General features: G+C 57.4%; 99 protein-coding genes, 1 tRNA gene and 1 other RNA gene (2 of these 101 only partly in view). 61 read left to right on the forward strand and 40 right to left on the reverse strand.

Features of this window, described 5'->3' with window-relative positions:
- Both N645_RS0112580 and N645_RS0112585 read right to left on the reverse strand, forming a co-directional pair.
- Positions 1–1,798, reverse strand: partial view of a hypothetical protein gene (locus N645_RS0112580; protein ID WP_152521710.1) — the 5' portion only. Its footprint begins 260 nt before the window's first position; 1,798 of the gene's 2,058 nt are visible here — the first part of the coding sequence; the start codon lies at positions 1,796–1,798; the stop codon falls past the left edge of the window.
- 225 nt (positions 1,799–2,023) lie between these two features.
- Positions 2,024–3,205, reverse strand: a complete 1,182-nt coding sequence (locus N645_RS0112585; RefSeq protein ID WP_024461872.1) for a helix-turn-helix domain-containing protein — start codon at positions 3,203–3,205, stop codon at positions 2,024–2,026.
- 241 nt (positions 3,206–3,446) lie between these two features.
- Between N645_RS0112585 and N645_RS0112595 the strand changes: the two genes are divergently transcribed.
- From N645_RS0112595 to N645_RS0112600, 3 genes are all read left to right on the forward strand, one after another.
- Positions 3,447–4,571, forward strand: coding sequence for a glycoside hydrolase family 5 protein (locus N645_RS0112595; RefSeq protein WP_036161345.1), 1,125 nt, complete (start codon positions 3,447–3,449; stop codon positions 4,569–4,571).
- Positions 4,552–4,794, forward strand: coding sequence for a hypothetical protein (locus N645_RS18065; protein ID WP_152521711.1), 243 nt, complete (start codon positions 4,552–4,554; stop codon positions 4,792–4,794). Before N645_RS0112595 ends, N645_RS18065 begins: the two co-directional genes overlap by 20 nt.
- Positions 4,795–4,933: 139 nt before the next feature.
- The gene (locus tag N645_RS0112600; RefSeq protein ID WP_024461874.1) at positions 4,934–5,488 is read left to right on the forward strand and encodes a peroxiredoxin; all 555 of its coding nucleotides are present in this window, start codon (positions 4,934–4,936) and stop codon (positions 5,486–5,488) included.
- Here the strand turns inward: N645_RS0112600 and N645_RS0112605 are convergent.
- Complete coding sequence (locus N645_RS0112605) at positions 5,478–6,128, reverse strand: hypothetical protein (RefSeq protein ID WP_024461875.1); 651 nt, start codon at positions 6,126–6,128, stop codon at positions 5,478–5,480. The genes N645_RS0112600 and N645_RS0112605 overlap by 11 nt on opposite strands.
- A gap of 263 nt (positions 6,129–6,391) precedes the next feature.
- On the reverse strand, positions 6,392–7,720 hold the full coding sequence (locus tag N645_RS0112610; RefSeq protein ID WP_024461876.1) for an MATE family efflux transporter: 1,329 nt from the start codon (positions 7,718–7,720) through the stop codon (positions 6,392–6,394).
- 412 nt (positions 7,721–8,132) lie between these two features.
- On the opposite strand from N645_RS0112610, the gene coxB reads away from it, so the two are divergent.
- From coxB to N645_RS0112630, 4 genes are read left to right on the forward strand one after another with little or no spacing between them, the layout of a single operon-like run.
- Entirely contained in the window at positions 8,133–9,278 is a 1,146-nt protein-coding gene (gene coxB, locus N645_RS0112615; RefSeq protein ID WP_024461877.1) for a cytochrome c oxidase subunit II, read from the forward strand.
- An 11-nt stretch (positions 9,279–9,289) separates the two neighbouring features.
- Positions 9,290–10,840 (forward strand): cytochrome c oxidase subunit I, encoded by a 1,551-nt coding sequence (gene ctaD, locus N645_RS0112620; RefSeq protein ID WP_024461878.1) that lies wholly within the window; start codon positions 9,290–9,292, stop codon positions 10,838–10,840.
- Between the two features lie 24 nt (positions 10,841–10,864).
- Positions 10,865–11,440 carry a cytochrome c oxidase assembly protein gene (locus N645_RS0112625; protein WP_024461879.1) on the forward strand — a complete coding sequence of 192 codons (576 nt, stop codon included), beginning with the start codon at positions 10,865–10,867 and terminating at the stop codon, positions 11,438–11,440.
- A 22-nt stretch (positions 11,441–11,462) separates the two neighbouring features.
- Positions 11,463–12,383: a cytochrome c oxidase subunit 3 gene (locus N645_RS0112630; protein WP_024461880.1), complete on the forward strand. Its 921-nt coding sequence runs from the start codon at positions 11,463–11,465 to the stop codon at positions 12,381–12,383.
- A gap of 21 nt (positions 12,384–12,404) precedes the next feature.
- On the opposite strand, the gene N645_RS0112635 is transcribed toward N645_RS0112630, so the two are convergent.
- A complete protein-coding gene (locus tag N645_RS0112635) occupies positions 12,405–12,629 on the reverse strand; it encodes a DUF2909 domain-containing protein (protein ID WP_024461881.1) in 225 nt (74 codons plus the stop codon).
- A 96-nt stretch (positions 12,630–12,725) separates the two neighbouring features.
- On the opposite strand from N645_RS0112635, the gene N645_RS17075 reads away from it, so the two are divergent.
- From N645_RS17075 to N645_RS0112695, 12 genes are all read left to right on the forward strand, one after another.
- Positions 12,726–13,514, forward strand: coding sequence for an SURF1 family protein (locus tag N645_RS17075; protein ID WP_024461882.1), 789 nt, complete (start codon positions 12,726–12,728; stop codon positions 13,512–13,514).
- Positions 13,507–14,139, forward strand: coding sequence for a hypothetical protein (locus tag N645_RS0112645; RefSeq protein WP_024461883.1), 633 nt, complete (start codon positions 13,507–13,509; stop codon positions 14,137–14,139). Before N645_RS17075 ends, N645_RS0112645 begins: the two co-directional genes overlap by 8 nt.
- A gap of 20 nt (positions 14,140–14,159) precedes the next feature.
- The gene (locus N645_RS0112650; RefSeq protein ID WP_024461884.1) at positions 14,160–15,197 is read left to right on the forward strand and encodes a COX15/CtaA family protein; all 1,038 of its coding nucleotides are present in this window, start codon (positions 14,160–14,162) and stop codon (positions 15,195–15,197) included.
- 22 nt (positions 15,198–15,219) lie between these two features.
- Entirely contained in the window at positions 15,220–16,146 is a 927-nt protein-coding gene (gene cyoE / locus N645_RS0112655) for a heme o synthase (protein ID WP_024461885.1), read from the forward strand.
- 29 nt (positions 16,147–16,175) lie between these two features.
- Positions 16,176–16,856, forward strand: a complete 681-nt coding sequence (locus tag N645_RS0112660) for an SCO family protein (RefSeq protein ID WP_024461886.1) — start codon at positions 16,176–16,178, stop codon at positions 16,854–16,856.
- A gap of 65 nt (positions 16,857–16,921) precedes the next feature.
- Positions 16,922–18,211, forward strand: coding sequence for an L-fucose:H+ symporter permease (gene fucP, locus N645_RS17080; protein WP_036161348.1), 1,290 nt, complete (start codon positions 16,922–16,924; stop codon positions 18,209–18,211).
- Positions 18,208–19,050, forward strand: coding sequence for an amidohydrolase (locus tag N645_RS0112670; protein ID WP_036161351.1), 843 nt, complete (start codon positions 18,208–18,210; stop codon positions 19,048–19,050). Before fucP ends, N645_RS0112670 begins: the two co-directional genes overlap by 4 nt.
- 71 nt (positions 19,051–19,121) lie before the next feature.
- Positions 19,122–19,922, forward strand: coding sequence for an IclR family transcriptional regulator (locus N645_RS0112675; RefSeq protein WP_024461888.1), 801 nt, complete (start codon positions 19,122–19,124; stop codon positions 19,920–19,922).
- A gap of 128 nt (positions 19,923–20,050) precedes the next feature.
- Positions 20,051–21,085, forward strand: coding sequence for an aldo/keto reductase (locus tag N645_RS0112680; protein WP_024461889.1), 1,035 nt, complete (start codon positions 20,051–20,053; stop codon positions 21,083–21,085).
- 3 nt (positions 21,086–21,088) lie between these two features.
- On the forward strand, positions 21,089–21,436 hold the full coding sequence (locus N645_RS0112685; RefSeq protein ID WP_024461890.1) for a UxaA family hydrolase: 348 nt from the start codon (positions 21,089–21,091) through the stop codon (positions 21,434–21,436).
- The gene (locus N645_RS0112690) at positions 21,429–22,646 is read left to right on the forward strand and encodes a UxaA family hydrolase (protein ID WP_024461891.1); all 1,218 of its coding nucleotides are present in this window, start codon (positions 21,429–21,431) and stop codon (positions 22,644–22,646) included. Before N645_RS0112685 ends, N645_RS0112690 begins: the two co-directional genes overlap by 8 nt.
- A 68-nt stretch (positions 22,647–22,714) precedes the next feature.
- The gene (locus tag N645_RS0112695) at positions 22,715–23,497 is read left to right on the forward strand and encodes a platelet-activating factor acetylhydrolase IB subunit (protein ID WP_193744980.1); all 783 of its coding nucleotides are present in this window, start codon (positions 22,715–22,717) and stop codon (positions 23,495–23,497) included.
- Positions 23,498–23,540: 43 nt separating this feature from the next.
- On the opposite strand, the gene N645_RS0112700 is transcribed toward N645_RS0112695, so the two are convergent.
- The 5 genes from N645_RS0112700 to N645_RS0112720 all read right to left on the reverse strand — a co-directional run bounded on the left by N645_RS0112700 (position 23,541) and on the right by N645_RS0112720 (position 26,841).
- Complete coding sequence (locus N645_RS0112700; protein ID WP_081666120.1) at positions 23,541–24,401, reverse strand: UDP-2,3-diacylglucosamine diphosphatase; 861 nt, start codon at positions 24,399–24,401, stop codon at positions 23,541–23,543.
- Positions 24,402–24,515: 114 nt separating this feature from the next.
- Positions 24,516–24,731, reverse strand: a complete 216-nt coding sequence (locus tag N645_RS0112705) for a hypothetical protein (protein WP_024461894.1) — start codon at positions 24,729–24,731, stop codon at positions 24,516–24,518.
- A 92-nt stretch (positions 24,732–24,823) separates the two neighbouring features.
- Entirely contained in the window at positions 24,824–25,609 is a 786-nt protein-coding gene (znuB, locus tag N645_RS0112710) for a zinc ABC transporter permease subunit ZnuB (RefSeq protein ID WP_024461895.1), read from the reverse strand.
- Positions 25,602–26,357, reverse strand: a complete 756-nt coding sequence (gene znuC / locus N645_RS0112715) for a zinc ABC transporter ATP-binding protein ZnuC (RefSeq protein ID WP_024461896.1) — start codon at positions 26,355–26,357, stop codon at positions 25,602–25,604. Before znuC ends, znuB begins: the two co-directional genes overlap by 8 nt.
- Positions 26,350–26,841, reverse strand: coding sequence for a Fur family transcriptional regulator (locus N645_RS0112720; protein ID WP_024461897.1), 492 nt, complete (start codon positions 26,839–26,841; stop codon positions 26,350–26,352). Before N645_RS0112720 ends, znuC begins: the two co-directional genes overlap by 8 nt.
- Positions 26,842–26,921: 80 nt before the next feature.
- Between N645_RS0112720 and N645_RS0112725 the strand changes: the two genes are divergently transcribed.
- On the forward strand, positions 26,922–27,872 hold the full coding sequence (locus tag N645_RS0112725; RefSeq protein WP_024461898.1) for a zinc ABC transporter substrate-binding protein: 951 nt from the start codon (positions 26,922–26,924) through the stop codon (positions 27,870–27,872).
- Between the two features lie 145 nt (positions 27,873–28,017).
- Here N645_RS0112725 and N645_RS0112730 read toward each other — a convergent pair whose 3' ends face one another.
- Positions 28,018–28,296, reverse strand: a complete 279-nt coding sequence (locus tag N645_RS0112730; protein ID WP_152521712.1) for a hypothetical protein — start codon at positions 28,294–28,296, stop codon at positions 28,018–28,020.
- 363 nt (positions 28,297–28,659) lie between these two features.
- Between N645_RS0112730 and polA the strand changes: the two genes are divergently transcribed.
- Positions 28,660–31,386 (forward strand): DNA polymerase I, encoded by a 2,727-nt coding sequence (gene polA / locus N645_RS0112735; protein ID WP_024461900.1) that lies wholly within the window; start codon positions 28,660–28,662, stop codon positions 31,384–31,386.
- Between the two features lie 370 nt (positions 31,387–31,756).
- On the opposite strand, the gene yihA is transcribed toward polA, so the two are convergent.
- Complete coding sequence (gene yihA / locus N645_RS0112740) at positions 31,757–32,410, reverse strand: ribosome biogenesis GTP-binding protein YihA/YsxC (protein ID WP_024461901.1); 654 nt, start codon at positions 32,408–32,410, stop codon at positions 31,757–31,759.
- A 176-nt stretch (positions 32,411–32,586) separates the two neighbouring features.
- Here yihA and N645_RS0112745 point away from each other — a divergent pair, with 176 nt between their 5' ends.
- From N645_RS0112745 to N645_RS0112780, 8 genes are all read left to right on the forward strand, one after another.
- On the forward strand, positions 32,587–33,267 hold the full coding sequence (locus N645_RS0112745; protein ID WP_024461902.1) for a cytochrome c: 681 nt from the start codon (positions 32,587–32,589) through the stop codon (positions 33,265–33,267).
- A gap of 91 nt (positions 33,268–33,358) precedes the next feature.
- Complete coding sequence (locus N645_RS0112750) at positions 33,359–33,997, forward strand: thiol:disulfide interchange protein DsbA/DsbL (RefSeq protein WP_024461903.1); 639 nt, start codon at positions 33,359–33,361, stop codon at positions 33,995–33,997.
- 152 nt (positions 33,998–34,149) lie between these two features.
- On the forward strand, positions 34,150–35,727 hold the full coding sequence (locus N645_RS0112755; protein ID WP_024461904.1) for a GGDEF domain-containing protein: 1,578 nt from the start codon (positions 34,150–34,152) through the stop codon (positions 35,725–35,727).
- Positions 35,728–35,790: 63 nt separating this feature from the next.
- On the forward strand, positions 35,791–36,438 hold the full coding sequence (locus tag N645_RS0112760; RefSeq protein WP_024461905.1) for a hypothetical protein: 648 nt from the start codon (positions 35,791–35,793) through the stop codon (positions 36,436–36,438).
- 17 nt (positions 36,439–36,455) lie between these two features.
- On the forward strand, positions 36,456–38,777 hold the full coding sequence (locus tag N645_RS0112765; RefSeq protein ID WP_024461906.1) for a bifunctional diguanylate cyclase/phosphodiesterase: 2,322 nt from the start codon (positions 36,456–36,458) through the stop codon (positions 38,775–38,777).
- Positions 38,774–39,634, forward strand: coding sequence for a DUF3034 family protein (locus tag N645_RS0112770; RefSeq protein WP_024461907.1), 861 nt, complete (start codon positions 38,774–38,776; stop codon positions 39,632–39,634). The genes N645_RS0112765 and N645_RS0112770 overlap by 4 nt, the downstream gene beginning before the upstream one ends.
- Complete coding sequence (locus N645_RS0112775; protein ID WP_024461908.1) at positions 39,634–40,050, forward strand: group 1 truncated hemoglobin; 417 nt, start codon at positions 39,634–39,636, stop codon at positions 40,048–40,050. The genes N645_RS0112770 and N645_RS0112775 overlap by 1 nt, the downstream gene beginning before the upstream one ends.
- Before the next feature lie 84 nt (positions 40,051–40,134).
- Positions 40,135–41,124 (forward strand): GTP-binding protein, encoded by a 990-nt coding sequence (locus tag N645_RS0112780; protein WP_024461909.1) that lies wholly within the window; start codon positions 40,135–40,137, stop codon positions 41,122–41,124.
- A gap of 115 nt (positions 41,125–41,239) precedes the next feature.
- Here the strand turns inward: N645_RS0112780 and N645_RS0112785 are convergent, their stop codons facing one another.
- A complete protein-coding gene (locus tag N645_RS0112785; protein ID WP_024461910.1) occupies positions 41,240–41,860 on the reverse strand; it encodes a DUF3299 domain-containing protein in 621 nt (206 codons plus the stop codon).
- Positions 41,861–41,893: 33 nt separating this feature from the next.
- Between N645_RS0112785 and N645_RS0112790 the strand changes: the two genes are divergently transcribed.
- The 3 genes from N645_RS0112790 (at position 41,894) to N645_RS0112800 (ending at position 46,517) form a co-directional block, all read left to right on the forward strand.
- On the forward strand, positions 41,894–42,631 hold the full coding sequence (locus N645_RS0112790; RefSeq protein WP_024461911.1) for an ABC transporter ATP-binding protein: 738 nt from the start codon (positions 41,894–41,896) through the stop codon (positions 42,629–42,631).
- 1 nt (position 42,632) lies between these two features.
- Entirely contained in the window at positions 42,633–43,991 is a 1,359-nt protein-coding gene (locus tag N645_RS18490) for an ABC transporter permease (protein WP_024461912.1), read from the forward strand.
- A gap of 111 nt (positions 43,992–44,102) precedes the next feature.
- Positions 44,103–46,517, forward strand: coding sequence for an acyl-CoA dehydrogenase (locus N645_RS0112800; protein ID WP_024461913.1), 2,415 nt, complete (start codon positions 44,103–44,105; stop codon positions 46,515–46,517).
- A 188-nt stretch (positions 46,518–46,705) separates the two neighbouring features.
- Here N645_RS0112800 and N645_RS0112805 read toward each other — a convergent pair.
- The 4 genes from N645_RS0112805 to tviB form a co-directional block, all read right to left on the reverse strand.
- A tRNA-Arg gene (locus N645_RS0112805) sits at positions 46,706–46,782 on the reverse strand.
- A gap of 67 nt (positions 46,783–46,849) precedes the next feature.
- Positions 46,850–47,761 (reverse strand): XrtA system polysaccharide deacetylase, encoded by a 912-nt coding sequence (locus N645_RS0112810; RefSeq protein WP_024461914.1) that lies wholly within the window; start codon positions 47,759–47,761, stop codon positions 46,850–46,852.
- A 134-nt stretch (positions 47,762–47,895) separates the two neighbouring features.
- Positions 47,896–48,903 (reverse strand): NAD-dependent epimerase, encoded by a 1,008-nt coding sequence (locus tag N645_RS0112815; RefSeq protein ID WP_024461915.1) that lies wholly within the window; start codon positions 48,901–48,903, stop codon positions 47,896–47,898.
- 34 nt (positions 48,904–48,937) lie between these two features.
- Entirely contained in the window at positions 48,938–50,212 is a 1,275-nt protein-coding gene (gene tviB, locus N645_RS0112820) for a Vi polysaccharide biosynthesis UDP-N-acetylglucosamine C-6 dehydrogenase TviB (RefSeq protein WP_024461916.1), read from the reverse strand.
- A 236-nt stretch (positions 50,213–50,448) separates the two neighbouring features.
- Between tviB and N645_RS0112825 the strand changes: the two genes are divergently transcribed.
- The 18 genes from N645_RS0112825 to N645_RS18070 all read left to right on the forward strand — a co-directional run bounded on the left by N645_RS0112825 (position 50,449) and on the right by N645_RS18070 (position 72,673).
- On the forward strand, positions 50,449–51,858 hold the full coding sequence (locus N645_RS0112825) for a TIGR03013 family XrtA/PEP-CTERM system glycosyltransferase (protein WP_024461917.1): 1,410 nt from the start codon (positions 50,449–50,451) through the stop codon (positions 51,856–51,858).
- A 33-nt stretch (positions 51,859–51,891) separates the two neighbouring features.
- Positions 51,892–52,515, forward strand: a complete 624-nt coding sequence (locus tag N645_RS0112830; protein WP_081666122.1) for an XrtA/PEP-CTERM system exopolysaccharide export protein — start codon at positions 51,892–51,894, stop codon at positions 52,513–52,515.
- 15 nt (positions 52,516–52,530) lie between these two features.
- Positions 52,531–54,045, forward strand: coding sequence for an XrtA system polysaccharide chain length determinant (locus N645_RS0112835; protein ID WP_024461919.1), 1,515 nt, complete (start codon positions 52,531–52,533; stop codon positions 54,043–54,045).
- 15 nt (positions 54,046–54,060) lie between these two features.
- Positions 54,061–54,885 (forward strand): CpsD/CapB family tyrosine-protein kinase, encoded by an 825-nt coding sequence (locus tag N645_RS0112840; protein WP_024461920.1) that lies wholly within the window; start codon positions 54,061–54,063, stop codon positions 54,883–54,885.
- 45 nt (positions 54,886–54,930) lie between these two features.
- Positions 54,931–56,247: a hypothetical protein gene (locus N645_RS0112845; RefSeq protein WP_024461921.1), complete on the forward strand. Its 1,317-nt coding sequence runs from the start codon at positions 54,931–54,933 to the stop codon at positions 56,245–56,247.
- Positions 56,248–56,548: 301 nt separating this feature from the next.
- Positions 56,549–57,241, forward strand: coding sequence for a fibronectin type III domain-containing protein (locus N645_RS0112850; protein ID WP_024461922.1), 693 nt, complete (start codon positions 56,549–56,551; stop codon positions 57,239–57,241).
- A gap of 244 nt (positions 57,242–57,485) precedes the next feature.
- Entirely contained in the window at positions 57,486–60,002 is a 2,517-nt protein-coding gene (locus N645_RS0112855) for a tetratricopeptide repeat protein (RefSeq protein WP_193744981.1), read from the forward strand.
- Between the two features lie 205 nt (positions 60,003–60,207).
- Complete coding sequence (locus tag N645_RS0112860; protein ID WP_024461924.1) at positions 60,208–60,963, forward strand: PEP-CTERM sorting domain-containing protein; 756 nt, start codon at positions 60,208–60,210, stop codon at positions 60,961–60,963.
- Between the two features lie 66 nt (positions 60,964–61,029).
- Positions 61,030–62,556, forward strand: a complete 1,527-nt coding sequence (gene xrt / locus N645_RS0112865) for an exosortase (RefSeq protein ID WP_081666126.1) — start codon at positions 61,030–61,032, stop codon at positions 62,554–62,556.
- Positions 62,553–63,695, forward strand: a complete 1,143-nt coding sequence (locus tag N645_RS0112870) for a glycosyltransferase family 2 protein (protein WP_238559251.1) — start codon at positions 62,553–62,555, stop codon at positions 63,693–63,695. Before xrt ends, N645_RS0112870 begins: the two co-directional genes overlap by 4 nt.
- Before the next feature lie 12 nt (positions 63,696–63,707).
- Positions 63,708–64,847 (forward strand): glycosyltransferase, encoded by a 1,140-nt coding sequence (locus N645_RS0112875; protein ID WP_024461927.1) that lies wholly within the window; start codon positions 63,708–63,710, stop codon positions 64,845–64,847.
- The gene (locus N645_RS0112880) at positions 64,834–66,180 is read left to right on the forward strand and encodes a phenylacetate--CoA ligase family protein (protein WP_024461928.1); all 1,347 of its coding nucleotides are present in this window, start codon (positions 64,834–64,836) and stop codon (positions 66,178–66,180) included. Before N645_RS0112875 ends, N645_RS0112880 begins: the two co-directional genes overlap by 14 nt.
- Complete coding sequence (locus N645_RS17545; RefSeq protein ID WP_024461929.1) at positions 66,168–67,082, forward strand: glycosyltransferase; 915 nt, start codon at positions 66,168–66,170, stop codon at positions 67,080–67,082. Before N645_RS0112880 ends, N645_RS17545 begins: the two co-directional genes overlap by 13 nt.
- On the forward strand, positions 67,079–68,056 hold the full coding sequence (locus N645_RS0112890) for a polysaccharide deacetylase family protein (protein WP_024461930.1): 978 nt from the start codon (positions 67,079–67,081) through the stop codon (positions 68,054–68,056). The genes N645_RS17545 and N645_RS0112890 overlap by 4 nt, the downstream gene beginning before the upstream one ends.
- Positions 68,053–69,165, forward strand: a complete 1,113-nt coding sequence (locus N645_RS0112895; RefSeq protein WP_024461931.1) for a glycosyltransferase — start codon at positions 68,053–68,055, stop codon at positions 69,163–69,165. The genes N645_RS0112890 and N645_RS0112895 overlap by 4 nt, the downstream gene beginning before the upstream one ends.
- Positions 69,166–69,211: 46 nt before the next feature.
- Positions 69,212–70,126, forward strand: coding sequence for a glycosyltransferase (locus N645_RS0112900; protein ID WP_193744982.1), 915 nt, complete (start codon positions 69,212–69,214; stop codon positions 70,124–70,126).
- A gap of 623 nt (positions 70,127–70,749) precedes the next feature.
- Complete coding sequence (locus tag N645_RS18195) at positions 70,750–71,460, forward strand: O-antigen ligase (RefSeq protein WP_255327675.1); 711 nt, start codon at positions 70,750–70,752, stop codon at positions 71,458–71,460.
- 166 nt (positions 71,461–71,626) lie between these two features.
- Positions 71,627–72,673: a hypothetical protein gene (locus N645_RS18070; RefSeq protein ID WP_152521713.1), complete on the forward strand. Its 1,047-nt coding sequence runs from the start codon at positions 71,627–71,629 to the stop codon at positions 72,671–72,673.
- A 24-nt stretch (positions 72,674–72,697) separates the two neighbouring features.
- Here the strand turns inward: N645_RS18070 and N645_RS0112910 are convergent, their stop codons facing one another.
- Complete coding sequence (locus N645_RS0112910; RefSeq protein WP_024461934.1) at positions 72,698–73,720, reverse strand: glycosyltransferase; 1,023 nt, start codon at positions 73,718–73,720, stop codon at positions 72,698–72,700.
- 432 nt (positions 73,721–74,152) lie between these two features.
- On the opposite strand from N645_RS0112910, the gene N645_RS0112915 reads away from it, so the two are divergent.
- Both N645_RS0112915 and N645_RS17550 read left to right on the forward strand, forming a co-directional pair.
- Positions 74,153–79,261: a kelch repeat-containing protein gene (locus N645_RS0112915; RefSeq protein WP_024461935.1), complete on the forward strand. Its 5,109-nt coding sequence runs from the start codon at positions 74,153–74,155 to the stop codon at positions 79,259–79,261.
- Between the two features lie 76 nt (positions 79,262–79,337).
- Positions 79,338–80,312: a glycosyltransferase family 2 protein gene (locus N645_RS17550; RefSeq protein WP_024461936.1), complete on the forward strand. Its 975-nt coding sequence runs from the start codon at positions 79,338–79,340 to the stop codon at positions 80,310–80,312.
- 14 nt (positions 80,313–80,326) lie between these two features.
- Here N645_RS17550 and N645_RS0112925 read toward each other — a convergent pair whose 3' ends face one another.
- On the reverse strand, positions 80,327–81,205 hold the full coding sequence (locus tag N645_RS0112925; RefSeq protein WP_024461937.1) for a beta-1,6-N-acetylglucosaminyltransferase: 879 nt from the start codon (positions 81,203–81,205) through the stop codon (positions 80,327–80,329).
- A gap of 165 nt (positions 81,206–81,370) precedes the next feature.
- Here N645_RS0112925 and N645_RS0112930 point away from each other — a divergent pair, with 165 nt between their 5' ends.
- Entirely contained in the window at positions 81,371–82,903 is a 1,533-nt protein-coding gene (locus N645_RS0112930) for an oligosaccharide flippase family protein (RefSeq protein ID WP_024461938.1), read from the forward strand.
- Here N645_RS0112930 and N645_RS17555 read toward each other — a convergent pair.
- The 4 genes from N645_RS17555 to prsK all read right to left on the reverse strand — a co-directional run bounded on the left by N645_RS17555 (position 82,900) and on the right by prsK (position 88,375).
- Positions 82,900–83,772: a glycosyltransferase family 2 protein gene (locus tag N645_RS17555; protein ID WP_024461939.1), complete on the reverse strand. Its 873-nt coding sequence runs from the start codon at positions 83,770–83,772 to the stop codon at positions 82,900–82,902. The genes N645_RS0112930 and N645_RS17555 overlap by 4 nt on opposite strands.
- Positions 83,773–83,779: 7 nt before the next feature.
- Entirely contained in the window at positions 83,780–84,793 is a 1,014-nt protein-coding gene (locus N645_RS0112940; RefSeq protein ID WP_081666130.1) for a GNAT family N-acetyltransferase, read from the reverse strand.
- A 78-nt stretch (positions 84,794–84,871) separates the two neighbouring features.
- The gene (gene prsR / locus N645_RS0112945) at positions 84,872–86,248 is read right to left on the reverse strand and encodes a PEP-CTERM-box response regulator transcription factor (RefSeq protein ID WP_024461941.1); all 1,377 of its coding nucleotides are present in this window, start codon (positions 86,246–86,248) and stop codon (positions 84,872–84,874) included.
- 81 nt (positions 86,249–86,329) lie between these two features.
- Positions 86,330–88,375 (reverse strand): XrtA/PEP-CTERM system histidine kinase PrsK, encoded by a 2,046-nt coding sequence (prsK, locus tag N645_RS0112950; RefSeq protein WP_024461942.1) that lies wholly within the window; start codon positions 88,373–88,375, stop codon positions 86,330–86,332.
- A 312-nt stretch (positions 88,376–88,687) separates the two neighbouring features.
- Here prsK and N645_RS0112955 point away from each other — a divergent pair, with 312 nt between their 5' ends.
- Together N645_RS0112955 and N645_RS0112960 are read left to right on the forward strand one after the other, a co-directional pair.
- A complete protein-coding gene (locus tag N645_RS0112955; RefSeq protein ID WP_024461943.1) occupies positions 88,688–89,953 on the forward strand; it encodes an ammonium transporter in 1,266 nt (421 codons plus the stop codon).
- A 149-nt stretch (positions 89,954–90,102) separates the two neighbouring features.
- Positions 90,103–90,441 carry a P-II family nitrogen regulator gene (locus N645_RS0112960; protein ID WP_024461944.1) on the forward strand — a complete coding sequence of 113 codons (339 nt, stop codon included), beginning with the start codon at positions 90,103–90,105 and terminating at the stop codon, positions 90,439–90,441.
- Between the two features lie 72 nt (positions 90,442–90,513).
- Here the strand turns inward: N645_RS0112960 and N645_RS0112965 are convergent, their stop codons facing one another.
- Complete coding sequence (locus tag N645_RS0112965) at positions 90,514–90,849, reverse strand: hypothetical protein (protein ID WP_024461945.1); 336 nt, start codon at positions 90,847–90,849, stop codon at positions 90,514–90,516.
- Positions 90,850–91,152: 303 nt separating this feature from the next.
- On the opposite strand from N645_RS0112965, the gene N645_RS0112970 reads away from it, so the two are divergent.
- Positions 91,153–91,443, forward strand: coding sequence for a hypothetical protein (locus tag N645_RS0112970; RefSeq protein WP_024461946.1), 291 nt, complete (start codon positions 91,153–91,155; stop codon positions 91,441–91,443).
- Between the two features lie 150 nt (positions 91,444–91,593).
- Here the strand turns inward: N645_RS0112970 and N645_RS0112975 are convergent, their stop codons facing one another.
- The 10 genes from N645_RS0112975 to N645_RS0113020 all read right to left on the reverse strand — a co-directional run bounded on the left by N645_RS0112975 (position 91,594) and on the right by N645_RS0113020 (position 105,896).
- Positions 91,594–91,887 (reverse strand): hypothetical protein, encoded by a 294-nt coding sequence (locus tag N645_RS0112975; protein ID WP_024461947.1) that lies wholly within the window; start codon positions 91,885–91,887, stop codon positions 91,594–91,596.
- Between the two features lie 41 nt (positions 91,888–91,928).
- Positions 91,929–93,467: a methyl-accepting chemotaxis protein gene (locus N645_RS0112980; RefSeq protein ID WP_024461948.1), complete on the reverse strand. Its 1,539-nt coding sequence runs from the start codon at positions 93,465–93,467 to the stop codon at positions 91,929–91,931.
- A 247-nt stretch (positions 93,468–93,714) separates the two neighbouring features.
- On the reverse strand, positions 93,715–96,771 hold the full coding sequence (locus N645_RS17100) for a S8 family serine peptidase (RefSeq protein WP_081666132.1): 3,057 nt from the start codon (positions 96,769–96,771) through the stop codon (positions 93,715–93,717).
- A gap of 385 nt (positions 96,772–97,156) precedes the next feature.
- Positions 97,157–97,933, reverse strand: coding sequence for a ThuA domain-containing protein (locus N645_RS0112990; protein ID WP_024461950.1), 777 nt, complete (start codon positions 97,931–97,933; stop codon positions 97,157–97,159).
- A gap of 282 nt (positions 97,934–98,215) precedes the next feature.
- Positions 98,216–99,433, reverse strand: a complete 1,218-nt coding sequence (locus N645_RS0112995; protein WP_024461951.1) for a hypothetical protein — start codon at positions 99,431–99,433, stop codon at positions 98,216–98,218.
- Between the two features lie 100 nt (positions 99,434–99,533).
- Complete coding sequence (gene ubiD, locus N645_RS0113000) at positions 99,534–101,003, reverse strand: 4-hydroxy-3-polyprenylbenzoate decarboxylase (protein ID WP_024461952.1); 1,470 nt, start codon at positions 101,001–101,003, stop codon at positions 99,534–99,536.
- A 144-nt stretch (positions 101,004–101,147) separates the two neighbouring features.
- The gene (gene rho, locus N645_RS0113005; RefSeq protein ID WP_024461953.1) at positions 101,148–102,407 is read right to left on the reverse strand and encodes a transcription termination factor Rho; all 1,260 of its coding nucleotides are present in this window, start codon (positions 102,405–102,407) and stop codon (positions 101,148–101,150) included.
- A 390-nt stretch (positions 102,408–102,797) separates the two neighbouring features.
- On the reverse strand, positions 102,798–103,127 hold the full coding sequence (gene trxA, locus N645_RS0113010) for a thioredoxin TrxA (protein WP_024461954.1): 330 nt from the start codon (positions 103,125–103,127) through the stop codon (positions 102,798–102,800).
- Between the two features lie 226 nt (positions 103,128–103,353).
- Entirely contained in the window at positions 103,354–105,045 is a 1,692-nt protein-coding gene (locus N645_RS0113015; protein WP_024461955.1) for a sensor histidine kinase KdpD, read from the reverse strand.
- Positions 105,046–105,056: 11 nt separating this feature from the next.
- Positions 105,057–105,896 (reverse strand): response regulator transcription factor, encoded by an 840-nt coding sequence (locus N645_RS0113020; RefSeq protein ID WP_238559253.1) that lies wholly within the window; start codon positions 105,894–105,896, stop codon positions 105,057–105,059.
- 129 nt (positions 105,897–106,025) lie between these two features.
- Between N645_RS0113020 and N645_RS0113025 the strand changes: the two genes are divergently transcribed.
- Together N645_RS0113025 and N645_RS0113030 are read left to right on the forward strand one after the other, a co-directional pair.
- The gene (locus tag N645_RS0113025; protein ID WP_024461957.1) at positions 106,026–107,498 is read left to right on the forward strand and encodes a hypothetical protein; all 1,473 of its coding nucleotides are present in this window, start codon (positions 106,026–106,028) and stop codon (positions 107,496–107,498) included.
- A 44-nt stretch (positions 107,499–107,542) separates the two neighbouring features.
- The gene (locus N645_RS0113030) at positions 107,543–108,250 is read left to right on the forward strand and encodes a vWA domain-containing protein (protein ID WP_238559254.1); all 708 of its coding nucleotides are present in this window, start codon (positions 107,543–107,545) and stop codon (positions 108,248–108,250) included.
- 150 nt (positions 108,251–108,400) lie between these two features.
- On the opposite strand, the gene N645_RS0113035 is transcribed toward N645_RS0113030, so the two are convergent.
- Positions 108,401–110,026 (reverse strand): methyl-accepting chemotaxis protein, encoded by a 1,626-nt coding sequence (locus tag N645_RS0113035; protein ID WP_036161367.1) that lies wholly within the window; start codon positions 110,024–110,026, stop codon positions 108,401–108,403.
- 598 nt (positions 110,027–110,624) lie between these two features.
- On the reverse strand, positions 110,625–111,302 hold the full coding sequence (gene rpiA, locus N645_RS0113040; RefSeq protein WP_024461960.1) for a ribose-5-phosphate isomerase RpiA: 678 nt from the start codon (positions 111,300–111,302) through the stop codon (positions 110,625–110,627).
- 37 nt (positions 111,303–111,339) lie between these two features.
- Here rpiA and ilvA point away from each other — a divergent pair, with 37 nt between their 5' ends.
- Complete coding sequence (gene ilvA / locus N645_RS0113045; RefSeq protein WP_081666239.1) at positions 111,340–112,929, forward strand: threonine ammonia-lyase, biosynthetic; 1,590 nt, start codon at positions 111,340–111,342, stop codon at positions 112,927–112,929.
- 273 nt (positions 112,930–113,202) lie between these two features.
- Positions 113,203–113,343 (forward strand): hypothetical protein, encoded by a 141-nt coding sequence (locus N645_RS18200; RefSeq protein WP_170162958.1) that lies wholly within the window; start codon positions 113,203–113,205, stop codon positions 113,341–113,343.
- Positions 113,344–113,372: 29 nt separating this feature from the next.
- On the opposite strand, the gene N645_RS0113055 is transcribed toward N645_RS18200, so the two are convergent.
- The 4 genes from N645_RS0113055 to N645_RS0113065 form a co-directional block, all read right to left on the reverse strand.
- A complete protein-coding gene (locus N645_RS0113055; RefSeq protein ID WP_024461962.1) occupies positions 113,373–113,987 on the reverse strand; it encodes a 5-formyltetrahydrofolate cyclo-ligase in 615 nt (204 codons plus the stop codon).
- A gap of 69 nt (positions 113,988–114,056) precedes the next feature.
- Positions 114,057–114,234: non-coding RNA, 6S RNA (gene ssrS / locus N645_RS17860), on the reverse strand.
- A 66-nt stretch (positions 114,235–114,300) separates the two neighbouring features.
- Positions 114,301–114,606, reverse strand: coding sequence for a cell division protein ZapA (locus tag N645_RS0113060; RefSeq protein WP_024461963.1), 306 nt, complete (start codon positions 114,604–114,606; stop codon positions 114,301–114,303).
- Positions 114,603–114,833 (reverse strand): TIGR02449 family protein, encoded by a 231-nt coding sequence (locus N645_RS0113065; RefSeq protein WP_369755570.1) that lies wholly within the window; start codon positions 114,831–114,833, stop codon positions 114,603–114,605. The genes N645_RS0113060 and N645_RS0113065 overlap by 4 nt, the downstream gene beginning before the upstream one ends.
- Positions 114,834–115,077: 244 nt before the next feature.
- On the opposite strand from N645_RS0113065, the gene N645_RS17105 reads away from it, so the two are divergent.
- On the forward strand, positions 115,078–115,343 hold the start of the coding sequence (locus tag N645_RS17105; RefSeq protein WP_024461965.1) for a UPF0149 family protein. 361 nt of this gene lie beyond the right edge of the window; the window shows 266 of its 627 coding nt (coding positions 1–266); it begins with the start codon at positions 115,078–115,080; its stop codon lies beyond the right edge, outside the window.

Genomic DNA, 115,343 nt, shown 5'->3' on the forward strand with positions numbered 1-115,343 from the left:
AGCTGCCCGCGAGGCGTTCCGGAACAAACGTGGCGTTGGCATCGAACGAATAAATGTGCCGGTCGGTGCTGAGGTTCTGTTCCGGGTAGGTGGTGTGTTGAAGCTCCCATCCGATATAGAAGTTGTAGTCGCTGTTCAGGTACCAACCGGCGTCCAGCCGGGTGGCCCGGGTGCGATTGTCGGGCTGCCAATCGGTGCCGTCCTCCAGGGTGTCATAGTGAATGGCGGCGGACCATTGCAACTGTTCTTTGCTGAAGGCGGCGGTCAGCTCAGCGCGCCGGGTTTTCAGGTCGTTGGCCAGGTAACCCTGGGGGGTGTAGTCATCTTTCAGGGTGGTGCCGCCGAGGTTGAGCGAATAGGTGGGTTGGCCCAGCAGGGTCAGCAGGGTATTTTCCGGAAGGTCATAGTCAAAGTAGGCAGTGCCCAATTGCCACTGCCGGGTTTCGGAAATCGCGTATCGGTCATCCTCGGTGAGGTTTGATTGTTCCACCGCGTAGTGGCCATCCCAGGTCCATTTGTCTTTGGTGGCATCAAAGAACGCGCGCTCGAGCTTTTTGTCGGCGGGGGCGTGACGGTTGGCGAGGCTGCGAAACCAGGTGCCCATTTTTCGGGCTTCCAGCCCCAGCCGCCAGTCCAGCGCATCGGTGCCCGAAACGGTCGGGTCCAGCACCAGCAGGGCCGACCAGGCATCGCCCTGTTCCGGATCGAACCCCTGGTACATGCCGTCAAAATCGTATTCGCTTTCTGCCTGCTCCAGACGCACCCGGAGCTGACGCTGGAAAAACAGGCCGTCCAGGGTAAGGTTCCAGGCATCTCCTTCGTGCACTAACGGGTCGGCATTGGGGTCCAGGCTCCCGTAGTCCGGTTGACTGACTCGCCCGGACAGGTGTTCACCGGCAAGCATCACCTGGGTGGTATCGCTGCGCCAAGGCCAGAATGTCAGCCGCCCGCCGGTCATGCGGTTGTTTTCTTCATCGGTTCCGAGGCCCGCATCCACACCCACCGTCTGGCGGCTGGCCGCTTGATAGATCGACGCGGTACCGTCCCAGAGGGGCAGTTTGGCGCCGGTGGAGACGCCGCGGCGTTCAAAGCCGTCCTGAATCAGGCTGGCGGCGGTGAGTTGCTGGTCGCCCAACGCCAGGTGGTAGCGGTCGAATTCGCCGCGTAGCTGAAACCGGGCAAGGTCCACACGCCGGTCGGCGATGGCCAGGGCCCGGTCGTTTACCGCCATCAGGTCCAGATTGCTGCTCAACGTCCAGCGATCGCCGCTGAGTTCGGATTCCAGATGGCCGCCGCCCTGGGCCCGAAAATCGTCGCCGCCGATGCCCTCGCTCTCCGCCACCCGCTGGCTGAGCGCCAGATCGAGTTGGCCGTCGACATGGGCCGAGCGAAGTCCGCTGGAGTGGCGCACCTCGACCGACCAGTAACCCAGCTCCTGCACCTCGCCCTGGTTGCCATAGAACATCAATCGTAGTTCGTGGTGGCCGGGCGCTAGTGGGCGCACCGGGACATAAACCCAGCCCTCGGTGCGACGCTGTGCCAGAGCAGAGACGTCCATGCCGTCCAGCTCTAGGCTCAGTTGTCCCGGGTCTGCGGGGAGTGCGTCGGCGGCGAGCGTGATACGCAGCGGTTCGCGCGGTTGGAAAAAACCGTCGATTTTAGAAGGGGCCAGCCGGGCGTCAGCCTGGGCAATCGCGTGGGCGCCACTGAGCATCAGCCAACCGCCGAGCAGCAGCGTCAATGGCGTTGCGCCCCGTCGCTTCGGCGCCGGTGTTGTCAGGGGGGGAAATCGGGCCATCCAGTGCTCGCTCTGCAAGAACCGTCGTTATCGGTGAGTTGCAACCGATCCGATGCGGGTTCAATGTTTTTCAGTTATTTTTGCAGTGGGCCACTCACACCCTGCCCCTACCTCGGGTTAAAGCTACACGAAAACGGGTACGCTTCCAAACACAGCGGTCGCATCCCGAGACCGGCGTCGCATTTCACCTGCAAGGAGCTCCACGGGTTTGGGCGCTGACCGGCTTCAGCCCGCTTCAAGCGAACGCTTCCGATACTGGGAAGGCGTTTGTCCAACATGCTTTTTGAATATGGCGTTGAAGGTCGATTTACTGGTGAAGCCTGCGTCTGCCATGATTTCCAGAATGGTGCGAGCGCTGTGGTCGGGGTCGATCAACAGCTGTTTGGCGCGCTCCACCCGGTAGCCGTTGATAAACTCAAAGAAGTTTTTCCCGAAGTGCTGGTTGAGTATGCGCGAGAGGGTGCGCTCGGGTAGGGACAACTGCCGCGCGAGTGATTCCAGTGATACCGTGCTATCCAGATACGGACGGCGCTCCGTCATCAGGGCTTCCACCCGGCGGACCTGCTCGGGTTTGTAGGGCTCGGTGTCGTTGCCTGGCGCGCGCTCGGGCAGGCCGCTGAACAGATGGGTGTAGCGAATGCTGATAAACACCAACGAGTTCACGAACACAAAGTTGAGGTAGTTGCTTGCCACCCCGGTCAAATTGGCCAGATTGGCAGGCATATATTCCGCCGTGAGGTGCACCCCGAGCTGCCAGCAGGCAATCAGGACAAAGCCCAGAATGATCCAGGTCAGCCAGCGACGCTCGCTGACCTCGACATTGGCATAGCGCTGCTGGAGCTGGCGGCGATAGTGCCACAGCAACAGCAGGCAGTAGCCGCCGTAGCCGATGACGCTCAGGTGCCAGAGGGTGACGGTGTGGCTCATCAGCGAAGACCAGATGAAATCCAGCTCGCGCATCAGCGCGACCTGCTCGGCGGCGGGGCGCCAGTGATACTGGCTGAGCATCATCAGGGTGGCCAGTACCGCCGGTAGCAGGTGCAGCCCGTGGTACCAGCGAAAGCGGGTCTGTCGGTACAGCACGGACAACACATAGGCATAGAGCAGAGGCCCGATGAGCCAGTAGCTGAAACTGCCCAATAGCAGCAGGTTCGGGTTCCATTCCAGAATGAGTTGGCGCAGCGGGTCACTCCAGATCAGCAGGGTATCCAGGTAGCGGATCGCGCTGGCCAGCAGAAGACCGATCAGCAAATAGGTGCTGCGTATGGCGGGGCGGCGGGTGAAGAACAGCAGAGCGGCCAGCAACAGATACTGACTGGCGGACATCAGCAGTACCAGGTCGTGAATGTTGAAGAGCAGTGCGTCGTGGGTCAGGTTTTTCAAAGGCCCGTCTACCGCCTCTGTCATAAAGTGATTCTTTGCAGCCCAAAAGTAGTGGGATGTCCGCAGAGGTGCGAAGTCCCGCCCACCGGTATTCGGACGTGCGGTTTTGTGTTTCCGCCGTAAGTCGGGCGCGTGACTGTCTGTCCGATGATACCGTCATGGACAGGTCGGGACTGTAACCAGTTGCCGACGGCTCCACAAGCGCCGGGCCGGTTTTGAGTCTGTCCCCGGCGCCTCAGCATCCACCCAATAATAAGGTCATACCATGTCAACGAATGTTTCGATCATTGTCCGCGCCTGCCTGATCAGCAGCCTGTTCAGTCTGGTGGCCTGCGGGAGCTCCGGCTCCACGCCCGAGCTTCCGAGCTCCAGCAGCGAAGCGAGTTCCAGCAGCAGCTCGGAAACGTCCTCCAGCGCCAGCGCACCGGCCATGACCGCGCCCGATGACCCTCTGGAGCCCCACGCGACGGTGGCGGAGATGGGTATCGGTATTAACCTGGGTAACACGCTGGACGCTTACCCCAATGAGGGCGACTGGGCGCTGCCCGCTCAGGAGCAATATCTGGAGGATTTCAACGAGGCGGGCTTCCAGCATGTCCGCATCCCCGCCACCTGGGATGATCACACCGCTGAATCCGCCCCCTATGCGGTCGACAGCGAACGTATGAATCGCGCCGAGGAGGTGGTGGACTGGGCGCTGGACCAGGGCTTCTACGTCATTCTCAATGCGCACCATGAGCGCTGGATCTGGGAGGGTGAGGGCCTGACCGAGGAAAAGCGGGCGCGCTTTGAGGCCATCTGGACCCAGATCGCCGAACGGTTCAGCGGCAAGTCCCACCGGCTGATGTTTGAAATCCTGAACGAGCCCATTGGCCTGAGTGCCGAACAGACCAATCAGTTGAAAGCGGACATCCTGCCCATCATCCGGGCGCAGAATCCGACCCGCTTGGTGATCATTTCGGGGCACAACTATAGCGGTGTTCACACTCTGAGTGATATCGACCTGCCGGACGACGATTACCTGATTGCCAACTTCCACTCCTACGACCCCTGGGCCTTTGCCGGCCAATGCACGCGCCGGTGGGGCAGTGAGGCGGATCGATCGGAGTTGGCCCAGATCTACGCCACCGCCGCCGCCTGGCGAGAGCAGAGCGGTGTGCCGGTGATGCTCAATGAGTTTGGGGTAGCGAAGTTCGACTTCCAGAACCCGGAGAACGTCTGCGAGCTGGAAGACCGGCTGGCGTACATTGGCCACCACGTGAACCTGGCGATCGAGAATGGTATCCCTGCTACCTTCTGGGATGACGGCGGCTCCTTCTCCACCTACGATCGTGAGGCCGGAACCTGGGGGCCGGAGAAGGATGTGCTGGTTGCCCCCAACAATCCCTGAGCATTACGGTTCCCGCCCCCGGCTCTATCCGACCGGGGAGCAGCCGGTGTCCGGTGCCATTCTGGTGCAGTATCTGGAGTTGCACGGGCACGTGCTTCATTTCAGTGCCCGCAATAATATTCTGTTGCGTCCGCTAGCGGTCGCCATGAACCTGGGACTACACTTTACAGAAGGGACTCGCGCGGTTGGGAATGGCTGGCATGGGAATTGCCCATCTGAGTAGTGTAGATGGGCTTTTGCGGTGCGGTGGCCGAGTGGTTTCAGCGGCGAAAGAAGTCCTGCAAGAGACACAAGAGACAACCTCGATTCACCGGTGAGGGGATGCACGATGCGGGCCCTCCCGATTGACAGGACAACAGCGAATGGCCAAAAACTTGTATATGCTGCCCGAGGGTTTACCGGAGCCGCAGGACGATGGTGCCTGCGATCACCTGCAGGGCATGACAGTGCCCAGTCTGGCGCTGCCGAGCACCGGGGGGGAAACGGTAGACCTCAGCGCAATCAGCGGCACCGCCGTGGTGTTCTTTTACCCCATGACCGGCAAGCCGGAACAGCCGCCCATGCGCGGCTGGAACAAAATTCCCGGGGCACGAGGGTGCACCACCCAGTGTTGCGCATTCCGGGATCGGTATCCGGAGTTCCAGCAAATGGGGGTGGAAGTGTTTGGGGTGAGCGCCCAGCCGCTCGAGGATCAACGCGAAACCGTCGCGCGCTTGCGCCTGCCTTACCCACTGCTCAATGACAGCGAACTCAAGCTTGCTCAGGCACTGGAGCTGCCCACTTTCGATTACGATCAGTCCCGGTACATCAAACGGTTGACGCTGTTGATCGAGGGCGGCGTGATCCGGCAGGTGTACTACCCGGTGTTTCCGCCCCACCTCAACCCCACGGATATTCTCACTCGGCTCAGGCGTTGAGACGCAGGCCGATATCCAGGTTGGCCGCCAGGCAGGGCCAGCGACGCAGCTCCTCGGACCAACCCCGGTCCCGGTGCTGCGCGATGTAGGCGTTGAAGTTGTCGCCTTCGAACGGGTACTCGTTGAGCAGCAGTTCGGCGGAGAAGAGTACCGCCTGGTCCAGCTCGTTGGCGAACGGTTCCCCAATCAGTTCATGGGCAATGACGTTAGCGCGGGTGGTATCCATGGGTGCCAGAGGAATGCCACAAGAGCCGATGAAACGGTCGTTGACCTCTTCAAGCAGGCGGTGGGCCAGATAGGCTTCGTCCAGCAATGCCACCAGATGACTGCGGCCACTGACCAGATCCGGTGGAGACAGAAAATAATCGCAGGCGATATTGAGCAGTGGCGCCACCCGATCATTGATCCCCGCCTCCCGGGTGAGGGCGTCGATGGCTCCGATAAACGCCGGCACGTGCTCGACATAGCGCACCACGAAGTCGTGCAACGCCGCCTCGGCCTGATGAGGCGGTAACTGAATCGCCACGTGCAACCGATCCGCCCGACGCTGAATAATCCGGCTCAGTTGCCCTGTCTCCAGGTCCTGTTGTTTCGCGGCCTGAATCAGGGCGCGAATATCGTCGAGTGGTCGCAGACACATGACCTTGGCATGAACCTCCGGGCCCGTGATGGTAAATGCTCGATGAGTGTGGCGGTGGCGGTATTCACCGCGGTTGGCGTCCAGCCAGGGTCAGTCGGGTGTCGACTCGGCCGGTAATGCGTCGGCGGGGGATACCCGCAGAGCGAACAGTCGCACGGCGTGTGCTCACCCTTAAACTTAATTCAAAACCCGGTAAATACAAGGCGGTTTTAAGAGTGATTGCTTATAACCGTTGGCGAAAAACGCATGGAAGGTTACTTGGGTCAGGCCGGTAGCAGCCAGCGGCGACGACGATTCAGGTAGTAATACACCGCACCCAGGGAGATTCCCCGGGCGCCGTTAAAGGCCAGAAAGGCCAGCCAGAGGCCGTGGTTGCCCAGTGGCTGCAGCCACCACCACAATGGCAGAAACACCACCAGGGCCGATCCGACGACGGAGTACTGCATGATCGCGGTCCGGCCGCTGCCCAGGTAAACCCCGTCCAACTGATAACCCCAGACGCCCACCAGAGGAACCAGACAGATCCAGAGGTAGTGCGCCCGGACCTGTTCGAGGACCGGCTCCAGGCTGGTGAACAACCCGGGCCACCAGGGCGCGCCGGCGATGAAAACCAGACTGATCAGCGCCGCGCAGGCCAGGGCCCAGAGGGTAGTCAGGCGCACCGTCTGGCGCAGAGCGTCAGCCTGACGGGCGCCCACCGCCCGACCCGCCAGCGCCTCGGCGGCGTGAGCGAAGCCGTCCAGGGCGTAAGAGGTCAGCATCAGGAACTGCAGCAGAACCGCATTGGCCGCCAGTATCTGGTCGCCCAATCGGGCCCCCTGGGCGGCAAAAAAAGCGAAAACCAATAGCAGACACAAGGTGCGGACGAACAGGTGGCGATTGACCTGCAGCAGTGCCCGGTAGGCGTGCCACTGGCGCAGATGGAGCCGGTCAAGTTGTCCCGGCAAGCGTCTCAGGTGGTGCCTGAGCAGGCCCAGACCGACCAGCAGCCCACCATACTCGGCCAGCACACTGGCCCAGGCGGCACCGTCGCTCTTCATCCCCAGACCCAGAATCAGCAGGGCGTCGAGCAGGATGTTGAGCAGGTTGGTGCTCAACAGAATCATCAACGGGCGCCGGGTATCCTGGCGGCCAATAAACCAGCCGATCAGGGCGAAGTTCATCAGGCTGGCCGGGGCACCCCACAGGCGGATCTGGCCGTAACTCTGGGCCAGCGCGGCCACCTCCGGGCTGGCTCCCATCCAGCCCAGTGCCGTGGGGATCAGCCAGGGACCGAGGGCGATGATCGGCAGCGCCAGGCCCAGGGCGAGTATCAGGCTCTGGGCGAGCACCAGGCGGATGGCGTCATGGTCTTCCGCGCCGGTCGCCCGTGCGGCCACGCTGGTGGTGCCCATGCGCAGAAACCCGAAGGACCAGAACAGCAGTGTCAGAACACTCGCCCCCAGGCTCACGGCGCCGAGATAAACCGGGCTGCCCAGGTGGCCGAGAATGGCGGTATCCACCGCGCCGAGCAACGGAATGGACAGGTTGCTCAGCATCATCGGCCAGGCGAGTTGCCAGATCTGTCGGTGGTTGGGGCGGGTATCGGTCATGGCGGCAGTATCAACTTGGTGGTAGCCGTTAGGGCCTCGGCGGAGCGGGAGTGTACCGCCTGCCTACTCAACAATAAATAAACGCTAAGGGTATAAAAGCATTGACTTTTTTTTGTCGCTATGGCCTCCTTGTTGCCGGTGGTTGCGATATTTAGCCGCAGTGCACTGGCCGTACCCCGCCACACGAACCCGTTGGTTGTTCAGCCGACATTGACATCTTAACCCTGATTGCCGATGACTGACGGCAAGTGAGGGAGTGTCGTATCGTGTGTCGGTTGGGCCGGGCACCTGTCCCGGCGCTACCGAGCGGTTGATTCCGGGCCGTGGGGCGACGCGTCGCAACGGTGGGGCATTGAAAGAGCCCCGGTAGTTTCACAATAAACATAAGCTAGCTACACGGAGAATTTGGGCGATGTTTAAACGAGCGCATAGGCGGTCCGCCTGGCTGCTTGCCCCTGCCGTGCTGATGACCAGTTATCAGACCCTGGCAGACGAGGTTGAGCGTTGGAAGTTTAATATGACCGAGGGGGTAACGCCGGTCAGTCGCGAGATCCAGGGTCTCCATATGGAGATGTTCTGGTGGTGTGTGGCGATTGGTGTAGTGGTCTTCGGGATCATGTTCTACAGCATGATCATGCACCGCAAATCCCGCAACGTAAAACCGGCCAATTTCCACGAACACGTCGGCCTGGAGATTCTCTGGACGGCCATTCCGCTGGTGATCCTGGTCATCATGGCCATTCCTGCCACCAGCAGTCTGATCAAACTCTACGATTCCACAGAAGCGGAAGTCGATGTCCTGATTACCGGGTATCAGTGGCGCTGGAAGTATGACTACGTCGAAGACGATGTCAGCTTTTTCAGCAACCTGAGTACCCCGCGGGACGAGATTGAAGGCTTTGCACCGAAAAATCCCAATTATCTGCTCGAAGTGGATGAGCCCCTGGTGCTGCCGGTGGGCCAGAAAGTCCGTTTCCTGATTACCGCCTCGGACGTGATTCACGCCTGGTGGGTGCCGGATCTCGGGGTGAAGAAAGACGCCATTCCCGGCTTCATCAATGAATCCTGGGCGCTGATTGAAGAGCCCGGTATCTACCGCGGTCAGTGCGCTGAATTGTGCGGCAAGGACCACGGCTTTATGCCGATTGTGGTCGAGGCGCTGCCCGAAGAAGAGTACAACCAGTGGCTCGCGGACAAGAAGGCCGAGGCCGAAGAGCTGGCCAAACTGACCGAGCAGACCTTCAGCTTTGACGAGCTGTATGAGCGTGGTGAAGATGTCTACGGCCGCTGGTGCGCCGCCTGTCACCAAGCGGACGGTTCCGGGGTTCCCGGGGTGTTCCCGTCTCTCAAAGAAGGCAGTCTGGCGGTCGGGCCCATTGAGGATCATATCGATGTGATCGTGAACGGGGTGTCCGGCACCGCGATGCAGGCGTTCGGCGAACAGCTCAGCGAAGTGGACATCGCAGCGGTGGTGACCTACGAGCGCAACGCCTGGGGCAACAACATGGGCGACGAAGCCCAGCCCATTGATATCTATAACCATAAACAGGGCAACTAGGAGGTATCGCAATGGCTCACGGCCCCGCAAAAGGTATTACTCGCTGGTTGTACACCACCAACCACAAAGACATTGGTGCAATGTACCTGTGGTTCAGCTTTACCATGTTCTTCCTGGGCGGCCTGTTCGCCCTGGTGATTCGTGCTGAGCTGTTCCAGCCCGGTCTGCAGATTGTCGAACCCAACTTCTTTAACCAGATGACCACCATGCACGGCCTGGTGATGGTCTTTGGTGCGGTCATGCCGGCCTTTGTCGGCCTGGCCAACTGGTTGATCCCGGTCATGATCGGTGCCCCCGATATGGCGTTGCCGAGGATGAACAACTGGAGTTTCTGGATTCTGCCGTTCGCGTTTTTGATGCTGGTGTCCACGCTGTTTATGGAGGGCGGTGCCCCCAACTTCGGCTGGACCTTCTACGCGCCGCTGTCCACCACCTACGCGCCGCCGTCGGTGACCTTCTTCATTTTTGCCGTCCACATCATGGGTGCCAGTTCCATCATGGGGGCGATCAACATCATCGCCACCATCATGAACATGCGCGCCCCCGGCATGACCATGATGAAGATGCCGCTGTTTGTCTGGACCTGGCTGATCACCGCCTTCCTGCTGATTGCGGTCATGCCCGTATTGGCCGGCGTGGTGACCATGATGCTGATGGACATCCATTTCGGTACCAGCTTCTTCAACGCTGCCGGCGGCGGTGACCCGGTGCTATTCCAGCACGTATTCTGGTTCTTCGGTCACCCCGAGGTGTACATCATGATTCTGCCGGCCTTCGGCATTATCAGCGCGATCATTCCCACCTTCGCGCGCAAGCCGTTGTTCGGCTACTCCTCCATGGTGTACGCCACCGCGTCGATCGCCTTCCTGAGCTTCATCGTCTGGGCGCACCACATGTTTACCGTGGGTATGCCCATCGCCGGTGAGCTGTTCTTCATGTACGCCACCATGCTGATCGCCGTGCCCACCGGGGTGAAAGTGTTCAACTGGGTGGCCACCATGTTCCGCGGCGCCATGACCTTTGAAACACCGATGCTGTTCGCGGTGGCCTTTGTGATTCTGTTTACCATTGGCGGCTTTTCCGGCCTGATGCTGGCCATTGCCCCGGCGGATTTCCAGTATCACGATACCTACTTCGTGGTCGCGCACTTCCACTACGTATTGGTGCCCGGCGCCATCTTCTCGATTACCGCTGGCGTCTATTATTGGCTGCCCAAGTGGTGTGGCCGGATGTACAACGAAACCATGGGTAAGACCCACTTCTGGCTGGCGTTTATCGGCCTGAACCTGACCTTCTTCCCCATGCACTTCTCCGGCCTGGCGGGTATGCCCCGGCGGATTCCGGATTATCACATGATGTTTGCCGACTGGAACATGATCTCTTCCGTGGGCGCCTTCCTGTTCGGCGCAGCACAGGTGTTGTTCTTGTACATCGTGGTATCCACCATTGTGCGCGGCAAGCCGGCAACCGCCAAAGTGTGGGATAACCCGGAAGGTCTGGAGTGGACGCTGCCATCACCGGCGCCGTACCACACCTTCAGCACGCCGCCGGAAATCAAGTAAACGGCATCATCAAGGGGGCATGGTATGAAGTGGCTTTTCCCCAATAATCCGACCGCCGCACTCAGCGCCAAGCTGGGTGTGACGGTGGTGGGCATGTTCGTCTTTGCCGTCTGGATCATGCCGCCCTTGTACGATGCCTTCTGTGAAGTAACGGGCCTGAATGGTAAGACCGGTGGCCGCTATGAGGCGACCGATTCCGGTATTGATACCAGCCGGACCATCAAGGTCCAGTTTGTGTCCACCAACAATGAAGGTATGCCCTGGGAGTTCAAGCCCGCGGTGCGCACGGTGACGGTTCACCCCGGTGAGCAGAAGCGGATCGACTATCTGGCCCGGAATCCGACTGACAAGGACATGGTCGGTCAGGCGATTCCCAGCCTGGTGCCCTTCAAGGCGACCAATTATTTCCATAAAACCGAGTGCTTCTGTTTCGAGCAGCAGCCCTTGGAGGCAGGGGCGTCGGCGGAGCTGCCGATGTTTTTTATTGTCGACCGGGACATCCCGAAGCACATCAACACCATCACCCTGTCCTACACCTTGTTTGATGTCACGGACCGGTTTGGTGATGACCACAATGACTTGGCTAGTTTGAAACAATAAAAACGAGCGCGGAGTAATCGATATGGCGACAAGTGAAGGAACTTATTACGTACCGGAACAGAGCCGGCTGCCCATCTGGGCCAGCTTTGCTCTGTTTCTGACGGTCTTTGGTGCCGCGAACTGGATGAACGGCAATGCCTCTGGCCCCTACCTGTTCCTGGCGGGCGGCCTGGTATTTGCGGTTGTGCTGTGGAACTGGTTCGGTTCGGTGATCAATGAAAATATGGCCGGACTCAACAGCGCCCAACTCAAGCGCTCCTATGTGTGGGGAATGGGCTGGTTCATTTTCAGTGAGGTGATGTTCTTTGCCGCGTTCTTCGGGGCGCTCTTCTATGTGCGTAACCTGGCGCTGCCCTGGCTCAGTGGTGAAGGCAGTAATGCGGCGACCAACGAATTTCTCTGGAATGGCTTCGAAGCCGCCTGGCCGCTGATGACCACACCGGATATGGCGGTCAATGGTGATGCGGCGTCCATGCGCGGGCCCGAGCAGAACATGAGCTTTTCCGAGGCCGGTTCACTCTGGACCTGGCTGCCGTTCTGGAACACCGTACTGCTGTTGACCTCGAGCGTGACGGTCCACTTCGCTCACAGCGCCATCAAAAACAATGCCCGCAAAGCGTTCAACTGGTGGCTCGGCGGCACCATCGTGCTGGCGATCGCCTTCCTGATTCTGCAGGTTGAAGAATACGTTCACGCCTACACCGCCATGGGGCTGACACTGGATTCCGGCATTTACGGCACCACCTTCTTCATGCTCACCGGCTTCCACGGCATGCACGTCTTCCTGGGGACTTTCATGCTGGCGGTCATGTGGTTCCGCTCGGTGCTTAAAGGTCATTTCAAACCGGATGATAACTTCGGTTTTGAGGCTGCCAGTTGGTATTGGCACTTTGTCGACGTGGTCTGGGTCGGTCTGTTCTTCACGGTCTATATCTTCGGTTGATGATATGCCCTGGCTCGCGTCTTAAAGACGCGAGTCCCAGGGAGCTGAGCTGGTCAGAATGCCGCTGTAGAAACCGTAGAAAACACACAGCATCATCACACTGGCCAGCACGATACGAATGCCCAGGGCGTAGAGTGTCCGTTTGGATTCCGGGACCCCGGCGTCCTTGAGCAGAAAGCGCAGGCCGCTGGTGAGGCTGACCAGAACGCCGACAAACAGCACCAGGATAATGATTTTAAGCCACATAAAAATGCCTGTTGTTAAGCGTGTTGAGTGGTAAATTGTATTAGAACGGCAGCTCCCTCCACTGAGCGTCGGTGAGAGCTCCCCGAGGTATCCAGTGTGAACTCCCAGCCAACGTCCGCCGCGCCACAGTGTAGCACTGCCTTCCACTGGAAAGTCACGCTGCTGTGCCTGCTGACCTTTCCCGTCCTGATGGCGCTTGGCTTCTGGCAACTGGACCGCGCCGAGCAGAAGCGGGCCCGGGAAGCCGCTCTGGATGCGGTGCGCACCCAGCCGCCGGCGACCCTGCCCGGCACCGACCTGGCCCAGATCGAAGAGCAGCGCCGGTTGTTACTGCAGGGACACTACCTGACCGGGCACAACTGGCTACTGGACAATCGCCAGCGCGACGGACAAGTGGGCTACGAAGTCATTACGCCCTTTGAGTTGAGTGACGGGCGGATCCTGTTGATCAATCGGGGTTGGGTGGCGGCGGGCGAGCGCCGAGCCGATCGCCCCGACCCGCCAGCGCCGGAAGGGGAGCACACCCTGTTCGCCCGCTGGCAGGCGCCCAGTGACCATCCACTGCTTGATGGTCGCACAGCGGATGCCGGCTGGCCCAAGGTGATTGTCGCCATCGACCCGGAGGCCATGGTCGAGGCGTTTGAATCGCCGGTGTTGGACCATTACGCCAGGCTGGATGACGGCAGCCCGGGTGCCCTGATCACCGGGTGGCAGGATCTGGAAGTGAGTGCCGCCAAACACCTCGGTTATGCGGTGCAGTGGTTTGCCATGGCGGCCGCCGTGGTAATCTGGTTGCTTGCGACCCTCATGGGCCTGCGCAAAGGCAGGCGTACAACAACAGCGAACTCCGCAGAATGCGGTAGCGGGAGTAGCCCTAATGACTGATCAAGATCCGAACGAACGCCAGCGCCAATTCAAGCGTCGGGGCCAGATCACCGCCATTGGTTTGATGACGGTGGTGGCGCTACCCATGCTGATTGCCTACGTGCTGTTCCAGACCGGTGTCGGTATCCCCGACGGGCAGGTCAATCAGGGCAAACTGTTGGACCCACCCCAGCGTTTTACTCAGTGGCAGCCAGAAACCCTGGCGGGCGAAGCCTGGACGCTGGATCCGGAACAGAAACGCTGGCGCTACGTGATCCCGGTGGACGCGGAGTGCGGTGAGCGCTGCCAGACCAATCTGTACCTGACCCGTCAGGTGCACGTTCGTCTGGCGGATAAAGCCTATCGGGTCAAACGCATCATTCTGCCGGTCGGCGGGGAGCCTGCGGACGCACTGCTGGAGCAGTGGCGGGAGGAGCATCCGGGCACCGAGGTACTGCGCCCGGAGGAAGCCGCGATGATGGCATCACTGGCGGACACCAACCTGCCGGGTAATCCGGTGAGCGAAGGCCGGTACTTTCTGATGGATCAGGAAGGCTTTGTGATGATGGCCTATGGCCCCGATCACACCGGTAACCAATTACTGAAAGACATCAAGCGCTTGCTGCGCTACTCCTACGAAGATTGATGGTCCGAGGAGACTGAATCGTGGCGCCAATAAACAATCAACAAAAACACGGCTATCGCTGGGCCCTGTTTGCCGCCGCTCTCTGCGCGGTGGTGGTGGTTCTGGGGGCATTCACCCGGCTGGTGGATGCCGGCCTGGGCTGCCCCGACTGGCCGGGGTGTTATGGTCATCTGACCTGGCCGAGCTCGGACGAGCACGTGGCCAGGGCCGAAGCCCTGTTCCCCGAAGCGCCGGTCGAGCACGATAAAACCTGGCCGGAAATGGTGCACCGGTATTTTGCCGGTACCCTGGGGCTGGTGATTCTGGGTATTACCCTGGCCACATGGCGCTTTGCCGCCCGGGCGCCGGCCATGAACTACCCGCGTTGGCACGCTACGGGCCTGTTGGCCCTGGTGGTTGTGCAGGCCGCCTTCGGCATGTGGACTGTTACCCTAAAGCTCTGGCCGCAGGTGGTGACCGCTCACCTGCTCGGAGGCTTTGCCACCTTCAGTCTGCTCTGGTTGCTGGCGCTGCGCCTGCAGAACCGCCCCTGGAGCCTGTCCAGCAACAGTTATCGACGCTTGGTTGGGTTGCGCCCGCTGATCTGGCTGGCGCTGATGGTTGTGGTCATGCAGATTGCCCTGGGGGGCTGGACCAGCTCCAATTATGCGGCTCTGGCCTGTACCGATTTCCCCACCTGCCACGGCGAGTGGTGGCCCGATACCGACTTTGTGCGGGGCTTCAATTTCGCCCAGAGTGTCGGCCCCAACTACCTGGGCGGTCTGCTGGAAGGTGACGCCCGTACTTCGATCCATCTGACCCACCGCATCGGTGCCCTGGTGGTGACCCTGGTGCTGCTGGTGCTGTTGTATCGCCTGTGGCAGGTGCCACTGAGTCACGCGCGGCGTTTGGCCGGAGTGATTGGCCTGTTGCTGGTGGTGCAGATCACGCTGGGCATTACCAATGTGCTGGCGTCACTGCCGCTGTCGGTAGCGGTTGCCCACAACGGGGTCGGTGCGTTACTGTTGCTGAGCCTGGTGACTCTGGCCCACCGGAGTTATTCGGCGATACGAATCTAGGGGTATAAAAAGCAGGAATCCCATGGCGAAAATAATTGATAACACGCGCACCTCCGGATCCAGCATGAGCTGGCGAGATTATTACGAACTGTGCAAACCCAATGTGGTGTTGCTGATGATCCTGACGTCGGTCATCGGTATGCTGTTGGCTGTGCCCGGTATGGTGCCGTTGGACGTGCTGCTGATCGGCAACCTGGGCATTGCGCTGTGCGCCGGTTCTGCCGCCGCCGTGAACCATCTGGTGGATCGCCATGTGGACCAGAAAATGGCCCGCACGTTTAACCGCCCCGTGGCCAAGGGCCGGGTCGAGCCCCTGCAGGCGGCGATGTTCGCCCTGGTCATTGGCAGCCTGGGTCTGGCGCTGCTGGTCGTTTTCATCAACACCCTGACCGCCGTGCTCACCCTGGTGTCGCTGTTGGGCTACGCCGTGGTCTACACCCTGTTTCTCAAGCGCGCCACCCCCCAGAACATCGTCATCGGTGGTATCGCCGGTGCCGCGCCCCCGCTGCTGGGGTGGACGGCGGTGACCGGTGAAGTTCACGGTCATGCGCTTCTGCTGGTCCTGATCATTTTTGCCTGGACGCCCCCGCATTTCTGGGCCCTGGCGGTGCACCGCAAAGACGAGTACGCCAAGGCGGACATTCCCATGCTCCCGGTGACCCACGGCGAGCAATACACCAAACTGCACATCCTGCTGTACACCGTGATCCTGGTGCTGGTGACCATGCTGCCCTATATCACCGGCATGTTGAACTGGCTGTACCTGCTCGGCGCCCTGGTGCTCGGAGCGGGTTTCCTCTACTGGTCCCTGGCGCTGATGTTCAGCAAAAAGCCCTCGGTGGGGATGGATACCTTCAAGTACTCCATCGTCTACCTGATGGCGTTGTTTGTGGTGATGTTGCTGGACCACTACCTGCTGCCCGTGCCGACCGACTATCTGCGCCTCTGACCAATCCCTGATGTACCGGAGTCAAGCCCGTGAGTGACACTGCCCCCAACCCCGACCATCGCCGCGCTCGACAGCAGCGCGGTATCCGCCGCACTGTGGCTATTCTGGTTGCTGTCGTGGCAGTGGTCGTGGGCTTGCAGGTCTACAAGGTCACCCGGGAGCCGGCCCTGGACCGGGAGGCACTGCGGGAGCAGGGCACCCTGGTGTTCGAGCAGCCCCGTCGGGTCAGCGCGTTTGAGCTGGTGGATCACCGGGGTGAGCCCTTTACTCCCGAGCAGTTGCAAGGCCAGTGGACCCTGGCGTTCTTCGGTTTCACCCAGTGCCCGGACATCTGCCCCATGGCGATGGCGGAACTGGCCCGGACCATGGACGAGCTCCCGCCGGAGCTGGCCGAGCGCACCCAGGTGCTGCTGGTCACCCTGGACCCGGCGCGGGACACTCCGGAGGTACTGGCGGAGTACGTGCCCTATTTCCATGAGGACTTTGTTGGCGTCACCGGCGAGTTCCTGACCCTCAAACGACTGGCCAATGAGGTCAATGTCGCCTTTGCCAAGGTCACTCAGAGCGACGACGATTACACGGTCGATCACAGCGGCAATATTGTCCTGTTCAACCCCATGGGCGATTACCACGGTTTCTTCAAACCGCCGTTTGATCCCACCCGGCTGGCGGAACACTACGGGTCCATCGTCGAGGCATTCCCGCACTAGCGGATGCATTGACGACACGGCATCGAGCGGTGCCAAGTCGGTGACCCTGTTGGAGAGACGGCCCCATGTCGCTATCGTCCCACACGACCCATCAGGCCCGAACGTCGTCCGGCGTCAGTCTGTGGCTGCCCCTGGTGCTGATCGTCAGCCTGTTTTTCATGTGGGGCGTGGCGAACAACCTCAATGACATCCTGATCACCCAGTTCAAAAAGGCTTTTGTTCTGAGTGACTTCGCGTCGGGCTGGGTCCAGTCCGCGTTCTATTTCGGTTATTTTGCGCTCGCGATACCGGCCGCGGTGGCGATGAAACGCTTTGGTTATAAAGCGGCCGTGATCATTGGGCTGCTGCTGTATGGCCTGGGCGCGAGCCTGTTCTATCCGGCGGCGCTGGCGCACGAATACAGCTATTTTCTATTGGCGCTGTTTGTCATTGCCAGCGGCCTGGCCTTTCTGGAGACCTCGGCCAATCCCATGATCGTCGCCATGGGCGATCCGGAAACCGCCGAGCGACGCCTGAATTTCGCCCAGTCGTTCAACTCCCTGGGAACCATTTCCGGAGTGCTGATCGGCCGCGAGTTTATTCTCTCCGGGGTGGAGCACAGCCCCGATGCGCTGGCGCGGATGAGTGAGGTCGAGCGCACGGCCTTCTATACCAGTGAGGTTCAGGCGGTCGCCGGCCCCTATCTGGCGATCGCCGCCGTGGTGTTTTTCTGGGCTCTGGCGGTCGCCTGCGTGCGTTTTCCTCCCTTGGGAAGTGGATGCGTGCAGGAAAAGCGGGAGTTCCGGTTGGCGGATTTTCGGGCCCTGCTGAAAGAGCGCTATTACCTGTTTGGCGTGGTGGCGCAGTTTTTTTATGTCGGTGCACAGGTGTGTATCTGGAGCTACATGATCCGCTACGGTCAGAGCGCTTTGCCGGGTGTGGGTGAAAAGGCCCTGGCCGATTATCTGGCGGCGTCTCTGGTGGCGTTTATGGTCGGCCGCTTTGTGGCCACCGGGCTGATGGGACGGATTGCGCCGGCCCGTCTGATGTTTGCTTACGCCCTGATCAGTGTCGGTCTCTGTGCGGTGGCGATATTGTGGCCCACACACCTGGGGCTACTGGCGCTGGTGTCCACCAGCTTTTTCATGTCTCTGATGTTTCCCACCATTTTTGCGTTGAGTCTGAAAGGGCTGGGGCCCCTGGCCAAGGCGGGATCGTCACTGTTGATCATGGCGATCATTGGTGGGGCGATCATTACCGCCCTGATGGGTCTGGTTTCGGATCTCACGCGTATTAACATTTCGGTCGTGGTCCCGCTGGGGTGTTTTCTGGTGGTGGCGGCCTTCGCCCGGCGTTCGGTGCGGGGTGCTGGATGACCGGTCTGGGGATCATCGACGCTCACCAGCACTGCTGGCAGTTGACGCGGCCCGAGTGTTCCTGGCCCACGCCGGACCTGCGGGCCATTTATCGCGATTTCGGTCCGCAGGACTTCTGGCGGGAGGCCGCCCCCCGGGGTGTGGTGGGCTCGGTTCTGGTGCAGTCCCAGCCGAACGAGGCCGATACCGATTATCTGCTGACGCTGGCCGAGCGCTGGCCCTCCATCCTCGGCGTGGTGGGCTGGACAGACCTGACCCGGGAGGCGGCCCCGGGGAGAATCCGGGCGCTGGCGCAGAATCCGTGGCTGAAGGGGTTGCGGCCCATGCTCCAGGCGTTGCCAGAGGACGACTGGATTCTGCATCGGGCCAACCAGGACGCGCTGTCCGCCATGGCGGTGCAGGGGTTGGTGTTCGATGCCCTGGTGTGTCCGAGGCACTTGCCGGTTCTGCTGGAGCTGGCCCGTCGGCACCCGGATCTGACCATCGTGATTGATCACGGCGCCAAGCCGGATATCGCCCGGGGCGGGCTCGGTGGCTGGCAGCAGGGGCTCAAGGCGCTGGCGAGCTGTCCCCGGGTGTATTGCAAGCTCTCGGGGTTGGCCACCGAGCTGGCGCCGGGTCAGCCCTGGGAGGAGTTGCTTCCCTACCTGGATTCGGTACTGGAGATCTTCGGCCCCGAGCGGGTGCTCTGGGGCAGTGACTGGCCGGTGCTGAACCTGGCCGGAGACTACAGCCGCTGGTTGACCCTGGCGTGGCACCGGGTCAATGCCGTTACTCCGGGGCAGGAGGCGGCGGTGTTCAGGGGCAACGCCCGAGCGGTATACGGCCTGGCGATTTGAGTCTGGCTTTCCAAAAAAAATGGCGCGTCGCAGGGCGTTGCCGTGAACGATCGGCCTTGGGATATTCCAGAATGAACGACGACAAAAACCGCAATAAAACCGCAAACGGCGAGGCGGACGCCGAACGCAAATACAAGGCGCCTGCGCTGGAAAAAGGTCTGGATGTGCTGGAGCTGTTGGCGAGCCGTCGTGAGCCCATGACCACCTCCCAGATAGCCGCCCATCTGGGGCGTTCGGTGAGCGAGCTGTTTCGGATGGTGCTCGCTCTGGAGTACCGGGGTTATATCGTGCCCGCCGAGGGGCGCGATGGTTATACCCTCAGCAACAAACTGTTTACCCTGGGCATTGCCCGGGCACCCACCAAAACCCTGATTGAGCTGGCGCTGCCGGTCATGTCCGCGCTCGCCCGGCAGATCGGCCAATCCTGTCATATCGCCACGGCCTCCGGCGATCAGATTGTGGTGATCGGTCGCATCGAAAACCCGGGAGATCTGGGGTTTTCGGTGCGGGTCGGCTACCGGCGGCCCATGATTCAGGCGGCGTCCGGGTTGGCCCTCTACGGCTTTCAGAGCGGCGACACTCAGGCGGTGATGCGTGAACAACTGGCGGCGGCGGGCGAGGAAGCCCTGGCGGAGTTTATGGCCCGGGCCGAGGCGGCCCGGGAGCAGGGGTACGTGCGCACGCCCAGTGACTTCATCGACGGGGTGACCGACCTGTCGGCGCCGCTGATGGGGGCGCGGGGCGCTGTCGCGGCCCTCACCGTGCCGTTCGTGCGCTACCAACCGGAGCGGTGCACGGTGGACGAGGCGCTCAGTAAGCTCCGTGCGGCAGCCACCGAGCTGTCCACCTCGCTCAGGCAGCACAGCCTGTAGCCATTGCCCGGACCGTCCCGCCGCGAAAAACCGGTTGACAGAGTACCGATTTTTACTTTTACTTGTGATCTGGTTTTTAATTATAAAAACTTTTCGCAACGCTTCGGGCGACTCAAAAAAGGGCTATTGTGACGCACTCCTGTTCTCTGCAACGCCGGACGCTGGGCCGCACGGCAATGACTCTGCCGACACTGGGGTTCGGTGCGGCACCCATCGGCAACCTCTACCGCCCCCTCCCGGAGGAGCAGGCGCAGGCTGCGGTGGCGCAGGCGCTGGCGGAGGGTATCGACTACTTTGATACCGCCCCCCATTACGGTTTTGGCCTGAGCGAGCAGCGCCTGGGCCCGGCGCTGGCGGGGCGGCCGGTTACCCTGTCGAGCAAAGTGGGGCGAACCCTCCAGCCCGTTGATCCCGGAGCACGCAACGAGGTCCGCTTCGGCTTTGCCGGGGCGGCGGATTTTACCCCTGTCTTTGATTACGGTTATGACGCCGTGCAGCGTCAACTGGCGGCGAGCGCCGAGCGCCTCGGGCGGCTTCCCGATATTGTCTACGCCCACGACCTGGGCCCGGTGACCCATGGCGAGCAGGATGGGTGGTTCTGGCGGCAGTTTCGCACCGGCGGTTACCGGGCGCTGCAGGAGCGCAAGGCGGCCGGAGAAATCCGGGCGATCGGGTTGGGCGTCAATGAGGTTGCCGTGTGCGAGCGGGCGCTGGCGGAACTGGATCTGGATGTGTTGCTGCTCGCCGGCCGTTACACTCTGCTCGAGCAGGACGCACTGGTGCGCCTGCTGCCCGAGTGCCAAGCCCGGGGGGTGTCGGTGGTCGTCGGCGGCGCCTTCAACTCCGGCGTGCTTGCCACCGGGGTGCACACCGCCGGCCCCCACTATTACAACTATGCCCCGGCGCCGGCCTGGGTGATCGATCGGGTCGCCGCGCTCGAGGCGGTGTGCGCCGAGTTTGCGGTGCCATTGCCCGCCGCCGCGCTGCAATTTCCCGCCGCCCATCCGGCAGTGGCATCGGTGATTGCCGGCTGTGCCAGCGCTGCGGAAGTGAGTCGCGCGCGCGTCTGGATGGATCAGCCGATTCCGACAGCGTTCTGGGACGCATTGAAATCCCGGGGCCTGCTCCCGGAGACGGCGCCCTGTCCGGTGGAGGCTTCTTGAACCATGTCCGAGACCACACCCGTTTCAACCGATGCCCTGATACTGCTGCACCCGGACGACAACGTACTGGTGACCACCCGCAGCCTGCCCGAGGGCACCGAGATTACCCTGGATGGTCAAGCGTTGGTGTTGAACAGTGCACTGCCGGTGGGTCACAAGCTGGCCCGTCACGCGCTTGCAGCCGGCGACAGGGTTCTCAAGTACGGGGTGCCGATTGGCTCCCTGTTGGCCCCGGTGGCACGGGGCGACTGGGTGCATATGCACAACCTGAGCAGCGATTACCTGGCCAGCCACACCCGTGCGTCCGGCGGCCAGATCAGCCCACCATCACAGGAGCCGCCCCGTGAATGACTCCATCGCTCCGCTTCGGGGTTTTGTCCGCGCCGATGGCCGCAAGGGTATTCGCAATGTGGTGCTGGTCGCCTATCTGGTGGAGTGTGCGCATCATGTCAGCCGCCGGATCGTCCAGCACTTCGACGACCTGGATGTACACTTGATCGGCTTCCCGGGCTGTTTTCCCAATCAGTACGCCAGCAGGATGATGCGCGCGCTGACTACCCATCCGAACGTGGGTGCGGTGCTGCTGGTCTCTCTGGGATGCGAGAGCATGGACCGGGACGGCCTGCGAGAGCACATCGCCGCCTCCGGCCGACCGGTGGACCTGCTGGTGATACAGGAGGCCGGTGGCACCGCCGCCACTATCGCGGCGGGGATCGAGAAGGTCGAGGCCATGGGTGTCGAATTGGCCGGTCAGACTCCGGTTCCCATGGCCCTGAACGAGCTGGTGGTGGGCACCATCTGCGGAGGCAGCGACGGCACCAGTGGCATCACCGCCAACCCGGCCGTGGGGCGCTGCTTTGATCGTCTGGTGGCGGAAGACGTCGCCTGCGTCTTTGAGGAGACGGGCGAGCTGATCGGCTGCGAAAACATCATGGCGCAGCGGGCCCTGACCCCCGAACTGGGGGAGCTGATTCAGGCCTGCGTGGCCAAGGCGGAGCGCTACTATCGGACCATGGGTTTCGGCAGTTTTGCGCCGGGCAATGCCGATGGTGGACTCACCACCCTGGAAGAAAAATCCATGGGGGCCTATTCCAAATCCGGCGCCTCGCCCATCAGCGGCCTGATCAAGCCCGGCGATGTTCCGCCCGCGGGCGGGCTCTATCTGCTCGATGTGGTGCCCGATGGCGAGCCCCGGTTCGGCTTCCCCAATATTGCCGACAACGCCGAGATTGTGGAAATGATTGCCAGTGGTTGCCACCTCACGCTGTTCACCACCGGCCGCGGCTCGGTGGTGGGGTCGGCCATCTCGCCGGTCATCAAAGTGTGCGCCAACCCCGAAACCTACCGCCGCCTGAGCGGGGACATGGACGTGAACGCCGGGCGGATTCTCACCGGCGAGGCCGGCCTGGATGAGGTGGGAGAGGAGATCTATCAGCGCGTCAGAGCGGTTGCCGGCGGCGAGCGCACTGTGTCCGAAGCTCTCGGGCATCAGGAATTCATCCTGACCTACAAATCGTTTGAACCCATCGGGCCCGGCTGCTTGCCGGTGCGCCAGGGTTGAGGCATTCATCACGCCCGAACCGGGTGCTATGATCCCACTGGCCAATAAACACAATGAGGACAATACCCATGATTCGAAGGACTCCCGCGCTTTTACTGATGCTACTGGCAACCCTCTCGGGCTGCACCACCTCCGGCGAGCCGGACCACAAGACTGACCAACAGGAGGCCACCGTGCCCGCCTTGACCCTGGCGCCTCTGGAAGAGGAGTGGGCCATCGACTGGTGGATGCCCCGTCACGAGGAAAAGCTGGCCGCCCGGGCGAGCGATCCGGAACTGGTGTTTCTGGGCGACTCCATTACCCAGGGCTGGGAAGGTGAGGGGGCCGAGGCGTTTGAAGCGACGTTTGGTCAGTGGCGCACCCTGAACCTGGGGTTCAGCGGCGACCGCACGGAAAACGTGCTTTGGCGGCTGGAGCACGGGGAAGTGGAGGGCATTGATCCGAAGCTCGTGGTGATGATGATCGGGACCAACAACACCGGACACCGGATGGATCCGCCGGAGGATGTGGCGGCCGGGGTCACGGCGATTGTCAACGAACTGCGCCGCCGGTTGCCGGACACCAAAATTCTTCTGCTGGCCATCTTCCCCCGGGGGGAGACACCCGCCGATGAGATGCGGGCCAACAATCGCGACATCAATCGGATGATCCGTTCTCTGGCGGATGGCTCCGAGGTTTTTTACGCCAATGTGAACCGGGTGTTCATGGACGGACAGGGCCAGTTGCACTCCGACATCATGCCGGACCTGCTGCACCCCAACGCCGAGGGCTACAAGCGCCTGGCGGAGGCGTTGAAGCCATTGGTCCAGTCCCTGATGACCCGAGGTACGCTGCCGGCGCAAGAGCGCTGATCCCAGTCCCCGTGCCTGCCGGTGCTCACTTCCGGGAGATGGCTCAGGCGGCCTGAGCCGTTTCCGATGACGCCAGCGCCTCTTCGGGGGCGCTGGTGTGCCACTGCACCTGATCACTGTAGTGCAGCAGATGAATCTGCCCCTGGTGATCTTCCAGCAGGGCGGTGCAGCTCTCGATCCAGTCACCGGTGTTGGCGTAGTGCATGCCGTTCTGCTCCAGCAGAGCTGCGGCGTGGGTATGCCCGCAGATCACCCCGTCAAAGCCCCGCCGCCGGGCCTCTTCCATGGCCTCGGTCTGGTAGGTCTCAATCGCCGCCCGGGCGCCTTTGATATTGCTTTTGATCAGCCCGGCCAACGAAAAGTAGGGGCGACCGAACCAGCGCCGGAAACGGTTGGACCAGCGGTTGATGAACAGCAGCAGCTCGTAGGCCAGGTCGCCGCCAAAGCGGGTAATCCAGCTCAGGTTGATATAGGCGTCCATGGCATCGCCGTGCATGATCAGCCAACGTCGGCCATCGGCGCTCTGGTATTCGTGCTCCTCGGCGATTTCGATCGGCCCGAACAGGTCGCCGTCGAAGCGCCGCATGGGCTCATCGTGGTTACCGGGCACGTAGATCACCCGCACGCCTCGCCCGGCGAGCTCATAGAGCTTGAGCATCACCTGGTAGTGTTCGGCGGGCCAGCAGAAGCGCTTTTTCAGCGCCCAGAAATCGATCACATCCCCCACCAGATAGAGCGTGTCACACTGGATGTCGTCCAGAAAGCGCAGCAGGTACTGGGCCTTGCAGTCCCGGTTACCCAGGTGCAGGTCGGAAATCCAGATGGTTCGGCTGTTTATCAGTGGTGAAGGGTGTTTGGACGCCCGGTGTGGGGCTTGCATTGCGGGAGAGGTTGCGTCGGTCATTGAGGGTGTCCCGTCGGCCTATGATGCGAACAGTCTGGCGATGGGCAATGACGAAACGACAACAATGCGATGAAAATTTGATGACAGGAGCGCACTGCGGCGCCCCGGGTCGGGTCAGTGAGGTTCGTCGCTCTGGCTCAACCAGTCCAGCACCGCATAGCGGCTCTCCAACATATCCCGATACACTTTCAGCACCTGGGGGTTGGGATTGGTCTGGCTTTCGAGGCGGTGGAGGCGGTCGGTAAGGAAGGCGATATCCTGATGCACCTTCGCGGCGATAGCGTCACCGCGCACCGATTCTCTGCCGATGACGACGTTGGGGCTGGCCATAAGCACGTTCCTTCTGCACAACGTGAGTAGATAACCCAGTATTGCACAAAAATCGCACAATGAAAGCCGTCCGACGAAAATAATTTGCCCGGCTAAACTTCCGCCCGGCGCAGCAACGAGAGGACAAACAGCCCCGTGGCGCACAGCACGATGGAGGGGCCCGCCGGGCTGTCCCAATAGAAGGACGCCGCCAGCCCCCCGAGCACCGACAGCGCGCCGAGCAGGCTGGCGCCCAGCGCCATGGTTTCCGGGGTGTGGGTCAGCCGGCGGCTGGTGGCGGCGGGGATGATCAACAGGGCGGTGATCAACAGCACCCCGACCACCTTCATGGCGATGGCGATCACCAGGGCCATCAGCAGCATCAGAGCGGTGCGCACGGCGGTGACCGGAACCCCTTCCACCCGGGCCAGATCTTCATGCACGGTAATCGCCAGTAGCGGTCGCCAGAGCAGGAACAGCAGGACGGAGACCAGTACCGAAATCACCCAGATGGTGACCACATCCCCGGCGCTGGCGGAGAGGATGTCCCCGAACAGGTAGCCCAGCAAATCGATGCGGCTGTTGGTAAACAGGCTCACCATGACCAACCCCAGCGCCAGGGTGGAGTGAGACAGGATCCCCAGCAGGGTGTCAGTGGCCAGAAACCGGTTGTGCTGCAGAGCCACCAGAATCAGCGCCAGCAGCAGGCAGCCCAATGCCACGGCAAGATTCAGGTTGATGTTCAGAAGCAGCCCGAAGGTTACCCCGAGCAGTGCGGAGTGGGCCAGGGTGTCGCCAAAATAGGCCATCCGGCGCCAGACCACGAGTGCCCCCAGGGGGCCCGCGACCAGAGTTACTCCGAGGCCGGCCAGCAGAGCATAGAGTAGAAAGTCAGGCATGCCGGTGTTGGTCCTTTTCCACAATGTTGCCGTGATCGTCGTGGGTGTGATCGTGATGGTGGGTATAGGGCGCCACCAGGGGCTTGGCGCTCTCGCCGAACAGGGCAATATACGCCGGGTCGTTGGTCACATGCTCGGGGTGTCCGTGGCAGCACACGTGCTGATTCAGGCAGATGACCGTATCGGTGGTCGCCATGACCAGGTGCAGATCGTGGGATACCAGCAACACCCCGCACTGGCGCTGGCGACGGATATCATTGATCAGCCGGTACAGGGCTTCCTGTCCGGTCACATCCACTCCCTGAACGGGTTCGTCCAGAACCAGGAGATTCGGGTCGCGCAGCAGCGCCCGGGCGAGCAGCACCCGCTGGGTCTCGCCGCCGGACAAGTTACTCATGGTGGCCCCGGTCAGCGACTCAATGCCGGTCAGTGCCAGGACCTCGTCCAGGGGCAGGCGAGGTGTGCCGCCCAGGGTGAGAAAGCGTTTGACGGTCAGGGGCAGACTCGGGTCGATATGCAGTTTCTGGGGCATATAGCCAATGCGCAGCCCCGGGCGGCGTTCGATCAGGCCCTCATCGGGCTGGATCAGCCCGAGTACGCAGCGCACCAGGGTGGTCTTGCCCGCGCCATTGGGGCCAATGAGGGTGACGATTTTGCCCGCTTCCAGGGTCAGGTCCGCACCCTGAAGAATCTCTCGTCCGCCCCGGCGCACCCCGACTTGGCGGGCGGTCAGAAGAGGTTCACTCATGCGCATGCTCCCGGCAGTCGGGGCACAGGCCGGTCACCTCCAGGGAGTGGCCTTCCAGTTGAAAGCCGGCGTTGTCCGCATTGGCCTGAATGGCATCGGTAATGGCGTTGCTTTCCATCTCCACGGCGACGCCGCAGGCCCGACAGAGCAGAAAATGACTGGGGTGGCGGTGTTCCGGGCTGGGGCAGCCGACATAGGCGTTCAGGCCGTTGATCCGGTGGATCAGCCCCTGCTCCAACAGGAAATCGAGCGCCCGGTACACGGTGGGGGGAGCCACTCGACGGGTGGAGGCCTCCGCCAGCTGATCCATCAACTGATAGGCGCCCAGGGGTTTGTGACTTTGCCAGACCAGCTCGAGCACCTGCTCGCGCAGCGGCGTCAGGCGCGCTCCGCGCTCGGCGCACAGGCTGCGTGCGGACGCCAGGGCACTGCGCACGCAGTGGCCGTGGTTGTGATGTCGAAAGGCGATGGGGGTGTCGGTCATGGCCGTGCCTCGAAGCAAATGCTTTACTGCAAAGATGTTACACTATAACCTTTTACGCCCAATCACGCGAGTGTCTGACTATGCTGCCACCCAAGCCCCTGTTGTCATCCTGGTTTGCCGGATCTGCCGGTGGACGCGGCGTCGGGTATGCGCTGCTTTTATTGTGGGCTCTGGCGGCACCGGCCCGGGCCGAGGTCGAGGTGTTGACCAGCATCAAACCGCTGGCGCTGATCGCCGAGGCGGTGGTGGGGGACCAGGGCCGGGTGAGTCACCTGTTGCCGCCCAACGCCTCCCCCCACGACTACCCGCTGAAAGTCTCCGATATGCAGCGACTGGCGCAGGCCGACCTGGTGCTCTGGGTGGGGGAGGAGCTGGAAACCTTTTTGCGCCGCCCCCTTGGCAACCTGCCCGACGATCGACGTATGACCCTGATCGACTTGCCGACCCTGCACTGGCCGGATCGGGAGGAAACGCACGAAGGTCACGGCCATGAAGCCGATCATTCGGACGGGCATCATCACGACCACGGCGGCCGGGATCCTCATCTCTGGCTGAACCCGGAGAATGGGCGGGCGATCGCCACCGCGTTGGCCGAGCGACTGGCGGTATTGGCGCCGGCCCAGGCCGAGGGCTTCCGGGCCAGAGCCGCGGCACAGGCTGAGGTGCTCGAGGCGCTGGATCAACGCCTCGAATCCCGGCTGCATCCGCTGAGTGAAAGACCCTTTGCGGTGTATCACGAGGGATACAGCCATTTTGTCAGCCACTACCACCTGAACCAGGTGGCCTCGGTCACCCTGTCCCCGGAGCGGCGTCCGGGGGCGCGACATCTGTACGAGCTGCGCCAGCAATTGCAGGGCGCTGTGTGCCTGTTCACCGAACCCTATTACGATATGAGCTCTGCCCGCAGCCTGGCGGATGAGCTCGACCTGAAACTCGGCGAGCTGGATCTGCTGGGCGCGACCGAGTCGACCGACACTTACCCTGAGCTGCTGGAAGCGCTCGGCGAGGCGGTGGCGACCTGTCTGCAGTAGCCGAAATGCGGGACAAAAAAATCCCCACCGGGCCAGAGGCCGGGCGGGGAGACAAGCGAGGAGAGTAAGTCGTTACGACGCCCGGTAGCAGCCACCGGGCGGGGAGAATACAAAGTGCCCGCCGGAGACGGGCGCAAGCGAGGGGTTAAAGGTCCGCCTGCAACTGACGGCTGAGCTTCTCGTTCAACCGCTCGTTGAGTTTTGCTTCCAGTTTCTCGTTCAGTTCCTGGGACTGCTTCTCCAGGTCCTGACGCATCAGGGTGTCCTGTTCGGTGCTGTCGCTTTCCGGAAGATCCCACTGCATGGCGACGCCGGCTTCTGCCGCGGCGATGGCCATGTTGGGTTGAGCGCCGGCAGTAACCCCTTCGGCGGCCGCGTTGGCGGCAAACAATACAGATACGATCATCAGGCCAAGTGTCTTCATGGTTTCGCCCTCCATGGGTTTCCCCAGATGGAAGCTGCTCACCTTGGTATAGAGCAGCTTGTGAATGTGTGTTTAGAGGGATCGCCTCTATGTGTTACCTATAGTAACACAGTTGTTACTATAGTCTAGTGGTATTTCATACTGATGATAAAAATGTGAGCGTTTTGTTAAGTAATTCGCATAGTTAGCGGTAATTCTGGAAGTGAAGCCTCAAAAATCACCGGGTAACAAGCCAGTAACAGACATCTGGTTATAAGGCGCGGCTGAATCCCCGCTCGGTTTTGGGGTATGCTTGCCCACAACCACATAGGATTAGACGCACAGCGTTGCAATTCAGATTCAGACTCAGAGACAAGAGACCTTATGACCCAGAAAGCCCCCCTGGTGTTGGTGGACGGCTCCTCCTACCTCTATCGCGCCTACCACGCCCTGCCGCCCCTGAATAACGCCAAAGGCCAGCCCACCGGGGCGGTGAAAGGTGTCATCAGTATGCTGCGCCGGTTGCTCAAGGACTTTCCGGAGAGCCCCGTTGCGGTGGTGTTCGACGCCAAGGGCAAGACATTCCGCGATGAGCTGTTCGCCGAGTACAAATCCCAGCGCCCGCCCATGCCCGATGACATGCGCCCCCAGGTCCAGCCGATCAAGGACATTGTGGAGGCCATGGGCTTACCCCTACTGGTGATTGAGGGCGTGGAGGCCGACGATGTGATCGGTACCCTGGCCCACCAGGCCAGCGAACAGCAGCGGGATATGATTGTGTCCACCGGTGACAAGGACATGGCGCAGTTGGTCAACCGCCACATTTCCCTGGTCAACACAATGACCGGCAGCCACCTCGATGAAGACGGGGTGCGGGAGAAGTATGGTTTTGAGCCGCCCCTGATGATCGATTACCTGGCCCTGATGGGGGACAAGTCTGACAATATTCCCGGCGTGCCGGGGGTCGGGGAGAAGACCGCCCGCGCGCTGATTGAGGGCCTGGGCGGCCTGGATGCAATCTACGACAACCTGGAGGCGGTGCGGGAACTGGGTTTTCGCGGGGCCAAAAAGATGCCGGAAAAGCTCGAGGAGAACCGGGATCAGGCCTACCTGTCCCGACAGTTGGCCACCATCAAAACCGATGTCGAGCTGGACCTGAGGCCGGAAGATATCGCCCGCGGGGAGCCCGACAATAACCGCCTGCGCGAGATCTTCACCGAACTGGAGTTTCGCACCTGGGTGGCGGAGCTGGAGCCGGCCGCCGAGGAGGGGGAGGCGCCGGCGGCCAGCGAGCCCGAGGTGGCGGTGGATTACGACGTGGTGACCGAGCAGGCGTCGCTCGATGCCTGGCTGAAGGCGCTCAAGAGTGCCGAGCTGTTTGCGTTTGATACCGAGACCACCAGCCTGCACGCCATGGAGGCCAAAGTGGTCGGACTGTCATTTGCCGTGGAACCCGGTAAGGCGGCCTATGTGCCCCTGGCGCACGATTACATGGGCGCGCCCGATCAGCTCGATCGGGACTCGGTGTTGGCGGCACTCAAGCCCCTGCTGGAGGATCCGAAAAAAGCCAAGGTGGGCCAGAACCTCAAGTACGACCGCAATGTGCTGCGCAATCACGGCATCGAGCTGCGCGGTATCGCCTTCGATACCATGCTGGAATCCTATGTGCTCAATTCCACCAGCGGCCGTCACGACATGGACAGCCTGGCGCTGCGCTACCTGGATTATCGCTGCACATCATTTGAAGACATTGCCGGCAAGGGCGCCAAACAGCTCACCTTCAACCAGATCAAAATTGACGACGCGGCCCCCTACGCCGCCGAAGACGCCGATGTGACCCTGCGCCTGCATCGCCGCCTCTGGCCCGAGCTGGAGAAAAACGATTCCCTGAAGCGAGTGTTCACTGACCTGGAAATGCCCCTGGTTCCGGTGCTGGCCAATATCGAGCGCAACGGCGCGTTGGTGGATGCCAAGGTTCTGGGGGAACACAGCCGGCAGTTGGGTGAGCGTCTGGCGCAGTTGGAAAAAGAGGCCCACGAAATCGCCGGTCGGCCCTTCAACCTGGGCTCGACCAAGCAACTGGGGGAAATCCTGTTCGACGAGCAGAAGTTGCCGGTGCTCAAGAAAACCCCCAAAGGCAAACCCTCCACCGCCGAAGAGGTGCTGCAGGAGTTGGCCCTGGATTACCCGCTACCCAAACTGTTGATGGAGTACCGGGGCCTGAGCAAGCTCAAGAGTACCTACACCGACAAGCTTCCACTGATGATCAACAAGGCCACGGGACGGATTCACACTTCCTATCACCAGGCGGTGACCGCCACCGGTCGGCTGTCCTCCTCGGACCCGAACCTGCAGAACATCCCCATTCGCACCGAGGAAGGCCGGCGCATCCGCCAGGCATTCATCGCTCCCAAGGGCTACAAGGTGCTGGCGGCGGACTACTCCCAAATTGAGCTGCGCATCATGGCGCACCTGTCGGAGGATAAAGGACTGCTGAACGCCTTTGAGCAGGAGCTGGACGTTCACAAGGCTACCGCCGCCGAGGTGTTCGGTACCGAGCTGGACAAGGTCACCCCGGAAATGCGCCGGCGCGCCAAAGCGATCAACTTTGGCCTGATCTATGGCATGTCCGCCTTCGGTCTGGCCAAGCAGCTGCACATTGGTCGCCAGGAAGCCCAGGAATACATCGACCGCTACTTCGACCGCTACCCCGGGGTGCTGCGCTATATGGACAATACCCGAGCCCAGGCCCGGGAGCAGGGCTACGTGGAAACCCTGCTGGGGCGGCGTCTGTACCTGCCCGAGATCAACGCCCGCAACGGCAACCTGCGCCAGGGCGCCGAACGCACCGCCATCAATGCGCCCATGCAGGGCACCGCGGCGGACATCATCAAGGCGGCCATGATCGATGTGGACCGCTGGCTGCTGAAGGAAAAGCTGGACGCCCGGATCATGATGCAGGTGCACGATGAACTGGTGCTGGAAGTGGCCGAAGGCCAACTGGACGCGGTGCGCGAGGGTATTGTCGAGCGGATGTCGAAGGCCGCTGACCTGAAAGTACCGCTACTGGTCGAGGCCGGGGTGGGGGATAACTGGGATCAGGCCCACTAAATTCTGGCCCTGTGATGCCGCGGGTAAAAAAATTTTCAGGTGGAGTGAACTTTCGGGGAGGATGCCTGGTCCGATAAAACATGAACAGTGTGTTTCATGTGCAACTCCCCTAACGTGGCATGACGCCACTTGGCTAACCGCTTTACTCAGCTACCCCGACCACTGGTCGGGTTTTTTTTGCCCGTCGATTGTGTGGCGCCGAGGCTTTACAAAACCTGACACACTCCGGGAGGCGGGGCCGGAACTTTCCTGAATGACCATCGTCTTACAGAACAGACGCAACGATTGCAGTCTTTCATCCGCTTAACTGGCGCCACCCCAAGGGTGCCAGTCATTGCCCCCGGCGGCCGCCCCCTGGTCGCCGGTTTTTTTATGTCCGGGGCTCAGACCCCTCACTTTCCTGTGCAACTTCCTGCACCGGCGTCAGCCATTCGGTCAGCTTGCGCTTCAGGTCGTCCACCCCGGTGCGCTTGAGTGATGAAAAACACTGGGCGGTCACCAGATCGCTCACGCCCGCCGCCTGCATCTGCTTGCGCACGGCCAGCAGGGTGCTGTTGGCCGGCCCCCGCTTGAGCTTGTCCGCCTTGGTCAGCAGGATATGCACCGGCATCTCCACTTCCACAGCCCAGTTGATCATCATGGAGTCAAACTCCTGCATGGGGTGGCGGATGTCCATCAGTAGCACCAGCCCCTGCAGGCAGTCGCGTTCCTGAAGGTACTCGGACAGGTTGCGCTGCCACTCCTCTTTCATGGCCCGGGCGACTTTGGCGTAGCCGTAGCCGGGCAGATCCACCAGGCGCTGGCCTTCGCCCACGCTGAAAAAGTTGATCAGTTGGGTGCGCCCGGGCGTCTTGCTGGTTCGGGCCAGTTTGGAATTGTCAGTCAGGGTGTTGATGGCACTGGATTTGCCCGCGTTGGAACGCCCCGCGAAGGCGACTTCCAACCCGTTCTCCGGTGGACACTGATGAATACTGGGGGCGCTCTGTTCAAATGTGGCGCCGCGGAAGTTGATCTCTGTGGTCATAAAACCCTGCAAAAGCCTGTGTTATCCCATATAATGCGCGGTGCCCCCGTTGGGGCCCCGGCGCGAAAAGTGGCCCTGGGGCCGGGTGGGGCAGCCGATTGTAGCCCGTAGGCGGCCAAATGTCGCCCGAACACTGCGGAGCGGGCCCCACAATAAACGAATTGACAGGTTAGCCAATGAAATATTCAGTGAAGCATTTGCTCCTCGCGCTGGGCGCACTGGTTTTGGTTCCGGGCGCAAGCGCCGCCGGTGACCCGGAAGCGGGCTCCGAAAAAGTGGCTGTATGCGCCGCCTGCCACGGTCAGGATGGTAACAGCCCGGCGCCGAGCTTCCCGAAGCTGGCCGATTTGGGCCAGCCCTATCTGTACAAGCAGCTTCAGGACATCCAGGCCTGGGATAATGCCACCGGAGAGGCCAAGGCCACGACTGGCCGTGAGGTGGTGCAGATGACCGGCATGCTCAAGGGCATGAGCGATCAGGATCTGCAGGATATTGCCGCTTACTATGCCAGTCAGAGCATGCAGTTGAGCGGTGCCCAGGAAATGCAGGTGCAGGTGAACTCGGGCGCTGAAGTTGATGCGCTGGCCCTGGGTGAGCAGATTTACCGCGCCGGCAATCAGGAGACCGGTGTGCCGGCCTGCATGGGTTGCCACGCACCGAATGGTCAGGGTAATGAGCCGGGTGCCTTCCCGCGCCTGGGTGGCCAGTACCCACAGTACATTGAGGCCCAGCTGCGCGCCTTCCGCGCCGGCGACCGTATGAATGATGGTGAGTCGATGATGATGCGTCTGAGCGCCAAAAACCTCAGTGACGCCGAAATCAAGGCGGTGGCGAACTACATCGGCGGCCTGAACTGATTGCACGGCGGGAACTAAATCCGCCGGTTCGGGCTCTGAGTCACGTTGACCGGGCCCGAGCCCTCCGATAATGAATAACGTGGAGCCAACTATGCGCATTGTGTTAGCTGTTCTGGCGATGATGGTATCGCTGACTGCCGTTGCCCAGACCCCCGAGAGCGGAACCGACTATAAAGAAGGCGAGCATTACGAGACCCTGGCCGAGCCGGTTCCCACCAGCACCTCGGACAAGATTGAAGTGGTCGAAGTCTTTGCCTATACCTGTGGCCACTGCTACAACTTCGAGCCGCTGATCCGTGCATGGAAAAAAGAGCAGAAGGATGATGTGGCGGTCGTGCAGACTCCCGCCATGTGGAACGCCACCATGGAGGCCTATGCGCGCGGCTTCTATACCGCCAAGGCCATGGAGCTGCTGGATGAAGTGCATATGGCCGTGTTCACCGCCGTGCATCAGGAGGGCAAACAGTTCCGCAGTGCTGAGCAGTGGGCCGACTTCCTGGAAACCTATGGCGCGGATCGCGAGCGGGTACTGAACACCTTCAACTCGTTTGGCATCACCAGCCAGGTGCGTCAGGCCGACGCCCGGGTTCGCGGTTACAAGATCACCGGCACCCCGGAAATGGTGGTCGACGGCAAGTACCGGGTCAGCTCCAGGATGACCGGCAGCCACAGCGAGATGCTGCGAGTGGTGGACCACCTGGTTGAACAGATTCGCCAGGGAGCGCTCTGAGTTTCAACGCCACTGTCTCGATAGACTGACAACGCCCGCTCCCAGAGCGGGCGTTGTCGTTTCCGGGTCAGGAAAAAGGTCGTTTTGGCCGACAGTGCGGGCGGGGAACGGCTATACTGTCTGGGCAGTTTTCAGCAAACGCGGGATTTTTCATGACCCTCCGAACAACGGACGACGATACCTGGCGAGAAAAGTACCTGGATGCTCTGGACGCCCACGACGCGCTTGAGCGTCAGGCCGATGACCAATACCAGCGACTGCGCCGGGCCCTGGTGCAACTGAGCATTATTGCCGATGGGCAGGACCGCCAGTTGGACGAATTGCTGGATGAGCTGCGCAAAACCCTGCGCGGCGACCAGGCGCTGGAGCGTCTGCCCGAACTGACCGATCGGCTCGACGAGAGCGTCAGAAGTTTTGAGAGCCGAAAAGAGTCCGCCGATGTTGAGATCCTCGACGCCCTGACGTCTCTGGTCAAGCAACTGCAATCCCTGGGGCCACCCCGGGAACTCAAGCGCGAACTGAATCATTACCTCAACCGGTTGCCCATGCGCAGCCAGAAGTTCTCCCTCTTCCCGGCTCTGCTCCAGCAGCTGGCGGACCTGCAGCAACAGGCCCTGACCCTGACCCGGGAAGCCAAGCCCGGCCTCTTGGGCCGGCTGCGGGGTGAGCGGGCGGCGGAGCCGGGCTCAAGCGAATCCCTGTGCGATGAGATCAGTCAGGTACTCGAAGGCCTGATGAATGCCGTGAACACCGAATATATGGGGCCAGAGACTCTGGAGGGCATGATGGTGCGCCTCAAGCAGGGCATCCCGCTGAACCAGTTGCCGGGCTTTCTTGAGGAAGTGCGGGACCTGATCATGCACTCCTGGCTGGCGGCCAACCGGGTGTTTGCCGGCTACCTCAACTCGGTCAACCGGGAGCTGGCGGAGATCGCCTCCCTGATTGATGGTGCGGCCAATAGCCAGGCCAGCCAGCGCGAGGCGGGGCGCAGCCTGTCCGAGCAGATGGCCGAGCGCTGCAAATCCCTGGCCGGTAGTGTCGAGTCCGCCCGTGATCTGGCAGAACTGAAAAGCCAGGTGGCCTCCCAGTTGGGGCAAATCCGCGAAAGTCTGAGTCAATACCAGCGAGCCGAAGCCGACTCGGAGCCGCTCACCGATCAATTGGCCCAGCTTGCCTCCCGGGTCCAGCAGATGGAGCACGAAGCTGAGGAAAACCGGGAGAGTCTCCGTCGTCATCAACACAAAGCGCTGCACGATCCCCTCACACAGTTGCCCAACCGGGAAGCCTACGACGAGCGTTTGGCCCACGAGGTCAAACGCTGGGAGCGCTATGGTCATCCGCTGACCCTGGCGGTCTGCGATGTCGATCATTTCAAGCGGATCAATGATCAGTTCGGTCATCAGGCCGGCGATCGGGTACTCAAGGTGATCAGCAAAGCCATTCGTCGGCGCCTGCGGGAGGTGGACTTCTTTGGTCGCTACGGGGGCGAAGAGTTTGTGATTCTGATGCCGGAAACCCGAGCCCAGGACGCCCTGCAGGTGTTGGATGATGTGCGCGGGGCACTGGCGGATACGGCGTTCAACTATCGCAAAGAGCCCTTGCAGATCACCATCTCCCTGGGTATCTCCGAGTTCAGGGAGGGTGATACCGCCGACCAGGTGTTCGGTCGGGCCGATCAGGCGCTCTACGCGGCCAAGGCCGCGGGTCGCAATCAGTGTCAGATAGGCTAGAATGACGGATTCTGTGCCAGCCGGTTTCCGGTTGGTTATCGGCTTTTGGCCAATGAGGATGTTATGACCCTAATTGCACGGGTAGTGGTGGCGCTTGTGGCCTGGTTACCGGCGGCCGTCATCGCCTCGTCGCTCACCATCACAGTGACCGATGACGGGGGACAGCCACTGGCGGATGCGGTGGTCACCCTCTACGCCGATGACGACCGCTCGAGTACTGAGACGGCCCCCGAGGCGGTCATGGATCAGCGTGATCGCCAGTTCGTCCCCCAGGTGCTGGCCGTGCGCACAGGTACACTGGTGCGCTTTCCCAACAGTGACAACATTCGTCATCATGTGTACTCCTTTTCCCCGGCCAAGCGCTTTGAGCTCAGGCTGTACCACGGCACCACCGCCGAGCCGGTACAGTTTGATCAGCCGGGCAAGGTGGCGCTGGGCTGCAATATTCACGACGCCATGCTCGGCTACATCTATGTGGTGGACAGTGAGCGGTTTGGGGTCACGGGCCCCGATGGGCAATGGACTTTCGACGCGCTGCCGGAGGGCGACCTGGAGGTGCAGATTCAACACCCGCGCCTTGTCGAGCCGTTGACCAGGACTCTCACGATCACTGGAGCGTCCCGGAGCGAGACGATTGCGCTGGATGGGTTACAACCCGATCCCCGTCAGCAAGCGCCACAAACCGATCTCGAGCGGTTGTTTGACCGTTAAGGCCAGGGGCTGATCTGATGCGCACTAGCTACCTCGCCAAAGTCCTGTTACTGCTGCTCGGTCTGGTCCTACTGGTCGAGCTGTCTTCCTATACCGCCACCCGACTGGTGGTACGCGACACCGTGACCGACAATGCCCGCCTCGAGTTACAGCGTGGTGGCGAAGTGTTCGCCGAGTTGATCCAGGCCCGGGCGGAACAGTTGTCCCTGTCGGCGGAGGTGCTCACCGACGACTTCGGCTTCAAGGAGGCAGTGGCGGTGGCCGATGCCCCCACCCTGGTGTCCGCCCTGGAGAACCACGCCGCCCGGATCAATGCCGATATCGCTCTGGTAGCCGATCAGCAGGGCGACCTGGTGGCCAGCACCCAGCCTTTATCCGAGGCCAGTTGGAACTATCTGCGGCGGTACACCCAGGTACAGGAAGCTCGGACCCAACAGCGTTCCCTGATGATTGATGGCCGCCCTTACCAGTTTGTCATCTCCGATGTACGCGCCCCCTTACCCCTGGGTGTGGCGGGCCTGGGCTTTGAAATCGACAACCGGCTGACGGAAACCCTCAAGCGCCTGACCGGTCTGGAAATCTCCTTTGTCAGCCTGGAGGAGGACGGGGCCCGCTATCTGAGCGGCACACTGCCTGGCTCGCAGCGACAGGCATTGCTGGGCTGGTTGAGTGAAAGCTCACCGGCGACCGAAACGGTCATTACCACCGAGCAACACATGACCCTCATGCTGCCAGTGGCGGAGCAACCCACGCCCTTGGCGGCGGTGCTGCAGGTACCCCTGGAACAGGTCATGGCGCCCTTTGCCCGGCTCAACGGCCAACTGCTGTGGATCGCCCTGGGCTTCTCCATCATTGCCGCGCTGCTGGCGGTATTGCTTGCGCGCAGCGTCACCCAGCCGGTGAGCGCGCTGGCCAACGTGGCCCGCCGTATCGCGGGGGGTTACTACGACACGCCGGTGCCGGTGCGCTCCCGGGATGAGCTCGGGGAGCTGGCCCAGGGATTCACCCGGATGCAGAGCGCCATCGCCGAACGCGAGCAACAGATTCTGTATCAGGCCCGGCACGATCAGCTCACCGGCCTGATCAATCGCAGTCAGCTGTTTCCGGAGCTGGAGTCCGCGATAGAAAAAGCCACCTGGTCCGAACAGCGCTTTACCCTGATGGTGCTGGATATTGACAACTTCACCCGGGTGAACGATGCCCTGAGCCCGGAAATGGGCGACCGGGTATTGGCCGAAGTGGGGCGGCGCCTGCTCGATCAGGCCGGCCCGGACGATCGGGTCGCACGCCTGGGCAGCGATGAATTCGCCCTGATGCTCTGGCAGGTCGGCGAGGACGAGGTGCAGACTCGGGCGGAGGCGTTGCTGGAAGGCTTTGCCGACAATATCCAGTTGGACGACCTGCATCTGGGAGTCGACATCAACCTCGGGGTGGTGCTCTATCCGGACGATGGTGACCAGCCTGAGACGCTCCTGCGCCGAGCCAACCTGGCCCTCAATCAGGGCCGCCTGGAACAACAGCGCATTACCCGATATGAAACGGGCTGGGACGAATCCCATCTGCGCCGGCTGGCGTTGTTTGGTGAATTCCGCCAGGCGCTGGAAGACTCGCAGTTGGACGTCTACTACCAGCCCAAACTCTGGCTGGACGACAGCGGCACGCTCGGCGCCGAGGCCCTGGTGCGTTGGCGGCACCCGGAGATGGGCATGATCAACCCGGAGGAGTTTGTCGCGGTGGCCGAAAGCACCGGACAGATTGGCCTGCTCACCCGCTGGGTGCTGCGCCGGGCCATCACCCAGGCCGCCAACTGGTCGGTGCCGGCGCACCTGTCGGTCAACCTGTCGGCACTGGATCTGCTCGATGATGACCTGCCCGATTTTGTCGTCGGTCTGCTGAGCGAGACCGAATTGCCCGCCGAGCGCTTATGTCTGGAAATTACCGAGAGCGCCATCATGCGCGAGGCCGACAAGAGCCTGCACAACCTGGAGCGGTTGCGGGCCCAGGGCATCAGCCTGTCGATTGATGACTTCGGCACCGGCTATTCCTCCCTGTCGCAGTTGAAAAAGCTGCCGGTCTCGGAGCTGAAAATCGACAAATCCTTTATTCTCAACCTGGACCAGAGTGAGGATGACCAGTTGATTGTCCGCTCCACTATCGACCTCGGCCACACCCTGGGCCTGACCATCACCGCCGAAGGGGTGGAGAATCAGGCGATCGAGAAGCTTCTGGTGGCCTTGGGTTGTGATCGGGTTCAGGGTTTTTATTACAGCAAACCGCTGCCGCACCAGGATTTCCTCGACTGGTTGTCCGGTGCCGAGCGTCTGGAGGTCAACGCGTGAGAGTTCGCTACTGTGTACTGCTACTGATGGCCCTGTGCGGAACCGCTGGCGCGGACAGCCAGCGTAGCCAGCTGTTGGCCACCGGTGGCGCTACCACCCTGGAAGGGGCCGCCGGCGGCGGAATTGTACCCATGGCGGTGCTCTCCGGTTACGGCACCCGGGAAGAGCAGGGTGGCACGGTAACGGCCAGCCACGTCAGCACCGGCGACTATTCGTTGTCGGTGCTCGGGGCGAGCTGGAGCTGGCGCAACCGGGTCGAGCTGTCTCTGGCCGAGCAGCGCCTGAGCCACCAGCCTCTGTCCGAACGATTGGGGGTCGGGCCCTCGAGCATTCGCCAGCGGGTTTTCGGGGCCAAAGTACGCCTCCTGGGTGACCTGATTTACACCCGATGGCCCCAACTGAGTCTCGGCGTTCAACACAAAAAAAATCGGGACTTTTTTGTGCCCTCGGCGGCGGGAGCCCGGGATGATTCGGGCACCGATGTATACCTGAGCGCGACCAAACTATTGCTCGGCGGCCTGGCCGGTCGCAACCTGCTGCTCAATGCCACCGCCCGACACAGCAAGGCCAACCAACTGGGGTTGGTGGGCTTTGGCGGTGACCGGAACAACGATGCCGAGTGGTTGGCCGAGGCCTCCGCCGGGGTGTTTATCAACCGCCATTGGCTCGTGGGTGCCGAGTACCGGCAGAAGCCTGACAATCTGTCTTTTATCCGCGAAGATGACTGGCAGACCGCCTTTGTCGGCTGGTTTCCCAACAAACAGATCTCGGTGGTGGGCGCCTACGTCGATCTGGGTGAAGTGGCCAGCTTTCCCGACCAGACCGGCTGGTATCTGTCCGTCCAGGGGAGTTTCTGATGCGAGTGTCTTTATTAGCGCTGGTGCTTTTCCTAAGCGCCTGCACCTCAACCGGCGGTGACCGAACGCTCTACCAGGCCCTCGGTGGCGCTGAAGGCGTGGATGCCATTGTTTACGACCTGATCGTGCGCATCGCCGACGACGAGCGGGTGGTGGACCGTTTTCACAACGTGGATATCAATCGCTTCAAGACCGGTTTGGAAACCTACATCTGCAGCGTCTCCGACGGCCCCTGCGACTACACCGGCGATTCCATGCGGGTGGTGCACGCCGGCCATCAGTACACCGATACCGAGTTCAATACCATCGTCGAGTTGTTGATCGAGGCGATGGAAGCGCAGGGGGTGGCGACGCCGACCCAAAACCGCCTGCTGGCCCGCCTGGCCCAGGACTACGAAGACGTGGTCTATCACTGACGGCGGCCGAACCGGCGATTGCGCTCCGGCCAGAAAGTGTTATAACGTAACATTTTCACGAATGAGCAGGAGCGCGTCCACGCCATGACCACCGCCGTTCCCACCAACATCATCACCGGTTTTCTGGGGGTGGGTAAAACCACCGCCATCCAGCACCTGTTGCGCCACAAACCGGCCGGGGAAACCTGGGCGGTGCTGGTCAATGAGTTTGGCGAAGTCGGCATTGACGGTGCCCTGCTACGCGACGGCGGCGCCCGGGTGCGGGAGGTGCCCGGCGGTTGTATCTGCTGCGTGGCGGGCCTGCCCATGACCGTGGCGCTCAATCAACTGTTGGGGCGGGAGCGCCCGGACCGGCTGTTGATAGAACCCACTGGTTTGGGACATCCGGCCCAGATCATGTCGACACTGACCGGCCCCTTTTACCAGCAGGTACTGGACGTGCGGGCGACGGTGACGCTGGTGGACCCGCGTAAGCTGGCCGACAGCCGCTACACCGACAACGAACACTTTCAGGATCAGATCGCCATCGCCGATGTACTGATCGCCAACAAACAGGATCTTTGCGGTGAGTCCGACTGGACGCGATGGGAGGCACTGGCGGCTGGGGCGTCACCGCCCAAGGCCTTGGTCGAGCGGGTGCGCCAGGGCGCCATTGATCCCGCCTGGTTGGAATGCCCGCGTTCGGAGCGGCCGTTACACCACCCGCACCTTCACCAGAACAACCCTCTGAAGGCGCCCACCGCGCCAGTGGAAACCCTGGCCTTTTTACCGGACGGCGAAGTCATGGCCCGGCGAGTCAATCAGGGCCAGGGACATTACAGCGTGGGCTGGGTGTTCCCCCCGGACTGGGAGTTCGACTATGACCGACTGTTCAGTTGGCTCAATGGCTTGAGCGTTGCGCGGGTCAAAGCGGTGATGATTACCGGGGACGGTATATTCAGTTTCAATGGTCAGGACGATGTGGTCAGCGTCAGTGAGCTGGACGAAACCCCGGACAGCCGCATTGAGTTGATTGATGATAAGCCGATTGATGCGGATGAAGTTGAGCGCACGTTGAAATCGCTAGTGGCGTAGGGCAACGGCGGATGCGGGCTTTGCCCTTATCCGCCCTACGCACATCTCGGAGGTTGCGTAGGGCGTGGTAAGCGAAGCGCACCCGCCGTAACCCAACCGTTAAGCGCTCACCCAACTACTCGGTGTACTCCACAATCTCCGCCGCGTCCATCGCATACACCGACAGCGCCATATCATTCTCGGTGCGCTCAAGCTTCAGGGTCCCGGACACCCAAAAAGGCGTGTACAGTGCATCGAGCTGGAAACCCTCCGGGTAGCTCACGAAAATGATCTGATTGGGCGGCGGGGGCGGCACATGAATGCAGGCTCCGTAATACGGCACCAGGAAGAACTCGCGGATGTTCATCTCGTCGTCGAACTCCAACGGCACGATAAAGCCTGGCAAACGGATATCGGTGTTGTCGAATTCCGGCCGGGTGTTGGTGGACACCAGAGCGTCCTCCCAGGTGCGGCCACCCTCGCTGGCGGTGTCGCCCATGGCCTGAGCGATGGCATTTTCGACCTCGCCAGCCAGATCCCGGTCCTGAGGGCGAAGCGACTGGTTTGCGGGGTCTTCCGCCAGCTCCTCATCGCTCAGGTCGCCGTGATCGACGGTGGGCATGGATTCGAGCAGGCGCAGATCCTCCTCCGGCATCAAGTCGGTCCACTCGATGGTTTTCGGGGAATCCGCGAACGAATTGAGAGTCCATAGGACACCGAATATCAATGCCGCGCTCAGGTACCGGGGACGATGCATCTTCTAACAACTCCAACAACAGCTTTCAGGATTATGGACACTGACCACAAAAACACCCCAATGACTCCGGCCATCGCCCTGCGTGATGTGCAATTTGCCTGGCCCGGACAAAACACGCCCGTACTGGATATTCCGGACTTCAGTCTGGCGCCCGGTGAGCGCCTGTTTCTGTACGGTCCCTCGGGCGCGGGTAAAACCAGCCTGCTCAACCTGCTGGCGGGTATTGTCCTGCCACAGCGGGGCGAGGTGACCCTGCTCGGGCAGTCAATGGCCGCGCTTAGCGGTCGCCAACGGGACCGATTCCGGGCCCGACACATCGGGGTGGTGTTTCAACAGTTTAACCTGATTCCTTACCTGACCGTGTTGACCAATGTGTGTCTGGCCGCGCATTTCGCCCGCCGGACACCGGAAGACGGCACCCCGGCGACCCCATCGGACGTCCGGGAGCACGCCCGGGAACTGCTTGGTGCCCTGGGTTTACCCCCGGAAATCGCGGAGCGGCCGGCCAGTACCCTGAGTGTCGGTCAGCAGCAGCGGGTGGCAGTGGCCCGGGCCCTGATTACCCGTCCGGAGATTCTGCTCGCCGACGAACCCAGCTCGGCCCTGGACAGCGACCACCGGGACGCCTTTATGGAGGTGATGCTCCGCCAGGTGGCCGACACCGGCAGTACCCTGATATTTGTCAGCCACGATCGCTCCCTGGCAACCGCGTTCGACCACCAGCAGGATCTGCGTGAGCTGTCCCGGGTATCCATCGGGGAGGAGCTTTGAGATGTTGACTCAGATTGCCCGCGCCAGCCTCTGGAACCGTCGTACCACCGTGGCATTGACGCTATTGGCCCTGAGTATCGGTGTTGCGCTGCTTCTGGGGATCGATCATCTGCGCCATCAGGCCAAGGACAGCTTGCGGCAGACCCTCTCCGGCACCGATCTGATTGTGGGGCCACGAGGAGGCCAGACCAACCTGCTGCTCTATTCGGTGTTCCAGATGGGGCAACCCGGCACCAGCTTGAGCCCGGACGCGTTTGAGCGCCTGGCGCACCACCCGATGGTGGACTGGGCGGTGCCGATTGCGTTGGGCGACGCGGTCCAGGGCTTCCCGGTGTTTGCGACTCACTGGTCCTACTTTGAGCGTTACCGCTATGGCCAGGACCAGCCTCTGGTGTTTGCCGAGGGCCGGCCTTTTGCCGCCCACAGCGATGATCAAGTGGTCCTGGGCGCCGCGGCCGCCCGCGAGCTGGGTTACGGGCTAGGGGATTCGCTGGTGGTGGCCCACGGCAGTGCCGGGGTGAGCTTCACCCACCACGACGATCATCCCATGACCGTGGTGGGCATTCTTGAACCCACCGGTACGCCCGCGGATCGGCGGGTGCATATGACATTGCTTGCCATGGAAGGCTTACATGGGGGTGAATTACCGGATGCTCACGATGACCATAACCATAACCATGACCATGGCCATGGCCATGCAGAGCATGAAACGGCCGGGCACGACGACCATGACCATGGGAGCCATGCCCATCATGATCATCATCAGCAGCACTCTGAGGCACCCGACCAGTCGATGGAGCCGGTGCCGGGCAATATCAATGCGGTACTGCTGGGCCTGAAAAGCCGGCCCATGGTCTTTGCCCTTCAGCGGGAGCTGAACACCGCCCGGGAGGAGCCCATGACCGCGATCCTCCCCGGTGTGGCGCTGACCGAGCTCTGGCAACTGCTGGCGGTCGCGGAAAATCTACTATATCTGATCAGCTTCCTGGTGTTGCTGGCCACGCTGGCGGGGATGATGACCATGCTGCTGGCGTCCATGGGGGAGCGGCGAAGGGAGCTGGCCATACTGCGCACGGTCGGTGCCAGCGGCCTGACCCTGGTGCTGCTGATCGAGCTGGAGGTCGCGCTGATCACTCTGCTCAGCCTGGTGCTCGGAACCCTGTTGCTGATGGCGGGATTGGCGCTCGCCCAGCCCTGGCTGGCCAGTGAGTTCGGATTGTTTATCGCGATTAATCCGATGAGCGCACAGACCGCGTATCTTATGCTGGGCATACTGGGGCTGGCCCTGGTGATGGGGCTGGTGCCGGCGCTGGCGGCTTATCGGCGCGCCCTGGCGGCGGGGTTGAACCCCCGCCAGTAAGCCCGCCCGGCCAGGCACAAAATTGTCCCCAAGGGGATCGTAAATTACGCTATTGTTAGGACTGTGTGGGCCGGAGTTCGAGCCCGACGTTGGAGAATAAGGGAGAAGGTTATGGTTTTGCTGTCCATTGTATTGCTGTTGGTGGTTATCGGTGTGGTCATCTACCGGCGCATTCCGCTGCCGTTGGGCTCCGCTGCGGTGGCCCTGACCTGGTATCTGCTGGGTTATCTGACCCCGGCCTTCTGGTCTCTGTGGCTGGTGGTGCCACTGGCGGCGGTTCTCCTGATTCTCAACGTTCCGGCGCTGCGCCGGCCCCTGTTGTCCAGGCCGGTGTTTCAGGTGCTGGGCAAAGCCATGCCGAGCATGAGCACCACCGAGCGCGAGGCGCTGGAGGCGGGCACCACCTGGTGGGAAAAAGACCTGTTCAGCGGCCGCCCCGACTGGCACGAATTCGCGCAGATCGGTTTGCCCCAACTGACCCAGGAAGAGCAAAGCTTCCTCGATAATGAAGTGGAAGAGCTCTGCGGCATGCTCGATGAGTTCGACATCCACCACAATCGGAAGGATCTGCCGGAGGAGGCCTGGCAGTTCCTGAAAGACAAGGGCTTCCTCGGCCTGATCATCCCCAAAGAGTTTGGTGGTAGAGACTTTGGGCCCTACGCCCAGAGCCGGATCATGAGCAAGATCGCCAGCCGCTCCGGCACCACCGCCGTGACCGCCATGGTGCCCAACTCCCTGGGCCCCGGTGAGCTGTTGATGAAATACGGCACCGACGAACAGAAACAACGCTGGCTCCCCGGGCTGGCCAACGGGACCGAAATCCCCTGCTTTGGCCTGACAGGGCCGGAAGCGGGCTCCGATGCCGGCTCCATTCCCGATGTGGGGATCGTCTGCAAAGGTGAGTTTGAAGGCCAGGAAGTGCTGGGTCTCAAACTGACCTTCAGCAAGCGCTGGATCACCCTTGCACCGGTGGCCACCGTGGTGGGCCTGGCGTTCAAACTGCACGATCCCGACGGTCTGCTGGGTGATTCCAGCAAATCCGACTACGGCATTACCTGTGCCCTGTTGCCCGCCAACCATCCGGGTGTGGAAATCGGCAAACGCCACCATCCCGGCTCGCCCTTTATGAACGGTCCGATCAAGGGCAACGACGTGTTCATTCCCGTGGACTGGATCATTGGTGGTGCGCCGATGGCCGGCAAGGGTTGGCGTATGCTGATTGAATGTCTGGGGGCCGGGCGCGGCATCTCACTGCCGGCACTGGCCACCGCCAGTGGGGAAATGCTCTACCGCACGGTGGGGGCCTACGCCCGCATCCGTCGTCAGTTCAATACCGAAGTGGGCAAGTTTGAAGGGGTGCAGGAAGCGACGGCGGACATCGCCAGTTGCGCCTACACCATGGAAGCCTTCCGTCAGATGGTCACCAAAGGGCTGGAAACCGGCTCACCCTCCGTCATGACCGCCATGGCCAAGTACCATGCCACCGAAATGATGCGCCGGGTGGTCAATCACAGCATGGATGTGGTGGGTGGTCGCGCCATCCAGCACGGCCCGCGCAACTTCCTGGCGTTGCCCTACCAGAGCGTGCCGGTGGCCATCACCGTGGAGGGGGCAAACATTCTGACCCGCTCGCTGATGATCTTCGGCCAGGGCGCCATGCGCTGCCATCCTTACCTGTTCGATGAGCTCCAGGCCATTCAGGCCAGCGATCAGGAACAGGGGCTGAAAGATTTCGACAAACTGTTTATCCGCCACATGGGGCACCTGTTCAGCAACCTGTTGCGGGTCAAACTGTTTGGCATTACCCGCGCCCGGTTCAGCGGGGTGCCGGAGAATGCCAACGAGTTCAGCCGCCGTTGGTACCAGCGCATCAATCTGTTGAGTGCCGGCCTCGCGGTCACCTCGGATATGGCCCTGGGCATTCTCGGTGGCGACCTGAAGCGCCGCGAGCTGCTCTCCGCGCGACTGGGTGATGTGCACAGCCAGCTGTTTATCGCCTGTGCCATTCTGAAATACCATTCAGCCCATGCCCGTACCGATGAAGAAGATGCGCACGCCGACTACGCCTTGCGTCACGCCCTCTACACCGCCCAGGAAGCGCTGTACGACTTCTACCGCAACTTCCCGAAACGCACCCTGGCCTGCGGACTCAAGTGGATGGTGTTCCCCCTCGGGCGGGTGCTCACCAAGCCCGACGACAACGCCATCCGCACGCTCGGCGGCTTGATCCTGGAAGACAACCCGGTGCGCAAAGCCTTCCGCCCGTTTGTGTATGAAAACGATAAGGCCGACGACCCCATTGGCCGGGTGGAAACCACCTACCAGATGTTGCTGTCACTGGAGCCCACCTGGAGCACCTTTGTTCGCGCCCAGGCGAAAGGGGAGCTGACCGGGGAAACACTGGATGAGCGACTGGATGATGCCGCCGCGAAAGGCCTGATCCGCAACGAGGATATCGCCCGGCTCAAAGAGTACGATGCAAAACGCTACGATTGCCTGCTCACCGACGCGTTCGATAAGCTGTAGAAAGACGACGAAAGGTTTCTTCTGGTGGCGGATGCGCGCTTGCGCGCTCCGATGCGTCGGACCGATCCGCCCTACGGGGAGGCTCGCAAGGTTTGCGTAGGGCGGATAAGGGCGAAGCCCGCATCCGCCGTAAATTATACTTTCCCCAAAACAAAAAAGCCCGAGCGCTAGCTCGGGCCTCTTTAATGTGGCGCACCTGGCAGGATTTGAACCTGCGACCAACGGCTTCGGAAACCGCTACTCTATCCAACTGAGCTACAGGTGCGTGTTCTGCGGGCCCAACACCCGAAGAGGGGCGGATTTTACATAAGCGAGCGGCGTTCGTCTATCCATCAGGCCGTGGTTGGCGCTTTTTCGCCTTCCAGATCCCGTAAATCCAGCGTCTTGGCCAGCTTCACCGTTCCCAGACTCTCACTCATGGTCCCGAACGGAAAGTCCGTCAGCATCCGCTCCAGTCGCGGCAGGCAGCGATGCAGGTTGGTGTAGTGACGAAACCGCGAGAACCAGCGGGCGTTGGGGATCCGGGGTTGCTCCGGGTCGATCTCCCAGGGGTGGAGGTAAAAGATCTGCGGTTTCTGGCCACCGTTGCTGGCCTTGCGGAACAGCCAGCGGGATAGGGCATAGGGATATTGGCGGAAATAACCTCCGCCGGCTGCGGGCACCGCCTGACCCAGCACTTTGGCGGTGGTCAGCGGAAACTCGGTCAATTCGGCACCGCTGGACGTAATGATTCGGTAGGGCTCTTCAGGGCTGCCCGGAATACCGTAGTTATCATGTCGGGTCGGGAAAATACTGGAATCCCAGGTAAAACCCAGCTCTGCCAGGATATCCAGCGCCCAGAGCGATTGACGGGTGATGGAGTAGCTCGCCGCCCGATAGCCGGTCACCGGCTGACCAGTGAGGTCCTCCAGAATGCGCTTGGAGCGGGAGGTTTCCTCCCGGAACAGTTCGGGAGTCTGGGTGTAAATCAGCCGATGACTGTAGCCGTGGGAGGCGATTTCATGGCCCTGGGCGTGAATCCGCTTGACCAGCTCCGGGTGCCGTTCGGCCACCCAGCCGAGAATGAAAAAGGTGATTTTGATACCCGCCTCATCGAACAGCTGGAGGAGCCGATCGGTATTGGCTTCAACCCGCGACGGCCAGTGCTCCCAGTCCTCGGGTTTGACCACGTCAAAGAAAGCGGCGACCTGGTAGTAGTCTTCGACGTCGACGGTCATGGCGTGGGTGACGGGAGATCGTTCCATGTAGCACCTTCTCAACAAGGCGGAAAACTTGGGTTACGGCGGATGCGGCCGTTGGCCTTATCCGTCCTACGCCTACTGCTGTGGGTTGTGTAGGGCGGATAAGCGCGTAAGCGCGCATCCGCCGTCACCCAACATTAAACCTGATAATAATCCCGATACCAACGCACAAAATTCTCAATACCCACTTCCACCGGCGTGCTCGGCTTGTAATCCACATCCTCGATCAGCGCGTCCACATCGGCGTAGGTATCCGGCACATCGCCCAACTGCAGTGGCAACAGGTTCTTCTCCGCCTTCTTGCCCAGGCAGTCTTCCAGCACCTCAATATACCGCAGCAGCTCCACCGGGCTGTTACTGCCGATGTTGTAAAGGCGGTAGGGCGCCTTGGACGTGGCGGGGTCCGGCTGATCACCGCTCCAGTCCGGGTTGGCTGGGGCCACATGATCGAGGGTACGGATCACGCCCTCGACGATATCGTCAATGTAGGTGAAATCCCGACGATGGTGGCCGTAATTGAACACGTCGATCGGCTCGCCAGCCAGAATCTTGCGGGTGAAAATGAACAACGCCATATCCGGGCGTCCCCAAGGGCCGTACACGGTGAAGAAGCGCAGCCCGGTGGTGGGAATGCCGAACAGGTGGCTGTAGGTATGGGCCATCAGCTCGTTGGACTTTTTGCTGGCGGCGTAAAGGCTCACCGGGTGGTCCACGTTGTTGTGCACCGAGAAGGGCATCGCCGTATTGGCGCCGTAGACCGAGCTGCTGGAGGCATACACCAGGTGCTCGGTGCCGAAGTGCCGACAGCCCTCCAGGATATTGATGAACCCGGTGATGTTACTGTCGATGTAGGCCTGGGGGTTTTCCAGAGAGTAACGCACCCCGGCCTGGGCCGCCAGATTGACCACCCGGTCGGGCTTGTGATCCTTGAACACCTGATCAATAGCGGCCTTGTCCTGCAGGTCCGCCCGGATATCGGTAAAACCCTTATGGGGGGTAACCCGCGCCAGGCGGGCTTTCTTGATGTTCACATCGTAGTAGTCATTGAGGTTATCGACCCCAATCACCTCATCGCCCCGCTCCAGCAATCGCAAGGCCAGATGGTTGCCAATAAAGCCGGCGGTGCCGGTAACCAGTACTTTCATGTCAGATCTCTGTTGTTAAGTAAGGAGATGATGATTACAGGCGTCCGTCCACCTTATCCTTGGGCAGAATGTGTTTTACATCGTAAAGAACGTGACCAGGCTTGCCCAGCGCGCGAATCGCCTCAGGACCCATGGCGCGGAACTCCTGATGGCCCACGCACAGAATGATGGCATCGTAATGGCCGGGTTTGGGGGCGGACACGAGCTTGAGGCCATATTCATGTTCGGCCTCTTCCTGGTCGACCCACGGGTCGTACACATCCACATTCGAGTGGTATTCCTGGAACTCTTCAATGATATCCACTACCCGGGTGTTGCGAAGATCCGGGCAGTTCTCCTTGAAGGCCAACCCCATGATCAGCACGTTGGCGTCCACCAGGTGCAGCTTCCGCTGGGTCATCATCTTGACCACCGAGGCGGCGATAAAGTGGCCCATCCCATCGTTGATGCGCCGGCCGGCCAAAATCACCTCTGGATTGTACCCGACCTGCTGCGCCTTGTGGGTCAGGTAATAAGGGTCCACACTGATACAATGCCCGCCCACCAGGCCGGGCCGAAACGGCAGAAAGTTCCATTTGGTACCTGCGGCCTCCAGTACCTCGAGGGTATCGATACCCAGCCGGCTGAAAATCAGAGAGAGCTCGTTCACCAGGGCGATATTGATATCCCGCTGGGTGTTCTCAATAACTTTGGCAGCCTCAGCCACCTTGATGCTGCTGGCTTTGTGGGTGCCCACGGTGACTACCCGGCGGTACAGCGCGTCGACATAGTCCGCCGCTTCCGGGGTGGAGCCGGAGGTCACTTTGACAATGTTGTGTACTCGGTGCTCTTTATCGCCAGGGTTGATTCGTTCCGGGCTGTAGCCGGCAAAAAAATCGCGGTTGAAGGTCAGCCCGGAGCCCCGCTCGATGATGGGGACGCAAACCTCCTCGGTACAGCCGGGATAAACCGTGGACTCAAAGATGACCAGGCTGTTTTTTCCGATGACGCGCCCCAACAGCTCGGAGGCCTTCTCGAGAGGAGTAAGATCGGGTTGCTTGCTGTCGTTGATGGGTGTCGGAACCGTCACAATGTAGACGTTGCAGGCTTTGATGTCGTCTTCGTCAGAAGTGAAGCTCAGCCATTCGGCGGCGTGAAGCGCCTCCGGGGCGACTTCCTGAGTGTGATCCCGACCGCTTTTCAGCTCGGCAATCCGCTTTGGACTGATATCAAACCCTCGGGTCTGAACTTGCTTTCCAAATTCGGCCGCCAGGGGCAAGCCGACATAGCCTAGGCCGATAACGCAGACAGTGGGTTCGGTAGCGAACATAAGGCATTTTCCTTGAGCAAACGGGTATATCCTGCGCGTGTCAGGCACGCTTTTGACGCTTTAACTTAGCATATTTTCAAGGTTCAAAGCTAAATTGCCGGAGGACCTTTTTAACTGTCGGAAATCTTGTCACTTTTGTGGTCAAAAAGCCGTTGTGAGCGGTCGAGAAACTCCTTGAAAACCCGCTATAATGAGTTGCTTCCAGTTCAAAACACACCCTTAAAAGGACGCGGGTCTTGTCTTACATTCGGTTGAATAAACACTACATCCATTTGCCCTACGTGTTCCTGGGAGCCGTGGAGTTTTTACTGCTCCTCGGCGCGGCTTGGGCGGCGCGGATCTGGTATCTTCAACTGAACAGTCTGGCCCCGTTATGGACCGAGTCCTGGGCGCCCGAGTTTCTCTTTGCAGTGGTCTTGAGCTTTTGTACGCTCTCTATGGGGATTTATCCCGCCCTGGTACGCGAGGGCTATTCAAGCATGGTGCTGCGCACTCTGGTCAGTTTTTTCCTGCTGGCAAGCCTGGCTCTGTTTGCCTTAGCCGTTTTTACGCCAGAGGGATTTTTACCGCAGGGGGTGGTGTTCTGGGGGGTCATCTTCTCAACGGCTCTGGTTCTGCTGACCAGGGCCGTTTTCCTTAAGTTGGTTGATACCAAGGAGCTTAAGCGCCGGGTAATCATCTATGGAGCAGGCTCCCGCGCCCAGCAGCTGTTGGACAACCTGGCTCCGGAAAAAGACGTGATTGGGGTGCAGGTGATAGGCTGCATTCCCGGTGAGCAGGAGACTCCAGTGGTCGATCAGGCGCTGATCATGCCTGTTCCCAAAGACTGGCTTGGCTTTGTGAAGGCGCACCGAATCTCTGAAATAGTCGTATCTCCGGATGAGCGACGTCAGCGCGAGGGCGGCGGGTTCCCGCTGAATGAGCTGATCGACTGCAAGTTGGCAGGCGTTTCCAGCAGCGATGCGCTGGCCTTCTGCGAACGTGAGCTGTGTAAAGTGGATATCAGCCTGCTCAAGCCGAGCTGGATGCTTTTCTCGGATGGATTCAAGTATTCAAAGCGTCGCTCGATTGCAAAGCGGTTATTCGATGTTGGCCTTGCGTCGATCTTCTTCTTGATGTTGTGGCCGTTTATGCTCCTGACCGCAGCGGCCATTTTACTGGAAAGTGGGCGGCCAGTTTTGTATTTCCAGGAGCGGGTAGGGCTCAATGGCAGAACGTTCAGGATCTACAAGTTCAGGAGCATGTGCCAGAATGCCGAGAAGGAGGGAAAAGCCGTTTGGGCTCAGAAAAACGACAGTCGGGTAACCCGGGTCGGTGCTTTTATCCGGAACACTCGTTTAGATGAGCTCCCTCAGTTATACAATGTGCTGAAGGGAGATATGAGTTTTGTGGGCCCTAGACCCGAGCGACCTGAATTTGTTCGGGACCTTGCAGAACAAATTCCGTTCTACGAGATGCGCCATAAGGTTAAGCCGGGGCTCATGGGGTGGGCTCAGCTAAAGTACTCCTATGGTGCATCCGTAGATGATGCCCGAAATAAGCTGCAGTACGATTTATATTACACCAAGAACCACAGTTTTCTGATGGACATGCTGATCATGATTCAAACGGTCGAAATTGTTCTTCTGGGTAAAGGTGTCCACTGATGCTGTATGAAAATTTCAAGGGGATTTGGCACCATGAATAACGTGTTGCGTTCAAAATTCGGTATCGGCCTGTTTGCATTATTTATCTTCGCGCTATCGGCCTGTTCTAACAAACCAGTGGCACCGCCGCCCCAGAGTAGTGGTGTACTGGATGAATATCGTATCGGTGTCGGTGACTCTCTTCGCATCAATGTCTGGCGCAATGCAGAGCTGTCCAGTGACGTTCCCGTCCGGCCGGATGGCATGATCTCCTTGCCGTTGATTGGGGATATCAAAGCGGCCAGTCGCACCACGGAAGAGTTGGCGAGCGAGTTGACTGAAGCGCTTACCACATACGTGCGAAATCCGCAGGTAACAGTCATCGTCACTAACCCCAGCAGTTCTGACTTTCAGCGCCGGGTGCGGATTACTGGAGCGGTACAGAGTCCTCAGTCAATGCCCTATCGAGAGGGCATGACGGTACTGGACCTGGTTCTGATGGCGGGTGGTCCGAACGAGTTTGCTTCGGCGAACAAAGCAAAGTTGTACCGCCGGGTCGATGGCGAAGTCAAAGTGTACCCCATCTATCTGCGTGACCTGATCGAGAAAGGACAGGTACAGACCAACTATCCTCTGCAGCCGTCGGATATCGTGACGGTTCCGGAGAGGGCGTTTTAACGTCGGGATTTCTTTATGGATAAAACCTTCATCATTGACCTACTCAAATCGCTGAAGTTCGAAGCCATTCGATTTCGCGTGTGGGTGGTTCTGTTGTTTATCGCTGTATCATTCGGCCCTCTGGTTGTGGGCTACCTTTGGCCAAACACTTATACCACTCAGGCCACTCTGTATGCTGATGAGACCAATATTATTGAGCCTTTGCTCAAAGGAAGGGCTTCGGTTACCAGTATCGATCGATCAAAACAGGCTCAGGAAACCCTGTACACCCGTCGCGTTCTCGAAAAAGCAGCTGAAGAGGCCGGGCTGATTACGCCACAATCCTCGGAAGACGTTCGGGCGAGTGCGGTTCGCCGGTTACGCAGCGGTCTTACAGTCCGGCCGGATGGATCAAACCTGTTCAGAGTCAGTTATAGCTCCAATAACCCTGACACCGCGTTTTCGGTACTCAATAGTGTTGTCAATGTGTTCATTCAGGATACGGCACGACGCAAGCGGGAAGAAAGCGTCGGAGCGTTCAATTTCATTGATGGCCAGGCAGAATCCTACCGTCGCCAGCTGGAGTTGGCCGAGCAGAAACTGAAAGAGTTTCGGTCCCAGAATACCGACGGCACTGAAGGCCAGGTAACGGCGCGAATCAATCAGTTGAGAAACGATATTGAAAGTTTGAAGCTGGAAATAGAGGACTCAGAATCCCGAATTGCGTCCATTGAGGAGCAACTGAGTCAGGAAAGTCGTTATCAGGTGGCCAAGGGTCAGGCAGAACGGATGCGAGAGCGGCGCAGAGAGCTGGTTCGGCAGCTTGACCAGCTGCGGATGAGTTACCAGGATAGCTATCCGGATGTCGTATCGGTTCGGCAGCAGATTCAGGACCTGGATGAGGAGATCGCGGCGTTGGAATTTGCCGGAGAGTCCTATAGCGTTGGCGAGGCGGTAGAGAACCCGCTGTACGAAGAACTGCGCAAGCGTCAATCGGCCGTGGAAGTAGAGCTCACGGCCCAGAAGCGCCGAATGGAGTCCCTGGAGATGATGTTGGAGCGGGAATACGATCGGGCCGAGAGGGTGGCGGCAAACCAGGCCGAGCTGTCGGAGCTGACCCGGGATCTGGACGTGATACGGGACATCTACAACGAAATGTTACAACGGAAAGAATCCGCCCGCCTTTCAATGACCTTGGACATTGAAGGGCAAGGCGTGACGTATAAAATACAGGATCCCCCAGCCTTTCCTCTGGAGCCGTCCGGGCTGCGCTATGTGCATTTTGCCTTGGTGGGGCCATTTCTCGGATTCATGGCGCCACTCGGGTTGTTGTTCATGTATGTATTTATTGATCCACACTACCGATCCGCCCGGACCCTGCAGCAGCAGATGCCGGAGGGCGTTGACCTGATCGGTGTGATTCCACACTATCATACTCCTTTGGCATCCCGCTTACTGCGTAAGGATATGGTTCTTCTGCTGGGGTTGTGCATACTGGCAATGGCGGCTTATGTGGGCTTGTCCATTACATGGTATGACGTCAAAAATTGATGCAGGGAGTTCGAGATGAATGAGAAGCGCGTGGGGTCAGATACCCATCAGTCCGCAAAGCCGGAACTCGAGTTGCGAGCATTTGTTGAGAGGATCGAAACTGTGAAAGATGATCATCCACAAGATCCTCTGATTCGAAGTGCGGTTTCAGAGCATCGTAAACGAGAACAGATCAAGAGTATGGCCACTCCTGTAATCTGGACGCAGGATGAGCTTTACGAGAAGAAAGTGGTGTTCACAGGAATGCGCCAGCGAGAATTGCTTAACGCGTTTAGGGAAGTTCGGATCCGGATTTTGCAGAAAAGCAAAACAGACAATGTGGTTATTCTGGTTGCGTCAATTACTGACGGCGGAGGAGGCAGCTTTGTCTCGTTCAATCTGGCGGCCACCTTCGCATTGGATCGTCATAAAACGGCTCTGTATGTCGATTGTAACCCCTACAAGTCCTGTGCGGATCAGTACACTGTTACACCTATTGAAGCAGGGCTGACTCAGTATCTAAACGACTATACGGTGCCTTTGAAGCATATTATCTACCCTTCGGGCGTTGAGCGCCTACGTGTGATTCCATCCGGAAAAGGTAGTGAGTCTGCTGCTGAATTTTTTAATTCCAAGCGAATGGAAGTATTGATATCAGAAATCAAGACACGATACCCGGACCGGTTTATTGTGCTTGATGCTCCGCCTGTTCAGACCTCTACCGAAGCGCGTATTCTGTCGCAGTATTGTGACCATGCTTTACTCGTGGTGCCCTTTGGAAAAACGACGCAGTCGGATGTTCTGTCGGGTATTGATGCTGTCGGTCGAGACAAGTTTCTGGGTTTAATCTTCAACCATTAATCGAGCGCCTGTTCTGTTATAGGGCTGTTTAAAAGGAGTTGTACGATGACTACGTGTACTGTCTACCGATGGTTACCGACATTCCGTCGTTTCACTCCTTGGCTGATGCTCAGCGTCATCTTCGCGTATAACTTCTCTCACGCGAAAGGGACTCTGGATGCCAGTATCCGGATTGATAGCGCACACTCGGACAACGCCAGAAAGGCCTCTGAAAACCCGGTCTCCGAGCGCCAGGATGAGGCGTCGCTTCAAATTGGCGGTGAATACGAGAACAGCATTCTTCAGCTCACTGGAGGGTATCAGGCCAGTGAGAGGCGATTCGACAAGGGATCGCAGGAAGATCGAAGTCTTTTGGAGGGTAGCGGTGAACTGACTGTGGGGAAACCTTACCACCCTGCCGATCTGGTGCTGAGGCACAGTCGTCGTATGGTCTTGAATGCCCCGGATGAGCTGGACTTGATCAGTAATAATGATGAGCGGGAAATCGTGAGTGCGATACCGCGCATTCGGTGGCAACTGACAGGAGCCGACCTATTGATGGCTCAAGGTAATCTGACCGCCGTGGAATACCGCTTCCGTCCCGAGCGGGATTCCACACGTTCCGGTGGTAGCCTGATTTGGTTGAGGGATCTCTCCCAAACCGACCAGTTAAGGTGGACGGCGCAGATATCCGATGTGGAATTTGATGCCGTGCCCTCAGCGGATTACCGCTACGAATCCCTGGATGCAGCGTACCTGGTGGACCTGCAACGACTGAGCTACCAAGTTCAGGTTGGCTATAACCAGACGGAATCTCAGCAAGACGACGGTTTTGGCAGCCCGACATACCATTTGCAAGCTACTTATGAAGCCGGTTTGAGTGAGTGGGAGCTCAGTGTGCAACGCTTTATCACCGATAACTCTACCGGTGACGGTAATGTCGGTGATTTTGGCGGATTTGACCCCGGAGATTCTTCCGCTGGAAATCTGGATCAACTTGAGAGAACACGCGCTCAGCTTCGTTGGCAAGGCGAGCAGTTGTGTGAACGCTGCACGTTGAGCCTGTCGATATACCACCAATCGGACGATTACAGAGTCGAAACCGAAGACCGGTCGGAACGAGGCGGACGGATCGGGTTCGGGTATGCCTTGAGCCGCAGGGCGACTCTGGACGTGTCCTGGCATCGGCGGGAACACCGCTTTGAGGAGGTTGTGGCCCGTAGCGATTATCAGCAGGAAACGCTCTATGGAGGGATCGCTTATCGCTTCGCGTCCGGGCTCGAGTGCGATCTCTACGTGCGCGAAGAAGATCGTCGTTCGGACCAGGGCGGCCGTGGATATGCGGAAACCCGGGGCGGCATTGGCATAGGTTATACGTTTTAGCTTCTGTATGAGACGGCGAAGGCATTATGGCGGGTACTTCTACATTCGAGTATTCCTAAAAGATCTAACAAGAAATGTTTTTAATTTAAATCCATTCCATATAACGGGAAGTTCTAGGCACCGCTGTTTATAGCTTGACGCTTCTTCACCTTTTTTGTGTACCAGCTCTCGTATTATAAAAAAACTTGTTTTTAGTCATGATTTTGCATGAGTCCAATGGTAAAAAGTGCGTAAGGATTTTCGACGGGATGGAGATTTAAACCACTTTTTACGAATCGGCCTTCGGCCCGGAATAGTACTCATGCAAACCCGAGTAGGTTTTACGTCCTTCATATCTGTGATTGGCCGGCTCAAGCTGCCCTTGCTGTGTCTTGTCGTCAGCGGTGCTCTGACCGCCTGTGGTGGCGGCAGTGCCACCGGTGAAACGACTAATCGCCTGGAGAGCAAAGCCCCGGAAACCACCGATTCCCAGCCGGATACCGATACCCCTTCGGACGAGGACTCTCAGGCAGACGCTCCGGCCCCCTCCGAAACTGACGACAGTGTGGATGATCAGCCAGTTGGGGACGATGAGGCTGATGCTGAGGGCAGTGGCGACAGCGTCGATGATGGGACTGACGACGATTCATCTGGCGGTTCGGAAGACGATGGTTCCACCGCCGAAGACGATGACGCGACCGCTGAGGGCGACACCGATTCAGGTTCATCGGATGAGAACCTGTCTGAAGTCAGCGGACTGGTACGTCTGGAATGGGATGCACCCCAGTCGCGAGAGAACGGAGAATATTTGGAGCTTTACGAGATTGGTGGCTATGAGCTTCGTTACCGGAAAGCCGGAGACAGTGAATACGAGGTCATTCCTGTGGAGGACGGTGCTACTGAGTCCCATGAATTTGACGATCTGAGTGGTCAGTACGAATTCTCCATCGCCGCGTACGACACTAACGGTCTTTACAGCGAATTCGTCAACCTGTCACCCGTCCCAAGCAACTGACCTACTGGCCGACAGGCACTCTGCATCTGGAGAGCGCCTGTCAAATTTCCCGGCATCTTTTAACACCCCGCCCGTCGTGTATACTTCTGCCATAACGCCACTATAAGGCCGACTGGCTGAAGGGATCTATATGCACACTCCGCGTTCAAGCTTGCTCCCGGTTACGTTTCTCTCCCTCCTTCTTGTTTCTTTATTGTTCTCTGGTTGTACCAAAGATAACGATGTCCAGCAGGCAGAAGACCACTTGAAGCGCTCCGAAGCCTACCGAGCGCAAGGGCAATTCCGGGCAGCGATCATTGAAGCAACCAATGCGATCAACACCGATCCTGAGGGCGTGCAATACCCCGTCGCGATGGCAGAAATCTACAACGAGCTGGGGGCCGGGCGGCGCGCATCCGAGCTTCTTGAAGATTACGCCGGTGAATTTCCACAAGAGGTAGCGCTGACGTTGGCGGAGGCCTATCTGCTCCAAGGAAAGTTCCTGTCTACGGAGGAAACCCTGGCGGGCTTTTCGCCGCGCACTACGGAAGAAGACCGGCGCAAAGAGCTCTACTTGGCGGACGCCTTACGACTGCGGGGGAGCCTGGAAGACAGCGAGGCAGCGTATCGGGCACTGCTTCAGGAATATGAGGGTGATCTGGAAATAGAGCTTCGCCTGGCCGAGAACCATATATACCGAAATCAATGGGCGCAGGCTCGGGAGCAGCTGGAACCATTGCGTCAGCAGCACCCTGAGAACTGGCAAGTCAACAAGGACAGTGCGGTGATCGCATTGCACGACAATCAGCTGGAGCGAGCGGAGCGGCTGCTGACCCAGGCGCTGATTCACGCACCCCAGGCGGACATTATGCGGCCAGAAAGGGCGTCCATCCTGGAATTGTTGTCGGAAACCCTGACCGCGATGGGACGCGTGTCGGAGGCGTTGGTTTACCGCAAACTACTGGCCGAAGAGTCCCCGGCCTCCGTGGAAGCCCAGCAGCAGCTTCGCGAGGCCACCGTAGCGGCAGAAAGCGGTGACTACGCGCGCGCTGAGAGAATACTGCAGCAATTGCTCGAGGAGAACCCTGACAGTCAGGCGGCCGCGCTATTGCTGGGAATGATCAACCTCAGTCAAGGCAACCTGGATGTGGCGGCACCCCTGCTCAGCCGTAGCGTCGATGTAGAGACTGCCGATACCGAAGCCATTCAGGCGGCAGCGATAGCGCAGGCGCAAACCGGTAATGCAGGCCAGGCTTTGGCTACCTTGCAACGTTCCCTGAAAGCCCGCCCGGACGAACCTGTACTACTGTCCATATACGGGTTATTGGCATTGGGTCAGCCGGAGCTGGAACGTGAAGGGTATCTGAGTTTGCAAAAAGCACTGGCACGTGACCCGCATCGCGGTGGGTTGCGCCTCGCCCTGGCGCGTTACCACTGGCAACGAAACGAACCCGAACAGGCCATGGCTCAACTGCGCAGCGGTTTTCAGTATCAGCCGGCTGACTGGGTTGTCACGGATGTCTATATAAACCAGCTACTGGCGCGGGGCGAGTTGGATGAGATGGCTGAAGCACTGGAAACACTGCAGCAGGCCGCCCCCAGAGCCCGTGAAACGATGCTATATCAAGCTCAATACCAGTTCCGTAATGGCGGCCGACAAGAAGGCATCCGGACGCTTCGTCAGCTGTTACGTGAGCATTCTGGCTACGCTCGCGGCCATGCTGTGCTGGCCCAGATGCACTACGAGAATGGAGATACCGACTCGGCATTGGCAGCCATTGACCGGGTATTGGCTTTAGAGCCAAATAATTACCAACCGCTTCAGGCCGGTATCACTATCATTACCGAGAGTTCTTCCGACATTGATCCACAGCAGTGGTTGGGCGAAATGGTCGAAAGGTGGCCAGCAGTGCAGGCAAACGCCAAAGCATTGAGTGCCATGTTATACCGGGATCAGGGGGATCTGCGACGAGCTGCCTCGGTCCTGCGTACCTATGAAGGAGAGACCAGCGATTATCTGAATCAGATCACATCGCTCGTATACCGTGAACGATCCCGACAGTTGGCAGCCGATGGTGACTACGCCTCTGCCCGGGTCCTGTTGCTCGATGCATTGGAACGATTCCCAACCAGTAAGGTGCTAAACCTGGATCTTGTTCGTCTTGACTTGGCCGAGCAGCGCCTGCAGCAGGCCGAAGTGTTGCTTCAGGATTTGCAGGCGCGTCACCCCGGGGATCCTGAAGTTATCCTTCTCTCTGCCCGTTTAACGCAAGCCAGCGACGGAGATGCGGCAGCCTACAAGGCGCTCAGATCTGCATGGGAGGAGCAACCGGACAGCACGCTGGCCATTGCCCTGCTGGGGCTGACCCGAACAGAGGCACCAGAGGCGGTGGAAGCCTTCCTGCGAGAGTGGGAAGAGGCCGAACCCGAGAGCAGGCCGCGTCTACTCTACTTGGCCGACCAATATCAAAGTGCGGGCAATGAGCAGGCGGCCATGGAAGCTTATGAAACCTTGCTGGTCAACAATCCCGATGACCCCATTGCATTGAATAATCTGGCCTGGATGTTGAAAGATCGAGACCTGGCGCGCGCGGCTGATCTGGCTGAACGAGCGGTCACGCTACAACCGGACAGCGCAGCTATTTTGGATACCTACGGCTGGCTGCTACATTTGAGCGGTGATCGCGATCGTGCTTTGGCGCAACTGGAGCGTGCTGCCGAACTGGCGCCGGCGTCTTCGGATATTCAGAAGCATCTCGAAACGGTGAGGGCTCAGAACTGAGTTGTCGAGCTTTGGAATATAAGTCGAAAAAGCTTACATGGCGTTAGAAAATTGTCCCGCGTCTTTCGGTAACGCACTGAAAATAAAAGGAATTTATGAGTTGGCGTGCTACTTGCAATTTGAATACGGACTAGGGCTGGATTCGCTCAGCAGACTCTGCCTAGTAAGAGTGAAACAGACAACTCAATTTCAAAGGACGGATAGTATGAAGACCTTTACTAAATCGTTACTGACTGTCGCTGCGTTGACGTTTGCAGCTTCCAGCAGTGCCGCAGTGCTTGATTTCAAAGTACAGGACCTTGCTGATAACCCAACGGCGGGCGTCGATTTTGTCAACTCCCTGTACTCCGTTAAAGCCCAGGAAAGCTTTGATGGCATGGGTGATCCGACGGCTGCCAGTTATACTGGTGATCATCAGACTTCCTGGGAAAACCGTGCCAGCTCGTTCAATACCAGCGTTGGAACCTTCGAACTGGTTCAGTCCGGGCAGACGGCAGATAATAACGTACACAACGATCAACTGATGATTGAGAGTGTACGCACCGGAGAATACGGCCGGAACCAGGGCGTTACGTCCGAACAGGATTTCTGGCTGGATAGCAACGATGCCAAGGAAGTCAGGTGGACCTTCGGAGCCCCATTGACAGGCTATGCCAATGCCCTTGGCTTCTACCTGTACGACGCCTCCGACATCTCAGCTAACCTCAAGATCATTTTCGATAACAATGACTATGTGACCATCAAGTTTCCAGAACTGAACGGGAACGTCAAATATGTAAGCCTCGTTAGCGATATGAATATTCTCAACGCTGAACTGGTGTTCCAGAATACCACCAGTAATGATGGCTGGGGAATCAATGACGTGACCATTGGCACAGTTCCTGAGCCTGGCACTGTGGTGCTACTCGGACTTGGTTTGCTGGGCCTGGGTGTCGCGCGTAGACGTATCGCCAAACAATAATTGTTTACGTCCAGTGAAAAATGGCCGGCCAAGTGTCGGCCATTTTTTTATGATGGACGCTATTGTATGGTTTCTGGGCACTGGATTCGTTACTATCATTGTTCTGATTGGTTAATTGGTTTCGCGCGCATGGATGTCTTTACCGGTGGAATTACTCCATCCTCTCGAATGGTCCGGTATCTGCCGCTTGCGATTATTGCAGTGTGGTTGCTGGCCTATTGGCCAACCTTTGCCGCACTTTGGCAACGCTGGATACAGTGGGACGAAGCGGTTGCCCACGGCTTACCCGTCTTTGCAATATTTGTGTATTTCATCTACCGCCGGTTACCTGAACTGACCGAGCTGAAAGCTGGACTCTGGGAGCGATTGGCGGCGCTCTGCCTGCTGTTTACCGGCTCCGGACTCTGGGTAATTTTCTATCTGATCAGTATCGATATACTGGCACAACTGATTCTGCTGCCGTTGCTGCTACTGGCATTCAGTGCCGTGTATGGATTCCGGATCCTTACTCGCTTTGCGTTGCTCTGGCCGTTCTTTCTGTTTGCGCTTCCGGCCTGGGATTACCTGAATGACCCCTTGCTATTCCTGAGTAGCGAGTTTGTCGGAGTCATGGTTCGTATCGCGGGAATGCCAGCGGTCATTCAGGGGAACAGCATCTTTATACCCTATGGCCACATCTTGATCGCGGACGGCTGCTCAGGCTTGCGGTATCTGGTGATTGCTCTGGCGCTGGGATATCTGGTCGCGCTGCTGAATCAATATCGGTGGGGGAAACTCTGCATAACCCTGACTATCGCGGGTATCCTGGGGTTGATCACCAACTGGATTAGGATATTCATTCTTATAGTTGTGGGCTATAAAACGGAGATGCAAAGCTCTCTGATGGCGGACCACGAATACTTTGGCTGGGCATTGTTCGCGCTGATTGGGTTGCCCGCGCTTTTTCTTGCACCGGTTGTAAAGTCGTCTTCGCAACGTTTATCAGACTCGCTACCGGAAAAGCCTTCCTTAGCGGGCCTGATTGCCATGGTCGGAGCGTTGGCCGTCGCTCCCATGATGAGTTCCTTCCTGCTTGCCGACGGCTCTGTTCCGGAGATAACCCCGATGCTGGCAGGTATGGGTACGCCTCGAAGCTCAACACCTCTGCTGGTGTCAGCACCGGACGCCGACAGAGTCGAAATTATATACATACCTGATCGCAATCTCTACGCGCGAGTGGACCACTATCGGCAGACCCGGCAAGGCCAGAAGCTGGTCCCGTACATAAAACGGCTGTACGACAGTGGTCAGTGGCAGCCGGTTGCCAATGAAACCAGAATGCTGGCCAAAAAGCCCGTGGAGTGGACCGTTTTCCAAAAAAAAGGCAGTCGGGAACAGGTGGCTCAACTACAATGGATGAAGGTGGGCCCCTACCATAGTAGTTCGGTGGTGCAGGCAAAATTGTGGCAGATACCGGCTCGCCTGGGAGGGCACCGACAGTTTCAAGTTGTTACCCTCCAAAGTTCATGTTTAAACCGTGATTGTGATTCCGTCCAGCACCGCCTGGAAGCCATGGCCAGTGAGCTTCTGCAGAACGAGGTCCGCCCGTTATGACAATGCCAACTTTTTTCTGGGCCAGCGTCGTTTTGATCCTCTATATATATATCGGTTACCCGCTGCTCATGCGTCTGCTGCCGCGAAATCCAGTGCGTATAAGAGAGAGCGCCGAATTGCCCTCTGTTACCGTTTTGATCCCTGCATATAACGAAGCGGATGTAATCGAGCAGACAGTAAGAAACAAGCTGGAACAGGCGTACCCAAGTGACAGATTGGAAGTAATTGTTATTTCAGACGAGTCAAGTGACGGCACTGACGAAATCGTCCGCACAATCGCCAATCAGGACAGCAGGGTCAAGCTCCTGCGACAAGAGCCTAGACAGGGAAAAACCGCTGGATTAAATCGGGCGGTTGAGGAGGCAGCAGGCGAAATAATTATTTTTTCCGATGCCAATAGCCAGTTTGCTTCCGATGCGTTAAAACACCTGGTGGCTCCGTTTTCCGATGATTCGGTGGGTTATGTCACCGGAAAAATGGTGTATGTAAATGAGGAGGGCAATCTCATTGGCGATGGTTGTGGTGCCTATATGCGTTATGAAAACAGCCTTCGCCACTGGGAGAGCAGGGTATCCTCTGTGGTTGGAGTGGATGGTGGTGTCGATGCCGTACGCAAGTCACTCTATCAACCCATGAGCCCAGACCAGTTGCCCGATTTTGTACAGCCTTTAAAGGTGGTCGAACAGGGCAAGCGGGTAGTTTACACCGACAGTGCTCTTCTGCACGAAGAGTCACTGAAGGACTCTCAGAGCGAATTCAAAATGCGTGTGCGAGTCTCACTACGCGCCTATTGGGCCATGTGGGATATGCGCCACCTCATGAACCCACTGCGTTATGGTGTGTTCAGCCTCCAACTCATTTCTCATAAGCTGCTTCGCTATCTCGCCTTTGTTCCATTACTTGCGGCGCTGGTCAGTGGGCTAATACTAGCGGATGTACACTGGATATACGCTCTGGCGAGCATCGTACAAATCGTTTTCTACAGCGTAGCAGGTTATTCCATTGTCGAAGGCGGATCCGGAAATCGATTGGTGAACCTGATCAACTACTTCAGTCTGATTAACACGGCATCAATGATCGCCTTTGTAAAATTTGTCAAAGGTGAAAAAATCGTTATCTGGAAACCACGTGGTGGCTAAGTGGGACTCTGTATGAAAGTAGCTATACTGGTTGATTCGCTCAGCAGCATTGCGGCGGGAAGTGAACGACAGATTTATAAGCTTACTGAGGGTCTGGTAGAGAAGGGGCACGATGTAAGACTAATATTGCTTCGACATACTGAATTCTCTAGAAAGTCTTTGAAACTGAGCTGCACTGTAGAGTGTGTTTACGCTCACAAACTGTTAAGTTTTGAAGTGACAAAAAAGATGCTTAGGCTGAGAGCCTCTCTGATCAATGATGGTGTAGGGCTGGTGCATGCCTTTTTTCCGGATGCTTGCCTTCTGGCCCCGCTTTACTTGAAACATCCATTATTGAAAATTGTAACCTCTCGTCGAGATATGGGCCTGATATATCAGGGGAAGCCTGCATGGTTGTACCGAATCCTCGGATTCCGAACTGATGCTGTCGTGTCGAATTCCGTTGCGGTCTCTAATCTCGTTTCTGAGAAAGAAAGAATAGCTGAAAATAAGCGTATCGTAATTTACAATGGAATTGAGCCCTATAACGCTGAATTTGGTTTGAAAACGGATCAGCTCTACCGAAGAGAATCGTCAGTTAAACTGATTCTGGTGGCCAACATAAAGCCAGTTAAGAGAACTTTTGATTCGGTTGTCGCACTGCATAAAATGGTATCTGAAGGGAAGGATGTCGAGCTCGCCCTAGTTGGGAAAGTACAAGACCCTGATTATGCGCAGAATATAAAATCGTATGTTGAGCGTTACCACTTAGAAGGAAATGTTCGGTGGTCAGGACAGGTTGACGAGCCTAGGCGTTTTCTGAAACAGGCCGATATCGGGTTATTAATATCAGAATCAGAGGGATTTTCTAACACGCTGATGGAGTATCTTCAACAAGGTTTAGCCTCGGTGGCGACTAGCGTTGGGGGGAACCCTGAGTTGATTGAAAATGGGAAAACGGGTTTTTTGATCGATCCAGGGAACACCGAACAGTTGGTAAATTCTGTTGAATGTCTTGCTCAGAACTCGACACTAAGGAAAGAAGTTGCTGATAAGGGTAAGGAAATGATCGATAGAAAATTCTCGGTCGGCGCTATGCTGAAAAACCATGAAGCTCTATATGAGAATATTCTGGGTTGTACTAAAGAGGGTCGAGTCCATGTTGAACATTGATAAATGGATTGGCCGTATGGCATATAAGGCGTGGGATTTGAAGGAGGGAGGTAGACGTCTCAGGGAATATAAAAATTTACGTGAACAGGAGTATGTCCCGGAAAGTCAGAGGCAGGAATATCAGTTTCAACGTCTTCAGAAGCTCTTGAAGCATGCCGGTTCGACAAGTCCTTGGTACACGAAAATTTTTGAGTCTTCGAATTTTGACCCGGCTGCATTAGCCTCTATTGAAGACTTACAACAACTTCCAATTACAACCAAATCTGATATCCGGAATAACCTACCTGAATTCATCAGCGCCGACTACGTGATGGATGTTCTGAATCAGGCTAAAACTGGAGGCTCTACCGGCGTTTCGCTGCGACTGTACTTTGATGCACGCTGTCAGCAATGGCGCAATGCTGCCCAAATGTATGCGGACAGTATGGCGGGCTGGGAGCCAGGATGCCGCGTGGCCGCCATTTGGGGGAATCCGCCAAAGGCGACGACCTTGAAGGAGCGTTTACGTGCCTATCTCCTTGAAAGGACAATATACCTCGATACCATGGATCTGAACCCTAAGACTATGGGCGCCTTTGTAGATAAATGGCGCCGGTTCGAGCCAGAAATTGTATTTGGTCACGCACACTCTATTTATTTGTTTGCCAAGTACCTAGTAGATCTAGGTATAGAAGACTTGAGACCAAAAGGTGTGGTGGCCACTTCCATGATGTTGTTGGACTCCGAGCGGACTGTGATTGAAAAAGCCTTTGGTGCGAAGGTGACAAACCGTTATGGCTGTGAGGAAGTGGGGCTTATCGCCGTGGAGTGCGAACAGCACAATGGCATGCACATCAATAACCCCCATATTATTCTTGAGTGCCTGACAGAAGATAATCGACCCGCTGCGCCCGGCGAACCGGGTAAGCTGGTGGTTACCGATCTGAATAACTACGGTATGCCTTTAATACGATATCGTGTGGAAGATGTGGGTGTTCTGGGGGAGGAAATCTGTGCCTGCGGTCGCGCCGGATCAATCCTTCAGCGGCTGGAGGGACGGGTAGCGGATTTTCTAAAGAAGCCCGATGGCGGCCAGGTCGCGGGTGTCTCGTTGGTAGAGCGGACATTGACCAAAGTATCAGGAGTAGAGCAGATGCAACTGGTACAGGAAACCATGAATGAAATAAAAGTCCTTCGAGTGAAAGGAAAAGAGTTTTCTGAGAATACCGACGGGGACTTGATTACAGAATTTCGTCAGGTTTTCGATGACGACGTCACCTTGACTATTATAGACGCAGACCATATCCCCCAGGAAACATCCGGAAAGTACAGGTTCTCGATATGCAAAGTATAAGCCTGGATCGCCCCCTGGTCAGCGTGGTGATTGCCACTTATAACATGGGTTGCTATCTGGATCAGGCAATTGACTCAGTTCTTGCTCAGAGTTGGGATAATGTCGAAGTTATTGTAGTCGATGACGGATCGACCGATGAAACGGCAACGTTAATGTCGCGTTATAAAGATGATATACGAATCAACTATATACAGAACGAAAACCAAGGGCAGCCGCGAGCGAAAAATTGCGGTATTCGACATGCATGTGGCGATTACATTGCCTTCTGCGACGCCGACGATCTTTGGCACCCCGATAAGTTGTCACATCAGATGCCCCTGTTCGACGACCCGGAAGTGGGGGTAGTATACAGCGAGGTCAGCAATATCGATGAATATAATCGTCGCTATGAGCAGCCCCCTCCCTATGTTCGCTATCAAGGATCGGTAACCAACCAACTATTGATCCGTAATTTTGTCCCGTTTGGAACAGCCGTTATTCGCCGTGAATGCGTGGAAAAAAGCGGAGCATTTGACGAGCAATTTCGAATGGGAATCGATTGGGATCTCTGGTTGCGTTATTCCCTCGACTGGAAGTTCGCTTACACTCCGGAGAAGACCTATATCTACCGGGAATGGTCAGGCCAGATGTCCAACAACTATCGGGGGCGGTACAAGCACGCCTTACGCATTCTCAGGAAATTCGTTGAAAGCCAAGGTGCGAGCCTTCCTGCGAGGACGCTGAGAAGAGCCTGGGCGGATACTTACATCAACCAAGCCAATGCAATTGTGATGCATGAAGGTAAGTTCTTGGAGCCTTTAAGCATCTACGCGAAAGGAATCGGCAAGGCGCCTACCTACTGGTATGGCTGGAAGTCGCTAATAAAATGGATGATTGGTCGGCACAGGAAAAAACCTGCATGAAACAATCGTTGGCGAAATGGTTGGATTCGTTGGGAGTACTATCGTTAAGCCGGACTCTGCACCGATATCGACCGATTATCCTGATGTACCATCGAGTTCTGGATAACGAATTTATACCAGGTGTTACTCCAGAAATATTTGAACTCCAGTTGCGCTATTTGAAAAAGCATTTCAACATCATATCCATGAATCAATTGGTGTTTGATATTGCTCACAATAAAGTTCAACCTTACAGCGTAGCGATAACCTTTGATGACGGTCATCAAGACTTCTACGATAATGCCTGGCCACTACTACGAAATTATTCCGTACCCGCTTCACTGTATGTGACGACAGGATTCATAGACAAGCAGTGTTGGCTGTGGCCTGATTACCTTAGACATATATTGATGAATACTGATGCGGAAGGAGTTAGGATACCGAACGTTGGAATACTTCCGATAAACCCAGACCAACTGTTGAACACATGGAGTGCGATAGGTGATTACTGCTTGAAATTGAACTCGGAAGATCGATGGCCTTTTCTCAGGGAGTTGTCGGTTGACCTGGGGATTAATAGGGAAAGCAATCCAGAGCCGCCATTCGCTCCGTTGACCTGGGACCAGCTAAGGAGCATGCATAAGGAGGGCCTCGACGTTGGTAGTCATACGGTTTCCCACCCAATTCTTAGTCGCCTGGAGAAAGACAAGCTACGTACTGAGTTAGTGCAGTCCAGCATTCGTATTGAAAAGGAGTTGGGCGCACGGCCGACAGGTATTTGTTACCCTAACGGATTGGCTCAAGACACCTCTCAGGTTGTTGAAGAGCATGCTAGGCAGCTGTATCGATATGGACTTGTTGCCTATCCGGCACAGGTTTCACCAGAAAAAATTATGCATCTGGGGCGTTGGGCAGGCCCCGACTCATTATTAAGATTCAAACAGGTGATGAGTGGTTTGACGTGGAATGATAATCATCTAGGTGAGTATCGGTGAAAGTAGTTCATGTGATAGATAGTGGCGGATATTACGGCGCTGAGCAGATGCTGTCTCATCTATGCAAGGCGCAGATTAAGTCGGGAGTTGAAGTTGAGGTAATAAGTATAGGGAAAAAGCATGAGAAAACAAAAGAGCTAGAAAATAAGCTGTATCAGGAAGGCGTGTCTTGTAAAGTCATGAGAGTTAGCCCTGTATTAGTATTCCTATTATCCATTAACATTATTAAATATTGCAGAGATAATAATGTCGATGTAATCCATAGTCATGGATACAAAGGTAATATTCTATTGGGGTGGATTCCTAAGAAGTTGAGACCTTGTCCAGTCATAACGACAGTCCATGGATACACGAAGTATAGAAAAATGAGTAAACTGGCTATTTACTACTGGCTAGATAAGTTATCACTAAAAAAGATAGATCATGTTGTTTTGGTGAGTGAGCCAGTAAGAAATCTCATAGATAGCTTTGTATCGAGTGAGCGATTATCAATTATTCATAACGGAATACCAGAAATTTCGGATAACTATCGACAGTCAACCCCTTTTCAGCCAGTGGGATCTTTTAAGATTGGGGCCTTGGGGAGATTATCTGAAGAAAAGAATTTTTCGACATTAATTAAAGCAATTCCATTAATAAAGAGTGCCATCGGAAATTTGAGTCTTGTTATTCACGGAGAAGGACCAGAGCGAGAGAACCTTGAAAAATTGATTGATCGTCTGAAATTGTCAGACGCCGTTTCCCTTCCTGGCTACACGAAGGATGTAGATAAATTCTTCTCGAGTATAGATGTATTCATTAATTGTTCAATAACCGAAGGGATGCCGATCAGCATACTTGAGGCTATGAGGGTTGGCGTTCAGATCGTCGCATCCGAAATACCTGCGAACCGATATGTACTAAGCCCTGTGGCCGAAAAAGATTATATTGTAGAAAATAGTGCTGATTCAATCGCCGATGCAGTTGTCAAATTATATAGGGAGAGTGAAGTTAATAGATCAGAAAGGTCTCGTAGGTATCAGCGTTATTTCGCCAATAACTTCACCGTTGAAAAGATGGCTGAAAGTTATCATGAATTGTACCGGAGAGTGATACATGGAGATAGGTAGCAGAGGCGTTTGGATTACGTGGGAGATTCAGCCTAGAAATCGCAGTATGGCGGAACTTATCGGAGTTGATCTATACGAGCTTATCTGTGACAAGCCTTGGCCTTTACGCTATCCATTCTTGATAGCGAAGACTACTCGTATTCTAGCGATGAGAAAAGCTAAATTCGTTTTCGTACAAAACCCATCTCTGGTACTTGCGCTGTATGCATCCTTAATCAAATGGGTACTACGTTTCACGCTAGTTGTCGATTTCCATAACGGCGGAATGTACCCCTTGGAGGGTAAAAGTAAGCTCCTCAATAGAATTGCAAGGTTAGTGGCGAGGTTGAGCGATGTGGCTATTGTCAGTAACGACAGCTTAGCTGAAACAATGACAGTGTGGAATGCGAGGCCTATAGTTTTTCCGGATCCGATACCGACGATATACTTCGGGAAAGAGCGGAAGGCTATGGAGGATAGCTATGTACTATTTATCTGCACTTGGGCTAAAGATGAGCCTTTCATGGAAGTAATAGAGGCTGCTCGAATTCTCGGCGATGAGTACCAAATTTATATTACTGGTAAATATGAGAAATCCCTTAACAGTGAGGATCTGAAGGACGTTCCAAACAACGTTAAATTATTGGGATTTGTGTCTGATGATGATTACGTTAACTACCTATTATCAGCCTCAGTTGCCATAGACCTGACTTTACGTGAGAGTTGTCTTGTCTGTGGGGCTTATGAGGCGATATCCGCGTCTGTTCCCATGATTGTTAGCGAAGATAAAGAGGCAAGAAAAATATTTAGCAAAGGATTTTTATTTACCAAAAATAAAGCATTAGATATTGCAAATTCAATTAAGCGGTCTTTTGAAGATAGGATAAATCTGGTCGAAGACATTAAGCTTTTAAAAGCAGAGCGGTTGTCTGAGTCTGAAGTATGCAAGAAACGCCTGATTAGCGCGTTGGGTATAGAATGATTAGTGCTCTAGAGCGCATTGCGGGAATACCTAAGAATCCGCTCGGTGTAGAGCGAGAAAGGCCGGTATTTCTTCTGGTTATATTTTTAATGTATATTTTTGCTCACCAACTTAAACTTAATACTAGAGTGGATATACTTGGTCAAATCCGGTTTGAGTTTATTCTAGGACTGTCGTTAATACTTATTTCGTTTTACTATATTTTTACAGAAAGAACCATAAAAAGTAGAAAAGCATCTTATAGCAAAAATACTGCAATATTTTACATACTCTATCTCGGTCTATTTGTGATCTTTTCATTTGATCGATCTTTATCATGGTCGGTATACATGGATCGGGTTTTAACATTCTCATTATATGGGCTCTTCATAGTTGTATTTGTACGTTCTCCTAGGTCCCTAATGTTTTTCATTCTGGTTTACCTTTTGGCGTGCTTAAGATTAGGGTATGAGGGGTTCCATGGATGGATAACCGGGTCCATGGTTTGGCAGAACCAGGGCATCATGAGGCTTCATGGCACTACAAGTGTACTTCTTCATCCGAATTCGTTTTCGGGGTTTGCTGTGGGCTTATTGCCTTTTATATATTATCTATTTAAACCGTCGACAAAGTACGTGCGGATAATGTTGGTGGGATTACTTATATTTTCAGTCATTATTATTATTTATACGGGATCGAGAACCGGGTATGTGGCCACTATTCTCTTTGTTATGTACCTGTTCAGGAACTCAAGAAATAAAATCAAGTACGGAGTGGCGCTTTTTCTGGTGGCCATAATATCAATTCCATTTATTCCAGATCAGTACATAGACCGATTTAGCACGATCTTTACTCAGGAGGAGATTGAAGGCCAGTCGATGGATAAACGAAAAGAAATTATAAAAGATGCTGTTGAGGTATTTAAAATGCACCCGATGGGGGTTGGCGTCGGTGCATTCCCTATCGCCAGGGATCACTATTTTGGGAGAAAGCAGGATACACACAACCTATACTTAGAAGTGTTGACTAATTCGGGATTTATAGGCCTTGGTATATTCTTGATTCTTGTAATATCCATATATCGCCTAAATCAACATACCTTGAAATCCTGTTTATCGTTAAGGAATGATGGACCTATTGCATTAAAAGGCGAAGACCTAATCAAGATGGAAGCTGTGGTTAAGGCTGTAAATGGATACTTGGTGGTCAGGTTGATTCTGGGTTTATTTGGGATGGATATGTATGAAATTTATTGGTGGTTTATCTTGGGGATCTCAATTGCCTGCGCCAACTATATATCATTCTGTTATAGTCAATCCAATTTCTCAAACAAAAATGTACTTAAACTTGATTAGATTGGGAGCTTGTTAACAGATAATTGGCTAAATTATATACTACTATGCGCGCTCGTATCCACGTCGGGTCTGCTACAGGAAGGGCGGTTGACGTTTAAATTGATGCCGCCGAGATCAGGAGCTTTGGCGGCACTGCCATTCCTTTAGTTTAATTGAGGTATTTTAGATGAAATTGGTGTTGAGCGCATTTTTTGCATTGGGTGTTGTTTCGATGTCGGCAAACAGTGCACCAGTTGTAGAGTCTATAGATTTGTCCGGAGATTCATCAGAACCTACTGTAATTACGGGCCAGAATTTTGGTGATTTCGACGGCGAGATAGTAAGCTGGGACGACTTTGAACGTCAAAGTTTAGCTGATCCCATTGGCCGGACATCGCCGATAAAGGGTCATGATTGGTCAACTATTTACGGCTATGATGGTCAAGGCATTGTGATTGATGACACAATGTCTGTCAGTGGTGAAAAAGCAGTGAAGGTGGATTGGAGTATCGATTCTCATAGCATTCGCGCTTTTGGGTGGGCAGGGAAGGGGCCATATAATGAGCTATACATCACGTATTGGAGATATATGGAAGGTGATTTTGATCATACTTCTGATAACCATAAACAATTTTATTTATATGGTACTGAGGACGGGTTTCCTCAGTTGATGCCTTTGTTGCCAGGCGGAACGTCAAAATGGGGCGTATACAACAATGTTGGAGATGGAGATGTATCTTGGGGAGATCGCAATAACATTAATACCGAGGGATGGAGTTGGAGCAACACGCAAGAAAAGCTACAACGTTGGGAGTTTTACACAAAATTGAATAGTCCATACTCTGAAAGTAACGGAGTAATTCAAGTCAGAGTTGACGGAAAGCTCGGTATTGACACTGAAAGCTATAGGACGCGATATGTTAATGGTGAGTTTACTGACTTTCGGCTGGGGCATATGGCGCAAGGATTTAGTGATACAGCCAAAGCCTGGTTTGATGATCTGTATATAGCGACAACCAGAGCGAGGGTAGAGATTTGTGATTCAAGCAGTTATGAGAGCTGCAGCGTTAAACATATTCAGTACGTAAGTCCTGACGCGTGGCTTGATAATCGCATTGAGGTAAGTTTACGAAATGCCCATTATTTTAAAGAAGGCCCCGTTTATCTTTATGTGATAGATAGCGAAGGGAACGTTTCGAATCCAGCATCTGTTCCTAGACCAGTGATGAATTAACAAAAATTAATAGATTGTTTTAAATTACTCTTTGTAAACACTAGAATCACTTTTGGTTCTAGTGTTTTTTTTATATGAAGAAGAAAGTACGTCTTTTATGTTATTAATGTGCTCTTCTGTCCCGCCAAGACTTAATGCATACCTATGACCAATTTCTGCTAGTGCTTCTCGTTTCTCGGGGTTGATCCACAAATCATTAATAGCTTCCTTCATTTCTGAGGATGAACCTCTTTTAACAATGATTGCCTTGCCGTCGTCGATCAATAAATTGCTTGATGGGCCGGATGATACAATTACTGCTTTTCGAAGCAGCATAGATTCCAAATAAACTGAAATTCCTGCTGGCTGTATACAGTCGGAGTCTATCGGTATTACTACAAATGTACACTCAGCTATCATCTTGTTCCAAGTATCTTTATTAAAGTCGTGAGTTACTATTTCTACATTATCCGGCTTGTGCTCTAACGAGATTAACGTTTTATGAATTTTTATATGCTCTTTTTCTGGAACAATGACTTTAAAGTTAATTGCTAGATCTTGAGCAGCCTTGAATAAAGTGTTGTAGTCTCTATGACTGGCTCCGCATGATAAAACATAGTTTTCGTCCTTAATTGAATAGTCTTTATAAAAGTCGTAATTATTGGATTTGAATGGTATGTAGGCTGTTGTCCTGATCCCATAGTATTTTTCATATGCAGAGGTATCTTTATGGACGCAAAGCACATTTTCAGAAAACTTGAAGAGAATACGTTTCACTCTGGATATAATTTTACTAACAACTGATTTAGGCTTTTTAAGCAGTAAATCGAAATAGTATATATCTACTTTCGGACAAAGTATCTTAACCATTGCGTAGAAAGCAAGGTCTTTAGTTTTTGGTTGAAATATAAGAATTGAATCTACTTCATTTTTTTTAATGAATTCTATTTTATCAAAAATTAAATTAGTAAAACTTAGAAATCCATGTTTTTCTTTTTCGTCTTCTTTAATAAATGTCACTCTTCTATCAGAGTACTTTGTTAAATCTACATTGCAGAGTACTTTCATAGCCCTTTCCTAACCAAGATTCCGTCTTGTATAAATTAAGAACAATATTAGCATTCTATCTGTTCTTATAGTTAGATTTTTTATGAAGAATGCGCGCCTTACGGGGTGAATCTATTTAGATACAGTTAGCGAAACCATTATTCTCACTCTGTTTGAGGAGATCAGTGCCCTTGCTTCTAGTACTTCGCAGTCCTCTCGTCGGGTTTTAATGAGTGCACCGATACTGTCGCCTTCTTTTACATCGTTCAAAGAAAAACTTCAGAGTGCGTTAAAAACTGCCTTCAAAAACAATAGGTTACTGATTTGTTCTCTGTTGGCGTGCTATTTGCCTAAGTTTAAGTTGCAGCCAGTTCGCGACTACCCCTTAATCTTGTAAGGGGGGACTTCGTGATTACTGGTATATGACGGATTATTTCAATAGGCGCCCCCGAAATGCTACTCTTTGAATCTGAATCGGTATTCTCCCAAAATACGCTGAAATCTGCGGTGATTGCTGTGGTTTTCGGTTTACTAGTCTCAGTGCCGACGTGGGCTTTAGATATCGTCAAGTCCCCCGGGCCGGATCGAGCGGGGGCAACGTTATTGGACGGTGAGGTTGTTCGTGGCGACCTCTACGCCTTTATTGATACGAACTCGGGAATCAAGCGGGTGCGGTTCTACGTAGATGGGACGTTGGTCCAGACGGAGGGGGTGGCGCCATGGGACCTGGCGGGCACTGAGGCTAACAATAATGTTAAACCGTACAATACGCTACAGCTCTCCGACGGAGCCCATGATATCAGTGCGGCGGTAACACTGACTGACAACTCGGTCATTAATGTCAGCGCGCAAGTTCAGGTGGATAACCAGGGCGCGGTCCTGGAGCCTGATCCTGCGTCCTATTCTGAAAAGCTTTACAGTCCTGCTGCGGTTAGCTGGCCTTTGACGGTGGGTATATCCGACGGGAGCGCCACGTCGGTGTCGCTCGTTTCCGATCAGCCGTGGCTGACCTTTGAAAATAGCTCTGGTTCGGCCCCCTTCTCAAGCAATGTGCTGATTGATACGAGTAGCCTCTCTTTCGGCGTTAACACCGGCACTGTCACGGTTTCCGCCGATGGGGTCGACACCGTGACCATCCCCGTAGAGGTGGAGCTTGTTCAGGGAAGTGGTGCTTATCAGGTGCTGGTATCTGGCAGCGCGAACCGGTCCTCCGCGAGTGCGTTGTCCGGCCAGGCGTTGGACGGCAACGCCTTTATATTTACAAGTCCGGACGCGGGCGTTAAATCCGTGGCGTTCTTCTTGAACAACCCGACCCACTCAGGTAGCGCGACTAAAATTGAGGGTGTGGCTCCGTTTGATTTCGCCGGAACGGCAACCAATGGCACGGCCTTGCCATACGATACCAGTCTACTGCCTCCCGGCAATCACTCTATATCAACCCGGTTGACATTGACTGATGGGACCGTCGAGTATGCTTCGGGCGAGTTTACTGTGGGTGGTGAGGGTTTCTATTTCCAACCGGATGCTCTGAATTTTATGGTGGTTGAACCCGAGCTAGGCGACACGGAAAGCCTGGTCATTGATCATCCCATGGGGGCGAATGAGATTTATACCATCAGTTCCACAGCGGACTGGTTGACTATCAGCCCAGACATGGAGGTGGCGCCGTCCACTCACACAGTCAGTGTCGATGTTACAGGGCTCGAGCCGGGTAACTATCAGGCGCAGTTGGTTGTGGAGGGCTCGACTACCGAGACTATTCCTGTGACGCTGAGCTACCAGGATCTGGCCTCGAATACATACGGCTTGCAGGTTAGTACGTCCAGCAGCCGATCAGGGTCGGTAGACCTTGGCGGTGCAGAGCTTTCCGGAAACGTCTACATCCACCTCCAGCCTGAGCAGGGGGTGAGTAAGGTTGATTTTTACCTGAATGCATCGTCGTCCGGTACGCCCACCAAGGTTGAGCTTGCCCCGCCCTACGACTTTGTCGGAACCGCTTCATCCGGAGCGGCTCTGGCCCTCGATACCAACACCCTGCCTGACGGAGAGCATCTGATAACCACGGTGGTTCACAAGTCCGATGGTGGGCAGGACATGTTTGTGACCGATTTTACGGTCAAGAATACCCTTGATCCGGCATTTACCCTGTCACCGAGTGAGATTGTCGCCAGTGCGTTTGCCAGCGATGGCACTATCAATGAGATCCTGTATCTGGGATTGAACGCCTCGGCCGACGGCTCAAGCCCGAATTATGTTGCCACAACCGATGTGTCCTGGTTGTCGGTGGAGCCGGCATCAGGCGTCGCCCCCGATGCCCTGACGGTGACTCTGAATCCAGCGGGCTTGCCGGGCGGCACTTACGAGGGGCAGGTCACGGTCAGCAGTAGCCAGTTGCCGGATATCAGTATCCCCGTGTCGCTGACGGTTTTGGATGGTCTGCCGTTGCTGGTTGCCAATCCGGCTTCAATCAGCTTGACCGTGCCTCCTGAATCTGGAATTCACACTACGTCTTTTGAGCTGACAGCCAGTGATGATTCCTTTGCGAATTATCAGGATTCCAGCAGCGCAACCTGGTTAACGCTGGAAGGAACCTCAGGGACAACGCCTGAAACCGTGACCTTGAAAGTGGACTCCGCCGGCTTGGCACTGGGGCTGCACCAGGCAGAGCTGACATTGACCGCAGGCGGCTATGCTCCGACCAAGGTGACAGTGACGGTTGAAGTTACAGATGCGAACGTCTGTAGTCCGGTTGACTGTAGCGAGATTCGTGTCGAACTACCTTATGTACTGGAGTTTGATGAAGACCGGGGCGGTGTTGAAGACATATACAATGGGGGCACCGGTTTCACCTACGTACTGCCTTCCAGCAAAATCAACGCTTACTTGCCTGAGAATATGGAGCTCGATACTTTCGGTGGCGTGCTGGACATAACATCCTCCAGTGGCATTCTTCACTTGGACGTCAATAATCAGGCCAATCCAGTGGGTGTAGGCTTCCCGGGGCCCAACCAGATTACCAAAATCAGTACCCAGATCAACGCGCCAAGCCCGGGTACTGGTAAGTACGAGCAGGCAGGCCTCTGGTTCGGCTATGACGAGGATAACTACGTCAAGTTGGTGCAGAACTCGTTCCCGGGTAATCCAGTGGTCGAGTTCGCCTATGAGAAAGATGGCGTGGCCGTCAAGTCGTCGTCGGGTGTGGTGGGCAACCTGAGCAATGGGCGGCTGGACCTCGAGCTGATTGCCAATCCCAGCACGAGGACGGTCACGGCGTACTACTCAGTCAATGGTGGCTTCCGGAACGAGCTGGATACCTTCAATGTAGAGACCGAATTCTTCAGCTTTGATGCTGCGGGTATCGATCCGGTGATTGGCACCCGAAGCTTTACTGGCATAATGACGACTCACCGTCACGGCGCCTCTCCGATCACATATGAATTTGAGCGGTTTGCCGTCGAAGCGACCGAATCGGAGGTTGCTGAAACTACCTTTGATTTTGTGCGTAAGTCGCATGATATCGACTTCCCGACCAGCATGGTTTGGGCCCCGGATGGCAAGCTGTATGTCACCGAGCTGTTTGGTACCATTCACGCCCTGACCTATGACGATGATCTGAATGTTGTCTCTGATGAGATCATTACCAGCCTGGTGGATACGCTCGGTCCGCGTCTGACTCTGGGGATCACCCTTTATGACGATGACCCAACGGATGATAGTAGTTACTCGCTGTGGGTCGCGTCTTCCAGTCCTTCCGTCAACAGCGGCGTAGTGAACTCAAGCACGGTGACACGGTTGTCAGGTACCAATTTCGAAGTGGTCGAGCAGGTTATTACCGGCTTGCCTCGTGCGATCGCCAACCATGCGATTAACAGCCTGCACTTCGGGGCTGATGACAAGCTCTATATCGCTGTTGGCGGCAATACGGGTGCGGGATCACCGGTGATTGAGCCAACGGAGTTTGGGGACCGAGCCGAGCAGCCACTGTCAGCTGCCATCGTGGTTGCTGATGTGTTCGCCGCAGGTTTTGATGGAAGTTGTTCTAATGAGCAGGATATGTATGGGCCCGCTCCATGCGATGTGGTGACCTATGCAACTGGCTTGCGCAACACCTATGACTTTGTATTCCATTCAAATGCGCAGATGTACGCGACCGATAATGGTCTGGGTGTCACGGGGGCGTTCCCGGATTCTCCAACGCCAGACTGCAGCGGTCTGTCTGATGCGACCCCGGTAGAGGAAGGGGGTAACAATCCGGGGCCACAGTCTGACGCATTGTATCGGGTTCAACAGGGTGCATATTATGGCCACCCGAACCCCTCACGAGACGAGTGTGTGTTCGGAGACGGCTCTTATCAGGGCGTGGCCCCCCTGCCGAACTACGAGCCCCGCATCGGGGACCTGGGTATGAACGCGTCCGCAAACGGCATCATCGAGTTTCGCTCAGGACGGGCATGCGGCAAGCTCGAGACCAATTTGATGGCCGTGCGTTACTCGCTGGGTGATGATATCGTCCGCGTTCAGCTGTCAGAAGATGGAATGAGTGTCGAGTCCCAGGAAATACTGGTCTCCGGGTTTAATGATCCATTGACGTTGTCCGAGCATAATGGAGACCTTTTCGTTGGCGAGTTTGGCTCAGGAAAGGTGACGGCCTTGAGGATAGAGCCGGTTGCCTGCTGGTCAAACGGGCAGGCGATGCCGGAGCAAATACTGGATGCGGGTAGTGTCGTCTACGATGGTGATCTATACAGTGTAGCGGGCAAACTGTCTTCTGGTCCTATCAATTCTCTGTATCTCTACAATCCTGTGGTTGATCAGTGGAGCTACGTCACAGAGAAACCGGGAGCCGCCGTTGAGAACCCGGCAGTGACTACCGATGGCACCTATCTGTATGTGGCGGGTGGGTCTACAGGACCGTTCTCCGGAGCAGTTGCGGAGTTCTGGCGCTATGACCCGTGGACTAACAATTGGTCGCAGTTGCCGGATATGCCTATTGCGCTCGGAGGCATACAGGCGAAGTATCTCAATGGCCAGATCCTGGTTGCGGGCGGAATGAATGGTCAGGGTGCCTCCGTCAACTCCCTGTTGATCTATGACGTTGCTTCCGGCAGTTGGTCCAGCGGCCCGAACATGGTGCAGCAACGGGACAACGCTGGTACGGCCGTGGTGGATGGCAAACTCTATGTGATGTCTGGCCGCTACCGTCTATCAGGTGGCGACACGATCAGCGAAGGGCTGCCCTCCATGGAGGTATATGATCCGCAAACCATGAGCTGGACCATGAGCTCCATGCCGAGGGGTCGGCGGGCGTTTGCGGTAGGGGAAATAGATGGTAAGCTTCAGGTTGTTGGTGGAGAAAGTAACCCCGGTGCGCCAGGAGACCTTTACCACGAAGTCGATGTGTATGACCCGATAACGGGTGAATGGTCTCAGTTGGATGACGCACCTGCTCCGAGACATGGCCCCGGATTCGGAACCATCGACAACCGTCTGATTGTTACCGGTGGGGGAGGTGCCGCAGGCTCGTCCTTCACCAATACCACTCAAGTCCTCACGCTCGACTGACGGTAGAGAAGTAGCTTTAAACCGGTGCGGATACTCCGCACCGGGTTGTTTCACAAGGGAGTTGATTAAAGGCGCCATGCCCAAAGCATCTGTCATTATCCCCGCTTACAATACAGCGGGGTACATAGAACAAACTCTGGATTCTATTCTCGCCCAGTCCTACTCTGATTTTGAGATTATCATCATTGATGATGGTTCGACAGACGGGACCGCTGACAAAGTCAAAGCGTATAGCGATTCAAGAATCAGGTACTACTATCAGGCCAACAGCGGAAGACCCTCAGGCCCGAGAAATAAGGCAATCAACCTGGCTCAGGGCGAGGTCATTTTCATTTTTGATTCTGATGATGTGATGTTACCCAACAAGATAAAAGCCAGCATGGAGGCTTTGGACGCCGCCCCAGAGGCGGGTATGGTATTTACGGGCTTCTGTTGTGTCGGCGAAGATAATGCCGTCATAAACCCCAGTTTCCTTGGTAATTACCACACGCTCAACAACCTTCCGAAGTCGGCCGTAATGCGTGATGCCTGGTTAATTCGATCTTCCGAGGCTGCCGCTGGCCTGGCCTATTCAAATTTTGTAGGCACATCGGGTGTCGCCATCCGTCGCCGTGTGTTTGATAAGGTGGGTTTCTTCGATACGGATGTCAGAAATGCCGATGATAAGCTGATGTGGTCGGCGATCGCCGACCATTATGACTTTATCTATATTCCGACGGTGTACCACCAGTACCGGGTTAGGCAGGGCAGCATATCATTGCGTAATATTGCGGAAAGGGCTGACGGCATTATAACGGTACTTCGCAAGATGAAAGAGTACGATTTGCCACGCCACTGCTATAAAGAGCTGGACCGGCAGATTTCCAGAAAGTACTTCGAGCAGGGCTATGATTATTTCCGGAGATACGAATTTTTACGGGCCAGAGAGTCATTCAAAAAATCTTTCTCGATTCGCCCAGGGAAAGACTCCTTGTGGTACGGATTGCTTTCGTTATTGCCCATCGCAATGGTTAAAAAGCTGAAACATTGCAAAAGTGCCATTCGGGTCTGATGGAGTCGAACTTCTTAGGTTAAGGCCTCAACCAGCTCAATACTGTTATCGTTGAATTTTCGTGCAAAAAGCATCGGTCCGGAGCCGAAGGCGTCGTGCCCCTCGTTGATAATGCAGGATGTCAAAGTGGGAAGATGATCAACTGTCAGAACTTCGGGGCTGGCGGCGTTGTTTCGCCAGTCTGTATAGGTCAGATTCCTGGTAATGTGCTTTTGGAACGGCGAGTTTCCCAGGATCGTATGGAACAGCATTTCATCCGGGTAGTGCGTATTCCTGAAGTACTTGTAGAGTGTCGGGTTTCGTTCAATGACGTCGGCAATGTGCTGGCAGGCCTCACGCGTCAACGCCCACCAGGTTGAGCCACCATAGGGTGTGAAGGAGCCGAGTGCCTCTGCGTAAGTCCGGGTTTGAGGCGCAAGCCCGGCTTTGGCAAGAAGCTTGAAAGTCACCCGGTGAATGAGAGATCCACCTTCGTGAATTTTATAACGGGTCAGACGCCTCAATGGCTTTCCGGCCTCCTCATCGGGCATCCGGGTAATATTGATGTATTCCCTGTTGCCATTCTGAGTAAAAAATTCGACGATTTGATCAATGGGTTTTACCGGATAGTCGGCGCCACTTAATAGCACCAGGCGATCGAAGTGAAGCGGGTGCTGGACCGCCTGTTCGATTAACGCTAGTATGGCCATTATCATCGAAAAGTCACCCCAGTAAACTTTATACCGGTTATTACTCAAGCTCACACTGGGAGCGTCCCGGAATGTCGCGGGAAGGATTGTTGACTTCTTGTCGATGTGTAGAAAACAATGCGTATTCTGATGTGAAAGGGCACTGATCAGACGGCCCAAATGGTTTGGGTTGTTATGCGCAAGAATTAGAAAAGCAACTCTCATTATGAAATCCGTTGTCGGTGGTATTGCAGTTCTGCCCAAGTGGACGCTAGATTCGCTATTTAAAGTTAACTTGAGTGTAACCCGAACGTGCGGTAAGGCGAAAGAGCCCGCTTTCCTCCATCTTCATCTTTATCCAGAGTGACCAGCTCCCTGTAAGAGTCATCTATGTCGGTAGCCAGAACATTGCTTGCGGGATCGATTACCCGTGTAACGCAAACCGTGATCAGCATGCTTGTGGCATTTTTCATGATGCCCTTTCTGGTCGGGGAGCTTGGGGATCACTGGTATGGTGTCTGGACGGTCATCGGTAGCCTTGCCGCGGCGTATCACCTGTTCGATATGGGGATGGCGGGAGCGATCACTCGCTATGTCAGTTACGCCCTTGGCCAGAATGATGATCATGACGCCAACAGGGTGATCAATACCTCCCTCTCTGTCTATGTGGGGATTGCGCTGGTGCTCACCTTGGTCAGCGCATTGGCGGCCTGGCTCGCGCCACAGTTTCTGTCAGAGGGCACCGAGAACGTTGAAATCATTCAGTGGGTGATGCTGATTGTCGGGGTGTCGGTCGCGCTGGAGTTCCCTTTCAATGCACTGGCTGGTGTCGCCAGTGCCAAACTGCGCTTTCATCAGGTGGCGCTGGCCCGTATTGTGACTACACTGCTTGGCGCGGGCTTCACGGTTTACGCTGTCAAGCAAGGTTACGGCATCGTGGGAATCGCGGTGGTGAGTTTTCTGACAGCACGACTCTCCAACCTCATGTATTTTCTGATCTGTAGGTCAGCTTTTCCGGAGTTGAGGTTTGGGCGTAAATGGTTTTCCGGCAGTAAGCTGAAAGAGCTGTTTGGCTATAGTTTTTGGGCGTTTATTATCGCCATTGCTTACCAAATGAGAAACAATGTTGATAACTTTGTGGTCGCAGGTGCGCTGTCGGCAGCTATGGTAACGCACTATTACATCGGCGCTCGATTGGTGGAGTTTCTGGGGATGATGCTCAGTCAGGCCACCAATATGTTTGTTCCGATATTCACCCAGTATTTTTCCCGAGATGATCAGTCGGAACTTCGGGAGAAATTGATTTTTGTCACGCGAATCAATTTTTTTATTGCATTAATCTGTGCCGGAGGGCTGACCATACTGGGCGATGCCTTTATACGCAGCTGGATGGGTGACGGATACCGTGACGCCTACTGGGTCATGGTCATTCTTTTGATCGGTCGTATGATCGGGTTTGCGAACCATCCGTTAAACTCTGCTTTATACGCAGCGAACAGACACCATATAATTGCAAAAATTGATGTCATTGAAGTGATAGTCAATCTGGTGTTGAGTCTTATCCTGGTTCAATACCTGGGTTTGATTGGGGTGGCTCTGGGAACCATGATACCTTTGGTGTTCTTCCGGATTATTTTTCTACCGCTGTATGGCTGCCGTGCTATTGGCATATCAATGCTGGATTACTATCGAAGTTTCGTTCGTCCAGCGTTGGTAGTAATGCCGCTTTTGATAGCGTTCTACGCACTTATGCAATGGACTTCCACGCCCAACTCGCTTCCTTTGATATTGATCGTCGGCATGTTGGGAGGAGGCCTGATCGCGGCGCTGGGTGTCCGGGCCAGCTTCCCTGTCCATGAGCGTAAGATGCTGGGAAAACTTATCCCTCTACCAGGTCTCAGGCGACTGTTCATCGGAGTCTAACCGAGGTCGATGAGGCCTTTGGCTAACTGAGGAAGGTCTTTCCATGAGCCGCTTTTCAGTGCATTTTTGAGGTACCGCTTATAGCGGCTTCTGACGTCAATCGAGAGCGCGCGGCGTCGTTTAGGGTCGGCCTCAATAGCTTTGAGCTTGGCCCGACTGATAAAATAGTACTTGGACATTTTCAGTTGGTTAGAGGACATGTTGCTTCCGTGCATGCGTCGCTTGAACAGGACGTCAGTGGTGACGACGATTGGCCAACGGCTTGCCACTCGGTAATTCAAATGAAAGTCTTCACAGGAGAAGAGGCTCTCACAGAATCCGTCCAACTCACGGACGCTCGTGGTTTGGAACAGTGGCGAGCTGGCAATGGTAAAGTTTTCTTCCAGAAGAATATCGGCGGCCTGCCCAGCATCGAACCGGTGGCAATGGCCGCCAGATTGATTGATCACATTAAGTAGGGCAGTGCATGTCGAGAAGTGATCATCTCCGTTTGAAGTGCCGCCGAAGTTCTGGTAATTGCCTATAACCGCTGCGGCGTCCGGGTACTTTTCGAACAGACCAACCTGTTTCTCGATTTTGTCGTTGGTCAGGATGTCGTCACCATCCAGAAATGAAACAAAACGTCCTTTTGCGGCTTTCAGCCCCGTGTTGCGGGGTACTGAGCAGTTGCCACTGTTTGCCTGACTGATGACCTGTATCCTGGGCTCGTACGCTTTGGCAATGTTCAGAGTCTGATCGCGGGAGCCGTCGTCTACCAGTAGGACCTCAATATTCGAATAGGTTTGTGACAGTGCGCTGTCAATCGCTTCCCGGATATGACGCTCTTCGTTGTAGGCAATGATTACGATGGTCACTAAAGGATTGGTCATGATGAGTTCACTTCCCGGTTGAAAACAGGCTGTTCAATGTCCTGAGGGTGGCAATTGAAGGTTTTTGCAGGATAACCGTCTGCAGTCGGTGTTTTTTGTTGGCTATGTGACGCTTATAATCGGTATGCTTTCCTTGGCCAGCGAGGCAATCATACCGTTGTCCACTTTTGACTGCTTCTTCAATTCCGTAACCCAGATGCAGTGCACCAAGTGACAGTCCTGTAGTTCCAGAAGTCACATAGCCCGACTGAAGGTTATAGCGCGTTCCTTTCCAGATGATATCAAAGAGAACGGAAACAATAACCCCCTCGAGTTTCAATACATCCAGAACGATAGTTCCCCCCTCATCCTCGAGGCTGGCGGTGAACTGCAGCAGGAAGCGAATGGAGTCCGGTGAATAACAGGGTTTGCCCCAGCGTGAGATGTGTAATTGATTCAGAGCATGAATAAACGGCTCTATCCGATCCTGCGGCCAACGCTCCGCCAGAAAGCCACTCTGTGACTCTAGACGTTGGCGTTGGTGAAAGTAGCGGCGTCTCGTACTGCCGCTGAGGCCATCGCAATACGCCTTGAAGCTCGGACTTTCTATGCAATACGCAGGCTCATCTCGTTCAATATAAAGCGGCCATCGGGTAGCTTTGGATAGCGACCGGATTTTCTCGTAGCAGGGGGCTTCAATCAGAATATCCGGAAGGATAAACTGACTCCAACTTAGCGTCGTTAATGCGTTTCTTAAGCCTTCTTCGCCTCCGCACTGCTGCATAAGTTCGTTCATATGGTTGTATTCGGAGCGCGGGGTATGAATGGCGCCTGCTCCCGTCCCCGCCAAGCAGAGCGTTTTAGCGGGAAGCCAGCGCTTTAGCTTGATTGTGGTTCTGTACAGGATCTCCAAAGGATCTCGGCGGCCGCCCAGGTCAATAAGTTCGACACCGGGATGCTTCCCCCAGGTATCAATCCATGCCTGAACCCAGCTTCGGGTTCTGAAGACGCTTGGCATGGGAAGGCAATGACCGTCAGTCATAATAGTCTGGAGTATCAGCCTTGGAGCAAATTATGCGCACGTTGAGGTGCGTAACGCCGATAATCCGCCCCACGGTAGCTATAGGTTAGGTACTGTGTTGCTACCCAACGGAATGTCGTGTTTCTTGATCAAGTCATAAAACGTCGGCCGGGTAATACCCAGAAGCTTGGCGGCGGCCGAGATGTTGTTGTCGGTCATGGCTACCGCCCGGAGTATGGCGTGGCGCTCGGCTTCCTGACGCACCTGGCGCAGGTTGAGCGACAGGTCTTCGCCGTCGGTGACCAGGCCCAGGTCGTCTCGGGTAATGTGTTTGCCGTCGGCCATGATGACCGCGCGTTTGATCTTGTTTTCCATCTCCCGGATGTTGCCGGGCCAGCCGTAACATTCGATGGACTGGACCGCGTCAGGCGTGAAGCCTTTGATCTTCTGATCGTGCTCTTTGGCAAACTTCAGCATAAAGTGCCGTGCCAGTAGCACTTTGTCGCCTTGCCTCGTTCTCAGCGGGGGAATCTCGACCGTCATCTCGCAGATTCGGTAGTACAGGTCTTCACGGAAGCTGCCTTCGTCTACCATCTCCTGCAGGTTTTTGTTGGTCGCACAGATGACCCGGACATCCACCGGAATTTCCTCGCGGCCACCCACACGCTCAATGACCCGTTCCTGCAGAAAGCGCAACAGTTTGGATTGCAGATTGAGCGGCATGTCCCCGATTTCGTCGAGGAACAGGGTGCCTTCGTGGGCAGTTTCGACTTTACCCAGGGTCTGTTTACCGGCGCCGGTAAAGGCGCCTTTCTCGTAGCCAAACAACTCGCTTTCGATCAGGTTTTCCGGCACGGCGGCGCAGTTGATCGCGACAAAGCGCTTGTTACGCCGTGGGCTCAGGTGGTGGATGGCCCGGGCCATGACCTCCTTGCCGGTGCCACTTTCTCCCAGCAGGGTACAGGTGACGTTGGTGGGGGAGATCTTTTCCAGCATGCGGCAGATTTTGAGCATCTGGGGGTCGTTGGTGACCAGGCCTTCCAGTGGGGTTTGCTGGAGGCGGGCCAGGCGGCGGTTTTCTTCCTCCAGCTCAAAAATGTTGAAGGCGCGCTGGACGATCAGGTCCAGCGTCTGCGGGTCCACCGGCTTTTCGTAGTAGTCGTAGGCGCCCATCGCCACTGCGCGGATGGCGTTGTCGTGATCGGTTTTCCCGGTCATGACGATAATCTTGGTGGTGGGGGACATGCGCAGAATGTCCTGAATGCACTTGAAGCCTTCGTCCACACCGTCCTGGTCGGGGGGAAGGCCGAGGTCCTGAATGACCACGGGTGACTCGTGCAGCCTTAGGGCGGCGATGGCATCCTGCCGGTTCTCGGCAAATACCGTTTCGTAATCCTCGAAATGCCAACGCAGCTGGCTCTGCAGGCCTCGGTCGTCCTCGATAATCAACAGGGTGTGCTTGTTGTTTTTACTCATAATGCCTTAGCCTTTTTGCGGAGGTGTGTTCACTCCGTGGGGCCGCTCCCGGCGGTGGGCACCGAACCGGCCATGTTCGTTTTACTCTTGCGTGACCGGTAAGGTGACGGTCACGGTGGTTCCTTCGCCGACGGCGCTGATCACATTCAGTGTGCCGCTCAAGTCATTAATATACTCGCGGGACAGGTAGACGCCAATCCCCATACCCTTGCCGGACTTGGTGGTTTCAAACGGCTTGAACAGCCGGTTGTGAATGAAATCCCAGTCCATACCGCTACCGGTATCCTCGATGGCAATCACCGCTTCGTGATCGTCGCACCGGAGGGTGACGTGAACCCGGCCGTCGTCCGGCGTCGCTTCAAGGGCGTTTTTGATGAAGTGGGTAAAGGTCATTACCAAACGCACTTCGTCCGCTTCAATGTACCTTATATCGTCGCTGATTTCAGCCGTCAGCATGGGTTTTTGTCGCCAACATTCGGCGACGGCTTTTTTTACAATGTCGTTGATCGACAGGCGGGTAATCAGGTCTTTACCGTCGGTACGCAGCTTTTTGAGGAGGTTGTTCATCCGATCGACGGAGTTGCTGATGGTATGAATGGCATCGTCGATGAACTCGGGTTTGTCCTTGTGTTTTTCCGCGTTTCGTACCACCAGTGCCTGCTGGGCAATCAGGTTGTTCAGGTCGTGAATGATGAAAGCCACGAGCTTGTTATAGGTGTCAAACTGGCGTCCCTCGGCGAGCTGTTCGGCCTGCTGGTGCCGTTTGAGGTAACTGGCCAGTTGGCGTCCCATGGTTTTCAGCAGGTCCAGGTCCTCCCAGGTCAGGGAGGCGTCCGCCACCGGCTTGGTCAAAGCCATGAACCCGATCAGTTCGTCACCGACAATAAAGGGGAACAGCAGCCACAGATCGGGAATGTTGTGCACCCAGGGCGGCAGGTATTCGTTGTACTGACTCAGGGCGAGGTTGTCGCCACTTTCGGGAAAGAAAACCCACTCGGACTGTAAAAAAGTCTGACAGAAAGGGCTGTCCACCGGCTCTTCCTGAAGATCAATGTAGCTGGGCAGGCCACTTTGATAGACCGGTTCGTAAAAGCCCTGCTTGCGAATCCAGATGGCGCCGCCCGGGGTTTTGGTCACCGAGGCTACCGCAAAGAAAGCCCGTTCATTGGCTTCGCTGGTTTCCGCCGGCTGGGCCAGATAGTTGATCAGGCGCAACCATTCACTGCGGTAATCGTACTTGTGCCGGAACAGGTGTTTGTTGATCAACACCGACAGGCGGGAGCGGATGGTGGTGGACGCGAATACGGTGGTGATCAACAACACCGCACCGATCAACACCAGACTGTAGATGACAGTCCCCCAGTTGCCGCCATACAGGCGCACGTAGTAACCACCAAGGGCGAGAATGGTAATCAGCACCCCGACGGCAATCAGGGAGGTGGTGTAAAAGGCAATCGGTCGGGACAGCGTAAAGTTGGCCGGCCGGTCATTGCGCTGGAGAAGCAGCAGGCCGCCGAGGGCCATAAACAGACAGGTGGCAATGGAAACGGCGGCCCGGGATTGCCACAGCAGCGGATCAATCTGCTGGAAAATCAGAGCGTGGGTGAACAGATAGATGTCGTACAGAAACAGCGCTGCCAGGTTCATGCACAACAGTTTGATCTGCCGATCGTTGCCGGCGGCGTAACGGAATAGCTGCTCTACACTCACCAGCCCGATCACCGCCAGGGACAGGGTCAGCCATGCCTCCAATGAAAAGATCATTTCCAGCTGGGTGACGGACGCGATCAGGGCGAACAGGGTCACCGGCCAGCCGATCAGAAACAGAATTTTGAGGCTTCGGGGCAGGGCACTGTTGGAGGCGCTGGCTTTCAGTGTCAGATAGACCGAGAGCGTCCAGATGTTGTAGTGCAGACACTCGAAGAAAAACGTCCAGTGAGTGGCCGGCCAGGGTTGATTGATGCCGGCGACGATGACCAGCAGGTTCAGGGTGTGTACTGCCGCCGCGGGGGCGAAGATGGCTGTCTTCTGTTCTTTGAAGAACTGATAGATGTACGTCAACGTCAGCAGCGCGGCGACGACGGCAGCGCTCAGGTACGCCATAAAGGTAACGTTGTCGTATTCCATCAAAATCAGATTCCTGCCTTCTTTATTCCTTGAGCATATCACAGTGCCCGTCTGGCACAGCAGGTGCCATTCTAAAGCGGAAAGCGGTGCCAGTTCCAGTTTGGTGCAAAGTTGGTGCGCACCGGGGCGGTGCATGCGCCATGTTGGTGCGAAGTGGCTGGTTGGCGCGCGACCCCCAATCCTGAATATTCCCTAAGTCTTTGAATAATAAGTTTTTTATCTTGTTGGCCTGCTCTATGCACTGTCCGGGGTCAGGCCGGCAATATCAGCTGTTTTTTTCAACTCACAATCCATAAAGACGGGGAAAATGCAATGGAAGAAAATATTTTTCATTTGCAGTATGCGATCGACACGTTTTACTTTCTAGTATGTGGGGCACTGGTCATGTGGATGGCCGCGGGCTTCTCAATGCTGGAGGCGGGTCTGGTCCGTGCTAAAAACACCACAGAGATTCTGACCAAAAACGTCTCTCTGTTCGCCATCTCATGCATCATGTATCTGGTGTGTGGTTACGCCATTATGTACGACGGGGGAATTTTCCTCTCCGGTATCCAGAACGTGGATGTCGCCTCTACCCTGGGTGAGTTCTCCGAACGTGGTGACTTCACCGGTGGTTCCATCTATTCCGGCGCTTCTGACTTCTTCTTCCAGGTCGTGTTCGTGGCTACCGCCATGTCCATCGTCTCGGGCGCCGTCGCTGAGCGCATGAAGCTGTGGGCCTTCCTGGCTTTCGCCGTTGTCATGACCGGTTTCATCTACCCGATGGAAGGTTCCTGGACCTGGAACGGTGCTGATGTCTTTGGCATGTATAACCTGGGCGACCTGGGCTTCTCTGACTTCGCCGGTTCCGGTATCGTCCATATGGCCGGTGCGGCTGCGGCTCTGGCCGGTGTAATCCTGCTGGGCGCCCGTAAAGGCAAGTACGGCCCCAACGGTGAAGTGCGCGCCATTCCCGGTGCCAATCTGCCGCTGGCTACCCTGGGTATGTTCATCCTGTGGATGGGCTGGTTCGGCTTCAACGGTGGTTCGGTGCTGAAACTGGGCGATATTGCCAACGCCAACTCCGTTGCCATGGTGTTCCTGAACACCAACGCCGCGGCGGCAGCTGGTCTGGTGGCTGCGTTGATTCTGGGCCGCATCCTGTTCGGCAAGGCTGACCTGACCATGGCTCTGAACGGTGCTCTGGCCGGTCTGGTAGCGATCACCGCTGAGCCTTCTACCCCGAGCGCGTTGGGTGCCAGCATCATCGGTGCCATCGGCGGTATCATTGTGGTCTTCTCCATCGTGGGCCTGGACAAGCTGAAGATCGACGATCCGGTCGGTGCCATCTCCGTACACGGTGTGGTTGGTCTGTGGGGCCTGCTGGCAGTACCCTTCACCAATAGCGACGTCAGCTTCCTGGGACAGATCGTGGGTGCACTGACCATCTTCATCTGGGTATTCGTGACCAGCCTGATCGTCTGGGGCATCATCAAAGTGGCCATTGGCCTGCGGGTCACCGAGGACGAGGAATACGAAGGTGTGGACCTGTCCGAGTGTGGTATGGAAGCGTATCCGGAATTTGTCAGCAACAAGTAAACAACAGCCGGGGGTGTTCTGCAGCCCCGGCGTTCAAGCCACTTGCTTTCGAGTGGCGGGAGATGACCCAAACCGCTGTAACGTGTATCTTAGTGGCATAGGTCACTTCAACACCGTCACTTTAAAGTCGTTTACGTAAGGAATTCACAATGAAACTGATCACTGCTGTAGTAAAACCGTTCAAGTTGGACGACGTGCGCACCGCACTGTCCGAAGTAGGCGTTCAGGGCATGACGGTCACCGAGGTCAAAGGTTTTGGCCGCCAGAAAGGTCACACCGAGCTGTATCGGGGTGCCGAGTATGTGGTGGACTTCCTGCCCAAGGTAAAGGTCGAGCTGGCTGTTGACGACTCGCTGGTCGAGCAGGCGGTGGAAGCCATTACCAAGGCGGCGCAAACCGGAAAAATCGGCGACGGTAAGATCTTTATCACGCCGCTGGAGGAGATCATCCGTATCCGTACCGGCGAAACCGGCCCGGACGCGATCTGACCCCGATTGCTCCAATACCAACCAAAACCGGCGCCTCAGGGCGCCGGTTTTGGTTTATGGGGAACGAACCGCTCAGTCCCCGGTTCGCGCCAGGATGGCATCCACTTCGGGCCTTAGTTGGGCCACATACTGCCGATGGCGCAGTATCATAAAGATGGGTAGCACCACCACCATGATGATTCCCCCGGTTACCGGCCGCCCCAGCCCCAGAGCCGGTCCCGCCACCAGCGCGATAAACAGCGATACCGCACAGATCCACACCAGGCTGATGACATTACCCCGCCAGTGGGCCAACTTTCTCTCCGGAGCATAAGCGCGCTCATGGGCTTGCTGCAGAATCGCCGCCTGTTCTTTTTCGGGCCGCTCTGCCAGTTGGGGGAAGTGTTTACTCAGTAACCGAACGTTCATAACTGCTTCCGTTAGTGGTTGAAGGTGCGCCAGGGGCGCGCTCTACAGGGTGGTCTGTGGGACTATACGCCGGTTTCAACGGTGTCGATGTGTCGGAACGATCTGAGGACACCCGCCGGTAATAACCAAAATTTTACCCCGGTTCCCTGCTAAGGTAAAAAAAGCCTAAAAACACCACCAAAAACTCATGACGTCGTCGTTTTCTTGCGCTATAAATTACGCGAAAACGGGTCAAAATCGGCCACTCGAAAACGGTCGTTATGGCCTGGGTTGACGTGCAACTGGCGTGGTGGAGGTGTCACTATGGCAAGTCAATATCCCCTTAACGACAACGATGTGGATGATGTGCTCGAGGATGAAGACAGTGCCGACGAGGAGGCGCTGGATGAGTCTGAAGTAGAGCTGTCGTATTCCGCTAAATCGGAAGCCCATGAGGACTTCAGTGTGGCCGCCCGCCAGCGGCTGCGCGATGAGTTGGCTCGCCAGGTGGAGGCCTTTCTGGCCCGGGGTGGGCACATCAGTGAAATTCCCTCTACCCTGAACAATGCGCGGCCGAAGAAGCCGGTGTCGGATTATGGTGATCGGATGATGTGATGGGGTGGTTGGGTTACGGCGGATGCGCGCTTCGCGCTTATCCGCCCTACGCGAACTGCGGAGGTATGCGTAGGGCGGATAAGCGAAGCGCATCCGCCGTAACCCGACTCGGCAGCATCCGCCGTCCCCACCCTACGCCGCTACCCCGAATCAACTATTCCGCGACTTGAAGGTCCGGATCGCCTCGTTAAACTCCGCCGCAAAATCTTCCAGCGCTGAAATTTCCTTCCGCTTCTCACCGCCACTCATGCGGGCACAGCCCAGGTACTCCTCCATGGCCTTAACGTAAGCTTTCACTTCATTGTTGGCTTTGACCATCTGAGCGGTTTCCGCTGTCATCGGGTCAGGAATGGCCGGCTTGGCGTCCGGGGCGCTACATGCCTGAGCCAGGCCAGGCAGACTGAGGGTGGCTACCACACTGCAAAGAAGTAGTTGTTTTTTCATGACGCTTGTTCTCTCTGGCTTATGGTTTTTGGTGCGCTGTCCTACAGCTTGAAGCGGTTCACCAGGCTGGTGAGTTTTTCCGCGGTTTCCGCCAGGCTGCTGGTGTTGGAATTGATCCGGCTGGAGCTCTCCGCCGTGCTCAATGCAACCTGGGAAATACTGTCGATGTTGCCTTCAATCTGTTGAGTGGCCGAGCTCTGCTCCTCAGAGGCCACCGCCACCTGGTTGGTGCGATCGCGAATCACGCTGACCAGCTCGGTAATATCCACCAGGGAACTGGTGGCTTCACCGGCTTTCTCCACCGATGCTTCCGCCTGGCTGGTACCCTCGGCCATCATTTCCACGGCTTCTTTGGCACCCACCTGCAGGCGCTCGATCATCTCCTGAATTTCGGTGGTGGAGCTCTGGGTGCGGGAGGCGAGGGTGCGCACTTCATCGGCCACCACAGCAAAGCCGCGACCCTGCTCGCCGGCGCGGGCGGCCTCAATAGCGGCGTTCAGGGCCAGCAGGTTGGTCTGTTCGGCCACTCCACGGATCACATCGAGTACCGAGCCGATGCTGACGGTTTCTTTGTTCAGCCGGTCAATGACTTCGGCGGCCCGACGGATTTCCGAGGCCAGGTTCTCGATCTGGCGGGTGGTAGCATTCACCACCTGCTTGCCATTGGCGGCGGACTGATCGGCCTGGTGCGCCTTCTCGGCGGTTTCGCTGACGCTCTCGGTTACGTCCTGCACCACATTGGCCATCTGCTTGATGGCCACCACCACCTGTTCGATTTCGGACTGCTGGTTTTTGATGGCGTTTTCGTTTTCGTTGGACAGCTGGGACACCATGTGGGCGTTTTCGCTGACTTCCTGGGCGGTGTCGGCCACACTGGCAATGATGCTGTGCAGGCGCTCCACAAAGGTGTTGAAGCAGGTAGCCAGCTCGGCAATTTCATCGCTGCCGCTCACCGGCAGGCGCCGGGTCAGGTCGCCCTCGCCTTCGGAGATATCCCGCAGGGCCCGTACCACCTGATTGACCGGCTTGGTGATGCTGGCCTGAACCAGGTAGGCAATCGAGGCGGCAATGATGCTGATCACGATAATGAGGATAACGGCATCGCCCACGGCCTCGCCGACCAGGTTGTCCAGTTCGCTCATGTCCACGCGGGCGGCAATGGAGCCGATCTGGGTATCGCCGTCCATGATAGCTTCGGTCATCACGATGTAACCGTCTTGTTCGATCATGCCGGGTTGGCGGGCCGTGCGGGGGATATCGCCGGGCAATTGACCGCCCTCCTGGCCACGAACGAACCAGGCAAAGGGTTTGCCGCCACTGTAAATCACCGCGTTGAGTACGCGCTCACTTTCCGTCAAGGCTTCCAGTGAATTGGTGACCGTGGTGGTGTCCCCAAAGCTGATGGCACCCACGTTGGAGGCCCCAAGCACCTGGGTTAGCGTACGGGTGTCTTCAATAATCGTCTCTTCCGTGGTGGCAAGCCCGGCCCGGACGGTAACCACAGTGGTCACAATGACCGCCAGGATGCAGGTCAGGGTGACACTCAGAAGGATTTTCCATTTCAGCGATAGATTGTTCACGATACCCTCATTTTTACTATTAATGGCCGACGCGTTGTTCCCGCTGATCCGGAAAGTGCTCCGTGGCGTATTTTCTCGCATTTTGCCACAGTGGTTCCGATCAGACACGGAATGTTCTAGAAAAAATTGTGATAAAAATCCTGAGGTTCGCTGATTCGGAGCATAGCGAACCCGGTATCAGACCAGAATTTGGGCTAATGGACCTGATGGCGGGGCGTCCTGCTATAGGGTTAGCGGCCGGAAATGATTACTCTTGAGAGCTTCTTTGTCGGCGCTGCTCGGGTGGGGGCACTTGCCTGACGTGGGTTGCGGGTGGTTCGGGGTTGCCCGACAGAGACTGGGAGCTGGATTCAAGCAGGCCCCCCAGAATACCCAAGGTAAAATCCAACCCGGTGCGGTCGGTGTCGGTCACCTCAATGACCTGTTCACGCTCCAGGCTGGGGTAGGCCCCACACTGCTCGCCCAGCTGGCAGATGATGCCGTCGGCGTCGATATCGGAGCCCGCGACCACAGAGTAGCGGCCCGGGAGTACGCCGGTGATCTCGAAGGTAGCTTCTTCGTTGGTGGTGTCCGTGGGGAGGGCCACCGCCTGGTAGGCCGTGCCTTCGGCGTCGTCCTGATCAATCAGCAGCACGTAGGTTCGCGTGAGCTGGCCGGTGGTTGAAACCGTGCCGACCTCCATGAAGACTTCCAACGTAAGTGTGCTGTCGCTGTCCACGGTGAACAGCACCCGACCCCGATAAAAGCCCGGGCTGTCTTCCAGGGACGCGCGGTCGACGCTGACCCGGTAACGGCCCAGGCCATTGGGCTCAACCTCAAAAGGCTCGACCGCCAGCCAGGGTACCTCGGTGTCAACGGTGATCGAGCCCGGCTCTCCCTCTCCCTCTGAGATCAATTCGACCAGCGTTTCCGACGTGGTACCCAGGTTGACCCGGGATGGCTGCACGTTCACCCGCGCCGGCCATTGGAAATCGCCATTGACGATGCCGTAGGCGGTGCCGACCGCCCGTTCGGCGTCAATCTGGCCATAGCCCAGCTCATCGCTGCGTGTGCCATCCCCCGACGTCAGATCCCCCTGTTCCAGCAATACGGTAAATTCCGAGGCGGTCAGTCCTGGGTATACGGCTTTCATCAAGGCCGCGACCCCGGCGACATGAGGCGCCGCCATGGAGGTGCCCTGGTAGGACAGGCTGTAACCGGGCTGAATGGCGCCGCTACCGTCGCGCTCCGCACTGGTGCTGAGAATACCGTCGGGGATGGCATCGCCATTGGCGTCTTCCCCGAGGTTGCCGCCGGGGGCGACCAGATCCAGTGTGTCCCCAAAATTGGAGTAGGGGGCGCGCAGGCCGGCGACAGTGGTTGCCCCCACGGAAATGACGGTTGGGTAGCTGGCGGGAAACAGCGGCTCGGAGGTGTTTTCATTGCCGGAGGAGGCGACGATCACTATGCCCAGGGTCTCATTGATCTCCCGAAAGGTGTCCGCTTCGATCTGGGAGTTGCCGGGGCCGCCCAGGCTGAGGTTGATGATATCCGCCGGGCGCTCGGGCAGGGTGCCGCTGTCGTTGTCCAGCCCGGCGGCGTACAGCACGCTCTGCAGGATATCGTAGCTGGTGCCACCGCCGACCCCCAGGGCGCGAAGCGGCATAATCCGCGCTCCCCAGGCAATCCCGGCACCGCCCCGGCCGTTGTCGCTGGCCGCCGCCACCGTGCCCGCCACGTGGGTGCCGTGCCAACTGTCCGGGTTCAGGCCATCGCCATCGCCCGGATCGTTGGGGTCCGGATCAATACCCGGTTGGTTGTCGTTGGCGACCTCGTCGTCCCGGATAAAGTCATAGCCGTCGAGCAATTGCCCCTGCAGATCCGGGTGTTCGAGCAGCACGCCGCTATCCACCACCGCGACAATGGGCGCCTCGCCGCTCTCTGGAGTCCCCGTAGTCAGATCCCAGGCGCGGGGCAGGTTAATGGCGTCGTAGTGCCACTGCAGGTTGTAGCGCGGGTCATTGGGTACGCGCTGGGCGTGGCGCCGGTAATTGGGCTCCGCCCGGGCGACGGTCGGATCCAGACGCCGGGCCTTGATGGCCCGCAGGGTGGTGAGCTTCTGGTAGGCGGCGGGGTTGCGTTGGCTGAGGCTGGCCAGGGCGCTGCCCGGACGATGGGCCGCACGGGCGCTAAACGGCGCACTGTGTTCCAGTTGCACGCGCACCCGGTTCGCCGTGTTCAGGCGCTTCTGGCCGGTCTCGGCGGGTATCACCAGCATCTGTCCCGGCACGAAGTCGCCGCTTTGAGTCTGGCTCAGATCGGTCTGCGGCGCGGTGCTCTCGGGGAGCAGGCGCAGTATGTACTTGGAGGTGCCCTGGGCCGCCGTGACTTCAATCAGGTAGTCCCCGGTTTCGCCTATGGTCAGCTCCTCAAACTCTCCGGTACCGATGGAGCTGCCGACCAGTTCCTCTGTGGCGGATGAAAACAGGTACAGATCCAGGTCGCCCTGATAGCGGGGTTCGTCACCCTCCGCCGGGGCGTAATCCACCACCTGCAACTGGATCAGCTGTCCCTCCTGAAGGCTGACCCGATAGTAATCCGCCGGGTTGGCGGTGTCGGCGAAGTGCGCCGGGAAGCGCGGGTCGATGTCGGCGGGTTCGGCGGTAGCAAAGCCGTCCAGGGTGGTGCGGTTATTGATGAACTGGGGGGTGTCGAAGCTGTCGTTCAGCACCAGCTCGGTGCTGGCGTCATTGAGTGTGCCGTCAAACTGATTCAGGGCTGTGGCGTTCAGGGTGCCGCTGACGGTGTACACATCCGGCTCAAAGCGGGTGGTGATAGTGCAATCGGCGGTGACCTCCGCCACGGTATACCGGTCGTCTTCAAGACTGCCGCCACAGCCGGAAATGCTGGCCAGCCGGTAATCCTCGGCGGGAAGCACGGCAAACTCGGTGATATCCTCAATGGTGACCAGGGCAGACTCTGGAGACAGCGTGCCCGAGCCGATTATCTGGGTGCTGATCTGATAATCGCTGAGTTCAAAGCGGGCGCTGACGGTACAGTCACCTTGAACCGCATCGGTGGTGAAGATATCCTGGGTGCGCTCGCCGCCACAGCCGGTAATGCTCTGCAGCTCGTAGCCCGGCTCGGGGGTGATGGTGAAGCTGGTGGTCTGGCCCTCCTCCACCTGGCGTTGGCTGGGCGTAATCTGCCCACCCGTATTGTTCTCCGCGCGCACTTCGTAAACCGTGGGCCCCGGATTGCCGCTGCAGGCGACCAGTGCCATTGTCAGGGCAAATGGCCAAGAGGCTCTGGTGATGACAGACATAGCGAATACCCAGCCGGTGGATCAGTCTTTAAAGGCTAGTATACGTCTGGGATATACGACAGGTTGTGCGGTGGGTGGCAAAATGGTGTGAAATGCGCCAGCGGAGCCACATAGGCAGGCGAAGGGTGCGGGCTTCGGCTCCGAGACGTCGGGCGGACCCGCCTTACGCTGTGGTAGGTTTGGGCCTGGTTACGGCGGATGCGGGCTTCGCCCTCCGAGGCGTCGGACCGATCCGCCCTACGCATACCTCCGCAGTTCGTGTAGGGCGGATCGGTCCGACGTCTCGGAGCCGAAGGCGCATCCGCCGTTAGCCCAGTAGGTCGGATTAGCGCGCAGCGCGTAATCCGACAAACCGCCCCCGAGGCGAGGGCGAAGTACCTAAGATCTATTTCTTGAGACCTTTACCCGTGGCCGCCCACATCAGGCCGCCATAGATATGCTCCAGAAACAACCGGTCTCCATAGGTGGCGGGAATATGCCCCAGGGCGGTGTAGAAGGCGCGGCCGCCATCATACTCGTGGTACCAGGCCATGGGCCGGAAATCCATGTCCTGGCTTTCCTTCTCGCCCCACTTGGCGTAAGGGTCATAGCTATCGCCATCCACGGACAGAATGTAGTTCAGCGTATCGATGCGCTCGGTGCCGAACTCATAGAACTCATCGGTCCACCAGAACTTGTCGGGCATGCGCTCCAGACCCGGGAATTTGCGATCCAGTACTTCGAGCTCAGCGGTCTGGTTGCGGGGGTGAATGTGGAACGTGCGGCCCACCATCTTGGTGTACCAGTCCCAGTCGTATTCGGTGTCCGAGGCGCTGTGGATACCCACGAAGCCTTTGCCGGACTGGATGAAGCGCTCCATGGCTCCCTGCTGTTCTTCGTTCAGGATATTGCCGGTGGTGAGCAAAAACAGGATAACGTCGTATTGTTCCAGGTTCTCGTCGTTGATCAGCTTGGCATCTTCGTGCCAGTCAACGGCGAACTCGTGCTTTTCGGCCATTTTGCGAATGGCGGCCACGCCTTCATTCACGGATTTGTGATGAAACCCATCCGTCTTGGTGAACATCAGGACTTTGAACTGCGGGATGGACTGGGCCTGGACGCTGGTAAAGGTAAACAGCAGACCGAGTACGCAGGCGGCGGTAAACAGATACTTCTTGAGCATTGCCGTGGATCTCCGGGTGTTGGGTTATAGTTAGTGTGACGCTATTGTGCCTTGGGTTGATGAGTATTGGAAGGTTTGGGTTATGGCGGATGTGGCTGGGCGTGGTTACGGCGGATGCGCCTTCGGCTTATCCGCCCTACGCGAGCTGCCGTGGTATGCGTAGGGCGGATAAGCCGAAGGCGCATCCGCCGTAACCCACCGTCACAATAACCTCCGCAGGCACGCGTGGGGCGGATCGGTCCGACGTCTCGGAGGGCAAAGCCCGCATCCGCCGTAACCCAACTATTCCGCCTGCCGAAGCAGCGGCGTATCCAGTACCTGTGATGGTTTACCCATCACCTCGGCCACCACCTCCAAAAACATCCCGGTGGTCACCGTGCGCTTCTCGATCAACACCCGCGTGACGTCATCCAGCGTGCGCTCGCCGTCGGTCACACTCTGAATTTCCCGGTCCAGCTTATCGAGCAGCACCACCGCCCGGGCACTGGTGGCACCGGCCGAACGTTTCTTGCGCAGGGTTTTCACCTCGCTACCCCAGTCGGCCAAACCTTCCATAATTCGCGTGCGTCGGGCTTCGGTCAGCGACCCGGCCCGATACAGCAGTTCCACCGCATAAAATTCCGCCAGCCCCTCGACCAACCAATCGCTTCTATCACGGCTGTCGATCCGGGTGACCACATGGATCAGCTCGTGAATGACCGTGCTGGTGCCGTTTTCGCTGACCATGGGTCGGTCGCCGTGCAGGAACAGGGCATTGGGCCCGGACAGGGCACCGCGCCACATGGGGTCGCCGTGGCCGATGACCGCGAATTTGGGGGGCGCGGTTTGAAACGCCTGTTCGACCTCGGGCCAGACGTTGGTGATCAGGGTCACCACATCCATCCGCCGCAGGCTGCTGCCCTTGGGCGCACTGACCACCAACTCGGTCTCACCCAGCTTCTCCCGGCGGGTGCCCAGTTGTCCGGCAATCATCCAGCCAGTGGGCCGGTCGAAGCGCCGCTCGGGGTTGTCGATCCGAAACCGGCGTGCCCCCTCTTTATCCCAGCCGGTGGTGACGCTGGTCCAATGCTTCGGTAACGAAAATTCCAGCCAGGCCTCGGCGTAAACCTTACCTGCTGTCCGCACGCGGGCCGCCGGAATGATGTCGTCGCCCCGAAAGATGGCCCAGTTCTCGGTCATCAGAGAGTCGTACTCGCCCGGGTCGCGCTCGTGGGACACTTCTACGTGCAGGGTTAAACGGGCGTTGCGCTTGGGCGGCGTCCAGAGTGCGCGATCGTCTTCGATTTTCAGCTCGCCGTTGGCTTCCAGATTGGAATAGCGGCCGGAGCTGAGATCAAAATCCAGTAATTTCAGCAGGCCCCGGTGGTCGCTTTCAATCACCACCTCGGCGCGGTCGTGCTCGGGGTTTAAGGTGACGTGGTAGTGGATTGGATAGGTGGGGTTCTCTGCGTTGGCCGCGAGAGAGATAATGAAGATTAAAATTATAGAGAGTAATCGCATGCAGTTCGCCGGTAGGTGGACGTTTGGTAACGGCGGATGCGGGGTCTAATCGCTGCGCTAGGCCCCTACGCGGACTGCCGTGGTATCCGCCGTAACCCAACTACGAATCTATCCCCAACTCATCCCACAACGCATCCACGCGTTGTTTGATTTCGGGGTCCTGCACAATAGGACTGCCCCATTCGCGATCAGTTTCACCGGGCCACTTGTTGGTGGCATCCAGCCCCATCTTCGAACCCAAACCGGATACCGGCGAGGCAAAGTCCAGATAATCAATGGGGGTGTTATCCACCAGCACGGTATCCCGGCTCGGGTCCATGCGGGTGGTGATTGCCCAGATGACATCCTTCCAGTCCCGCGCATTGACATCATCATCCACCACAATCACAAACTTGGTGTACATGAACTGACGCAGGAACGACCAGACGCCCATCATCACCCGCTTGGCGTGACCGGGGTACTGTTTCTTCATGGTCACCACCGCCATGCGGTAGGAGCAACCCTCTGGCGGCAGATAGAAGTCCACAATTTCCGGGAACTGCTTGCGCAGAATCGGCACGAACACCTCGTTCAGTGCCACGCCGAGAATGGCCGGTTCATCCGGCGGGCGGCCGGTGTAGGTGCTGTGATAAATGGGATCTTTGCGGTGGGTGATGCGCTCCACGGTAAACACCGGGAAGCGATCCACTTCGTTGTAGTAACCGGTGTGATCCCCAAACGGCCCCTCATCGGCCATATCGTCCGGGGCCAGATAGCCTTCCAGAATAAATTCGGCGGAGGCGGGCACCTGGAGGTCGTTGGTCTGGCTTTTCACCACTTCGGTTTTATCGCCCCGCAACAACCCCGCGAACCCGTACTCGGACAAAGTGTCTGGCACCGGGGTGACTGCGCCAAGAATGGTGGCCGGGTCCGCGCCCAGCGCGATGGAGACCGGGAAGGGCTTACTCGGGTGGGCTTTCTGCCAGTCCCGAAAATCCAGAGCGCCGCCGCGGTGGGCGAGCCAGCGCATGATCAACCGATTCTTGCCGATCTTCTGCATCCGGTAGATGCCCAAGTTCTGTCGCTCTTTTTCCGGGCCCCGGGTAATCACCAGCGGCCAGGTGACCAGCGGGCCGGCATCGCCGGGCCAGCAGGTCTGAATGGGGAGCTTGTCCAGATCCACCGCGTCGCCTTCCAGCACCACTTCCTGACAGGGCGCCTTACGCACGACTTTCGGGCCCATGTTCAGGACCTGTTTGAAAATCGGCAGTTTCTCCCAGGCGTCTTTGAAGCCTTTGGGGGGGTCGGGCTCTTTCAAGAAAGCGAGCAGCTTTCCCACTTCCCGCAGGGCTTCCACGGAATCTTCACCCATGCCCAGTGCCACCCGTTCAGGGGTGCCGAACAGGTTACCCAGCAGCGGAATATCGTAGCCCTTGGGGTTTTCAAACAGCAGGGCCGGGCCACCGGCACGCAGGGTGCGGTCGCAGATTTCCGTGATTTCCAGGTAGGGATCGACTTCGGCGGTGATGCGTTTGAGTTCGCCGCGTTGTTCGAGCAGGTGGATGAAGTCTCGGAGGTCGCGGTATTTCATAGGCGAGGGGCGTGGAGGCAGATTATGTTAGGGGCGTTTTGGTAACGGCGGATGCGCGTCGTGGTGTGGTTACGGCGGATGCGGCCGTTGGCCTTATCCGCCCTACGCCTGCCACGGCAGGCCGCATCCGCCGTTGCCCAACGTTTACTTCCGCTTCATGGACAGGAAGAACTCATCATTGGTCTTGAAGTCCTTCAGCTTGTCCACTAGGAACTCGGTCGCGGCCACGTCTTCCATGTCGTGCAGCAGGCGGCGCAGAATCCAGGCGCGCTGCATTTCATCTTCCTTCATCAACAGGTCTTCGCGACGGGTGCCGGAGCGGCGCACGTTGATGGCCGGGTAGATACGCTTCTCGGCGATTTTCCGATCAAGGTGCAGTTCCAGGTTGCCGGTGCCTTTGAATTCTTCGTAAATCACTTCGTCCATCTTCGAGCCGGTGTCGACCAGCGCGGTGGCGATGATGGTCAGGCTGCCGCCCTCTTCAATATTCCGGGCCGCACCGAAGAAACGCTTGGGGCGCTCCAGGGCGTGGGCGTCCACACCACCGGTCAGCACTTTACCGGAGGAGGGGATCACGGTGTTGTAAGCGCGGGCGAGACGGGTGATGGAGTCGAGCAGAATGATCACGTCTTTCTTGTGTTCCACCAGGCGCTTGGCCCGCTCGATCACCATGTCGGCGACCTGCACGTGACGGGCCGGCGGCTCGTCAAAGGTGGAGGCGACCACTTCGCCGCGCACCGAACGCTGCATCTCGGTCACTTCTTCCGGACGCTCGTCAATCAGCAGAACGATCAGGTGGCACTCGGGGTTGTTGCGGGTAATTGCCTGGGCAATGTTCTGCATCATCAGGGTCTTACCGGCTTTCGGCGGTGCCACGATCAGGCCGCGCTGGCCTTTGCCGATGGGAGAAATCAGATCGATGATGCGCGGAGTCAGATCTTCGGTGGAGCCGTTACCGGCTTCCAGGCGCAGGCGCTCATCGGGGAACAGGGGGGTGAGGTTTTCAAACAGGATTTTGTGCTTGGAGCTTTCGGGCTTGTCAAAGTTGATCTCGTTGACCTTGAGCAGGGCGAAGTAGCGTTCGCCTTCCTTCGGGGGTCGGATCTTGCCCGCAATGGTGTCGCCGGTGCGCAGATTGAAGCGGCGAATCTGGCTGGGGGAGACGTAGATGTCATCCGGGCCGGCCAGGTAAGAGCTGTCGGCCGAGCGCAAAAAGCCAAAGCCATCCTGCAGAATTTCCAGGACGCCGTCGCCGTAGATGTCTTCACCGCTTTTGGCGTGGCGCTTGAGGATATTGAAGATGATGTCCTGCTTGCGCGAACGGGCCATGCTTTCCAGCCCCATTTCCCGCGCTATGTCGATCAGTTCTTCGATGGGTTTGGTTTTCAGGTCGGTTAAATTCATACAGTGTGACTTTGGTGTGAAGGTTAATGGATTTGTTGTTGCACGAAAATTGTGATTCTGAGCGTGCGGGACTGGCGGTGCCGGGGTGCTGTTATCTCTGCTTACAGGCTGACTGCAGGCCAGGGTGGCTGAGCCACAGAGCGCCGAAACAGGGAGAACAAGCGGGAATTTATTGGAAATCAACTGGCGTTTCAGTCAACTCCCCGGAGCTGCCCATCGATTTGGCTGGTCCATCGATCTGGATGGTGGTTCAGAGCTGAATCAAGGCCGGGCAAACATCGAATGAAGGGAGTATAGCGATAAACGCCGGGTAGTGCAAAGGCGCCGGTCTCTGCTCGCCGTGCGCCCGGCAGCCACCCGCCAGGCGGGGGCTGCCGACGGGGTTCGGGCTTACAGAGCGCCTTCGATAAACTCGACCAGCTGCTGCTTGGACAGTGCGCCCACCTTGGTAGAGTCCGGCTCGCCGTTCTTGAAGATGATCAGCGTCGGAATACCACGGATGTTGAACTTGCCCGGGACTTCTTTGTTGGCGTCCACATCCATCTTGGTGATCTTGATCTTGTCACCGTGGGTGCCGGCCAACTCGTCCAGGATCGGAGCGATCATTTTGCAGGGACCGCACCAGGCCGCCCAGAAATCCACCAGAACGGGCTTGTCGGACTTCAGAACTTCGGCGTCGAAGCTCTCGTCAGTGACGTGCACAATAGCGTCGCTACTCATAAAGCTGTGTCTCCAAATCGGTATCGTGAGTGAAGCGGTGTCGACCGCGCCAAGCGGGTCGTGGCCGCTTTATACGTGTGCCAGCATAATAAGGATTGCACCGCGGCCAGGCAAGGGGCAAAAAGCAATGGCGCTTATAAATGCCAACAATATAAAAACCTATGCTGGTAGTAACGTTTAATTATATATGGGGGTGATTGGCGGAATTTCAATGTCCCTGGCGGGTTCAGTCCCGGTACTCCTCAAGGGCCTCGAAGGGGCGGTTCAGGTCCTCAACCCGGGGGGCCAGAGCGTCCAGGTCCTCATCGTCCCCCTCGACCCTTGAGGCCGCAGTGGGCAGGAGCACCCGGAAGCACACCCCGGCGACATCCAGCGGCGTAAAGGTGAGCTTGCCGCCTTTGCGCCGGGGCTGCACCTCCAGGGCCCAGCGGGGGGTGGCCGGGTTTTGCGGATCCAGCCGGGTCTCCCGGCCGCTGGAGGGGTCCAGCTCAAGGGCGAGGGTGTCCTGACTGCCCGTCGGAGTCAGCTCCACGCGGGTGATGGCCTGGTCGAAATCCCATTCCAACGTCGCGGCTCCCGGCTCGGAGGAGGCGCTGAGGGTCTGGGCCCGCCGACACTGGGGCTGGCCGTCTTCGTTCAGGGTGACTTCAATCACTTCGGTGGTCAGCTGGCCGTCGGCCAGGGCGATGCGCAGGGAATAATAGGCGGGCCGGTTTTCAACGTTCTCGACCTTTACCCGACCTTCATAGCCCTTGACGATCTCCTGGACAAAGAACAATCCGAGCCCCTTGCCGTGGTGCTCCCGGGCGCGGCGGGTGGAGTAGCCGAGCTGGAAAATCTGCTCCATGGCGTCGGGCTCGATGTGGGGGCCCCGGTTGTACACCGCGAGCTCGACCCGGGCGCCCTGCTGGCCGAGGGTGAGCGCGACCCGGTTGTATTTGGATTTGGCCTTTTTGCGGGCAAAGAACTGGGCGTTCTTCAGCAGGTTTTCCAGCATCAGGACAAAGTGGTTTTCGTTGCCGAGCAGGCTGTCGGTCGGGTCCAGATAGGCCCGAAACTGGGGGTCGTCGTCCAGTACCAACCGCTCGGTTGAGCCCTCATCCAGGGCTTCGAGCCGGCTCGGTGATTCCTGCAGCAGGGGCGCGAGTGCCTTCAGTGTGGCCCGCCTTGGCCGGTAATCCGGGCGGTGGGGTACGGCTTCGGAGGCGTCATCGTTCAGCAGGCGCTGGTAGTAGTGCTCCTCACACTCGCACAGCTGGTTGCCGATGTGCAGGGCAATATTGTCCGTGGTGGACAGGTCCAGCAGGTCCCACAGATAGCGCATCGCCTCGAAGGCGTCGCGGTCTCGGCCATGAGTCTCCTCGTCCGGATATTGGTCCTGTTCCAGGTGACTCTGTAAGGCGGTCTGCACCTTGTCAAAGCAGATGACTCCGTTGTGACGCACTTCGGCGGCGATGCTTTTGAAGTGCAGAAACTTTTCGTCGTACTCGATATATTCCAGCAGCTTCTCGCTGATAAACAGTTTCAGTTTGTCGGCGTGACCGGCATAGGTGTGGGCTTTGAGTTGCAGTTGTTTCTTGCTCTGCCAGACCTGGTTCAGCTCGGTGCGCAAGCGCTCGATATCCCGGTCAAAGGCTCGTAGGCGCCGGCTGTGATGGAATACGTCGCGCAGGATCAGCAAGGCAAAGATCAGCAGCGCCGCCAGTTTGATCTCCAGCTCCTGGACCAGTGGGTGCAGACGGTAGCCCTCGGGCATCAGGCCCAGTTCGCGCAGTAGCTGGGGCTCGCCCGCCGCCAGCAGGTAGGCGCCCAGCGCCAGCCCGGCCAGGCTGCTCAGCCAGGGAAAGGCCAGCCGGCGCGGGCGTACCGACGGCGGATGGGAGGCAGTGTTGAGGGTAGTATTGTCGGGGTCGGCCACGGTGTGGCTCCTTACTCTGATTGGACCGGCTTCCAGCAATAGGCACCCAGGTCCCCAAAGGTGACGATCCCTTCGCCTCGCTGACACAGGGCCATGAAGTCCCGCTCTGGTTGGGCCTGCTGAACGGCGTGGCGCAGGGTTTTGATGTGCTGGCGGTAATTGGCGTAGGAAAACCGCTCCGGGTCGGCTTCCAATCCCTGGGCCATCTGCAGGGTGGATACCGGCCGGGGGGAGGCCTCCACCAGGTAGCGCAGAATTTTCCGGGGCGTCGGGCCCAGCGGACGGCGGGGATTGTTGGGGTTCATCAGCTTGTGGCCGTGCCAGAAGACTTCCCAGGTGAGCTTATCCAGGGTCAGGGGCCCGCTGGTGAGCTGTTCGGTTGTAGGTGCTTCGCGCTGGCGCAAGGCGGCCTTGATGCGCCAGCACAAGACCGCTTCGATATTGCGTTGATGCTTGGCGATAAAGTCCTGAATGCCTCCCTGCTCGAACGCGCTCTGCTCAATATCCGTGCCGCTGTACTCGGACAGATAGACCTGGGGGACGTCGGGCCATTTGCGCTGCAGTGCCCGGGATACCGAGGCGCCGGCGCTGTCCCGGCCGTTCATTTGAGCGTCCAGCAAGGCTATATCCGGTGCCTGGCCGGCGCCGCTCTGCTTGATGTGCTGACAGGCCGCTTCGGCAAACCGGAATACCCGCACACGGGTGGGCCGACCATCAAAATCGGTGGCCTCGAGCACCGGCTGGAACTTCTCGATCCAGTGGGACTGATCTTCAACCCAGAGTATGTCTGCCATGGCCAAAGTGTAGCATTGGCTGCCAGAAAGGCTGTGATGGCGGTCACTGTTGGGCAAAGCCGCCCGCTTCTGAGGCGGTATAAACCGCCTTGCCTTACCAACTCACCGATTTTTCACCGACGTTCGAGATACTTCGACTCAAGCCAATCCGCTGGTTGGCACATTCATTGATTCGGAGGATTCATCATGTTCAATCAACTACTGACCCTCTGGTCGGATTCGCCGGCGCTCTCGCTGGCAATCTGGCTGGTGATTCTGGTGGTGGTGCTCTATCTGGGGCGCCGCCACGCCCATCAACTGTTTCGCGCCAGTGGCCGGGCCGTGCATGGCGCCATGCGCCTGTGGAGCCGGTCCATTGGTCAACTGGAAGATCGCCTGGTGGCGCGCAACCGGGACGTGCTGCTGGCCATGGGGCGCCGCTCGGCGGAAGCCGCCATTGAGCGGGACTTCAACCGGGTGCACACCATCATGGAGCGGGATCTGAGCCGCTACCCCAATCTGCACCGCAAGATTGCCGACGCCATCGAGAAGATCGAGGCCGACTATCAGGAGGCCAGCGATGCGCCGCCTCTACCACCGGCCTGGTCGGAGGTGATCGAAACTGTCTCCGGCCTGCCCGGCAGCAGTGACCCGGCGGTACACAAGGTGTTGGAAAATATCCGCGAGGTGATTGAGGACGCCCATAAAGAGACCTTGAAGCTGTACCAGAAAAGCAGCCGCGAGCGGCACCGGATTCTGGCCGGCATGCAGCCCCAGTGGCGCTCCCTGGATCAGAACCTGAGCCAGGTGAAGCAGACCATTGATGGGCTGGATGAGCGCAGCAAGACCATTGATGAACAGATGCAGGAATACGCGGCGATTCGCGCCGGGGAAGACAAAGCGGTGAACTCCCTGACCGCTTCCTCCATGACCCAGTTCCTGATTGCCGGGCTGGTCTTGGCAGTCGCCCTGATGGGCGGGCTGATCAACTTCCACCTGATTGCCATGCCGATGTCGGAAATGGTCGGCAGCAACAGCTACGTGGGGTCCATGCGTATTTCGGACGTCGCCGCGCTGGTGATCATTCTGCTGGAGGTGGCCATGGGGGTTTTCCTGCTGGAGTCCCTGCGGATCACCCATCTGTTCCCGATCATCGGCAGTATGGACGACCGGATGCGTCGGCGGATGATGATTGCCAGCCTGACGCTGCTGACCATTCTGGCCAGTATCGAAGCGTCTCTGGCCTACATGCGCGACCTGCTGGCTCTGGACCGCGAGGCGCTCAACCAGACCCTGACCGGTGCCGCCGTGGTGGAAGCCCAGTTCCGTTGGATTCCCTCCATCGGGCAGATGGTGCTCGGCTTTATTCTGCCGTTCGTGCTGGCGTTTGTGGCGATTCCGCTGGAGTCGTTCATTCACTCCCTGCGCACTGTGGTGGGGGTGATGGTCGTGGCACTGCTGCGGGGGCTGCGTCTGATCGTCCGCCTGGTGGGCGGCATGGCCAATCACCTGAGCAAGATGCTGGTGCATCTGTACGACATGCTCATTGTGGTCCCCCTGGCCATCGAGCAGTGGGTGAACCGCCCGCGTTCCAGTGAGCGCAAAGCCGACCGCGAGGACCCGCCCTGGGATGACAGTGAGGATCTGGAAGCGACCAAAGTGTTGGGGGTGAAGCCATGAAGCGAACTGTGGAAACAGCCATGAGGCGTAAGACGGAGACAGCCATGAAGCGTACGACGAAGACAACCATGAACCGTTATTACGGTTGGCTCCGGCGCGGCGCTGTCCTGGCCGCGCTGCTCAGTGCGCTGGGCATGATCAGCGCCTGCAGCGACACCCAGCGGCCGGATAACCGCGCCGTGTATCTGCTGCTGGATACCTCCGGGACCTACACCGAGGAGCTGGACAAAGCCCAGTCATTGATTGCCTATCTGCTGGGCAGCCTGGACAGTGGTGATTCGATGGCGGTGGCCCTGATTGACAGCGGCAGCTTCACCGAGAAAAACATCGTCGCCAAAGTCACCTTTGACGAGCGTCCGAGCGTGGCCAACGGCCAGAAGCGGGCCTTCAAGGAAACCCTGGATGAGGTGTTGGGGGGTATCGAGCGAGGTGCCGCCAATACCGACATTACCGGTGGCGTGATTCAGGGCCACGATTACCTGACCGAAACCGGCGCCGGGCAGCGCTACCTGTTCGTGTTCTCCGACCTGGAGGAAGACCTTCAGGAAGGGCAGATCCGGGACTTTCCCATCGACATGTCCGGGGTGGAAGTGGTCGCGCTGAATGTCACCAAGCTGCGTCGGGACAATATCGACCCCCGGGACTACGCCAAGCGCCTGGAGCACTGGCAGGGCCGGGTGGAATCCGGCGGCGGCCAGTGGCGGGTGATCAATGATCTTGAGCGTTTGGGCGAAATGATTCAGTGGCGTTAGTAGAGGCATTGGTGGATGAGTCCGAGTAGGTCGGATTAGGCCAAAGGCCGTAATCCGACACAATACAGACGCCCTTGTCGGATTACGGCCTCCGGCCTAATCCGACCTACGTGGGGTACGGTTGTCCCGCCCCGGCTTTGGATATACCGTCTAAACCCGGAAATGCGCGATCTGTGTTGATAAATGCCGCGACAACTCATTGAGATCCCGCGCGGTTTTGGTGGACCCCTGGGCGCTCTGGTGGGCGCCCTGAACCAGCTCCACCACCCGCTCGATGTTCTTGTTAATCTCCTCGGCGGCGTAGCTCTGCTCCTCGGCCGCCGTGGCGATCTGGGCATTCATCTCACTGATGCTGGCCACGGCCCGGGTAATTTCGGCAATCGCCTCACCGGCCTCCCCGGCACTGGCCACGGTATTCTGGGCCTGCTCCTGACTGGCGGTCATGGCGGACATGGCGTTGGCAGCGCCGGCCTGCACCGCATCGATGATTTCCGCAATCTCCCGGGTGGAATCCTGGGTCCGACGGGCCAGGGTGCGCACCTCATCGGCCACCACCGCAAAGCCGCGCCCCTGCTCACCGGCCCGAGCCGCCTCAATGGCGGCATTGAGGGCCAACAGGTTGGTCTGCTCGGCGACGTTCTGAATCACTTCGAGCACACTGCCAATCCGGTTGGTTTCACCCTCGAGCTGACGCATGGCCTCGGCCACGGAATTCACATCGTTGGACAGATGATTGATCGAATCCAGCGTGGACTCCATCACCGAGCGCCCACGTCGCGCCCCCTCATCGGCCTGATTGGCCGCCTCGGCGGCCCCGGAGGCGTTGTTGGCCACCTCCTGCACCGTGGATGACATCTCATTGACCGCTGTGGCCACCTGATCGGTGGACTGTTCGGTTTCACCGGTCAGCCGGGTGATTTCATCGGCGTTCAGATTGATGTGCTCGGAGGCGCGGTTGAGTTTGAGCGCCGAGTCTTTTACTGAGCCGATGACGCCGCCCATCTCGGACTGTAGCCGGGTCAGGTTGTCGCTCAGTTGTCCCAGTTCATCGGCCCGCTGGATACGCACCTTGCCGGTGAAATCCCCCTGGGCCATTTCCTGAATATGGTCCATGAGAACTTTGAGTGGGCGCAGGAAGGCGGCCCGCAGCGTCCACCACAGCAACACCACCACCAGCAGGGCGACGCTCGCAATGGCCACTTGCGACCAGAAACTGACCTGGGCGCTGCCCTGTTCGACCTCGCGGGTGAGGGTGGAGACGGTGGTGCTGATGTGTTCTGCAGCGTCGTTCAGCAGCCGACTGGGCTCCCGGTCGATGCCGGAGACGGCGTTATCGCCCACTGTCGGGTCGTAGTTGTTGGCGCTGAAGGCTTCAAAGCCGGCGCGGTATTCGCGGAACAGTGTCTGGTGGGCGTCGAGAAAGTCGGCCACTTCCTGGCGCACGGGGCCCTGTTCCATTTTGCTGAGCAGTGCCTGCCCTTCGTCCTGGATGATGTTGTGCTGTTCTTCGAACTGGTTCCAGTACCGGACGCGGCGACTGTCGTCGTAGCCACGCAGGAGAACGTTTTTCCATTCCTGAACCTGGACTTTAAAGTCGAAGTTCATCTGGTTGATGGCTCGTTCCTGGGCGATGTTGACGGTAATCAGTTCGTTGTACCGATCCAGCCGCTGGTTCAACTGACTGATGGCGATCACCGCCGTCACCAGCAAGCCCCCCAACCCGAGCCCCACCACGGCCATCAGCCGAGTCTGCATGCTGCGCTTGATCCAGTTCATGAAAGCTTATCCTTTGATTGGATTGAGTGTGGGGCATTGAATCCGGTCACTTGAGGGGTAGACCGTTTGTAGACCCGCCGTGAACCCGGTCCCTTCGCGCTCCCGGCGCTTCGGGACACTTCCTACATCCATGTGGGTCGTCCACGGGGGCTTCTCGTCGACATCCATGTCTCCGAGAGTCTACAAACGGTCTACCCCTCAAGCGCCCTCAGTGCCAGCATCAACTGCGGTGGCAAATGTACAGAGGTTATAGAGGCGCTATCGGCAGGATGAGGCCAATCTTAAGAGTTGCTGTTCGCGATTAAGTCCGAGTAGGTCGGATTCGGCCGAAGGCCGCAATCCGACGTCGAGTGCCAAGCGTCGGGTTACGCGCTGCGCGCCAACCCGACCTACGCGAATTTGATGTGAAGCGCGAAAGAGGGTGGTGAGCGTTTAGGTTTGTCGATGGCACTGAGGTCCGGGGTGGGGTGTATCTATCCCGGACCGTAAGCGGAGGGACTCCGCGCGTCGAGCCCCCAGGGATGGGTTTACGGCGTGTCCGGGATAGATACACCCCACCCCGGACCGGACTCGCTTCGAAGCTAAGAGGCTATCGCAGTTAATACTTGGGCTTGATGGTCTTCACACCCTCAGCGGTGCCCAGCAACAACACATCGGCGCCGCGTCGGGCGAACAGGCCGTTGGTGACCACCCCGGCGATCTGGTTGATCTCCGCCTCCAGCTTCTTCGGCTCCATGATCTCCAGATGATGCACATCCAGAATCACATTCCCGTTATCCGTCACCACACCCGTGCGATACACCGGATCGCCGCCCAGCTTCACCAACTCGCGCGCCACATAAGAGCGCGCCATCGGAATCACCTCCACCGGTAGCGGGAAAGCACCCAGCACATCCACCCACTTGCTCTCATCAGCGATACAGACAAACTCCCGGGATACCGCCGTGACGATCTTCTCCCGGGTCAGCGCCGCGCCACCGCCCTTGATCAGCTCCAACTGGGCGTTGCTCTCGTCGGCGCCATCAACGTACACCAGCAGCTCGCTGACCTCATTCAGGTCATACACCGTGATGCCCAGCTTCTGCAGACGCTCCGCCGAGGCATCCGAGCTGGCCACGGCGCCCGCGAAATCGTCTTTGAGCTTACCGAGGGCGTCGATAAAGCAATTGGCGGTGGAGCCGGTGCCCACGCCGATGATGCTGTCGCGCTGAAGTTTCGGGGCGATGTAGTCGACGGCGGCCTGGCCGACTGCCTGCTTGAGTTCGTCCTGGGTCATGGTCACCTCGCTGTTGTGGATGCGCGCATTATACGCGATGGATGCCAGCGGTTCGCAAATTGTTTACCATGGGGGTTTGCCGTCTCACACAGCTTTGGTGCAATACACTCCTATGCCCGACTCCTACATCAAACGTATCCTCAATGCCCGCATCTACGACCTCGCCGTCGAGACGCCACTCGACCCGGCGCCGCTGTTGTCCCAGCGCACCGGCAATCAGGTGTTGCTCAAGCGCGAGGACCTGCAGCCGGTGTTCTCCTTCAAAATCCGGGGCGCCTACAATAAGCTGCTGCAACTGAGCCCGGAGCAGAAGGCAAAGGGCGTGATTGCGGCCTCGGCGGGCAACCACGCCCAGGGGCTGGCGATGGGCGCTCACCATCTGGGTATCAAGGCCACCATTGTGATGCCGCGCACCACGCCGCCGATCAAGGTGGACGCCGTGCGCGCCCGTGGAGGCAAGGTCGTTCTACATGGGGACAGCTACGATGAAGCCTCGGCCCACGCCAAAAAACTGGTGGAAGAAAAGGGCATGACCTATATCCACCCGTTTGACGACCCGGACGTGATTGCCGGGCAGGGCACGGTGGCGATGGAGATTCTGCGCCAGTACCCGGGCCATATCGATGCGATCTTTGTCGCCGTCGGTGGGGGTGGTCTCTGCGCCGGTGTGGCGGCCTACGTGAAATACGTGCGCCCGGATGTGAAAGTCATTGCGGTAGAGTCCGATGAATCCGCCTCGCTCAAGGCCGCGATGGAGAAAAAGCGGCGGGTGACCCTGCCCCAGGTGGGTATTTTTGCCGATGGGGTGGCGGTGGCCCAGATCGGCAAAGAAACCTTCCGGGTGATCCGCAAGACCATTGACGGGGTGATCACCGTTAATACCGATGAGATCTGTGCCGGTATCAAGGACATTTTTGAGGATACCCGCTCCATCGCCGAGCCTGCCGGTGCCATCAGCGTGGCGGGCATGAAGAAGTATGCGGCGGAGAACGGCATTACCGGTCAGACCTTCGTTGCCATCGATTGCGGGGCGAACATCAACTTCGACCGGTTGCGCTACATTTCCGAGCGCACGGAAATCGGTGAGCAGCGAGAGGCCATTCTGGCGGTCACCATTCCGGAGCGCCCGGGTGCCTATAAAGAGTTCTGTAAGGCACTGGGTAAGCGCAATATCACCGAGTTCAATTACCGCTACGCGGATAGCCAGGAGGCGAAAATCTTTGTCGGCATCCAGGTGGGCAGCGGCGGCCACGACCGCGCCGAGCTGGTGTCCGAATTGCGCGAGCAGGGCTATGACCTGGTGGATATGACCGACAACGAAGTGGCCAAGATGCATATCCGCCACATGGTCGGCGGGCACGCGCCGAACGTGGGGGATGAAATGGTATTCCGCTTCGAGTTCCCGGAGCGTCCGGGAGCGCTGCTCGCCTTCCTCAATCGGGTGGCCGGGCACTGGAATATTTCCATGTTCCACTATCGCAACCACGGCGCCGCCTATGGGCGGGTGTTGATCGGTATGCAGGTGCCCAAGAAAGAGCGGGCACAGGTGCGCAAATTCCTGGATGAAATCAATTATCCCTATTGGGATGAAACCGACAATGAGGCCTATCAGTTCTTTCTGAGCTGAGGTGCTAATCCGATCTACTTCACGGTAGGGTGGCATAAGGGCGAAGCCCGCCATCCACCGTTAAAACCGCAAAACCCGCCCTAAAAATGTGATTTTCAACACATTTGCCTCAAAAAACGTCCATTTTTCCGACGTTTTTCTTGATCTGTCACGATTTTCGACTAACCTTAGACTTCGTTGCGATAAAACGGTACGCCAACAGGGAAATTTAGTTCTGGACGGATGTCGATTAACTGAATACCTGAACGGTTAAAAAAGAAGGTTCCGAATAAAATGAAAACCGATATCGTTACTCTGGTCATTTTTGTGTTCTGCCTGGGCGTGCTGATCAGTGCGCTGGATCTGGGCAGTTGGTTTGGTGATGACGACAGCAGCGCTGCCTCGGTGGTCCTGCAACAGGCCGATAATTCCTAGCGCCCGTCGCTCTCAGCAACACCCACCTCTTATCGAACAACACCCCGATCGGTTACCACCGCTGTCAGGGGAATATCCCATGGTTCAATCGGCAGCGCGGGTACTTCCTGACAGGCGTGCGCCAGACCAAACAGGTCCGGGCCGTACCCGGGGATGTGACCGTCATCGGCCTTGAACGCGAAGGTCCGATCGTAGAAACCGCCGCCCATGCCCAGTCGCCCTCCGTTCGCATCGAAGCCCACCAAGGGTAGCAATACCAGATTCAGAAAGGGTGCCGCCAGGCGCGGTTCCCGGTAGGGATTCGGTTCCGGAATACCATAGCGGTTGGGGTAGAGCGGGGTGTCGCGCTGCCAGAGCACAAACCAGAGTCGCCTTGGTTGAATGGGGTGTAAGACGGGCAGGTAGCACTGCTTACCCAACTGCCAGGCTCGCTCCACAATGGGGGTGGGATCAATCTCGCCGTCATTGGGCCAGTACACGGCAATCCGCCGACTGCGAATGAATTCCGCCGTGCGACTGATCTGGCGGGCCACTGCGTGGGCGGCGTCCCGGTGTTCCTGGGCCGTCAGGCCATTGCGGCGGGCGCGCAATCGTTGGCGCAGTTGTTTCTTGTCCGGTGCGGGAAATTCGGAAATCGTGCTCAAGGGCGAGACGTCCGCGGTTGAATCGTCCGAAAGGAATCACCGGACCCAAACCGGACCGGCGAGAGAAAGGAGAACCCCAAGGTGCCGCTGTCAATTGGGCCTTGAACCCTAAGGCTCAAGGTGGCGATGTTCGCGGTCCATCAGGCTTCCCGTTCGCGCGGTAATGCTCAACAGGACCTACAGAACAACGCCTGTACTGCGGTTATCGGCTCAAGGACGTGTTGACTGGCGAACACCCCAGGGCGTGCTTTCAGTATAACCCGGAAGTCGGGGGGCAACGCAACCGGATTCGGCACCGGCAAAAGGTGGGGGCTCAGTGCTGCTCGAACTGCTCCAGGCTGCGATCGATTTTGTCGTTCAGACGCTGCAGTTCGTTCTGGTCCAGATCCAGCGAGGGCTGTTGCGGTTGGCGTTTGGCCTGCAATAATTCGTGGCTCAGGTTCAGGGCCGCCATCACGGCGATCCGTTCCAGCCCGATTACCGACCCGCTGCGCTTGATGGCCCGCATGCGCTCATCGAGCAGTTCAGCAGACTCCTGCAGTGCCGCGCGCTCCTCTCGGGGGCAGGCCACCTGATAGTCTTTATCCAGAATTTTCACGAAAACCGTTTCGGTACTCACGAGTCAGCCTCCAGGCTCTTCAGGCGCGTAATCATGGCCTCTACCCGGCCGCGGGCCAGCTCGTTTTTCTCGATCAAACGCACCCGCTCCCGCTGCCAGTCATTGGCTTTGGCCCGCAGTTCGTCGTTCTCCTGCTGCAGGCGTTCACAGACCTGGATCAGACGATCCATCTTCGCTTCCAGGGCTTCTAGCAGTTCATCGGACATGATTTCGGGGACCGGGTTCATTATTCGCGTGCAGCTACTATATTGCGCCCTTCGCAGAGGGTCAATCTTCGCCCCGTTGGGTTACGGCGGATGCGGGTCATACCGCTGCGCTCGGCCCCTACACGACCTGCCATGGTATGCGTAGGGCGGATAAGCCGAAGGCGCATCCGCCGCAACCGTACTCGACGACATCCGCCGTAACCGTACGTGCCGCCGTCAAATCGGGATTCGTGTTAGCATATCCGGTCAACGACACGAGGTGCCCATGACGACCGAACCCGAAATAACCCCCCTGAGTTATGAACAATTGAGCGAGCTGTTACAGCCGCTGGGTATTCTGATCAACCCGGCGGAATTGCAGGGGCTGTTGTGCGGGAAGTTCTGTGGTGGGGCCAAACCGGATGAAACCGAATGGTTGCTTGAGGCGGTGGAAGAGCTGGACTTTACCCAGGCGCCAGACGAGTCGGTCCGCAATGCGCTGACCCAAGTGTACCGGGATACCCGGGCGCAACTGACCGGCAACGGCTTTGC

The organism is Marinimicrobium sp. LS-A18 (assembly GCF_000463525.1).
Lineage (GTDB): Bacteria > Pseudomonadota > Gammaproteobacteria > Pseudomonadales > Cellvibrionaceae > Marinimicrobium > Marinimicrobium koreense.

What these genes read in the sequence shown, in the direction of transcription:
- N645_RS0112600 (WP_024461874.1), top strand. Translation starts at nt 4,934, where the DNA reads ATGGCCAAAAACTTGTATATGCTGCCCGAGGGTTTACCGGAGCCGCAG.
- N645_RS0112930 (WP_024461938.1), top strand. Translation starts at nt 81,371, where the DNA reads ATGTCGGTAGCCAGAACATTGCTTGCGGGATCGATTACCCGTGTAACG.
- N645_RS0112915 (WP_024461935.1), top strand. Translation starts at nt 74,153, where the DNA reads ATGCTACTCTTTGAATCTGAATCGGTATTCTCCCAAAATACGCTGAAA.
- N645_RS0112870 (WP_238559251.1), top strand. Translation starts at nt 62,553, where the DNA reads ATGACAATGCCAACTTTTTTCTGGGCCAGCGTCGTTTTGATCCTCTAT.
- N645_RS0112755 (WP_024461904.1), top strand. Translation starts at nt 34,150, where the DNA reads ATGACCCTCCGAACAACGGACGACGATACCTGGCGAGAAAAGTACCTG.
- N645_RS0112810 (WP_024461914.1), bottom strand. Translation starts at nt 47,761, where the DNA reads ATGGAACGATCTCCCGTCACCCACGCCATGACCGTCGACGTCGAAGAC.
- N645_RS0112725 (WP_024461898.1), top strand. Translation starts at nt 26,922, where the DNA reads ATGCTGCCACCCAAGCCCCTGTTGTCATCCTGGTTTGCCGGATCTGCC.
- N645_RS0112670 (WP_036161351.1), top strand. Translation starts at nt 18,208, where the DNA reads ATGACCGGTCTGGGGATCATCGACGCTCACCAGCACTGCTGGCAGTTG.
- N645_RS0112800 (WP_024461913.1), top strand. Translation starts at nt 44,103, where the DNA reads ATGGTTTTGCTGTCCATTGTATTGCTGTTGGTGGTTATCGGTGTGGTC.
- prsK (WP_024461942.1), bottom strand. Translation starts at nt 88,375, where the DNA reads ATGGAATACGACAACGTTACCTTTATGGCGTACCTGAGCGCTGCCGTC.
- N645_RS0113030 (WP_238559254.1), top strand. Translation starts at nt 107,543, where the DNA reads ATGAAGCGTACGACGAAGACAACCATGAACCGTTATTACGGTTGGCTC.
- N645_RS0112765 (WP_024461906.1), top strand. Translation starts at nt 36,456, where the DNA reads ATGCGCACTAGCTACCTCGCCAAAGTCCTGTTACTGCTGCTCGGTCTG.
- prsR (WP_024461941.1), bottom strand. Translation starts at nt 86,248, where the DNA reads ATGAGTAAAAACAACAAGCACACCCTGTTGATTATCGAGGACGACCGA.
- N645_RS0112705 (WP_024461894.1), bottom strand. Translation starts at nt 24,731, where the DNA reads ATGGCCAGCCCCAACGTCGTCATCGGCAGAGAATCGGTGCGCGGTGAC.
- N645_RS18195 (WP_255327675.1), top strand. Translation starts at nt 70,750, where the DNA reads ATGTTGGTGGGATTACTTATATTTTCAGTCATTATTATTATTTATACG.
- N645_RS0112860 (WP_024461924.1), top strand. Translation starts at nt 60,208, where the DNA reads ATGAAGACCTTTACTAAATCGTTACTGACTGTCGCTGCGTTGACGTTT.
- N645_RS0112970 (WP_024461946.1), top strand. Translation starts at nt 91,153, where the DNA reads ATGGCAAGTCAATATCCCCTTAACGACAACGATGTGGATGATGTGCTC.
- coxB (WP_024461877.1), top strand. Translation starts at nt 8,133, where the DNA reads ATGTTTAAACGAGCGCATAGGCGGTCCGCCTGGCTGCTTGCCCCTGCC.
- rpiA (WP_024461960.1), bottom strand. Translation starts at nt 111,302, where the DNA reads ATGACCCAGGACGAACTCAAGCAGGCAGTCGGCCAGGCCGCCGTCGAC.
- N645_RS0112790 (WP_024461911.1), top strand. Translation starts at nt 41,894, where the DNA reads ATGGACACTGACCACAAAAACACCCCAATGACTCCGGCCATCGCCCTG.
- N645_RS0112595 (WP_036161345.1), top strand. Translation starts at nt 3,447, where the DNA reads ATGTCAACGAATGTTTCGATCATTGTCCGCGCCTGCCTGATCAGCAGC.
- cyoE (WP_024461885.1), top strand. Translation starts at nt 15,220, where the DNA reads ATGGCGAAAATAATTGATAACACGCGCACCTCCGGATCCAGCATGAGC.
- N645_RS17550 (WP_024461936.1), top strand. Translation starts at nt 79,338, where the DNA reads ATGCCCAAAGCATCTGTCATTATCCCCGCTTACAATACAGCGGGGTAC.
- N645_RS0112685 (WP_024461890.1), top strand. Translation starts at nt 21,089, where the DNA reads ATGTCCGAGACCACACCCGTTTCAACCGATGCCCTGATACTGCTGCAC.
- N645_RS0112720 (WP_024461897.1), bottom strand. Translation starts at nt 26,841, where the DNA reads ATGACCGACACCCCCATCGCCTTTCGACATCACAACCACGGCCACTGC.
- N645_RS17545 (WP_024461929.1), top strand. Translation starts at nt 66,168, where the DNA reads ATGCAAAGTATAAGCCTGGATCGCCCCCTGGTCAGCGTGGTGATTGCC.
- N645_RS0112965 (WP_024461945.1), bottom strand. Translation starts at nt 90,849, where the DNA reads ATGAACGTTCGGTTACTGAGTAAACACTTCCCCCAACTGGCAGAGCGG.
- N645_RS0112975 (WP_024461947.1), bottom strand. Translation starts at nt 91,887, where the DNA reads ATGAAAAAACAACTACTTCTTTGCAGTGTGGTAGCCACCCTCAGTCTG.
- N645_RS0112830 (WP_081666122.1), top strand. Translation starts at nt 51,892, where the DNA reads ATGAATAACGTGTTGCGTTCAAAATTCGGTATCGGCCTGTTTGCATTA.
- N645_RS0113025 (WP_024461957.1), top strand. Translation starts at nt 106,026, where the DNA reads ATGTTCAATCAACTACTGACCCTCTGGTCGGATTCGCCGGCGCTCTCG.
- N645_RS0112585 (WP_024461872.1), bottom strand. Translation starts at nt 3,205, where the DNA reads ATGACAGAGGCGGTAGACGGGCCTTTGAAAAACCTGACCCACGACGCA.
- N645_RS0112605 (WP_024461875.1), bottom strand. Translation starts at nt 6,128, where the DNA reads ATGTGTCTGCGACCACTCGACGATATTCGCGCCCTGATTCAGGCCGCG.
- N645_RS0112635 (WP_024461881.1), bottom strand. Translation starts at nt 12,629, where the DNA reads ATGTGGCTTAAAATCATTATCCTGGTGCTGTTTGTCGGCGTTCTGGTC.
- fucP (WP_036161348.1), top strand. Translation starts at nt 16,922, where the DNA reads ATGTCGCTATCGTCCCACACGACCCATCAGGCCCGAACGTCGTCCGGC.
- N645_RS18070 (WP_152521713.1), top strand. Translation starts at nt 71,627, where the DNA reads ATGAAATTGGTGTTGAGCGCATTTTTTGCATTGGGTGTTGTTTCGATG.
- trxA (WP_024461954.1), bottom strand. Translation starts at nt 103,127, where the DNA reads ATGAGTAGCGACGCTATTGTGCACGTCACTGACGAGAGCTTCGACGCC.
- yihA (WP_024461901.1), bottom strand. Translation starts at nt 32,410, where the DNA reads ATGACCACAGAGATCAACTTCCGCGGCGCCACATTTGAACAGAGCGCC.
- N645_RS0112675 (WP_024461888.1), top strand. Translation starts at nt 19,122, where the DNA reads ATGAACGACGACAAAAACCGCAATAAAACCGCAAACGGCGAGGCGGAC.
- N645_RS18490 (WP_024461912.1), top strand. Translation starts at nt 42,633, where the DNA reads ATGTTGACTCAGATTGCCCGCGCCAGCCTCTGGAACCGTCGTACCACC.
- N645_RS0112960 (WP_024461944.1), top strand. Translation starts at nt 90,103, where the DNA reads ATGAAACTGATCACTGCTGTAGTAAAACCGTTCAAGTTGGACGACGTG.
- N645_RS0113065 (WP_369755570.1), bottom strand. Translation starts at nt 114,833, where the DNA reads ATGAACCCGGTCCCCGAAATCATGTCCGATGAACTGCTAGAAGCCCTG.
- N645_RS0112695 (WP_193744980.1), top strand. Translation starts at nt 22,715, where the DNA reads ATGATTCGAAGGACTCCCGCGCTTTTACTGATGCTACTGGCAACCCTC.
- ubiD (WP_024461952.1), bottom strand. Translation starts at nt 101,003, where the DNA reads ATGAAATACCGCGACCTCCGAGACTTCATCCACCTGCTCGAACAACGC.
- tviB (WP_024461916.1), bottom strand. Translation starts at nt 50,212, where the DNA reads ATGTTCGCTACCGAACCCACTGTCTGCGTTATCGGCCTAGGCTATGTC.
- N645_RS0112910 (WP_024461934.1), bottom strand. Translation starts at nt 73,720, where the DNA reads ATGAAAGTACTCTGCAATGTAGATTTAACAAAGTACTCTGATAGAAGA.
- N645_RS0112845 (WP_024461921.1), top strand. Translation starts at nt 54,931, where the DNA reads ATGACTACGTGTACTGTCTACCGATGGTTACCGACATTCCGTCGTTTC.
- N645_RS0112875 (WP_024461927.1), top strand. Translation starts at nt 63,708, where the DNA reads ATGAAAGTAGCTATACTGGTTGATTCGCTCAGCAGCATTGCGGCGGGA.
- N645_RS0113035 (WP_036161367.1), bottom strand. Translation starts at nt 110,026, where the DNA reads ATGAACTGGATCAAGCGCAGCATGCAGACTCGGCTGATGGCCGTGGTG.
- N645_RS0112780 (WP_024461909.1), top strand. Translation starts at nt 40,135, where the DNA reads ATGACCACCGCCGTTCCCACCAACATCATCACCGGTTTTCTGGGGGTG.
- N645_RS0112815 (WP_024461915.1), bottom strand. Translation starts at nt 48,903, where the DNA reads ATGAAAGTACTGGTTACCGGCACCGCCGGCTTTATTGGCAACCATCTG.
- N645_RS0112995 (WP_024461951.1), bottom strand. Translation starts at nt 99,433, where the DNA reads ATGCGATTACTCTCTATAATTTTAATCTTCATTATCTCTCTCGCGGCC.
- N645_RS0112730 (WP_152521712.1), bottom strand. Translation starts at nt 28,296, where the DNA reads ATGAAGACACTTGGCCTGATGATCGTATCTGTATTGTTTGCCGCCAAC.
- xrt (WP_081666126.1), top strand. Translation starts at nt 61,030, where the DNA reads ATGGTTTCTGGGCACTGGATTCGTTACTATCATTGTTCTGATTGGTTA.
- N645_RS0112940 (WP_081666130.1), bottom strand. Translation starts at nt 84,793, where the DNA reads ATGACTGACGGTCATTGCCTTCCCATGCCAAGCGTCTTCAGAACCCGA.
- N645_RS0112775 (WP_024461908.1), top strand. Translation starts at nt 39,634, where the DNA reads ATGCGAGTGTCTTTATTAGCGCTGGTGCTTTTCCTAAGCGCCTGCACC.
- N645_RS18200 (WP_170162958.1), top strand. Translation starts at nt 113,203, where the DNA reads ATGAAAACCGATATCGTTACTCTGGTCATTTTTGTGTTCTGCCTGGGC.
- N645_RS0112745 (WP_024461902.1), top strand. Translation starts at nt 32,587, where the DNA reads ATGAAATATTCAGTGAAGCATTTGCTCCTCGCGCTGGGCGCACTGGTT.
- rho (WP_024461953.1), bottom strand. Translation starts at nt 102,407, where the DNA reads ATGAATTTAACCGACCTGAAAACCAAACCCATCGAAGAACTGATCGAC.
- N645_RS0112925 (WP_024461937.1), bottom strand. Translation starts at nt 81,205, where the DNA reads ATGAGAGTTGCTTTTCTAATTCTTGCGCATAACAACCCAAACCATTTG.
- N645_RS0112785 (WP_024461910.1), bottom strand. Translation starts at nt 41,860, where the DNA reads ATGCATCGTCCCCGGTACCTGAGCGCGGCATTGATATTCGGTGTCCTA.
- N645_RS0112900 (WP_193744982.1), top strand. Translation starts at nt 69,212, where the DNA reads ATGGCGGAACTTATCGGAGTTGATCTATACGAGCTTATCTGTGACAAG.
- N645_RS0112630 (WP_024461880.1), top strand. Translation starts at nt 11,463, where the DNA reads ATGGCGACAAGTGAAGGAACTTATTACGTACCGGAACAGAGCCGGCTG.
- N645_RS0112850 (WP_024461922.1), top strand. Translation starts at nt 56,549, where the DNA reads ATGCAAACCCGAGTAGGTTTTACGTCCTTCATATCTGTGATTGGCCGG.
- N645_RS0112610 (WP_024461876.1), bottom strand. Translation starts at nt 7,720, where the DNA reads ATGACCGATACCCGCCCCAACCACCGACAGATCTGGCAACTCGCCTGG.
- ilvA (WP_081666239.1), top strand. Translation starts at nt 111,340, where the DNA reads ATGGATGCCAGCGGTTCGCAAATTGTTTACCATGGGGGTTTGCCGTCT.
- N645_RS0112835 (WP_024461919.1), top strand. Translation starts at nt 52,531, where the DNA reads ATGGATAAAACCTTCATCATTGACCTACTCAAATCGCTGAAGTTCGAA.
- ctaD (WP_024461878.1), top strand. Translation starts at nt 9,290, where the DNA reads ATGGCTCACGGCCCCGCAAAAGGTATTACTCGCTGGTTGTACACCACC.
- N645_RS0112840 (WP_024461920.1), top strand. Translation starts at nt 54,061, where the DNA reads ATGAATGAGAAGCGCGTGGGGTCAGATACCCATCAGTCCGCAAAGCCG.
- N645_RS0112645 (WP_024461883.1), top strand. Translation starts at nt 13,507, where the DNA reads ATGACTGATCAAGATCCGAACGAACGCCAGCGCCAATTCAAGCGTCGG.
- polA (WP_024461900.1), top strand. Translation starts at nt 28,660, where the DNA reads ATGACCCAGAAAGCCCCCCTGGTGTTGGTGGACGGCTCCTCCTACCTC.
- N645_RS0112890 (WP_024461930.1), top strand. Translation starts at nt 67,079, where the DNA reads ATGAAACAATCGTTGGCGAAATGGTTGGATTCGTTGGGAGTACTATCG.
- N645_RS0112760 (WP_024461905.1), top strand. Translation starts at nt 35,791, where the DNA reads ATGACCCTAATTGCACGGGTAGTGGTGGCGCTTGTGGCCTGGTTACCG.
- N645_RS0112625 (WP_024461879.1), top strand. Translation starts at nt 10,865, where the DNA reads ATGAAGTGGCTTTTCCCCAATAATCCGACCGCCGCACTCAGCGCCAAG.
- N645_RS17100 (WP_081666132.1), bottom strand. Translation starts at nt 96,771, where the DNA reads ATGTCTGTCATCACCAGAGCCTCTTGGCCATTTGCCCTGACAATGGCA.
- N645_RS0112880 (WP_024461928.1), top strand. Translation starts at nt 64,834, where the DNA reads ATGTTGAACATTGATAAATGGATTGGCCGTATGGCATATAAGGCGTGG.
- N645_RS17555 (WP_024461939.1), bottom strand. Translation starts at nt 83,772, where the DNA reads ATGACCAATCCTTTAGTGACCATCGTAATCATTGCCTACAACGAAGAG.
- N645_RS0112990 (WP_024461950.1), bottom strand. Translation starts at nt 97,933, where the DNA reads ATGCTCAAGAAGTATCTGTTTACCGCCGCCTGCGTACTCGGTCTGCTG.
- N645_RS0112750 (WP_024461903.1), top strand. Translation starts at nt 33,359, where the DNA reads ATGCGCATTGTGTTAGCTGTTCTGGCGATGATGGTATCGCTGACTGCC.
- N645_RS0112955 (WP_024461943.1), top strand. Translation starts at nt 88,688, where the DNA reads ATGGAAGAAAATATTTTTCATTTGCAGTATGCGATCGACACGTTTTAC.
- znuC (WP_024461896.1), bottom strand. Translation starts at nt 26,357, where the DNA reads ATGAGTGAACCTCTTCTGACCGCCCGCCAAGTCGGGGTGCGCCGGGGC.
- znuB (WP_024461895.1), bottom strand. Translation starts at nt 25,609, where the DNA reads ATGCCTGACTTTCTACTCTATGCTCTGCTGGCCGGCCTCGGAGTAACT.
- N645_RS0112700 (WP_081666120.1), bottom strand. Translation starts at nt 24,401, where the DNA reads ATGACCGACGCAACCTCTCCCGCAATGCAAGCCCCACACCGGGCGTCC.